The sequence below is a fragment of the Nocardioides sp. WJ219 genome, from assembly GCF_058559815.1.
The window spans coordinates 281,399-394,798 of sequence record NZ_JBZUJV010000001.1 but is presented as its reverse complement, the minus strand read 5'-3'; the positions used below and the strand labels follow the sequence as shown (position 1 = coordinate 394,798).

Genomic DNA, 113,400 nt, shown 5'->3' with positions numbered 1-113,400 from the left:
AGGGCGTCGAGCCACTCCTCGTCGGGGATGGTCGAGGTGCCGCCGAGGTGGGTGCGTGCGGCGCCCGCGTTGTTGACGACGATGTCGACGCCGCCGAGCTGGTCGAGTGCTGCCGCGGTGAGCTCCTGGACGCCGGCGAGCGTGCTGATGTCGCCCTGGAGGAAGGTGGCCGCCGTCGGCGTCTCGTCGGTGGCGGTCCGCGCGGTGGTGACGACGGTCGCGCCGCCGTCGAGCAGGCGCTGCACGACGGCTGCGCCGATCCCCCGGGAACCTCCCGTGACGAAGGCGCGCTTGCCGGCGAGCTCGGTGGGGTCTGCGGGACGAAGAGTTCTGAACATACGGTCCACTATAACCACGTTCTGGAACGATCGTCCAGAAGTTCTCGACCGATTGTTCAGAACTCGGTAGGATGGAGCCGTGGCCCGACCGAGGAAGTTCGACGAGCAGACCGTGGTGACGGCCGCGCGCCGGCAGTTCAACGAGACCGGCTACCACGGCACGTCCGTCGACGACCTCGCCCGCGCGACGGGGCTCAGCAAGGGCAGCCTCTACGGCGCGTTCGGCGACAAGGAGGCCCTGTTCCAGCGGGTCTTCGACGACTACTGCGCTGCCGCCACCGAGGGCGTGACAGCCCAGGTCCATGGCCCGGAGGACGAGGCGCTCGACCGGATCCGCGCGTGGCTCGCCTCGCCGGAGACCGCCACCGACCGGCTCGGCTGCCTGCTGGCCAAGGGCACCGCCGAGCTGGCCTGGGAGAACGACGCCATCGCCGCACGCTCGCTCGCCACGTTCGAGTCGCTCTTCGACAGCTGCCGGCAGCTCGTCGAGCAGGCCCAGGCCGCCGGGCACGTCGACCCGGACCTTGACCCCGCGGCGCTCGGCGCACTGGTCGTCGCCACGCACCGCGGGATCGAGGCGCTCGCCAAGGCGGGAGTCGACCCGGCGACCCTCAACCGCATCGCGACCGCGGCCGTGGACAACATCGCCCTCGACCGGGCATCGGCGTAGCCAGGCTCGATCAGGTGCCGGCCTCGGTCAGCGTCGCGGGCGGGAGCCAATCGGCCCCGAGGAGCTGCGCGAGGTCGGCGAGGCCGGTGGTGTCGCTTCCCACGGTGTCAGAGGCTGCCGCGACCCGCTCCACCATGACCCTGCCGACCTGCTCCTCGACCGTGCCCTCGGCGTACGCGACGTGCCACGGGGAGACCTGGTGGTCGCGGTGGGTGCGGCCGGTCACCTGGCGCGCGGCGATGCCCGAGAAGCGGGCCTGGTGGAAGACGCCCACCCGCGGCTCGGTGCTCGCCTCGCGGCCGTCGGCGAGGGTCTCGCCGGCGTGCAGGCTGATCGAGGCGACCGTGGTGAAGACGCAGACCTTCGCCCGTCCGGTCTGGAAGCGGAGCCGCTCGGCCTCGGCGTCGAACCGGTCCCGGCCGTAGATCGTGGCCACGTCGATGCCGGAGTCACGCAGCCGGTCGGCGATGGGGTCGGCGGCGGTCGCGACGAACTCGACCGAGCACGCCACCTGTCGCTCGGAGTCGACCTGTTGCGCGATCCAGGCGACCGTCGAGTCGACCCGGATCAGTCCGGCCTTCTGCCGGAAGCGCAGCAGCGCGGTCCGACCCTGTGCGACGTTGCGGCCGCGTCGGGCGAGGTCCATCTCCCGGCAGAACTCCCCCCACTCGGCCTCGTACGCCGTCCGCTCCGCCGGGGTGAGCGCCACCGGCATGCTGGAGATCGGCACGGGCCCCCACGGCGCGGCGCGGTGCAGCATCGCCGGTGGTCGCTCGTCGGCGAGCCAGCCGCGCACCAGCTTGAGGTCCGCGGCGCGGCGCGCCGGATCGGTGGTCCACGTCGCGCCGTACCGGCCGGGCTCCACCCCGACGCCGTGGCGCTCGAGCGCGGCGGTGAACGCCGCCTCGGGCTGGGCCGCCGAGGTCCACCTGCGCATCGGCTCGCCGAGCACCTGCGCGTAGGCGGGTGCGAGGTACGGCAGCTCGAGCGGCGTGTGCCCGGGTGTCGCGGTCGTCGCGATGACGAACGGCGCCTCGTCGTGCGGCCGCCCGTGCCCCGAGATCCTCGCCCAGAGCTTCCACCGCTTCGTCGTCGTACGTCGCAGCGCGTGGGCCTCGTCCGCGATGATCACGTCCCACGCGTGGTCCTTGACCTTCTCGAGCCGGTCCCACGTGATCACGACCCATTCCAGACCCCCGTCGCCCAGCGCCGTGATCGTGCGGCACCAGTGCCCGATGGTGATCGCGGCGGGCCGGTCGGCCACGACCAGCACCCGCCGCGCGCCGCGGAGGTCACCCACCGCCGTCGCGCCGAGGACCGCGGAGATCGTCTTGCCCACGCCCGGCTCGTCGGCCAGGAGGAACTGACGCCCGCCCGCCGCGGCGCGGGCCGCGATCGCATCGGCCGCCTCGTACTGGATCTCGCGGGGCTCGAGGTCGTCGGTCGGCTCGGGCACCGGCGTCGGATCGCCGGGGTTGAGCTCGTTCTCGACGAACCGCCCGAGCGTGTGCGGCCCCGGAGCGTAGGGCGCGAGGTGCGCGGGCAGGGCGCGCCCGACGTGCAGGTGGGCCTTGACCGCCGGGTGCCAGCTGGCGCCGTCGACCTGGGTGCCGTACGGGACGTCGAGCACCCACACCCGCTCCCCCGGCCCCGCCACCGGCAACGGCCGCTGCGACTGTCGCGACCCGCTGCGGCGCGGCGACGCGCTGCGCCGACGAGCACTGGGTCGGCGAGGACTGGGCATCCCTGGACGCTACCGGCGCCCATCGTCCGAGTCAGGCCTGGACCGTGGAGGTGCTGTCACCGAGCTCAAACCGCAACGTTCTGATCGGCGAGAGGAACTGCGCCACGGCGACAGCGGCGAAGATCGTCGCAGCGCATCCGAGCGCGAGGAGGTTGCTGGTCCGGACTGCCAGCAGCCCGCCGAGCGGTGCACCGACGACCAGGATGGCCCGGTTGAAGGAACGCATCGTCGTGATCGTCCGGGCCCGCAGCTCGTCCGGCGTCACCGCCTGCCGGTAGCTCTCCTCGTGAGAGTTCCCAAAGGCCAGACCGAAGCCCCAGCATGCCTGCCCCAGAGCGAGGACCCCACCAGCGACCCACGAAGTGGTGCCGACAGCGGCGAGGGCCATCACGGCCGCGCCGGCGGCGGTCATCGAGTGCGCTGCGACGATGGCACCGCCGGTGCCGAGCCGCCGCCCCCCGGAGCTCGATGCGAGCGCGCCCGCAATGCTCCCGATCCCGGCGAGGGCCGTTGCCAGTCCGAACGCGACTGGGCCGAGGTCCAGCGTGACAAGAGCATATGGCGCAAGTACGGCGCCGAGGATGGCGTTGCCGAAGAACCAGACGTGGGTCGTGAGCGCGAGCAGGAGGAGCCCAGAGCCTCGATAGACCCAGCGAACGCCCTCCTTGATCTCGCGGACGATATTGGGGGGCTGGGTCGGCGTGGCCTTCACCTCAGGCACGCGGATGGTGAGCACCAGTGCGGCTGAGAACAGGTAGGTGGCCGCGTCGACGAGGAGGGTCAGCGGCGCACCTACGAGCTTGACGAGCAGACCCGCCAACGCGGGCCCGGCGCTCTGCGCGACCGCATCGGTCGTGTCGATACGCGCATGTGCGTGTTGCAGGTGCGCCGTCGGGACGATCCTCGGCAGGAAGGACATGGAGGCCGCGTCACCGACGAGAGAGGCGACACCGAAACAGGCGACCACGACGAGGACCAGGGGCAGGGAGAGGAAGTCCGCAGCCCAAGCGACCGGAATGACCGTCAGCAAGAGGGCGCGGACCAGGTCCGTCGCCACCATCAGCGGCTGACGGCGGCACCTGTCGACGATGGCGCCCACGACGAGGCCGAACAACAGGTAGGGAAGCCATCGAGCGGAGTTGAGCCAGCCGACATCCTGCGCCGTCCCGTCCAGCGTCAGCACGACGAGGGTCGAGAGCGCCAGGAGTGTCACGTGGGACCCGAGCGTCGAGACCGACTCGGCACACCACATCCGCTTGAACTCCGGCGTGGGGAACGCACCCGTCGCGGCCGTGTCGTCCATCCAGGAACCCTAGGTTGCTGGCTCCGCCGGCACGGAGACCCTGACCCGGGCAGAGTCGGGCGATGTCCCGAGCCCGTAGGCGGCGATCAAGCGCCGGACGATCCGCTGAGTAGATCCAGCCGTTGTGAACCTCGCTTGTGATCGAACGTGTTGTCGATTAAACTCACCTCATGACCAACGCACCCAGCATCGACGAGTGGCGCACCGCCCTCGCCGAGGGCGCGCTGCCCATCGGCCGCTCCGCCGAGACCGACGCCGAGCGGGTCGACCTGCTGCGCGCGATGGAGGACCTCAAGGGCACGCTGTGCGCGCTGCAGGCGCAGCTCGCGGTCGACCTCGATGCGTAGCAGCGGGCGCAGCAGGCCGCGCAGGGGGTGGCAGCCGAGAGGCGAGGGCGGGGGGTCGCGGCGCAGGTGGGACTGGCGCGGCGGGAGTCGCCGCACCGCGGGCAGGTGCTGCTCGGGATGGCCAAGGACCTGCACGCCGAGCTCCCCCACACCCTCGCCGCGTTGCGTGAGGGGCGGCTGTCGGAGCACCGGGCGCAGGTCATCGTCACCGAGACCAGCGGGCTCGACCCGGAGCACCGTGCCCAGGTCGACGCCGAGCTGTGCGCCGACCCCGAGACCCTCGACGGCGTCGGCACCCAGCGACTCGCGGGCCTGGCCCGCAGCAGGGCCCAGCAGCTCGACCCCGCCGCCGCGTGCCGGCGCGCCCGGCGGGCGGAGGCCGAGCGGCGCGTGAGCCTGCGGCCCGCGCCCGACGCGATGGCCTACCTCGGGGCGCTCGTCCCGATGGCGCAGGGCGTCGCGGCGTACGCCGCGCTCAGCAAGGCAGCCTCCGCCGCCCTCGCCGCCGGCGACCCGGCCGGTCGCAGCCGCGGGCAGGTCATGGCCGACACGCTCGTCGAGCGCGTCACCGGTCAGGCCACCGCGTCCGACGTGTCCGTCACCGTCGACGTCGTCATCTCCGACACCTCGCTGCTCGGCGGCGGCACCGAGCCGGCCACGGTGCCCGGCTACGGCCCGGTCCCGGCCGAGGTGGCGCGCCACCTCCTCGCCCACGCGGTCGACCCCGACACCGAGGCCGGCGCCTGGGTACGCCGCCTGTACGCCGACCCTGCCGGCCAGCTCGTCGGCCTGAGCACCACGCAGCGACTCACCACCCGCGGGCTGCACACCTTCCCTCCGCCTGCGCGACCAGGGCCTGTGCCGCACCCCGTGGTGCGACGCCGTCGCCGCCCACGACGACCACGTCACGCCGGCCGACGTCGGCGGGGAGACCAGCGCCGCCAACACCCAGGGGCTCTGCGTCGCCTGCAACCTCGCCAAGCAGGCCCCCGGCTGGCGACAACGCACGGTGCCCAGCCCCGGCCGGCACCGCGTCGCGACCACCACGCCCACCGACCACCGCTACTACTCCTCGGCGCCCGCCCCACCGCGGCCGGCGCGGCCACGACGGCGGGCGGCGGCGTCCCTCGCCGAGCACCGTCTCGCCCGGCTCATCGACGCCCCGGCCGCCTGAGCCCGGGTCAGGGCGCGGCGACCCGGAAGACCGGCCACCCGATCTCGGTGTGCCACGCGGACGGGTCGGGGGTGTCCCGCGGCCCGACCAGGTAGACCTCCCGGATCGGGCCGGCCACGGCGAGCGCGTTGGCGACGACCCAGGCGCCGACCTCGCCGTAGGTCACGTCGATGTCGTCGTGCTCGCCGACGTGGGTGGCGACGGCCAGCTCGACCGCCGGGAGGGTCACCGGGTGCACCCGGCCCCGGCGCGGTGGCTGTGCGGTCGCGCGGTAGACCAGCGCGTGGCCCCGGTCGACCTCGAACAGCGCGTTGTCGTACACGCCTCCGGGGGCGCCGGTCGGGTCGTCGACCGCCGCGTCCAGCTCGGCCATCGCGCCGGCGTACCAGGCGAGGACGTCGTCGCGCTCCACGTCGCCCTCCACGGCCGCGACCGTGGTCGCCGGGACCGCGCGCAGCTCCACGTGCACCGGCGCGGGCTCGGGCCGCAGCAGCCGCCGCAGCGACGCCACGGCGGCCCGGGTCCGGTCGAGCTCCGACTCGAGGCGTCGCAGGTGGTCGGCGACGAGGCCGGCGCGGGTGTCGGGGTCGGCGGCGCGCAGGATGCGCCGCACGTCCGCGAGCGGGACGTCGAGCTCGCGCAGCCGGTGGATGACCTGCGCGGTCGGGATCTGGTCGGCGCCGTAGTAGCGGTAGCCGGACGCGTCGTCCACCGTCGCGGGCACCAGCAGGTCCGCGTCGTGGTAGCGGCGCAGCGTCCGCACGCTGAGGTGGGTCAGGCGGGAGAACTCCCCGATCGCCAGCATGCAGGCAGTCTGCACCCTCTCCCCGGGGGAGGGTCCCGTGCTTGACCCTCGCCCCGCCGGACGCCGCACCGTGGGTCACATGACCACCACACCGAGCTCCACACCGAGCTCCACACCCGCCACCGTCCCGACCACGCAGCTCCCCGCCACGATCAGGGCCTACCTCGCCGCCCACACCGCCGGCGAGGTCGACGTCGCCGTCCGCGCCTTCACCCCCGACGCCGTCGTCGTCGACGAGGGCCACACCTTCCGGGGCACCGCCGCGGTCCTCGACTTCCTGCGCCACTCCGGCGGCGAGTACACCTACACCACCGAGCTCGTCGGCGCCGAGCGCGTCGACGACGCCCACTGGGTCGCCCTGGTCCGGCTCGAGGGTGACTTCCCCGGCGGCGTCGCCGCCCTGCGCTACCGCTTCACGCTCGCCGACGACCTCGTCGCCGAGCTGGTCATCGCGCCCTAGAACTCGTCGCGACGCCGCAGCGCGCGCGGTCGGCCGTCGGGGTCGTGCAGCCACAGGTACGGCCCCGTGGCGAGGATCCGGCTCGCCTTGCTCAGCTCCGGCGGGTGCAAGCGGCGCAGCCGACCAGGCGGCCGCGGCCCGCGCTCACCCTCGTCGTGCCAGCGGTCGAGCGCGGCCGCGCTCTCGGCGTACGCCGCGAACATCGCGTGCGGGTCGGCCAGGTCGGCGAGGTCGGTCATCGGGTCGTCGACGTCGCGGTCGAGGTGCTCGGCGGCGAGCGTGAGCCGCAGCCGGCGCGCGTACTCCCCCGCGGTGTCGACGACCACCGCCGACAGCTCGGAGTCGTGGGTCCACGACCGGCGGTTGAAGTTGTCGGAGCCGATCGTGGCCCAGGTGTCGTCGACCATGCAGGTCTTGGCGTGCACGTAGACCGGGATCCCGCGCCGGTTCTCGATGCCGTAGACGGCCACCCGGTCGGGCGCGGCCTCGGTCATCTCCAGCATCGCGCGGCGGCGTCCGGCCAGCTGGGCGAGGCGGTTGATGCCGCCGACGTCGGGGTGCAGCGGCACGACCGCGATCACGTGCAGGTCCTGGTGGGTGCTCAGCGCCTCGGTGAACACGTCGCCCACGTGGGCGCCCCACAGGTACTGGTCCTCGATGTAGATCAGCCGCCGCGCCTGCTCGACCGCCTTGGTGTAGCCGCGCGCCACGCTCCGCTCGCCGCCGTTGGCGAACGCGTAGTCGCGACCGCCCCGCAGGTCGGGGTAGGTGCGCAGCAGCTGGACGACGTGCGTGCCGCCCTCGACCGGGGGTGGCGGCGGCGTCTGGGGCGGCAGCGGGTCGGGGCTGGTGTCGAGGCCGCGGAGCCGGTCGCGAATGAGGATGATCGGGCTGTGCCGCAGGGTGGTCGGGTCCTCCCACCGCTCACGGAACACCGTCTCGACGTCGTGGACGGCCGGGCCGGTGATCGCGGCCTGGATGTCGTGCCAGGCCGGCGTGGGGCCGTACTCGTCGGGCATGTTGTCCAGCGCCTGCGGGTCGCCCTCGTGGTCGCTGTCATCACGCCGGGAGTGCGCGAGGTCGATGCCGCCGACGAAGGCGATGTCGCGAGCCGGGTCGTCGCGGTGCCGGATCAGCACCAGCTTCTGGTGGTGCGAGCCGCCGGTGCGGACCCGCATGTCGAGGATCGCCTCGGCTCCGCGCTCCTGCAGCCGGCGCCCCAGGTCGGCATTGGCCTCGGACGTGAAGCCGGCGATGCTGCTGTGCGATCGCCAGACCAGGCCACGCACGTCGACGCCGCGCTCGTCGGCGCGACTGAAGACCTCGACGACCTCGCTGCCCGGCCGGTCGGTGAGCCGCTGGTCGGCGTCGCCCTGCCAGTCGGTGAACAGCACCAGGTCACCGGGGCGGGTCGCCTCGATCCGCTCGCACAGCTCGGCGAAGTACGTCGCCCCGTGCACGAGCGGGCGCACCAGGTTGCCCTCGGACCAGGCCGCGTCGCCGGGGTGGTGGTCGTCGAGCCGGGTCCAGGGGTTGCCGCGCTCGCGCTGGCTGAGCAGCCACGACGTGACGGCGGGGGCTCCGGACGGGTGAGGGGGCACGGCACCACCCTGCCACCCTCCGGGCGCTAGCGTCGCCCGCGTGACGTCGCTCCCCTCCCTGGACCAGGTCCGCAGCCTCCCGGCGTACTTCGAGATGACCGTCCCCGAGGACTACATCGACGAGAACGGCCACATGAACATCACCCGCTACTTCGACCTCGGTGCCTGGGCGCCGTGGAAGCGGGTCGGCGAGCTCGGGGTCGACGGCTCCTACATCACCGACCGCGGGATGTCGTTCTTCACCGTCGAGCACCACATCCGCTACCTCGGCGAGCTGCGGCTCGGCGAGCCGTTCTCGGTGCGCCCGGCGTTCGTGGGCCGCACCGGCAAGGCCCTGCACGGCATCTCCTTCGTCGTCGACGAGGGCCGCGACGCGATCGCCTGCACGATGGAGATCATGTACGTCCACGTCTCGATGAAGTCCCGCCGCGCGACGCCGATCCCCGACGAGGTCGCTGCCGCCCTCGACGGCGAGATCGCGGAGCGGGCCTGGGCGGCGGCCTCGGCCACGGGCCTCGGGCTGCGGCGGTAGGTAGGCGGTGAGCAGGTCATGAGCGCCCCGGCTCCGCCCCGCGACGACCTCGGCACCGAGGTGCCGCTGACGGCCCCCGTCGCCCGGGTGGTCAGCCTCGTCCCCTCGCTCACCGAGGCCCTGGTCTCGGTGGAGCCGGCGGGCGTGGTCGGCGCCACCGACTGGTGCACGCACCCGCCCGACCTCGACGCGCGCGGCGTGACCCGCGTCCGCGGCACCAAGAACCCCGACCTCGCCGCGATCCGCGACCTCGCCCCGGACGTGGTGGTGGTCAACAAGGAGGAGAACCGCGAGCTCGACGTGCGCCGGCTGCGCGAGTCGGGCGTGCCGGTGTGGGTCACCGACATCGAGACGGTCCCCGCGGCGGTCGCCTCGATGGAGCGGTTGGTCGACGCGCTCGGCTGGACGCGACCCGCCTGGCTCGCCGAGGCCCGTGACCTGTGGTGCGGCCCGCTGCCGCCGGTGACCCGCACGGTCGCCGTACCGATCTGGCGCGACCCGTGGATGGTCGTCGGCGCCCCCACCTTCACCACCGACCTGCTGCGCCGCCTCGGCTGGGCCAACGTGTACGCCGCCGCCCCGGCGTCGGCGCGGTCCGGCGGCGCGCGCTACCCGAGCGTCACCGTCGAGGAGGTCGACGCGGCCGGCGCCGACGTCGTGCTGCTGCCCGACGAGCCCTACGTCTTCACCGCCGACGACGGGCCCGAGGCGTTCACCCGCACCCCGACCGAGCTGGTCAGCGGACGGCTGATCACCTGGTACGGCCCGTCGCTGGTCGAGGCCGCCGGCCTCAGCAGTCGACGCTGACGTCGGTCGCGCGCACCAGCCGGGGCAGGTCGGGCTCCTTGCCGGGGCGGCCGGTGGCCCACCACATGCGCAGGCCGCGGCCGCGGACCTCGAGGGTGGCCAGGTTGTTGTCGAACCACGGCCCCTCGACGATCCTCCACTCGAACGGCGCGTCGGGGACCCGCCGCGACCGCTTGAACACCTGGCCGAGCGGCCCGGCGACGCCGTAGGCCAGCGCCGCGGTGGCGAAGCGCCACCGACGTGACAGCGGGTTGCGGATCGGCGAGCACACCGCCTGCATGATCCGGCTGTGCACGCCCGGCAGCGGCTTCACCGCGGCGAGGTAGCTGTGGTGCACGTCGCCGGAGAGGAACGTGATGGTGGCCGGCGGTCGGCCACGCTCGCCACGCCCCGTGGCGAGCACCATCTCGGCGACCGACATGAACCCGGCCTGGAAGGCCGCCCAGTGCTCGAGGTCGACGGTCTGGCGCACCCACTCACCGAACCCCTCGAGGCGCTTGCCGAACCCACCGCCGGCGAGCACCTCGCTGGCGGCCTCGACGTAGTGCAGCCCCTCGGCGAGCAGGTAGGGCAGCGAGGTCGCGATCAGCAGGTGGTCGACGTCGCCGCGCAGCTGGCTGTCGACCCACGCCTTCTCGTCGGCGTCGAGGATGTCGCGCGCCCCCGGGTCGACCACCCGCGCGGCGCGCGAGTCGATGACCACGAGGCGGGCCTGGGTGCCGAACTCCCGGGCGTAGCTCCACCGGTAGCACGACGGGTCCTGGTCGGCCCGCGCGGCGAACGCGTCGAGCATCGGCCCGGCGTCCCACCCGGGCTCGTCGGCGTGCGCGACGATCTCGGTCCACAGCGGGTCGACCGCCCGCTGGGCAGGGGTGAGGTTGCCCAGGTGCTGGTAGACCCAGTACGACGCCAGCCCGGCGACGATCCGATCGTGCCACCACGAGGTGGCCTCCATCTTGTCCTTCCACGCACGCGAGGTGTTCCAGTCGTCGCGGACGTCGTGGTCGTCGAAGATCATCAGGCTCGGAAGCGTCGACAGCAGCCACCGGTTGACCGGGTCGCGCCAGGCGAGCCAGTAGATGTGGGCGTACTCCTCGAAGTCCTTGAGCTCCTTGCCGGGCGGCTCGTCGAGGGAGCGCCGGGTCTCGATGAACTCGACCATCTCGCGGGTCGTCTCGTCGGCGTAGACCTGGTCGCCGAGGAAGGCCACGAGGTCGGGCCACCGCGGGGGGCCGGGGTCGGGGTCGTCGTCCTGGCGCGGGGTCATCCCTGCCATCCGCAGCGCGTAGGCCCGCAGCGCGTCGAAGCCGTGGACCTCGTTGTCGCCCTTGTGGTGCCCGACCGAGGTGCGGCACGAGCCGTAGGCCAGCCGCAGCGGCTTGGTGTGGTCGAGCGTCGGGATCACCGAGGGCGGCAGCTCCGAGCCCGGCTCGGGCCAGACCCGGGCGTCGTCGAGCTCCACCGTGTAGGGGTGGTGCCGGCCGGGCTCGAGCCCCTCGACGCACACCAGGGCGTAGTGGTGGTCGTGCACGAGGAACGTCGGCGCCTCGGCGTACCCGCCCTCGATCGAGACCCGCACCCGCGCGGGCCCGTCGGTCTCGACCCAGATCGTCGCCGAGCACTCGTCGACGTGCCGCAGCAGCGGCCCCAGCACCAGTCCCACCATGTCCGGGCGCCGCTCAGGTCGCCATGAAGAGGATCATCTCGCGCTCGTACTCGCGCCCGGGGTGCTGGGCGGCGAGGTGCGCCTGGGCCTTGTCGACCAGCTCGTCCTCGTCGACGCCGCGGATCTCCTCGCCGCACGGGCAGCGCAACAGTGTCTTCACAGGTGCTTGCCTACCACGGCGGCACCCAGCGGGTCAGCCGGTTGCCCGGCCCAGCACACCTAACGCCCGTCGCGGGCGGACCGCACCCGCCGCACGATCCTGACCAGGACGACCACCACGACGACCGCGCCGACGGCGGCCCCGGCGTACGTCGCGCCGGTCCTGGCCTGCTGCTTGCGCACCTCGAGCGCCTCGCCCAGCTCACCCACGGTGGCGGCGAGGTCGGCCCGGGTGCGCTCGATGTCGGCCCTGATCTCCTCGGGCGTCTGCGCGGCCCTCGGGTCGTCCGAGCCGTGGTCGGGCGCGGTCATGCGGGGTTCCCGGGATGTGCCATCCCACGAAACTAGGAGTCGCCCCGCACAGCTGGACCACCCCTTGTGGTGACGTCCCCCCTTGGGCACCTCACTACGTTGAAAACATGGCTACCAACGGCAAGCTCCGCTACACCACCCCTGGCATCGAGACCGCCGACGCCGAGCGCGTCGTGGCGATCCTGCAGGACCGCCTGAACGCCACGACCGATCTGCACCTCACGCTCAAGCACGTGCACTGGAACGTCGTCGGCCCGCACTTCATCTCCGTGCACGAGATGATCGACCCCCAGGTCGAGGCCGTCCGCGGCTTCGCCGACGACCTCGCCGAGCGCATCGCGACCCTCGGCGGCTCGCCGATCGGCACGCCCGGCGCGCTGGTCGAGCAGCGCCAGTGGGCGGAGTACTCGATCGGGCGGGCGACCACCCAGGAGCACCTCGGGGCGCTCGACATGGTCTACCACGGCGTGATCACCACCTACCGGGAGCAGATCAAGGAGCTCGACGAGCTCGACCCGGTGACCCAGGACATGCTGATCTCGCAGACCGACAACCTCGAGCTGTTCCACTGGTTCATCCGGGCGCACCTGGAGGACAAGAGCGGCGCGCTCTCCACCGCGGGCGCGACCACCGAGGCCGAGGCCGCGGCAGCCGCCGAGCACGGCTGACCCGCACGGCTGACCCGCACGACCGACCACCGAGACAGCCCGCCGACCTCGTCGGCGGGCTGTTCCGCGTCCGGGGCCCTCAGCGCCGGCGCAGCTCGACGGGCTGGCCGTCGCGGGGGAACGGCAGCGAGTGGTTGTTGAGCGGGGCGACGTACGACGGGTCGACCCGCCACTCGAAGCGGCGCAGCAGGTGGTGCATCACCGCGGTGACCTCCATGCCGGCGAAGACCATGCCGAGGCACTTGTGCACGCCCCCGCCGAACGGCTCCCACGCGAACCGGTGGCTCTTGTCCTCGCGGCGGTCGGGGGCGAACCGCTCGGGGTCGAACGCCGTGGGGTCCGACCACAGGGTCGGCATCAGGTGGGAGAACTGCGCGGCGACGGTGACGTAGCGCCCGGCGGGGATGCGCACGCCCTCGACGACGACGTCCGCGACGGTGCGGCGCACCACGACCGGCACCGGCGCGCGCAGCCGCAGGCACTCCTTCATCACCAGGTCGAGCGAGGTCAGGGTGTCGAGCTCGGCCAGCGACGGCCGGTCGGGCAGCGCCGCCGACTCGGCGCGGCAGCGCTCCTGCCAGTCGGGGTGCTGGCCGAGGTGCTGCAGCATCGTCGACAGCGTGCTGGTCGAGGTGTCGTGCGCGGCCATCATCAAGAACACCATGTGGTTGACGACGTCGTCGTCGGAGAACCGCTCGCCGTCGTCGGTCTCGATGTGGCACAGCTGGGAGAACAGGTCGTCGGTGAGCCGCGCGCGGCGCGACGGCAGGTAGTGCCGGAGCCACTGCTCGAGCACCTCGCGGCCGCGGTGGGCGCGCCCCCACCGGGTCAGGGGCAGGTCCTTGCGCACGAGCGCCGACGCCGCCTGCACGCAGGCGATGAACGCCTCGTTGACCCGCGCCATCTCCTCCGGCGTGGAGTCCTCGGCGCCGCCCATGAAGATGTCGGCGGCGACGTCGAGGGTCAGCTGCTTCAGCGCCGGGTAGGTCCTGAACGAGGTGTACGACGCGCCGCCCGGCCAGGTGGCGAGCCCGCGCTCGATCGCCGGGTGCATCCCGGCGGCGTACCCGCTCAGGCGGGGGCGGGTGAACGCCTCCTGCATGATCCGCCGGTGCAGGTGGTGCTCCTCGAGGTCGAGCAGCATCAGGCCGCGGTCGAAGAACGGCCCCACCAGCCGCGCCCACGCCGGTCCGTTGACGAACGCCTTGTGCGGGTTGGTCAGCGCCGCCTGGCACGCGTCGGGGCCGAGCAGCATCACCCACTCGTCGCCGAGGATCGGCAGCGGCGAGACCGGGCCGTAGTGGTCCCACTGCCGCTGGAAGAGCGCCATCGGGTCGCGGGCGTAGGACAGCGCGCGGCCCAGCACGGGCAGCCCGCGGTCGTCGCGGCGGACCGTGGGCAGCTCGCGGGCCGGCGTACCGGTCGACGTCACGTACACACCGTACGCAAGATCGCGGGCGTCGGCACCCGTCAGCGGAACCGGCGCAGCCTCAGCGAGTTGAGCACCACGAACACCGAGGAGAACGCCATCGCACCGCCGGCGATCATCGGGCTGAGCAGACCTGCGGCGGCCAGCGGGATCGCGGCGACGTTGTAGCCGAACGCCCAGAAGAGGTTGCCGCGGATCGTGGACAGGGTGCGCCGCGAGAGCCGGATGCCGTCGGCCGCGACCCGCAGGTCGCCGCGTACCAGCACGAGATCGCCGGCCTCCATGGCGACGTCGGACCCGGTGCCCATCGCCAGACCGAGGTCGGCCTGGGCCAGGGCGGCCGCGTCGTTGACCCCGTCGCCGACCATGGCGACGACGTGGCCGTCGTCCTGCCACCGGCGGACGACAGCGGCCTTGTCGGCCGGGAGCACCCCGGCCACCACGTGCTCGGCGTCGATGCCGACCTCGGCGGCGACGGCACGGGCCACGACCTCGTGGTCGCCGGTGAGCAGCACGGGCGTGAGCCCGAGGTCGCGCAGCCGGGTCACCGCCTCCGCCGACGTCGGCTTGACCGTGTCGGCAACGACGAGGACGCCGCGGGCGGCGCCGTCCCAGCCGACGGCGACGGCGGTGCCGCCGCCGGCGCGGGCCTCGTCGACCGCCCGGCGCAGGTCGTCGGGCAGGTGCAGGCCGCGGTCGGCGAGCAGGCTCGGCCGGCCCACCACGACGTCGATCCCGTCGACGACGCCGGTGACCCCGAGGCCCTCGAGGTTGGCGAAGCCGGTGACCGGCAGGTGGTCCTCGACGCCGCGGGCGATCGCGCGGGCGACCGGGTGCTCGGAGGCGTGCTCGAGCGAGGCGGCGAGCCGCAGGGTGCGCTCGTCGCCGACCACCTCGCGCAGGGTCATCTCGCCAGTGGTGACGGTGCCGGTCTTGTCGAGCAGGACGACGTCGACCCGGCGCGCCTGCTCCAGCGCCTCGGGGCCCTTCACCAGGATGCCGAGCTGGGCGCCGCGTCCGGTGCCGACGAGCAGCGCGGTGGGGGTGGCCAGGCCGAGGGCGCACGGGCAGGCGATGACGAGCACCGCGACGGCGGCGGTCACGGCGGCCGCCGTCCCGGCCCCGGTGCCGATCCAGAACCCGAGGGTGGCGGCCGCCAGCGCCAGCACGATCGGGACGAAGACGCCCGAGACGCGGTCGGCGAGCTGCTGGGCGGCGGCCTTGCCGCTCTGGGCGTCCTCGACCAGCCGCGCCATCTGGGCCAGCTGGGTCTCGGCGCCGACGCGGGTCGCGCGCACCACGATCCGCCCCCCGACGTTGACCGTCGCCCCGACGACCGCGTCGCCGGCGGCCACCTCGACCGGCACGGACTCACCGGTGAGCAGCGAGGCGTCGACCGCGGAGCTGCCCTCGACGACCTCGCCGTCGGTGGCCACCTTCTCCCCCGGCCGGACGACGAAGGTGTCGCCGACGACGAGGTCGGCGGCGGGGACGCGCACCTCGCGACCCCCGCGCAGCACCGCCACGTCGTGCGCGCCGAGGTCGAGCAGGGCCCGCAGCGCCGCCCCGGCCTGGCGCTTGGACCGCGCCTCGACCCAGCGCCCGAGGAGCACCAGCGTGGTCACGCCGGCCGCGGCCTCGAGGTAGATGGTGCCGGCGCCGTCGGTGCGCTCGATGACCAGGCGGAACGGGTGGGTCATCCCGATCGTCCCGGCGGTGCCCCACAGCAGCGCGTAGACCGACCAGCCGAACGCCGCCAGCACGCCGAGGGACACCAACGTGTCCATCGTCGCGGCGCCGTGGCGCAGGTTGGCCCACGCGGCGCGGTGGAACGGCCACGCCCCCCACACCACCACCGGCGCGGCGAGGGTGAGCGAGAGCCACTGCCAGCCGTCGACCTGGACGGCCGGCCACATGGCCATCACGACCACCGGGATGCTGAGCACGGCGCTGACCAGCACCCGGTCGCGCAGGCTGCGGCCGGGGTCGGCGGCCTCGTCGGTGCCGGGCTCGGGCTCGGCGCTCGGGAGCGCGGCCGTGTAGCCCGCGGCCTCGACGGCCGCGACCAGGTCGGCGGGGGTCACCGGGTCGGCGTAGGAGACGCTCGCCTTCTCGGTGGCGTAGTTGACCGTCGCGTCGACGCCGTCGAGCTTGTTGAGCTTGCGCTGGATGCGGTGGGCGCACGACGCGCAGGTCATGCCCGTGATCGCGAGCTCAGTGGTCGTCGTCGTGACCGTCATGGCCGGCCTCCAGGGTGAACGACGCCGTGCGCACGACGCCGGCGTGCTTGAAGTCGAGGTAGAGGTGGTAGCGACCGGCGCTCGGCACCTCGACCCCGAACTCGAGGGTGGGTCCGGCGGGGCCGTCCTCGGGGTGGACGTGGAGGTAGGCGAGGTCGCCCTCGCGCAGTGCGACCAGGTGCCCGTAGGCACCCAGGTAGGGGTCGAGGTCGGTGACCGGGACGCCGTCCCGGCTCACGTCGAGCGTGAGCGCCGCGTGCTCGCCGGCGACGAGCTCGCCCCCGACGTCGACCGTGTAGCCGTCGACGGTGTCGGTGGCGCTGAGCGGCGCCGCGGGGGCGAGGTCGGGCTCGCCGGGCACGGCGAGGTCGACGCCGAGCGTGAGCCCGTCGCCGCCGGTCGGCACGAAGTCGGCGAAGACCCGCCACGACCCCGGCGCCAGGTCGAGCGGCACCCGCCAGGTGCCGGAGGCGTCGAGCTCGGGGTGGACGTGCTGGAACCCGGTGAGGTCGCGGCGGACGGCGACGAGGTGCATCCGCTCGTCGTGCTCGACGTCGTAGGCGGTGACCGGCTCGCCCTCGGCGTCCTCGATCCGGAACCCGAGCTCGCGGGTGCCGGGGCGGTAGGTCGCCCGCTCGGGCACCAGCGTGTAGCCGTCCTGGCTGCTCGCGAGCCCGCCGGGCTCGGCCGGGCTCGCGGGCGTCTCGGTGGTCGTCTCGGTGCTCGTCTCGGTGCTCGTCTCGGTGGTCGCGTGGCCGTGGCCCTCCTCGTCGTCGGCGTGCAGCACCTGCCGGTCGTCATCCTCGGGACCGATCGGGCCGACGGGACCGGTGGCCCGGCCGACCCCGATCGCGGCGACGAGGACCGCGACCAACGCGACCGCGAAGGCCCCCAGCCTGGCGACGGTGGTCATGCCAGCCGGTAGCCGGCCTCCTCGACGGCCGCGCGCACGCTGCCGTCGAGGAGCGGCTGGTCGCTGGTGACGGTGAGCGCCCCGGAGTCGAGGTCGACCGAGACGCCGGTGACGCCGGCGACGTCGGTGACCTCCTCGGTGACCGAGGCGACACAGTGCTGGCAGGTCATCCCGGTGACGGTGTAGGTGGTCGTGGTCATGACTTCACCAGCCTCGCGATCGCAGCGGATGCTTCCTTGAGCTTGGCCTCGGCCTCCGGTCCGCCGGCGCGGGCGGCGTCGAGCACGCAGTGGCTCATGTGCTCGTCGACGAGCCCGAGCGCGACCGCCTGCAGCGCCTTCGTCACCGCCGAGACCTGGGTGAGCACGTCGATGCAGTAGGTGTCGTTGTCGATCATCCGCTCGATCCCGCGGACCTGCCCCTCGATGCGCTTCATGCGCTTGAGGTAGTCGTCCTTGCGGGTGGCGTAGCCGGGGTTGCCGTGGTCCATGCCGATTACCATACCCCCCTAGGGTACGACGGGCAAGAATCGGTCTCTCAGCCGACGGACGCCGCCCCGCCGGGTCGGGAGTGACCACCGCCACGCCGCCACCGTCTGTTTGACCGCCCGCGGAACGGGAAATGAACTCGGGGCGTCGAAGTCGATAACCTAGGCGGTTACGACCGGGTCGCAGCGTCGCGACGCGAGCCGGTCCGACGTCCGCAGCACCCCGTCATGTCCGCACCGGGCCCACCAGCCCCGCACCTGAGGCCACGCGTTGTCAGAGCAGCTCCTCGACGAGCCGGTCGACCCGACCAGCGAGGTCGACGACGCGCGCCCGCAGCGTACTCCGTGGCAGGCGATGCTCTGGGCCCAGCGGGTCTCGTGGTTCGGCGCGATGGCCTGCGCCCTGGTCCTGGAGCTGTCGGGCCTCATCGGCGCCGAGCGGCGCTGGTGGGAGTCGACGTTCGTCGACGGGCTGAGCTACGTCGTCGACAGCTTCGTCATCTGGCTGATCCTGGTGGTGCTGATCGGGCTGACCAACCGGGTGATCCTCTCGCTCGGCATCGTGGCGTCGTTCACGGTGGTGGTGGCGGTGGCCAACCGGCTCAAGCTCGGTCTGCGGTCCGAGCCGATCTACCCCAGCGACGTCGACTTCCTGAGCCAGCACGAGTTCCTCACCTCGTTCGTCTCCCCCACCATGCTGGTGGTGGCCGCCCTCGGGCTGGCCGCGGTCGTGTGGGCCGCGTGGTTCCTGGGGCGCCGGTTCGAGCCGCCGATGATGTCGGTCTGGCCGACCGACCTCTCCCCCCGCCGCCAGCTCGGCGCGGTCCTGCTGCGGGCCGCGGTGATGACGATGGCCATCGCGCTGCTCGTCGACGCCACCAAGTTCAACGACCCCGGCAACGGGTGGCGCGGCCTCTACGAGGTCGGCGACTCCCGTCGGTGGCGCTACTGGGACCAGAACGAGAACTACCTCGCCAACGGGTTCGTCGGGGGCTTCCTCTACAACATGCCGACCGTGGCGATGGAGACCCCCGAGGGCTACGGCGAGGAGACGATGGACGCCCTCGCCACCCGCTACGAGCGGGCTGCCGCCAAGGTCAACCGCAACCGCACCGGCTCCCTCGACGACGTCAACGTCGTGATGGTGCTGAGCGAGTCGTTCTCCGACCCCACGGCGCTGCAGGGCTTCGAGCTGGAGCAGGACCCGATCCCCCGGACCCGCGCCCTGATGCAGTCGGGCACGTCCGGCACGATGCTAGCCCAGCTCTACGGCGGGGGCACCGCCAACATGGAGTTCGAGCTGCTCACGGGTCAGTCGATCGGCCTGTTCGAGCCCCAGCTCAACTCGCCGTACCAGATGCTGGTGCCGGAGTACGACGACTACCCGTCGGCGGTCGGCTGGTTCGGCGCGCAGGGGCACACCCCCGTCGCCGTGCACCCCTACATCACCAGCTTCTACAAGCGTGACCAGGTCTACGACGTGTTCGGCTTCGACACCTTCATCCACGACACGACGCTGTCCGAGCAGGAGCGGATCGAGGACAACGAGTTCATCTCCGACGCCTCCGCCTTCGACGAGGTGCGCCAGCAGATCGACGACTCCGAGGCGCCGTTGATGGTCAACCTGGTCACGATGCAGAACCACATCCCGGTCGACGGCAACTACTCCGACCCGATCGGCGTGACCGGGGTCGAGGACGCCCAGGCCGAGCGCATCGGCAGCTACGCGCGCGGGCTGGCGCACACCGACGAGGCCCTCGCCGAGTTCCTCCAGGAGCTCAAGCGGTCCAAGGAGAAGACCGTGGTGGTCTTCTACGGCGACCACCTGCCCGGCATCTACGACTCCTCGATCTCCGAGCAGAACCCGGACGAGGACATGTACACCACGCCGTTCTTCCTGTGGAGCAGCGAGGGCACGCCGCGCCGTCAGCTGCCGCAGAGCAGCCCGACGCAGTTCCTGCCGATGCTGTACGAGATGGTCGACGCGCCGGTGCCGCCGTACTTCGTGCTGCTCGACCGCCTGCGGGCCAAGGTCCCGGCGCTGGAGCAGGGCCGGCTGCTCGACCCCAGCGGTCGCAAGATCACCGCCGACGACCTCGACCGCCAGGGCAAGCGGGTGCTCGACGACGCCCGGCTGGTGCAGTTCGACTTCTCCATCGGCGACCGCTACTCCGTCGACCGGATGTGGCCCGGGTCGCTGCGCTGAACGACGCCTCGCCGGCCCCGCTCGGGCTCCCGTCCTTCGCACCCGTCGCCCGGCTGCGGCCGGTGGCGGTCGTGCAGCCGGGGACGGCGCTGCCCGCGGCGCCGTACGTCGCGGGCGAGCGCGACGTCGACGGGCCGACGGAGGTCGCGCTGACCGTCGGCGACGCCCGCCTGCGGGCGACGTGGGACGGCCGCCAGGTCGCCCTGCACGTCGGCGGCCCCGGCGGCACGACGAGGCACGTGAGCCGGCGCCACGGCGCCGGCTCCGCGCCGACGGCGCTGGCGATCGCGCTCACCGGGCCGATCGTCACCGCGCTGGTCCTCGAGGCCACCGGGTGGGTGGCGCGCGCGGTGGTCGACCTCTCCCTGGTCGACCGGTTCCCCGACGTGCACGACCCCGACGTGCTGGCCGGACTGGCCGCCGAGGGCGACCGGACCGGTTGCTTCGGGCAGCTCGGGCTGCGCGACGTCCGCGTGGTCACGCACGCCGACGGCACGGCGTACGACGACGGGAGCGGGTCGGCGTTGCTGACCGCCACCAGCGCCGGGCCCGGGGGCTTCCGGACGGGCCACACCTCGGTCTGGGCGCTCGACCCGGACTCGCTCGTCCTGGCCCACCGCGCCGACCTCTTCTTCCGCCGGGGCGGCCGCGTCCTGGGCGACCACGCCACGCACCTGCTCCGCGACGGTGACCGGTGGCTGGTGGCGACCAGCACGTGGGGCGACTTCGACCGTCGGCTCCACCCCCGGGTCACCACCACCGTCGCGACCACGACGTCCGACGTGACGCGCGGGAGCCACGTGCTCGACGCAGCCCCGCTGGCGCTCCCGGTCGACGGCCTGCGCTCGGTCGGCACCTGGGACCCCCACCTGGTCCGCACGCCCGAGGGGTGGCTCGCGACCTACGTCAGCGCCACCCGGTTCTTCCGCTTCCACCCCGTCGTGGCCCGGGGCGCCGACCTCGACCGGCTGGAGCTGCACGCCTCGGCGACGGGGCGGACCGCGACCGAGGGCCCGACCCTGGTCCACCGCGACGGCACCTGGTGGGTGCTGGCCTCCGACGGCCGCGACGGGCCGCGCGGCTCGCGGGCGGCGTACCCGGTCCTCGACCTCGACCTGCGCCAGCACGGCACCCTCGACGCGGCGTACCCGACGAACATCCCGTGGCCCACCGTCGTCGACCTGCCGGGTCGGGGCGGGCCGCTCCTCGTCGGTTTCGACGGCTCCTCGGCCGGGGGCGCGCTGCTCGGCTACGGCACCCACGGGGCGCTGGTGGTGCAGGCGCCCCGGCTCGGGTGAGGATCCTGATGAACGCCTCGCCCCCGCGCTGCGCTACGGTCGGCAGCCGCGGCCAGAGGCGGCCGCCTCCCTACGAGAGGACAGAGATCTTCATGAACCGCACCGAGCTGCGCGAGGCCATCGCGACCGACACGGGCCTCAGCGGCGCGCAGGCCGACCAGGCCCTGACCGCCGTCCTCGACGCCATCACCGCCGCGCTCGCCAAGGGCGACAAGGTCACGCTGCCGGGCTTCGGCACCTTTGAGACCCGCGAGCGCTCCGCCCGCCAGGGCCGCAACCCCCAGACCGGCGAGACGATCGACATCGCCGCCAGCACCGCCCCGGCGTTCAAGGCCGGCGCCAAGCTCAAGCAGGCCGTCTCCGGCAGCTGATCGGCTGATCCGCTCAGCCCGAGCCGGCCACGCGTGCGCGTGGCCGGCTCAGCCTCCCTCACCCCCCTGATAGGCGACGCCCAGGCGATCGAGGCGTCATGATGGCGCGGGAGGTGATCGGATGTTCGGCAGCGACGACGCACTGATGCGTCGGCTCTTCGACGCCACCCCCGACGCGCTCTGGCTCATCGGTTTCGACGGCGAGACGCTGATGGCCAACCAACGGTTCGCCGACCTGGTCGGCCACCCGCTCGAGTCCATCACCGACCTCTCCGGCTTCGACCTCGCCGACGATGCCGGCCGGGCCGACTTCGAGCGGCACCTGCAGGGCATGCGCGACGGCCATCCCGGCGTCGTCAACGAGGACGTGCTCGTCGTGCGCAGCGACGGCACCCGGATCTGGGCGCTGTCCAGCTCGGCCCCCGTGCCCGACGCCTCCGGTACCGGGACCCTGGGCTACCTGCACCGGCTGACCGAGCACACCGAGCGCCGCCGGCTCCTCGACGAGCTGCAGGACCGCGAGATCCAGCTGGCCACGGCCCACCGCATCGCCCGCCTCGGCAGCTGGACCTACGACGTCGCGGCCGACCGCATCGTGTGGTCGCCCGAGCTCTACGAGGTCTACGGCGTCGAGCTCGGGGACTTCACGCCGACCTACGCCGGGTTCCTCGAGCGGGTGCACCCCGAGGACCGCGACGCGTTCCGCCAGGCGTTGTTCGAGGCCCTCAACGGCGCCGACCGCTACGTCTTCGAGGGCCGCTCCCTCACCTCCACCGGGGACGTGCGCTGGATCCGCGGCATCGGCGAGGTCGAGCGCGACGAGGACGGCGTCGCCGTCCGGCTCAGCGGCACGGGCCAGGACGTCACCGAGCGCCGCCAGGCCCTCGAGACCGCCACCAACGCCACCCGCCGCCTGGTCCTGCTGCAGCAGCTCGCCGAGGCCGCCAACCGGTCGAGCACCCTGGCCGACGCGCTGGTGCGCTCGGCCCACCTGCTCCGCGACTCCCCCGAGTGGACGCCGCTGTGCGTGGCGCTGCGCTCCGAGCGCGGCCAGCCGCTCAGCGTCCTCCGGCTTCCCGAGCCGGTTCCCCCGGGCTCCCCCGAGCCCGACCTCGAGGCCGCCGACGAGTGCTGGCGCACGCACGCGATGGTGCGCACGCCGCTGGCCGGCACAGACGCGGTCCTGATGAGCCTGCCGGTGCAGGCGGGCCGGGCCATGGCCTGCGTGGCGCAGATCGTGGCCCATGCCGCCGACGACCCGGACTACACCTGGTCGGCGATGACCCAGGTGTGCGACCAGCTGAGCAGTGTCGCCGAGCGCCAGCGGGCCGCCGCCCAGCTCGCCGAGGCCCGCGACGAGGCGATGGCCGCCTCGCGGCACAAGTCGGAGTTCCTGGCCACCATGAGCCACGAGATCCGCACCCCCATGAACGGCGTCATCGGCCTGACCGACCTGCTCCTGCACACCGACCTCGACCCCCAGCAGCGCCGCCTGGCCGACGGGCTGCGGGGCGCGGGGCTGACCCTGCTGGCCCTGATCAACGACATCCTCGACCTGTCCAAGATCGAGTCGGGCAAGCTCGAGCTCGAGACCATCGCGTTCGACGTCCGGACCGTCATCGAGGAGACGATGATGATCCTGGCCGGTCCGGCGCAGGACAAGGGCCTCGACCTCGTCGTCGGCGTCGCGCCCGAGGTGCCCCGGCTGGTCCGCGGCGACCCGGTGCGGCTGGGGCAGGTGCTCACCAACCTGGGCAGCAACGCGGTCAAGTTCACCGAGGCCGGCGAGGTCGTGGTCGACGTCCAGCTCGCGCCGACGTCGACCGACCCGGCCGCCGCCGAGCCCGACGGCGTGGTGCTGCAGGTCGAGGTCCGTGACACCGGCATCGGGATCGGCGACGACGAGGTCGAGGGTCTCTTCGACGCCTTCACCCAGGCCGACCGCTCCACCACCCGGCAGCACGGCGGCACGGGCCTGGGCCTGGCGATCTCGCGCCAGCTCGTGGAGGGCATGGAGGGCGAGGTCGGCGTGCGCAGCGCGCCGGGGGCCGGCAGCGTGTTCTGGTTCACCGCCCGGTTCGGCGCCGTCGCCGCCGAGACCGCTCGCGCCCACCTCGACCAGCCCCTGCGCCGCCGCCGGGTGCTCGTCGTCGACGACAACCCGACGTCGGCGGTGTTCCTGGCGCGCCAGCTGCGGGCCTGGCAGCTGCCGGTCGACCAGGTCGGGTCGCCCGACGACGCCGTCGCGGCGCTGACGGCCGCCGACGCCGAGGGCTCGCCGTACGACGTGGCGCTGGTCGGCCTCGGTGCGCACGGCAGCGAGGCCAGCGGGCTCGACCTCGGACGACGGCTGGCCGCCGCGGCTCCCACGCTCGACCTCGTGCTCGTCGCACCCGAGGGCGCGGTCGGCGACGACGAGCTCCGCGCGGCCGGGTTCGGTGGCTCGGTGACCACCCCGGTGCGGGCCTCGTCGCTCTACGCGGTCCTGCTCGACGCCCCTCACGACCATCCCCGACCCTCCGAGGTGCCCGTGCGCGACGACCACCCCCAGCTCGGCCTCCACGTGCTCGTCGTCGAGGACAACGCCGTCAACCAGCTCGTCGCCACCGGCATGCTCGAGAACCTCGGCTGCACCGTGGTCTCCGTCGACAACGGCGCGGAGGCCGTCGACGCGCTCGCCGAGGGCCACGGGTTCGACCTGGTGCTGATGGACTGCCGGATGCCGCGGATGGACGGCTTCGACGCCACCCGGGCGGTCCGGGCACGCGAGCGGGACCACCACGTGCCGATCGTCGCGATGACCGCCTCGGCCCTGCCCGGCGAGCGCGACCGCTGCCTCGCGGCCGGCATGGACGACTTCCTGACCAAGCCGGTCGACCCCGCCCAGCTCGCCGCCGCGGTCGCCCGGGCCGGCGCCGCCCTCGGGCCCGCCGGGGGTGCGCCCGCCGACGTCGCCCGGTCGGCGGTGCCGGCCGGCGCCCTCGACCCCGAGCGCGTCGCCCTGCTGAGCGAGATGGTCAAGGACGGCGTCTCGTTCTTCGAGCGCACCCGGATGTCGTTCCTGTCCCGGATCGACGGCGCGCTCGCGCAGATCAGCATCGCGGTCCAGGACGGCGACGCCGAGCGCACCGCGGCCGACGCCCACCAGCTGCGCGGCAGCGCCCTCAACCTCGGCCTGGTGCGGGTCGGCGCCGCCGCCGAGGCGATCGAGGAGCTCGCCCGGGGCGGCGACCTCACCGGCGTCGACGCGCTGCTCGACACGCTGCGCGCGGCGATCAGCGAGGGCGTCGAGGCCCTGACGGCGGTGGGACGGGGCTGACCCGCCTGACCCACCCTGCGTCGTCGACCTAGGCTGTGCGGCACCGGTTTCGCGCCACCCCTGCGGACCGGTCCGAGACCACCCACCCCGTGGTCGCCCACCCTCCGGAACGGACACCACCCATGTCGCTCACGTCCCCGCCCCCTGCCGCGCCCTCCGACGTCTTCGAGCTCGGTCCCGAGCACGAGCAGGTCGTCTTCGCCAACGACCCCGCCACCGGCCTGCGTGCCATCGTCGCGATCCACTCCACCGCCCTCGGCCCCGCGCTGGGCGGCACCCGCTTCCACCCCTACGCCTCGACGGGCGACGCCCTCGCCGACGTGCTCGACCTCTCGCGCGGGATGTCCTACAAGGCCGCGCTCGCCGGGCTCGACCTCGGCGGCGGCAAGGCCGTGATCATCGGCGACCCCGCGACCCTGAAGTCCGAGGCGCTGCTGCGCGCCTACGGCCGCTTCGTGCAGTCCCTCGCGGGGCGCTACCACACCGCCTGCGACGTCGGCACCTACTCCGAGGACATGGACCACGTCGCCCGCGAGTGCGACTACGTCACCGGGCGCACCGTCGCCCAGGGCGGGGCCGGCGACAGCTCGGTGCTCACGGCGTACGGCGTGTTCCGCGGCATGCTCGCCGCCGCCGAGGCCGCTTGGGGCACCACCCGCGACGTGCTCGACGGCCGCCGGGTCGGCGTCGCCGGCGTCGGCAAGGTCGGGCGGCACCTGGTCGGCCACCTGGTCGAGGCCGGCGCGCAGGTCGTGGTCACCGACGTGTGGGAGCCGGCCCTCGACCGGATCCGAGCCGAGCACCCGTCGGTGGAGGTGGTCGCGTCCACCGAGGCGCTGGTCGCCTCCCCCCTCGACGTCTACAGCCCCTGCGCGCTCGGCCACGCGCTGACCGACGAGGTCGTCGAGGTGCTCTCGGCGCGGGTCGTGTGCGGCGCCGCCAACAACCAGCTGGCCCACGCCGGCGTCGAGAAGACGCTCGCCGACCGCGGCGTGGTCTACGCCCCCGACTACTGCGTCAACGCCGGCGGGCTCATCCAGGTCGCCGACGAGCTGCGGGGGTTCTCGTTCGAGCGCGCCCAGCAGCGCGCCGCCCTGATCTACGACACCACCCGCACCGTGCTCGAGCTGGCCGCCGCCGACGGCGTACCCCCCGCCCTCGCCGCCGACCGCCTCGCCGAGCAGCGGATGCGCGAGGTCGGTCGGTTGCGCGGGATCTGGCTGGGCTGAGCGGTCGCTGCCGGCGGGCGCAGGGTTACCCGGTGCACCGGGTAATCCGCACACCGCCGCGCCCTCCCGACACTGTCACGGCGGCGGGAGGGTCAGCGCGAGGGGAGCGTCAGTCGCGAGGCGGGCCGGCGTAGTCCGACCACTCGTCGTCGGGCTCCTCGACGGGAGACGGCGGGTCGTCGGGCCCCCCGTGCAGCTCCTTCGCGAGCGCTCCGAAGTCCGTCTCGTGAGTACGGTACTTCAGGTCGCGGGCGACCTTCGTCTGCTTGGCTTTCGCACGGCCGCGGCCCATAGGGTCCAGCCCCCTCGCACACTTGGCCGGGCGCGGCGAACGCGTCCCGGGCTTCTTTGACAGAATCTCGTGGTCGTAACGCTACCTGTTCGGTGTCTGTTCCGGCACGCGGGATGCCCGTTTGGTGACGTGATTTCTTCGGCACCCCTGCGGCGCCGCTCACCAGTCGGGGTGCTGGCCCACCAGACGCACCGTCGCGGCCTGGTCGGGGTCGACGTCGACCTGCCCCGCGACCCACGCCCGGACCCCGATGCCCTCCAGCAGGTGCAGGGCGGGGTCGACCGAGTCGGGGGGGCACAGGACGACCATCCCGACGCCGCAGTTGAGGGTCGACTCGAGGTCGTCCTGGCTCAGGTCGCCGGCGCGGCGGACCACGTCGAAGACGGGCTGCGGGTTCCAGGTGCCGCGCTCGAGGGTGGCGCGCAGCTCGGCCGGCAGCACCCGCGCCAGGTTGGCCGCGAGACCGCCGCCGGTGACGTGGGACATCGCGTGCAGCTCGGTGTGCGCGGCCAGGGCCAGGCACGTCTTGGCGTAGATCCGGGTCGGCTCGAGGAGCTCCTCGCCGAGGGTGCGCCCGAGCTCGGCCACGTCGCGGTCGAGCGCCCAGCCCTGCCCGCCGTCACCGGGCGAGCCCAGCAGGACGTGGCGCACGAGGGAGTAGCCGTTGGAGTGCAGCCCGGACGACGCCAGGGCGATCACCGCGTCGCCCGGCCGGACCCGTCCGGGCCCGAGCAGCCGGTCGGCCTCGACGACACCGGTGGCGGCGCCGGCGACGTCGTACTCGTCGGGACCCAGCAGGCCGGGGTGCTCGGCGGTCTCGCCGCCGACCAGGGCGCAGCCGGCCTCGATGCACGCCTCGGCGATGCCCTTGACGATCGCGGCGATGCGCTCGGGCACCACCCGGCCGGTGGCGATGTAGTCGGTCATGAACAGCGGCTCGGCGCCGCAGACCACCAGGTCGTCGACGACCATCCCGACCAGGTCGAACCCGATCGTGTCGTGCTTGTCCATTGCCTGGGCGATGGCGACCTTGGTGCCGACACCGTCGGTGGAGGTCGCCAGCAGCGGCCGGGTGTACGACGTCAGCGCGGAGGCGTCGAAGAGCCCCGCGAAGCCGCCGAGGCCACCGATCACCTCGGGCCGGGACGCCTTGGCCACCCAGCCCTTCATCAGCTCGATCGCGGTGTCGGCCGCGTCGATGTCGACGCCCGCGCGGGCGTAGGCGTTCTGCTCGGTCACGGGCGGGTCCTCACGGGCTGGTCCTCACGGGTTGTTGAGCACGGGCAGCGCCTTGCCGTGCGTGGGCGCCTGGATCGAGGTCTCGAGCAGGTGCTTGCCGAGCAGGCTCTCGTCGGGCAGCGGCACCGGGTACTCGCCGGTGAAGCACGCCTGGCAGAGCGCGGTCGCGGGCTGGCCGGTCGCCTCGACCATGCCCTCGAGCGAGATGTAGCCGAGGCTGTCGGCGCCGACGCTGGCGGCGATCTCGTCGCCGTCGAGGCCGTTGGCGATCAGCTCGGCGCGGGTGGCGAAGTCGATGCCGTAGAAGCACGGCCACTTCACGGGCGGGCTGGAGATCCGCACGTGCACCTCGAGCGCGCCGGCCTCGCGGAGCATCCGCACCTGGGCGCGCTGGGTGTTGCCGCGCACGATCGAGTCGTCGACGACGACGATCTTCTTGCCGCGGATCATGTGCGGCAGGGCGTTGAGCTTGAGCCGGATGCCGAGCTGGCGCAGGGTCTGGCTCGGCTCGATGAAGGTGCGGCCGACGTAGGCGTTCTTGACGAAGCCCTGGCCGAACGGGATGCCGGACTCCTCGGCGTACCCGGCGGCGGCCGGGGTCCCGGACTCGGGCACCGGGATGACCAGGTCGGCGTCGATCGGGAACTGGCGGGCCAGCTCGCGGCCCATCTCGACCCGCGCCTCGTGCACGCTCCGGCCGCTGATGGTGGCGTCGGGACGCGCGAGGTAGACGTACTCGAAGACGCAGCCCTTGCGCTCGGGCTCGGCGAACTTGTAGGTGCGCAGCCCGTCGGCGTCGATGACGACCATCTCGCCCGGCTCGACCTCGCGCACGACGCTGGCGCCGATGGTGGCGAGCGCGGAGTCCTCGCTGGCCACCACCCAGCCGCGGTCGAGGCGGCCGAGCACGAGCGGCCGGATGCCCTGCGGGTCGCGGGCGGCGTAGAGGGTGTCCTCGTTCATCCACACGAAGCAGAACGCGCCGCGCAGCAGCGGCAGCACCTCGAGCGCCCGCTCCTCGAGCGTGGTGTCGGGGTGGTGGGCCAGCAGCGCGGTGACCAGGCTGGTGTCGTTGGTCGAGACGTCGAGGCCCTTGACGTGCAGGTCGAGCTCGCCGTCGTCGCCGGGCAGCTCGCGCACCAGCCCGGCCAGCTCGTGGGTGTTGATCAGGTTGCCGTTGTGGCCCAGCGCGATCGAGCCGTCGCCGGTCGGCCGGAACGTCGGCTGCGCGTTCTGCCAGGTGCTGGCGCCGGTCGTGGAGTAGCGGCTGTGGCCGATGGCGAGGTGGCCCTTGAGCGAGTTCAGGGTCGTCTCGTCAAAGACCTGGGAGACCAGCCCCATGTCCTTGTAGACCAGGATCTGGCGGCCGTTGCTCACCGCGATGCCGGCCGACTCCTGGCCGCGGTGCTGGAGGGCGTAGAGACCGAAGTAGGTCAGCTTGGCGACGTCCTCGCCCGGCGCCCAGACACCGAAGACGCCGCACGCGTCCTGGGGTCCCTGGTCGTGCGGGTCGAGTGCCGCGGTCAGCCGGCCGTCGCCGCCGGGCCGGGAGCGACTGCTCTGGTAGGGCACGAGCCCAGCGTAGTGGCCAGGACCGCCCTGGACCGAAGTGCGGACGCTGGGCGGTTCGGCCACCGACTCACCGGTGGCGCCGTAGTCTGGGGGTCTGCCCCTAGCGAGGTTCGCACCTTGGCCGAAGGATCCCCTCTCCCCCGCCCCCAGATCGACGTCACCACCTGGTCCGACGCCGGGTCCCGTGACGCCCTCGACCTGGTCGCCTCCTCGGTGGCGGAGATGGTCGGCTTCGAGATCGCGATCATCAGCGTGGTGCTCGGGGAGCAGATGTACTCCGTCTCGGTCGAGGGCAGCAACGACGCCACGCCGGCGATGATCGGGCTCGCCACCCCCGTGTCGCTGGTGCTCCCCGAGCTCGAGCGGGCCGACGACTGGGGCCGGTTCCGGTTCGTGCCGGAGGAGCGGCTCGAGGCCGGCGGCCGGCCGATCGGGTGGGTGCCCGCCCTCGAGCCGAACGACTCCCCCGACGCCTGGCACGCGCTCGACCTGCTGATCGCGCCGCTCTACGACGCCCACGACACCATGATCGGCCTGCTCTCGATCGACGTGCCGATCAGCGGACGCCGGCCCGGCCCCACCCAGCGCCACCTGCTCGAACGGTACGCCGCGCAGGCCGAGCGGGCGCTGCGCATGGCGGTGGAGCGGCACGACCTGGCCGAGCGCATCCGGCTGGCCGAGACCGCCCGGCGGGTGGTGCGCTTCGCCACCTCGCAGGGCGACCTGGAGAGCGTGCTCCACGACTGCCGGCAGCCGCTGCTCGAGGGGTTCCGCGCCGACTTCGTGACGATCAGCACCTACGCGACCGGGGCGCTCCCGGCCACCGGCACCCCGACGGCCGACCTGCCCCCCGCCCTGGCCGACACCATCCGGGCGATCTCGCGCCGGACGTGGCACGCCCAGCAGGTCGTCATCGGGGGCCGGCACGAGCCCCCCGACCCGTTCCTCGACGACGACGAGGTGCGGACCAGCCAGGAGGCGCTCTCGATGTTCGGCCTCGGCACCGCGATGCTGGTGCCGCTCGGCGCCGGCCGCGAGAGCCTGGGCCACATCGTGCTCGGCCGCGAGGACCCTCACCTGCACTGGAGCGCCGACGAGCGCGCCGGTGCCCTCGACATCGCCCGCGACATCGGGCAGGCGGTGATCAACTCCCGCAACCTCGTCCACGAGCAGCAGCTCGTCTCCGAGCTGCGCCGGTTGACGACGTACAAGTCGCAGCTGCTGAGCACGGTGTCCCACGAGCTGAAGAACCCGCTCGGCGCCGTCACCGGCTACGTCGAGCTGCTCGACGGCGACCCGTCGATCGTCGGCGACGCCCGCCGCTCGATCGTGGCGCTCGACCGCGCCGCCCGGCGGATGGCCCGCGTCGTCGACGACCTCCTGCTCCTGGCCCAGGTCGAGGACCCCGACAGCGCCAAGCCGACCGAGCCGATGGACGCCGTCCCGGTGCTGCTCGACGCGATCGAGCTGACCCGGGTGGCGGCCGAGCGGCGCGGGCTCACCCTCGAGCTCAGCGCCCCCGACGGCGAGGTCCTGGTGTGCTGCGAGGCCGGCGACCTCGACCGGGTGCTCACCAACCTGGTGAGCAACGCCATCAAGTACACCTCGCCGGGCGGCACCATCACGCTGACCCTGGTGGAGCGCCCCGGCGACGTCGAGCTGTCGGTGGCCGACCAGGGCATCGGCATCTCGGCCGACGACCAGGAGCGGCTCTTCACCGAGTTCTTCCGCTCCACCAACCCCCAGGCCGTCGCCCAGCCGGGCACCGGGCTGGGGCTGACCATCTGCCGCCGCATCATCGAGCGGCACGGCGGCCGGATCGAGGTCGAGTCCGAGCTCGGCGTCGGCAGCACGTTCCGGGTGTTCCTGCCGGCGCCGTAGCCCGGCGCCGTAGTGCCCGTCAGGCCGGGGCGACGACCTCGCCGAGGCCGGCCCCCAGGGCCGCGCGGGCGAGGATGCCGTCGGCCACCGCGGCAGCCTGGGCGCGGATCTCCGGGATCGCGGTCGACTCCCAGAGCGTGCCCCTGCGCGGCGGGCCGACGGCGTACAGGCCGGGGGCGGCGGCGCCGGTCTCGTCGACCAGCTCGCCGCCGTCGAGGGTCTCGACGCCGAGCAGCAGCGAGTCGGGGACGACGAGCCCGCGCTCGCGCAGGGCCAGCAGCAGCGGGTCGGCACTGCGGGTGATGTCGGTGGCGGGGCCGGTGCAGTTGACCACGGCCTGGGCCGCGATCGGGGTCGGGACCTCGCCGACGGTGACCAGGCAGTGGTCGCCGCGGTCGGCGATGGTGGCCACGCCACCGCCGAGGATGCTGAGCCGGCCGTCGTCCTCGTAGGCGCGGATCCGCGCGGCGACCTGGGGCGCCATCCGGTGGCGGCGCACCTCCCACTCGCGCGCGTGCACCTGGAGGAAGCGGCGTCGCTCGGCGAGCGGGAGCCGCTTCCACAGCGACGGCGTCGCGGCGCGCAGGCCGTCGACGACGGCGCGCCAGCCGACCCCCTGGGCCGCGGCGGCCCGGACCTGGTCGGTGACGTGCGCGGCGAGCAGGTCGGCGGTGAGCGGACCCTCGGGGACCGGCTGGACCCACGCGGTCGACTGCTGGGCGACGTGCGCGTGCGGCAGCCGGCCGTGGCGGCTGACCATCACCACGCGGCGCCGTGGGCCCTCCTCGAGCAGCGTGATCACGGTGTCGACGGCGGTCAGGCCGGTGCCGACGACGACGATCGTGGCGTCGTCGGGGAGCAGCCGCAGGGCGCCGAGGTCCCACGGGTCGGCGAGGTGCCAGGGCGCCGCCGGCAGCGTGTCGCCGTCGAGGAGCAGGGGCCGCGGCCGCTGGTTGCCGTAGGCGAGGACCACGCTGTCGACGGTGGTGGTCACGTCGTCGGTGCGGACCTCGTAGGTCCCGCGCCCGGCGACCGGGACGACGTCGTCGACCCGACCCGCGCAGATGGTGAGCCGGTGGTCGGCCACCGCCGCGAGCTTGTCCTGCAGGTACGCCGCGAAGTCGAGGCGGGGCAGGAAGGCCTGCGGGTCGTCGCTGCGGCCGGTGCGCCGGGCCCACTCGATGAGGTCGGACGGCACGTCGGGCAGGGCGCTCATGTGGCGCGAGCGGACGTTGAGCAGGTGCCGCGGGTCGTTGGTGCCGTAGGCGACGCCGCGGCCCACGATCCCGCTCGCCTCGTGGATCTCGACGCGCAGGCCGAGGTCGGCGCTGCGGGCCAGGAGGTTGATGGCGGTCAGCACGCCGCTGGCGCCGCCGCCGATCACGGCGACGCGGTGGTGCGGGCGGACGGCGTCGCCCGCGGACGTGTCGACGGGGGGCTGCTGCGTGACGACCATCCGGTAAGTCTACTGAGAAAGTCGAGTCAGGTCGAAACGTGCAGCTCGGGCGGGTCGCGCCTCACCTCATGGCGCGGGCGCCCTGCTCGATGGCCTCGCGGATGCGGACGTAGGTGCCGCACCGGCAGATGTTGCGGATCCGGTCGAGGTCGGAGTCGCGGATCTCACGACCCTCGCGGCGGACGCGCTTGACCAGGGCGACGGCCTCCATGATCTGGCCGGGCTGGCAGTAGCCGCACTGGGCGACGTCGCGGTCGATCCAGGCCTGCTGCATCGGGTGGAGGTCGCCGGGCGTGGTCCTGGCGAGCCCCTCGATGGTGGTCACCCGGTCGCGGGGCTTGAGGTCGCCCACCTTGACGGCACACGGGTTGAACGCCTTGCCGTTGATGTGCGACGTGCACGCCTTGCACACGTTGATGCCGCAGCCGTACTTGGGGCCGGTGACCCCGAGCAGGTCGCGCAGCACCCAGAGCACCCGGACGTCGTCGTTGACGTTCACGGTGACGGTCTTGCCGTTGAGGATGAAGGTCTGCTTGGGCATGGGTTCGTCTCCTCCCTCAGCGGGTGAGCTTGAGGCCGTTGGTCGGCGACGGCGGGACGGGTGGCACGAACGACTTCGGCTTGAACGAGATCTCGTCGTGGTTGATCGGGAAGAACTTCGGCAGCGTCCCGGTGGCCCGGGCGTAGGCACAGGCGACCGCGGCGGCCGTCGACCCCACTGCCGCCTCGCCGACACCGCCCGGCGTCTGCGAGTCGGACTTGATGATGTGGACCTCGACCTTCGGCGGCACGTTCCACTGGCGGGTGTAGAAGTAGTTGTCCCAGCTGGCCTCGAGGAAGCGGCCGTCCTTCAAGTGGCAGCTGCTGGTGAGGGTGAGGGCGATGCCGTCCATGGCCCCGCCCTGCATCTGGGCCTCGATGCCGCGCGGGTTGATCACCAGGCCGGCGTCGACCGCGATCACCAGCTTGGTGACGCGGGGACCGGTGAGGGTCTCCTTGCCGAGGTTGCGGTTGACCGTCTGCGGGCGGCAGTCGATCTCGGCGAGCACAGCCGTGCAGCCCTTGTACTCCTTGTGGATGGCGATGCCCTGGGCCGTGCCGGGCGCCATCCGGCGGCCCCAGCCGCCCTCCTCGGCGACCTTGCGCAGCGCGGTCCTGACCCGCTCGTTCTTGAGCATGTCGAGGCGGAACCGCAGGGGGTCCTTGCCGACCTTCCGGGCGAGCTGGTCGATGGTCAGCTCGGCCGCGACGCAGGTGTCGGGTGAGTAGATGTTGCGCATGCTGCCGGTGCTGAACCTGTCCTCGAACTCGAGCGGCTCGTTGAGCAGCTGGGTGACCACGCCGAAGTTGTAGGGCAGCTCCTGGGTCAGGGTGAAGATCGTCTGGGCGAACGACAGCCCGCCGAGCCCGATGGGGTCGAGCTCGTCGGCCTGGGAGGTGATCATCTCGCCGAGCCCGTGGCTGAAGTCGGTCGTGACGCTGGTGTGCCGCTGCTCGAAGCTGAGCACCTGGTCGCCGAGCACCGTGGCCCGGCACCGCGAGGTCGCCATCGGGTGCAGCCGGCCGTGGCGCGGCTCGTCGGCGCGGTGCCACATCAGCTTGACGGGGACCTTCATGGCCCTGGAGATGGTCGCGGCCTCGATCGCGTGGTCGCCGAACAGCTTGTGGCCGAACGAGCCGCCGCCGGTGATCACGTTGACCTTGACCGCGTTCTGCGGCAGTCCGAGGACCGCGGCGATGTTCTGCTGGGCCAGGATCGGCACCTTGAGGCCGGCCCAGACCGTGGCGCGGTCGGGGCGGACGTCGGCGATGGCGGCGTACGGCTCGAGGGCGGCGCTGCTGCGGAACGCGAAGACGAAGTCGGTCTCGACGGTCTTGGCCAGGATCGGCACCTCGGGCACGACCATCGGCAGCTCGCCCTTGCGCAGCTTGCGCAGCACCGTCGCGTCGGACTCGCCGGCGACCGGACCGGGCTTCCACTCGACGTCCATCTTGCGGATCGCGTCGATGCACTGGCCGAACGTGCGCGCCCGCACGGCGATGCCGGTGGGCACCTGCGCCACGTGGGTCACGCCGGGCATCCGCAGGACCGCGGCCTTGTTGCGCAGCCGCCTCGGCGTGCCCTGGTGCGTGGGTGCGCGGCAGACCATCGTGGGCAGCGCCCCGGGCACCTGCAGGTCGGTGGTGAAGTCCTTCTGGCCGGTGACCGCCGCGCGGGCGTCGGTGCGGTTGCGCGGGCGGCCGAGGACCTTGAACTTCTCCTTCGGCCGCAGCACCACCTCGACCGCCTCGACGACCTGGCTGGCGGCGTCGGAGGCCAGCTCGCCGTACGTCGCGCTCCGGCCGAGCTGGTCGCTGATCACGCCGCCGGTGGTGAAGAGCCGGTCGGCGGTCGTGCCGAAGAGGATCGCGGCGGCCTCGAGCAGTCGCTGGCGCGCGACTGCGGCCGCCACCCGGATCGGCGTGTAGGTCGAGAACGTGGTGTTGGAGCCGCCGGTGAGCTGGTTGAGCAGCAGCTCGGGGCGGGCCGGGGCGAGGGTGACGTCGACCTTGTCGACGGGCAGGTCGAGCTCCTCGGCGAGGATCATCGCCGTCGAGGTGATGATCCCCTGGCCGACCTCCATCCGCGGGAGCGCGAACTTCGCGCGGCCCTCCTTGGTGATCGTCACCGTGATCAGCTGCGAGGTCGCCAGGGCGGCGTCGGTCTGGAGGTCCTCGAGGTCGTAGAGCTCGGGGATCTGCGGGCCGGACGGGATGGCCGCGCGGGCCGGCCGGCCCGAGACCAGGTCGGCCGCGACCACGAGCGTGCTGCCCGCCATCACGTAGCCGATGAACTTGCGGCGGTTGAGCCCGGCGAACGGGTCGTCGTGGTCCGCGGGCGTGCCGGAACCGTGGTCGAGAGCAGTCATCTGTGGATCCCCATGGTTGCGAACGACCCGGACTCCGAGCAGGTCACCGGGTGAGCAGCGTTCGTCCTCCCACTGTGACAGCCGTCACCGCCCCGCACCATGGCGTCGGCGCCCAGCCTCGCCGCCGGACGGTTGTGCACCGTGCACAGGATTTCATCCAGGAGGGTGGGAAAGTCCCAGGGCGTGGGCCCGCAGGGCGAGGTCGAGCTCGACGGGCGGGGCCTCGTCCTGGAACGACAGGCCGGTCAGGCTCGAGACCCGGCGGAGCCGGTTGACCACCGTGTTGCGGTGGCAGTGCACCGCGGCGGCGGTCGCGGTCGCCGAGCCGCCGACGGCGACCCAGGCCGTCAGGGTGTCGAGCAGCGCCCGCCGCTCGGGGGCCGGCAGCACCTGCAGGGGGCCGACCCAGCGGGCGACCAGCCGGTGGGCCATGTCGGGTGAGCTGAGGAGCAGGACCTCGGGCAGCCTGTCGTCGAAGGCGGCCAGTCCCGGGGTGCCGCCCTGGGCGCGCAGGGCGAGGGTGGCCTCCCGGAACCCCGGCTCCACCGCCGCGAGGCCGGGCACCACGCTCGAGACCCCGACCGGCACGCGCAGGCGCTCGGCGACGACCCCGAGGGCCGCCAGGGCGTCGGCCGGGCTGTCGTCGCGCAGCGCCACGAGGCCGACGACGCCGCCCGTGCGGCGTACCCAGGCGGTGGCGTGGGGCGCGAGCCGGTCGTCGGCGAGCCGCCGGTCGAGGTCGGCTGCGGTGACCACGAGCAGGTCGGCCTCGGGGGCGAGGTCGAGCAGCCGCCCGGCGTCGTGGGCGAAGCCCCGCTCGCGGCCGCGGCCGCCGAGCAGCCCCTCCCACAGCTCGGCGCGCTGCTGCTCGTCGGCGCGCACCAGGGCGCGCTCGTGGGCGTGGTAGGCGAGGGCGACCTGGGCGGAGGTGACGTCGACGACCTCCCACAGGTGGGTGCCGATGTCGCGCAGCTCGGCGGCGTCGAGCACGTCCTCGCCGCGCGCGATGAGGTCCTCCCACACCGCCCGGCCGCCCAGCCGGAACGACCGGAGGACGTCGTCGAGCGGCACCCCCTGCTCGGCCCGGCGGCCGCCGGTGGCCCGCGCCGCGTCGTACGCCGGGTCCTGGTCGGAGCGTCGTGGTGCCGCCCCGGCGCGCACGGCGTCGCTGAGCAGCTCGAGGATCCGCTCGACGTTGGTCGCGCAGGAGTGGCGCAGGTCGGCACTGGCGACGTGGTGCACCCGGTAGGCCGGGTTCTCGCGCTCGATCGTCACGACCAGGCGGTCGGTGATCGGGCCGACCCGCTCGCGGCGGTGCCGGCTCAGGAAGTCGAGCGTCGCGGCACGCACTGCTCCACCCCTACAGCGCTCCGAGGTTGCGCAGCAGGAACGCCTCGGCGAGCACGACCCGCTCGAACTCGGCGAGGTGGAGGCCCTCGTTGGCGCCGTGGGCGCGGGTGTCGGGGTCCTCGACGCCGGTGACCAGCACGCTCGCCTCGGGGAAGGCCTCGAGGAACTCGGCGATGAACGGGATCGACCCGCCCACCCCCATGTCGACGGGCTCGGTGCCGTCCCAGGCCTCGGTGAACGCCGCGCGGGCGGCGTCGTAGGCGGGGCCGGTGGCGTCGATCCTGGTGGCCTCGCCGGTGTCGACGGTGGTGACGGTGAGCTGGGCGCCCCACGGCACGTGCTTCTCCAGGTGGGCCGTCAGGCAGGCCAGCGCGTTGGCGGTGGTGTCGCCGGGGGCGACGCGGAGGCTGAGCTTGGCCCGCGCGGCCGGGGTGAGGGTGTTGCTGGCGCCGTCGACCTTGGGCGCGTCGAGCCCGGTGATGGTGAGCGCCGGCTGGGTCCACAGCCGCTCGACGACCGGGCCACGGCCGACCCAGTCGACGCCGGGGGCGGCGCCCGACTCGGCGCGCAGCCGCTCCTCGGGGTACTCGACGTCGGCGGCCGGCGTGCTGAGCAGCCCCTCGATCGTGAGCGCGCCGTCGTCGTCGTACAGGGACGCCAGGAGCCGCGTCAGGGTCATGATCGCGTCGGGCACCAGGCCGCCCCACATGCCGGAGTGGACGGCGTGGGTGAGCGTGCGGACCTCGACGTCGACGCGCACCAGCCCGCGCAGGCTGGTGGTCAGCGCCGGCTCGCCGATGTCCCAGTTGCCGGAGTCGGCGATCACGATCACGTCGGCGCGCAGCGCCTCCTGGTGCGCCGCCAGCAGGGCCGGGAGGGTGTCGGAGCCGACCTCCTCCTCGCCCTCGATGAACATCGTGACGCCGACCGGGAGCGGGTCGTCGTACCTGGCGCCGAAGACGCGGAGGGCGCCGAGGTGGGCTGCGATGCCGGCCTTGTCGTCGGCGGCGCCGCGGGCGTAGAGCCGGTCGCCGCGCTCGGTCGGCTCGAACGGCGGGCTGTCCCAGTCGGCGTGGTCGTTCTCGGGCTGCACGTCGTGGTGGGCGTAGAGCAGCACCGTGGGCGCGCCGTCGGGGCCCGGCTTGTGCGCGATCACGGCGGGGGCGCCGCCGTCGGCGGAGACGATGTCGACGCTGGCGAAGCCCTCGGCGCGGAACAGCTCGGCCACGGCCTCGGCGCTGCGCTGCACCTCGCTCGCCCGGGCCGGGTCGGCGCTCACCGACTCGATGCGGACCAGGTCCTCGAGGTCCTGACGGATCCCTGGCATCAGCTCGGTCACTCGGGCGCGGATCTGGTCGCTCATCCGGTCAACCTATCCACGCCCCGGTCGGCTACCCCAGCGGCAGGTAGGGCGTGAGGTCGGTGCGCTCGCCGGAGGCCGTGATCCGGGCGTCGGTGAGCGCGTCGACCCAGGCCAGCGACCCCGTGGCGACGGCGATCCAGGTCTCGGCGTCGGTCTCGACGACGGCGGGCGGGGTGCCACGCGTGTGCCGGACGCCGGGCACCACCTGGACGGCGGCGTACGGCGGGACCCGCACCTCGACCGAGTGGCCGGGCGCCTTGGCCTCGAGCAGCGCGAGGTAGTGCTTGACGAGCAGCTTGAGGTCGGCCGGCTCGGCGCCGCCCGCGGTCAGCCGCTCGCGGGCCGCGGCGACGTCGGCGGGGGCTGCGGGACGGAGTCGGGCGGGCACCGCTCCAAACTAGCGAGGCGGGCGGGCTCGTGACCGTACGGGTGACCGTGGACGCCGCGGCCGCTCGGCAGACTGGGGCCGTGCCGGAGGGAGACAGCGTCTACAAGCTCGCGCGCCGGCTCGACCGGTCGCTGCTGGGCCGGACCGTCACGCGTTCCGACCTGCGCGTGCCCCGGCTGGCCACCCGCGACCTGGGCGGACGCCGGGTCGTGGAGCACGCGACGTGGGGCAAGCACCTGCTCACCCGCTTCTCCGGCGCCGACGACGGCGTCCCGGTCACGCTGCACAGCCACCTGCGGATGGACGGCGAGTGGTCGGTCACGGGCGCCGGCAAGGTCTTGCCGCGGCGGCTGATGGCCGACGTACGGCTGGTGCTCGGGCTGGACTCCGGGTCGACGGCGTGGGGCCTGCGGCTGCACGACCTCGACCTGGCGCCGACCTCGGAGGAGGCCCGCTGGGTCGGCCGCCTCGGCCCGGACCCCCTCCGCGACGACTGGGACCCCGACGAGGCCGTCCGCCGCCTCCGCGCGGTGGCCGGGACGCCGGTGGTCTCGGCGCTGCTCGACCAGACCCGGATCTGCGGGCTGGGCAACCTGTGGGTCAACGAGCTGGCGTTCCTGCTCGGCGTGAGCCCGTGGACGCCGGTCGACGAGGTCGACCTCGAACGGCTGGTCGCGCGGGCTGCCACGGCGTTGAAGCACTCAGCGACCGTGCCCGGCGCCTACCAGGTCACCACCGGCCTGTCGCGCCGCGGCGAGGACCACTGGGTCACCGGCCGTGCCGGTCGTCCCTGCCTGCGCTGCGGGACCCGGGTCGAGGTGGTCGCCGAGCTGCCGAACGACCCCGCCCACCGGCGTACGTGGTGGTGCCCCCACTGCCAGCCCGGACCCGGCCCCGAGGTCCGCGTCCCGACCGGCCGGCCGGGGTAGTCGGCACCCCGGGGGGCGGGCCGCTGGGATGGTCCCGGACAACATGGCCCCTGAGAGGCGTCGTGTGGGGCCGAAGGTCCGGGACTACCCCGCCGCTGCCCCCGCGGTCCGGAAGAGGTCGGCGACGCGGGCGCAGTGGGCGGTGAGCTCGGGGGGTGACTCGACCTCGAACGGCGCGCCGACCTGGGCCAGGACCATCACCGGCCACTGCAGGTCGTCGACGTGCATCTCGAGCAGGCACGTCGAGTCGGAGACCGCGGTGACGTCGCCCCAGCGGCCGACGGACCTGCCGACGACGTCGGCGGGGGCGGCGACGCGCACGCGGACGTCGTGGAGCTGGGGGATGCGGCGGAAGCCGGCCTCGACGAACGCGATGGCGTCGCCGCCGGGCAGCTCGCGGGGGCGGAAGCGGGCGCCGCTGGTGGTGGGCGAGGACAGGCGGTCGACGCGGAAGGAGCGCCAGTCGAGGCGGTCGCGGTCGTAGGCGACGAGGTACCAGCGGCGGCCGAGCGAGACGAGGCGGTGGGGCTCGACGCGGCGGTGGGTGAGGTCGCTGCCGCGGGCCTGGTAGTCGAACTCGAGCGGCTCGTCGTCGCGGCAGGCCTGGGCGAGGGCGGTGAGGATGGTGGCGTCGACCGTGGGGCCCGACGACCAGGGCCCGGGGGTGTCGGTCTGCGTCGCCAGCGCGTCCATCCGCCGCCGCAGCCGCGGCGGCATCAGGGCGACCACCTTGGTCAGCGCCTGCACCGAGGTCTCCTCCAGCCCGCCCACCGACCCGGCGGCCGCCGACCGCAGGCCCACGGCGATCGCCACGGCCTCCTCGTCCTCGAGCAGCAGCGGTGGCAGCTGGCCGCCGGCGCGCAGCTGGTAGCCGCCGGCCACGCCGCGCGAGGCGTCGACGACGTACCCGAGGTCGCGCAGCCGCTCGATGTCGCGCCGCAGGGTGCGGCCGCTCACCTCCAGGCGGCTGGCCAGCTCGTCGCCCGGCCAGTAGCGGTGGGTCTGCAGCAGGGAGAGCAGGGAGAGCATCCGGGCGCTGGTGGACATGTCCTCAGACTCGTTCCGATTGAGGTCAACAAGTGGCCTAAAGGCTACCTAGCGTGAGCGGCATGACCCACTCACACCACACAGGTCCGGTGATCCGGACGCAGGGACTGACCAAGACGTTCACGCGTCACAAGCAGGAGGTGCTCGCCGTCCGCGGCCTCGACCTCGAGGTCGCCGAGGGCGAGCTGGTCGCCTTCCTCGGCCCCAACGGCGCCGGCAAGTCGACGACCCTGAAGATGCTCACCACCCTCGTCGCCCCGACGTCGGGCTCCGCCGAGGTCGTGGGGTACGACGTGGTCCGCGACCCGCGGGCGGTGCGCCGTTCGATCGGGTACGTCGGGCAGGGCAACGCCGCGGGGCACCAGCAACGCGGTCGCGACGAGGTCGTCGGCCAGGCCCGCGCCCACGGCCTGGGCCGGCGCGAGGCCGCGGCCCGCGCCGACGAGCTCCTCGCGGCGTTCGACCTCGCCGAGCACGCGGGCCGCCCGGTCTCGACCCTCTCCGGCGGCCAGCGGCGCCGGCTCGACGTCGCGATCGGGCTCGTCCACCAGCCGCGGCTGATGTTCCTCGACGAGCCGTCGACCGGCCTCGACCCGCAGAACCGGGTCAACCTCCAGGAGCAGGTGCAGCGCCTCAACCGCGAGCTCGGCACCACGATCGTGCTCACCACGCACTACCTCGAGGAGGCCGACGCGATCGCCGACCGGGTGATCGTCATCGACCACGGCCTGGTGATCGCCGACGACACCGCCACCCGCCTCAAGTCGGGCCTGGGCGACCTCGTCGCGCTCGGCTTCGCCGGACCCGACGACGCCGCCCGGGCGGCCGAGCGGGCGCGCCGGATCGCCGAGGCGACCGTCGAGGTCGCGGGCAGCAGCGTCTCGGTGCGGGTCGCGCACGGCCGCGAGCTCGCCCCCGCCCTGGTCACCGACCTCGCCGCGGCGGGCACGCCGGCCACGCGGATCGAGGTCGCCAGCGCCACCCTCGACGACGTCTTCCTCCACCTGACCGGGCGCAGCCTGCGCGAGAGCAACGAGGCCGACCCCAGCACCGACGCCAGCACCGACGCCAGCACCGACAAGAGCACCGCCCCGACGACTGAAGGAGCAGCAGCATGAGCACCACGACCGCCCCCGCCCCGACCGCGACCACCGCGTCGTGGGACGACGTCCGCGAGCCCGGCTTCCTCGCCGACACGTGGAACGTGATGATGCGCGAGCTCCGTCCGATGCTGCGCGAGCCGGCGTCGGTGCTGTTCGCGATGGTGCAGCCGCTGGTGTTCCTCGCGCTGTTCGCGCCGCTGCTGCCCGACACCTCCGGGATCGCCGGCGTCGGGTCGGCGCTGCAGTGGTTCGTGCCCGGGATCATCGTGATGACCGCCCTGATGGGGGCGTCGATGACCGGCTCCAACCTCACCCTGGAGATCAACACCGGCTCGCACGAACGGCTGCTGGTCTCGCCGCTGCGGCGCTCGGCGCTGATGGTCGGCCGGGCGCTGAAGGAGGTCGTGCCGATGCTGGCGCAGGCCGTGCTGATCGTCGTCGTCGTGACGCCCTTCAGCTTCGACCTGCACCTGCCCGGCGTGGTGGTGGGCCTGGCGATCCTGGCGCTGTTCAGCATCGGGATCGGCGCGCTGTCGTTCGCGCTGGCGATCGTCTCGGCCGGTCAGGACTGGCTGTTCTGGACCGTGCAGCAGACGCTGATCTTCCCGCTGCTGCTGCTCGCCGGCGTGCTGCTGCCGCTCGACGGCGCCCCGGGCTGGCTGCGCTTCCTGGCCGACCTCAACCCGCTGGGCTACATCATCGAGGCCGAGCGGGCGCTGTTCGCCGGGTCCTGGCCGGCCGACACGATCGCGTACGGCGCCCTCGCCGCGGCCGGCGTCGCCGCCGTCGGGCTGGTCGTCGGGCTGCGCACCATGCGCCGGGCCGCCTGAGCCGCTAGGACCGCGGGCGGATGCCGTCGAGGACCGCCAGCTGCCGGGCCCACGCGTCGCTGTCGACGTCGATGACGACGAAGTGGTCGCCGTCGACCTCGACCAGCTCGGCGGTGGCGCCCGCGGCGGTCGCCCGCTCGACGTACGACGCCGACTGCGCGAGCGGCACGATCGCGTCGTCGCTGCCGTGCACGCACCAGGCCGGTACGTCGAGCGGGAGCTGCTGCGCGGGGTCGTAGCGCTCGTCGGCGGCCGTCGGCCGGTGGCCCAGCAGCAGGCCGGCGGCGCCGCCGCCGAGGCCGGCGTCCTCGGCGGCCTGCAGGTCTAGCACCCCGGCCTGGCTGACCACGTGGGTCACCGCGACCCGCGCCGGCCAGTCGTAGCGGTCGCGCCCGGCCGCCCAGGCGGCGAGGTGCCCGCCCGCGCTGTGGCCGAGGGTGACCACGGTGGAGGTGTCGAGGTCGAGGTCGGCCAGCGCGTCGATGCCGGCCGCGACGTCGTCGAACGTCTCGGGGGCACCGCCACCGCCGCCGTTCCCGACGCCGACCCGGCGGTACTCGAGGTTCCAGGCGGCCCAGCCCTCCGCGGCCAGGGCCTCCGCGAGCGGGGTGCCGAGCTCGGCGTCGTACTCGGTGCGCCAGAACCCGCCGTGGATGACGACGACCACGCCGCGCGGCTCGTCGGCCGGCCGGAAGAGGACGCCGTACTGGCTCGGGTCGTCGCCGTACGTGTGGCGCTCGGGCGCCGGCAGGTCGGGGTCGCTCACGTCGGGGTCCTCTCCGCAGCCGGCCAGGGTGGGGCCGAGCGCCGTCGCGGCGGCGAGCGTCAGGAACCCTCGTCGGCGCACCACCCGATCCTGCCGCACGGGGCCTGGGGCCGCCCGGGCCCTACTCCAGTGCGTACAGCTCGAGCCGCGAGCACTGGACACAGCGGTAGGCGATCACCGACGTCTTGCGCAGCCCGAGCTTGCGCGCGTTGCCCATCGGCCCGCGCTCGAGGCGACCCGCGATCCAGCGGATCCGGCCCTGCCGGTCGTCGTCGACGAACCCCGGCTCGAACTCCGTCCCGCTGCAGCCCGGGCACCGGAACGCGCCGGGCTGACCGGGCTGGCTCACGCCATCGCCGCCGGCAGCGTCGCCATCCAGGCCGAGCGCAGCTCGAGCAGGTTGACGTCGGGCAGCCCGTCGATCGCGAGGACGTCGCCGCCGGTCGTGCCGAGCTCGGTGAGGGGGACGCCGTGGCGGCCGGCGAGCTCGCCGAGCCGCACCGCGTCGTCGGGTGCGACCGTGACCAGCACCCGGCCCGCCGACTCGGAGAACAGCGCCACGAACGGGTCGGCGTGCACGCCCTCGAGGGCCACCGTGACCCCGCACAGGTGGCGCAGGGACGCCTCGACCAGGACCTGGGCCAGGCCGCCGTCGGCGAGGTCGTGCGCCGAGGTGAGCAGGCCGACGCCGTCGTGCAGCAGCTCGGCCAGCCGCTTCTCGGCAGCCAGGTCGACCACGGGCGGGAGCCCGCCGAGGTGGCCGTGGACGACGTGCGCCCACTCCGAGCCGCTCAGCTCCTCGCGGGTCTGCCCGAGCAGGAACACCCGGTCACCGACCTCGTCGCCCTCGACCGAGGCCCACGCCGACGGCGTCCGCCGGGTCACGTCGTCGACGACGCCGAGCACGGCCACCACCGGCGTCGGCAGGATCGCGGTCTCGCCGGTCTGGTTGTAGAGCGACACGTTGCCACCGGTGACGGGGATGCCGAGCTCGAGGCACCCGTCCTTGAGCCCGCGGCACGCCTCGGCGAACTGCCACATCACGGCGGGGTCCTCCGGCGAGCCGAAGTTGAGGCAGTCGGAGATCGCCAGCGGCACGGCGCCACCGGTCGCGACGTTGCGGTAGGACTCGGCCAGCGCCAGCCGCGCGCCGGCGTACGGGTCGAGCCGGGCGAAGCGGCCGTTGCAGTCGGTGGAGACCGCGACCCCGAGGTTGGTCTCGTCGTCGACGCGGATCATGCCGCTGTCGCTCGGCTGGGCGAGCACGGTGTTGCCGCGCACGTAGCGGTCGTACTGGTCGGTGATCCACGACTTGTCGCACAGGTTGGGGCTGGCGGCCAGCCGCAGCAGGGTGGCGCGCAGCTCCTCGCCCGAGGCCGGGCGGGGCAGCGCCTCGGCGGCGTCGGCCTGCAGGACGTCCTGGCTGTCGGGGCGGGCGTAGGGGCGCGAGTACTCCGGCCCGTCGTGCGCGACCGACCGCGGCGGTACGTCGACCACGCGCTCGCCGTGCCAGTCGATCTCGAGCCGGCCGGTGTCGGTGACCTCGCCGACGACGACGGCCTCGACGTCCCACTTCGCGCAGATCTCGAGGAACGCCGCGACGTCGTCGGGCTCGACGACCGCCATCATCCGCTCCTGGCTCTCGCTCATCAGGATCTCCTCCGGCGCGAGCGTGGAGTCGCGGAGCGGCACCCGGTCGAGCTCGACGTGCATGCCGCCGTCGCCCGCGCTGGCCAGCTCGGACGTGGCGCACGACAGGCCGGCGCCGCCGAGGTCCTGGATGCCCGCGACCACGCCGGCCGCGAACAGCTCGAGGGTGCACTCGATGAGCAGCTTCTCCATGAACGGGTCGCCCACCTGCACGGCGGGCCGCTTGGCCGGGCCGCCCTTCCCGTCAGCCGCAGCCTCGAAGGTCTCGGAGGCGAGGACTGAGACGCCGCCGATGCCGTCGCCGCCGGTGCGGGCGCCGTACAGGATCACCTGGTTGCCGGCGCCCGAGGCCTTGGCGAGGTGGAGGTCCTCGTGGCGCAGGACGCCGACGCAGAGCGCGTTGACCAGCGGGTTGCCGAGGTAGGTCTCGTCGAAGACGGCCTCGCCGCCGATGTTGGGCAGGCCGAGGCAGTTGCCGTAGCCACCGACGCCCGCGACGATCCCGGGCAGCACCCGGTGGGTGTCGGGGGCGTCGAGGGGCCCGAAGCGCAGCGGGTCCATCACCGCCACGGGCCGCGCGCCCATCGCCAGGATGTCGCGCACGATGCCGCCGACGCCGGTGGCCGCGCCCTGGTAGGGCTCGACGAACGACGGGTGGTTGTGGCTCTCGACCTTGAAGGTGACGGCGTAGCCCTGACCGATGTCGATGACGCCGGCGTTCTCACCGATGCCGGCCAGCATCGCGCCGACCGGCGTCTCCTGGGGGATCTCGGAGAACTGCTTGAGGTGCACCTTGGTCGACTTGTAGGAGCAGTGCTCGCTCCACATCACCGAGTACATCGCCAGCTCCGACGACGTCGGGCGGCGGCCGAGGATCTCGCGGATCCGCTGGTACTCGTCGGTCTTCAGGCCCAGGTCGGCCCACGGCTGCTCGCGGCCGGGGTCCTCGGCGGCGACGGCGACGGTGTCCAGGGACGGGGGAGCGACGGGCTCGGGCACGGGTGCGAATCTACCGAGTCGCGGCCGACCTCAGACCAGCAGGCCGTCGGCCACGACCTCGAGCAGCGGGCGGACGTCGTCGGGGCGCAGCTCGGACTGGTCGGCGACCGCGGCGACGCCGCCGACGAGCCGGCAGACCTGCACGCTGTCGATGCCGGGACGCAGGGCGTCGGAGGCCTGGAGCCGGTCGAGCACCCGGCCGGCGGCGTGGGAGAGCACCTGGCACTTGGTGTGGATCGGCGAGTCGGGGTCGCCCATGGCGGTGGTGATCTTGGCGGGTCCGCCCTTGTGGAGGCTGATCAGCGCGACGTACGTCTCGAACCAGCGCACCAGCAGGTCGCGGTCGGACCCGCCGGAGGCGAGCACCTCGTCGGTGGCGTCGGTGACCTTGTCGACCCAGCTCTGCATGATCGCGTCGAGCAGTGCGTCGCGGGTCGGGAAGTGCCGGTAGAGCGTGCCCGCACCCACCCCGGCGCGCTTGGCGACGAGGTCGAGGGAGGCGTCGTAGCCCTGCTCGCGGAAGACCACGCGGGCGACCTCGACGATCCGGTCGCGGTTGCGCTGGGCGTCGGCACGCACGGACGTCCCCCTCGGGTTGCTAAACGGAGACAGTCTCCGTATGGTTTCTCCCTGAACCGGAGAACGTCTCCACTCTACGTCCACGTCGGCGGTCGCGCCAGAACAGGACTGCACCTCTCATGTCACACCAGACGATGTCCCCCGCCTCCGAGGCGCCCGTCGACCTGCCGCCCGGCGCCACCAAGGCCGCGGCCGGCATCGCGCTCGTCCTCGTCGCACAGCTCATGCTCATCCTCGACGCGACGGTCGTGAACGTCGCCCTCCCCCACATCGACGACGACCTGTCCTTCGGGCCGGCCGGCCTCTCGTGGGTGCTCAACGCCTACACGCTCGCCTTCGGCGGGCTCCTGCTGCTCGGCGGCCGCCTCGGTGACGTCTTCGGACGCCGCCGGATGTTCGAGGTCGGCCTCGCCCTGTTCACCGTCGCCTCCCTCGTCGGGGGCCTGGCCCAGTCGCCCGGCCTGCTCGTCGCGGCCCGCGCGGCCCAGGGCGTCGGCGCCGCGCTGGCCGCCCCCGGCGTGCTCGCGCTGCTCACCACCAGCGCACCCGACGAGGCCGCCCGCAACCGGGCCCTGGCCCTGTTCGGCGCCGTGTCCTCCGGCGGCATGTCCATCGGCCTCCTGCTCGGCGGCGCGCTGACCGACCTCGGGTCGTGGCGCTGGACCATGTTCATCAACGTCCCGATCGGTCTCGCCGTCCTCGCCCTGACCCGCCGCTACCTCGACGAGACCACCCGGCGTCCCGGCCGGTTCGACGTCGTCGGCGCGGTCGCCGCGACCGGTGGCGCCGTCGCCGTCGTCTGGGCCCTGATCCAGGCCCCCGAGCACGGCTGGACCTCGGTCCGCACGCTCGGCGGGCTGGCGGTCGGCGCGCTGCTGATCGCCCTCCTCGCCCGCACCGAGCGCCGGGTCGCGCACCCGATGCTGCGTCCGGAGCTGCTGCGCGACCCGCGCCGGGTCGGCGGGCTCGCGGTGATGGCGTTCGTGGTCGGCGGCCAGCTGTCGATGTTCTTCCTGGCCGTGCAGTTCATCGAGGGCGAGCTCGGCTTCGGCCCGATGGCCTCCGGCCTGGCGTTCCTCCCGCTGACCCTCGGCATCTTTGCGATGTCGCGGGTGACCCCACGCCTGCTGGCCCGGTTCGGCGCCACCCCCATGATCATGACCGGGGCGGTCGGGCTGGCGGCGAGCTTCGCGTGGCTGAGCACCCTGTCGGCCTCCGACGGCTACCTCAGCGGGCTGTTCGGGCCGATGCTGCTCAACGGGCTGGCGGCCGGCCTCGCCTTCATGCCGGTCACCTCGATCGTGCTGACGGGGGTCGACCCCGAGCACGCCGGGTCGGCGTCCGGGCTGCTCCAGACCTTCCAGCAGCTCGGCGGCGCGATCGGCCTGGCCGTGATCGTCTCGGTGTACGCCGTCGGCGCCGTCCCCGGCGAGTTCCTCCCGGGCGCCCGCGCCGCGTTCCTCACCTCGGCGTCGTTCGCGACGCTGGCGTTCGTGGTGGGCCTGGCGCTCCACCTCCGCGGCCGCCGGACTTCGGTGGCCGTGGCCGAGGCCGCCTGACCCGGGGCCGGCCGAGGGAGTGGTCTCGAGACGGCCGTGGCCGTCTCGAGACCACCCTCCGGCAGGCTCCCGGTACCGCAGCGCCCGGCTCTCGGCTGGCGACCCGCGCACACCCCCACCACCGCCGGCCACCGGCCGCGCCGGGTGGGCGCGGGAGAGCCGGTCCGGCGAGCCCGGAACGGTATAGGTTTCCGCGCATGGCCAACTTCTGCGGACACTGCGGGGCGAGCAACGAGGGCGGTGCCTTCTGCGGTTCGTGCGGTCGCGCGCTCGACAGCGGCGCGTCCGCCGCCCACCCTCCGGCGTCCACGGGCGCCACCACCGCGAGCACCTCCGAGCCCACCCCCACCACCGCGTTCGCCGAGGAGACCGTGGTGCGTCCGGGTGGGCCGCAAGCCCACCAGCCGCAACCGCCGCCGTCCCAGCCGCCCATGCCACCCATGCCACCCCCGATGTCCCAGCCGGTGCCGCAGGCGCCGATGCCCCCGCCGCAGCAGCCCGGCTACCCCACCGCGCCGCCGACGGCGTACCAGCCGCCGCAGCAGGGCTACCAGGCCCCGGCCGGCTACCCGCCGCAGCAGGGCTACCCCCCGCAGGGCTACGCGCAGCAGGGCCCGCCGCCCGGCTACGGCCAGCCCGTCGCGCCCAAGGTCAACCCGTTCGTCGGGTGGCCGGTCTCCGACTACGTGCGTGACGGCGCGGCCCTGTTCTTCCTCTTCGCCGCGCTCGGGATGCCGTGGACGCTCAGCGACGACGAGTTCCCCTGGGCCAAGGGCGGCAACCTGTGGTGGGTGATCATCAGCGTGCTGCTCGCGGTGGTCGCCCTCGCGGTGCCGTACGTCGCCAAGGCCCGCCTGGTGCCGGCGTGGACGACGCAGCACTACCGGCTGCTCAAGCTCGCGCTCACCGTGCCGCTGCTGGTCAGCGTGCTGGCCGCGGTGATCCTCGAGCTGGTCAACGTCAACGACGACACCGCGGGCGCGCTGGGCAGCGGCATCGCGATGGCGCTGGCCGGCGTCGCGATGACCGTGCAGCCGCGCCAGGCCGAGGAGGAGCCGGGTCACACCGACGACCGGCTCTGGAACACCGTGGCCAAGGTGACCATCCTCGCGGCGGTCGCCCTGACCGTGCTGCTGTTCGCGACCTGGCTGGTGCACGGCCTGGTCAGCGACGACACCGACCTGTTCGACCCGTTCAGTGCCTTCCTCCTCGTCGTCGTCGCGATGCTCGTGATGCCCCTCGTCGTCGTCGGGTGGCCGGCGTACCAGGCCACCCTCGGCGGCCCGTCCGCCGCCTGGCGACGGGTCTTCGCGACGAGCGCCTTCACGGTCCTGGTGGTGGCGCTGTTCGCCCTGGCCAGCGACGGCGACGGCCTGTTCAGCTGGCCGCCGCTGGAGAAGTGGAACGGTGGGGTGTTCGGCCCGGTCGGCTCCTCCGGGATCCCCGGCGGCGGGCTGCTGCTGCTCGGCGCGGCCGCAGCGTTCGCCGTCTCCCGCGCCCAAGCACGCAGCACCGCCCAGACCCACGACCCGGTCTCCGCCTGGGAGCGGACCGTGTCGGCCGCGCTGATGGTCTCGGCCGCCGGCGCCGCGGTCTACGCCGTCGTCCTGGTGCTCGCGATGGTCGCCCAGGAGGAGTTCGAGGCCGCCCCCGTCGTGGTGGCCGTGCTCGCCCTGGTCGCCGCCGGCGCCGCGGCCTTCGGCACCAGCCTCGCCTCCGACATCCGCAAGAACCGGGTCGTGCTGCTCGGCATCGTCGCCGGCCTGGTGGTGCTCGGCCTCATCGCCATGGGCATCGCCAACGCCGAGGACTTCGGCTTCCTGGCCAACACCGGCTGGGCGGTCGCGGCGTTCGTCACGCTGCCGCTGCTGGCGGCGTACGCGATGACCGTGCCGTCGGAGGCCCGCACGGCCTACGGCCCGTTGGTCAGCGGCTCCCCGGCCGGCCAGCAGGGCTATCCCCAGCAGGGCTACCCCCAGCAGCAGCCGTACCCGCAACAGGGCTACCCCCAGCAGCCCGGCCACCCCCAGCAGCAGCCGTACCCGCAGCAGGGCTACCCGCCGCAGCAGCCCGGGTACCCGCCCCAGCAGCCGGGCTACCCCCCGCAGGCACCCCCGCAGGCACCCTCGCAGGCACCCCCGCAGGCACCCTCGCAGGCACCCCCGCAGGCGCCCCCGCAGGCACCGCCGCCGGGCCAGGGCTGGGGCGGTCCGCCGGCCGGCTGAGCCGCGTCGCCCGAAACTACAGCCCTGTAGTTCGCGCAACGTCTGTGACTGGTGTGAATCCTGAGGTTATGGTCGGCGGGACGACGGACACCCCGCCTCTTCCCCAGGAGCTCCGCCATGCGCTCGACCCTGCCCCCCACGCCGCCCCGCTCCACCGGACGACGGCTCCTCCGGTCGGTGGTCTCGGGCCTGGCCTGCCTGACCGTCGTCGCCGCGACCGGCCAGGCCCTGGGCGGCGGTACGCCGTCGCCGGCCGGGGCGTCCACCGTGGCCGCCGAGCAGGCGCCGGCCGCCCAGGCCCGCCGGGCAGGGGTGCCGGCGACCCCCGGTGACTTCACCGGCTACGGCTTCGACCAGTGCCTGGCCCCGACCCAGGCCGCGATGGACCGCTGGCTGGCCACCTCGCCGTTCCTGGCCGCGGGCATCTACATCTCCGGTGACTCCCGCGCCTGCCGCAGCCAGCCCAACCTGACCCCGGCGTGGATCCGCACCCAGCTCCGCAACGGGTGGAAGCTGCTGCCGATCACCCTCGGCCCGCAGGCGTCGTGCCAGCCGCGCTTCCCGCGCTACCGCGACGACTTCACCATCGACCCGTTCCGCGGCAAGGGCCGCTACCCGCGTGCCCGCGAGATGGGCCGGGCCTCGGCCACCGAGACGGTGCAGGACGCGCGACGGCTCGGCATCCCGGCCGGCAGCACCCTCTGGTACGACCTCGAGGGCTTCGACCACACCAACACCCACTGCCGCGAGTCGGCGCTGGCGTTCATCAGCGACTGGGTGACGACGGTCAAGAAGCTCGGCTTCACCACCGGCGTCTACTCCAGCGTCAGCTCCGGCATCAAGATGATGGACGACGTCCGTCGCACCCGGCCGGCGGCGTACACGCTGCCCGACCGGATCTGGCTGGCCCGCTGGGACGGCGTGGCCAACACGTCGTCGTCGTACATCGCCAACGACGGCTGGCGCCCGGGCGGCCGGGTCAAGCAGTACCGCGGCGGCCACGACGAGGTCTGGGGCGGCGTGCGGATCAACATCGACTCCAACTACCTCGACCTCGGCCGCGGCCAGGTCGCGGCGCCCGAGTCGCACTGCGGCGGCAAGGCCGCCCTCGACTACGTCGAGTACGGCACCCTCGAGCCGCCGCGCGCGGGCTACCGGGCGTCCACCGTCCGCGTCGCTGCGCTGAAGTGCCTGCTCAAGGAGCAGCAGTACTACGGCGGCCCGGTCGACGGCTCCTACGGCCCCGGCCTGGTGGCGAGCGTGCGGCGCTGGAAGGCCGCGCACGACCAGCCCGACGACGACCGCTGGTTCCGCAAGGACTGGACGGCGCTGCTGTCCACCGGCTCCCGCCCGATCCTCAAGCACGGCTCGTCCGGCGCCTACGCCCCGTGGGTGCGCCGGGTCCAGCGGGCGATCAACGCCGCCGACGTCGGCGTGAAGACCAACGTCGACGGCACCTTCGCCGCCGACACCACCGCGGCCGTCAAGCGCTACCAGCGCCGCGTCGGCCTCACCCAGTCCGGCGTCGTGGACGGCCCCACCTGGACCAGGCTGCAGTCCGGTACGAGGTAGCGGCTGGCGTCCTAGGCTGGCTCCCGTGGCGAACGAGCAGATGCGGCAGGGCTGGTCCGAGGGCGCGGCGGGCTGGGTGGAGAACGAGGCGCTCTTCGACGCGGTGTTCGCGCCGTTGACGCAGGAGCTGCTGACGACCGCCGACCTCGCCGGCGGACAGCGCGTGCTCGACGTCGGGTGCGGGACGGGCACGTTGCTCCTCGCCGCGGTGGCGGCGGGCGCCGAGGCGGTCGGGGTGGACGTCTCCCCCGGCATGGTCGAGGCGGCGCGGCGTCGGGTCCCACCGGCCACGGTGCTGCTCGCCGACGCCCAGACCGACGACCTGGCGGCCGCGGCACCCGGCCGGCCGTACGACCGGGTGGTCTCGCGCTTCGGCGTGATGTTCTTCGACGACCCGGTGGCGGCGTTCGCCAACCTCCGGTCGGTGACCGCACCGGGCGGGCGGGTCGCGTTCGCCTGCTGGCGCACCGTGGAGGAGAACCCGATGCTGACCCTCGGCCAGGACGTCCTCCTGGCGCGGCTCGACGAGCAGCAGGAGCCGGAGCCGCCGTTCGCGCCCGGGCCGACGGCGTTCGCCGACCCCGGCCACACGCGCACCCTGCTCGACGAGGCCGGCTGGCGCGACGTCGCCCTGGCACCGTTCGACTTCACCGTCGACTACGGCTTCGACGGCACCGACGGGATCGACCACCGGATGACCACGCTGCTCGCCACCTCGACCGGACGGCGGGTCCGCGACCTGCTCGAGCCGAGCCTCGGCCCCGACGGCTGGGCGGCGGTGCGCGACGACGTCCGCGCCCACCTGCTCGACCACCTGGTCGACGGCGCGGTGCGGTTCCCGGGCGCCGTCTGGCTGGTCACGGCGACGGCCTAGCCACAACCGGTCAGCCGGCCGGCGGGCCCACCACGAGGGCGACGCCGGTGAGCACCGCGACGGCGGCCAGGCCCGCGACCAGGCCGCGGACCGGGTTGCGCAGCAGCCACGCCACGGGCCGGTCGAGCCCGGACGCCGGGGCGTCGCCGGTGAGCCGCCACGGCCCGAACGCGCCCTGGCGCTCGGAGACCAGGTCGAAGACGACGGTGACGAAGGGCGGCACCGAGGCCACCAGCCCCGCCGCCGTACGACGCAGCGACCAGCGCTGGTCGACCGCGACGACCACGGTGGTCAGGCAGTAGGCGACGAAGACGACGCCGTGCAGCATGCCGCCGACGCGGACGCCGACATCGGTCGTCTCGGTGACGTACTTGAGGAACATCCCCGAGAGCAGGAGCGCCCAGGTGACCGCCTCGGCGACGGCGACGCGTCGGAAGAGGGACTGCGGGCTCACTGCGTGCTCACCGGGTTGCTCACGCGAACGCGGCAGCGGCGAGCGAGGTGAAGAAGCCCAGGCCGTCGGTGCCGGCGCCGGTGAGCTCCTCGACCGCGTGCTCGGGGTGGGGCATCAGGCCGACGACGTTGCCGCGCTCGTTGGTGATGCCGGCGATGTCGCGCAGCGACCCGTTGGGGTTGTCGCCGAGGTAGCGCGCGACCACCTGGCCCTCCCCCTCGATCCGGTCGAGGGTCTCGGCGTCGGCGACGAACCCGCCCTCGCCGTTCTTGAGCACGATGGTCACCTCCTGGCCCTCGTCGTAGGACGACGTCCAGGCGGTCGAGGCGTTGTCGATGCGCAGCCGCTGGTCGCGGCAGACGAACCGGCGGGTGTCGTTGCGGATCAGCGCACCGGGCAGCAGGTGCGACTCGCAGAGGATCTGGAAGCCGTTGCAGATGCCGAGCACCGGCATCCCCTTGCCGGCGGCCTCGATGACCTCGGTCATCACCGGGGCGAACCGCGAGATCGCCCCGCAGCGCAGGTAGTCGCCGTAGGAGAAGCCACCGGGCAGCACGACCGCGTCGACGCCGCGGAGGTCGTGGTCGCCGTGCCAGAGGGCGACGGCCTCGTGCCCGCCGAGGCGGACGGCGCGCTGGGCGTCGACGTCGTCGAGCGAGCCCGGGAAGGTGACGACGCCGACCTTCACGCGCTCACCTCGGGCTGGACCGCGACGGCCTCGCCGACGTGGACGGTGAAGTTCTCGATCACCGGGTTGGACAGCAGCGTCCGCGCCATCTCGTGGACGCGGGCGAGCACCTCGTCGGTCACCTCGCCGGTGACCTCGAGCTCGAACCGCTTGCCCTGGCGGACGTCGGTGACGCCGTCGAACCCCAGCCGGGGCAGCGCGCCGAGCACCGCCTTCCCCTGGGGGTCGAGGATCTCGGGCTTGGGCATCACGTCCACGACGACCTTGGGCACGCGCCCATGCTATCGACCGTGCGGCACACTCCTGACATGAGCATGTCCACCCCCTCCGGACGACCGACGCGCGCGGGTCTCAACCCGATGCGCCTGGAGTTCCCGCAGTCGCTCGCCGTGTACGACGACTACGCCCAGGCCCAGAAGACCGTCGACTTCCTCTCCGACGAGCACTTCCCCGTCGAGAACTGCATGATCGTCGGCACCGACCTCAAGCGCATCGAGCGGATCACCGGCCGCCTCACCACCGGCCGGGTCGCCGCCGGCGCGGCGGCGTCGGGCGCCTGGTTCGGCCTGTTCATCGGCGTGATCTTCTCCCTCTTCACCGACGAGAACGCGCTCGTCACGATCGTCTCGACGATGCTCTTCGGCGTGCTGTTCTTCGTGATCTGGGCGCTGCTGGGCTACGCGATGACCCACGGCCAGCGCGACTTCCAGTCGGTCACCCAGGTCGTGGCCACCCGCTACGAGGTGCTCGTCGAGCACAAGGTCGCCGCCGAGGCCCGCGAGATCCTCACCCGCCTGCCGGGGGCGCTGCCGAACCCGTTCGCGTAGTCGGCACCCGGACCGTCGCGCACCCGAGCGCGGCGCCGCCCAGCACGCAGCCCAGCACGACCAGCACTGCCCCGGGGCCGAACGTGTACGCCGACAGCCGGCCCAGGAACACCACGAGCAGCACCCCGGCCGCCGTGCCGGTCAGCCACAGCAGCACCCGCACCGCCATCACGCCGCCGCCGCGCAGGGGCGCGATCCCCAGCAGGAGCAGGGCGATCGCGGGCAGCACGAGGACGGCGTACCCGGTCGCGGGCGGGACGTCGAGCACCCCCGAGCGCAGCAGCTCGGCCGCCTCGAGCGGGGTGGTCGCGGCCGTCACGCCGGCGCGGAACCACGGCAGCAGCATCGCCACCACCCACGCCACCGCGGCGGCGGCCCAGAGCGCGACCCCGACCAGCTCGCGGGTACGCCGGTCGGTCACCGCTCGCCGTCCAGCAGGGCATCGGCGCTCGCCTCGAGGCTGACGTACCAGCGTCCGTCGCGCTCGACCGCGACCAGGTACGGCTCGACCGGCACCCGGCGGTCGCGGCGCCAGCCCTCCGACAGCGGCATCGAGTACGACGCCCGCCCGAGGTCGGAGGCCGAGGGCAGCCGTGCTGGGTCGAGCGTGACGTCGAGGACGCCGTCGACCAGGTAGACCCGCGAGACGCCGCCCGCTCCCGGCTCGGTGCGCAGCTCGAGCCCGTCGAGGTCGAGGTCGAGCGCCGCGAGGGTGGCCACCGAGGTCAGGTCGGCGTCGCCGTCGACCTGGCTCTCGGCGGCGGCGAGCACCGCGGTCACCTCGGCCGGGGGCGGCTCACCCTGGCGCAGCAGCCGGCCGTCCAGCCGGTCGTACGCCGCCTGCGCCCGGTCGGCGTCGGCGCTCTCGTCCGGGTCGACCGCCGCGACGACGGCGACCGGGTCGACGTCGGCGATGCCCTGCAACAGCTGCGCGACCGCGGCCTCGGGTGAGTCGGCGCCGTGGCGGTCGGGCACCAGCAGCGGCACCAGCAGCGGCAGGGCCAGCAGGACCGCCGCCGCCCAGCAGCCACCGACCAGCAGCGTCCGCGGCCGGCCGCCCCACAGGGCCCCGTTGGGATTGGCGGGCCGCGCGCCCCGGGAGCGCGAGGACGGGACGGGCGCCGGGACGGCGTAGTCGACGTCGTCCTTGGTCATGCCGCCAGGCTACGAGCCGCCTACGAACCGCCGCCGCGCGAGCGCTGCACGACCACGATGCCCAGCGCCAGCCCGAGGCCGGCGACGATCGGCCCGATCGTCGCCCACGTGCTGCTGCCGGTCATGAAGCTGCCCTCGACGTAGCCGAGGCCCTGGAAGGTCCAGAGCGCGCCGACGGCGACGAGGAGCACCGCGAGCGTGAGGCCCGCTGTCCGTGCGACCACCGCGGCCGCCTAGGAGAGCTCGCGCTTGAGGATCTTGCCGGTCGCGGTCATCGGCAGCGCCTCGGCGAACTCCACGATGCGGGGGTACTTGTAGGCGGCCATCTCGTCCTTGCACCACGCGATCAGCTCGTCCTCGGTGAGCTCGGAGCCCTTCTCGCGGATCACCACGGCCTTGATCTCCTCGCCGTGGCTGTCGTGCGGGACGCCGATCACGGCGGCCAGCGAGACGTCGGGGTGGGTGAGCAGGTGCTCCTCGATCTCGCGCGGGTAGACGTTGAAACCGCCGCGGATGATCATGTCCTTGGACCGGTCGACGATGTAGTACCAGCCGTCGGAGTCGCGCCGCCCGAGGTCACCGGTGCGGAACCAGCCGTCCTTGATCGCCTCGGCGGTCGCGTCGGGCCGGCCGTGGTAGCCCTTCATCACGTTGTGGCCCTTGATCGCGATCTCGCCGATGGCCTGCTCCGGGTCGTCGCCCGGCCCGATCTCGTCCCAGCTGTCGGGCTGCAGCAGCGTCATCTCCACACCGGGGACCGGCGTACCGATCGAGCCGACGCGGACGCCGTCGCCGAGCCGGGAGAACGACGCCACCGGCGAGGTCTCGGACAGGCCGTAGCCCTCGAGGATCTGGACGCCGAAGCGCTGCTCGAAGTCCTTGTGCACCTCGACCGGCAGCGCGGAGCCGCCGGCCACCGCGACCCGGACCTCGGCGGCGACGGCCGCGACGTCGATGCCGGCGTCGTCGAGCGCGCCCAGCAGCCCCCAGTACATGGTCGGCACGCCGGCGAAGAAGGTGACGCCCTCGGCGGCCATGGCCTTGAGCGCGGCGTCGGCCTCGAAGCGCGGCAGCATCACCACGGTGCCGCCGTAGGCGAAGCCGCCGTTCTGGATCACGGTCTGGCCGAAGGAGTGGAACAGCGGCAGCACGCACAGCAGCGTGTCGGGACGCTCGATGTCGGCACCGAACAGGTCGCCGCCGAGCAGGGCGTTGTCGCGCATGTTGCGGTGCCGCAGCTCGGCGCCCTTGGGCTGCCCGGTGGTGCCCGAGGTGTAGAGGATGACGGCCGTGTCGTCCTCGTCGGTGGCGACCGTGTCGAACGTCGGCGCCTGGCCGGCCATCCCCTGGCCCAGCGTCTCGGTGCCCTCGATCGGGCTGGCGCCGGCCGGGTCGGCGGTGATGACGAAGAAGTGCTCGCACCCGTCGGTCTGCTCGAAGCCCGTGTGGCCCTCGGCACCGATCGGGAGCTCGGCGGTGCCCTGGAAGCAGAAGTAGGCCTTCGCCTCGGAGTCGGCGAGGTGGTAAGCGATCTCGCGGCCCTTGAGGAGGACGTTGAGCGGGACCACGGTCGCGCCGGCCTTGAGGATGCCGTAGTAGACCAGGCTGAAGTAGGGCAGGTTGGGACAGCTGAGCGCGACCTTGTCGCCCCGCTCGATGCCGCGCGAGGCCAGCAGCCCGGCGACCATGGACGCCGCCGCGTCCACCTCGGCATAGCTCAGCCGCCGGTCGCCGAAGACGATCGCGGTGCGGTCGGGGTGGGCGGCGGCGGTGTCCTCGAGCAGGCTGGCGAGGTTGTAGTCGGTCACGCGGTCAACCTACTCATCCGTAGGTGACGACGGCCACGCCCCGTTCGGGCGGGACAGGCGCCCCGGCCACCAGAACCGGCGACCGAGCAGGGTCACCAGCGCGGGCACGAGCACGCTGCGCACCACCAGGGTGTCGAGCAGCACGCCGAACCCCACGATGACGCCGATCTGCGCCAGCACGATCAGTGGGAGCACGCCGAGCACGGTGAAGACCGCGGCGAGCAGGATGCCCGCGCTGGTGATCACGCCGCCGGTCACGGCCAGGGCGACCGAGATGGCCTCGGGCGTCGTGGTGCCGGGCTGCTCGGCCTCCTCCTTGGCCCGGGTGGTGAGGAAGATGTTGTAGTCGACGCCCAGCGCCACCAGGAACAGGAACGACAGCAGCGGCACGCTGAGGTCGAGCGCCGGGAAGTCCAGGAACCGCGAGAACGCGAACCAGCTCGCGCCCAGGGCGGCGACGTACGTCGCGACCACGGTGAGCACCAGGACCACCGCCGCGACCACCGAGCGCAGCAGCACCAGCAGCACGAGCAGCACCACCACCAGGATCAGCGGGATGATCAGGCGCTGGTCGCGGTCGGCGGCGTCGGCGGCGTCGAGGGCCTCGGCGTCGGGTCCGCCGACGAGCACGTCGTCGCCCCCGGCGTCCGCGGCGGCCGACCGCACGGACTCGACCACCTCGAAGGCGTCCTCCGAGGCCGGCTCGGCCCGGACGACGACGTCGAGCACCGCCCGGCCGTCGCCCTCGCCGGCCGGCTCGACCGACTGGACGCCGTCGAGGTCGGACAGCGCGGTGCGCACCTGGTCGGCGCTCTCGGCCGGGAGCACGACGGTCGTGGGCTGCGAGGCGCCGGCCGGGAAGTGCTCCGCGAGCACCTGCTGCCCGGTGACCGACTCGGGCTCCTCCAAGAACTGCTCGGTCTCCGACAGGCCGACGCTCGCCCCGAGCACGGGGATCGCCAGGGCCGCGAGCACGATCGTGGTGGCCACGGTGACGACCACGGGTCGCGCGGTGACCCGGCGGGCCACCCCGGCCCAGAGGCCGGTGCGGGTCGGGTCGTCCTGCCCGACCCGCGGCACGAACGGCCAGAACAGCCCGCGGCCGCAGCAGGTCATCGCGGCGGGCAGGACCAGCAGCGCGTAGGCCACGGCGGTCGCGATGCCGATCGCCCCGCCGAAGCCGATGTTGCGGCTCGTCGGGTTGTCGGCCAGGCCCAGGCAGAGCAGCGCGAGCACGACGGTGCCCGAGCTCGCGAGGATCGCGGGAGCCGCGCGGTCGACGGCGTGCCGCATGGCGTCGTACCGGTCGTCGGTGCGGCGCAGCTCCTCGCGGTAGCGGGCGATGAGCAGCAGGGCGTAATTGGTGCCGGCGCCGAAGACGAGCACCGAGGTGATGCCCACCGAGGCGCCGTCGGTGCTGAACGGCAGGAGGCGCGAGGCGATCGCGACGAGCGCGGCGGCGACCTGGTCGCCGACGCCGACGACGGCGAGCGGGACCAGCCAGAGCCACGGGCTGCGGTAGGTGATCAGCAGCAGCAGGGCCACCACCGCCGCGGTGACGGCGAGGAGCCGGGTGTCGGCGCCGTCGAAGACCTTGCCCAGGTCGAACCCGAACGCCGGCCCGCCGGTCACCTGCGCGCGCAGCCCGTCGGGCAGGTCGGCGTCGGTGACCGCGGCCCGCAGGTCCTCGACCACGGCGTCGCGGTCGTCCTCGGACAGGTCGGCCCGGACCGGGACGCCGACGAAGGCGGCCTCGCCGTCCTCGGCGAACGCCGGGAAGGGCTGCTGGCCCTCGGGCGCCTGGTCGGCGAGGCGGCGTACCTGCTCCTCGACGGCGGCGCGGTCCTCCCCGGTCAGCCGCTCGCCGTCACGGTCGAGGACGACGAGCGCCAGGGAGAACTCCGCCGCGCCGATCTCGTCGACCGCGGCGGCGGCCAGCGCCGACTCCGCGTCGGTCGGCAGGTTGGCCGAGGAGTTGTCGATCTCGTCGGGCTCGATGCCCGAGCCGAGCAGCACCCCGGAGAACAGCACGGCCACCACCACGACCACCCAGCTGAGGCGTCGGCCGACGAGGTGCGGGAGAAACTTCCGTCCAGTGAATATTTCCACGATCGAAACAGTAGGCTGAACCCGTGCCGTCGAGCAAGCGCCCGCCCGAGAGACCCCTCGCCCAGACCCGGACCATCCGGGCGCTGCGCCGCGTCACCACCGAGAGCGACCTCTACGTCGGCGCCGCCGGCCGGGGCAACGAGATGCACCGCACCGACCTCAACGGCCTCGCGCTCGTCATGGACTGGGGCTTCGAGGGCTCCCCCGCGACGCCGGGCCGGCTCAGCACCGCGCTCGGCCTGAGCGCCCCGGCCACCTCGGCCCTGCTCGACCGCCTCGAGCGCGCCGGTCACGTCACCCGCGCGCCCCACCCCGACGACCGGCGCTCGGTCGTGGTCTCGGTGACCGAGCACGCGATGGAGGTGGGCGGCCAGATGTTCGGCACCCTCGGTGCCCACCTCGCCCCCGTCGTCGCCGCCCGCTCCGACGCCGAGCTCGCGGTGATCACGGCCTTCCTCGAGGACGTCGGCGAGGCCACCGCGGCCGCCCGGCGGGCGCTCCCCTCCGGTCCGTCGGGGGCGTGAGCGGGGGCGGCCCCCACCTCACCGGCCGGCGAGCACCTTGGCGGCACGCCGCAGGTCGGACCGGACGGCGCCGGGGGCGGTGCGGGCGAGCAGCGCCGCGACGGGTCGGGCCGGGCCGGTGCCGCCGACGTCCATCATCACGGCGACGTCGCAGCCGGTGCCGACGGGCGTGAAGGCGAGGGTCAGCGTGGCGTGGAAGCCACGCCAGGCGCCGCGCTCGGACCAGCGGTGCGGCCGGTCGGCGTCGGTGAGCTCCATCCGGGGCCGGACGCCGACGACGGTCACGTCGGTCCACGACTGGCCGACGACGCCGTCGACGCCGGTGACGGCGGCGACCGCCCTCAGGCTCGACTGCCACTCCGGCCGGTTGGCCGGGGCGACCAGGTAGTCGTAGGCCTCCTCGCAGGAGACCTCGAAGCGCACGGGTGCGGCCACGGCTACCACCGCTCCCCGGTCAGCAGCTCGTAGGCCTCGACGTACCGCGCGCGGGTGCGCTCGACGACCTCCGGCGGCAGCGGGGGCGGGGCGTCGCCGGAGGCGCGGTCCCAGCCGGACTCGGGCGAGAGCGCCCAGTTGCGCACGATCTGCTTGTCGTACGACGCCTGCGCGCGGCCCGGCGTCCAGTCGTCGGCGGGCCAGAAGCGCGACGAGTCGGGGGTGAGCACCTCGTCGCCGAGCACCACGGTCGCGTCGCCGGGACGGCGTCCCATCTCGAGCTTGGTGTCGGCCAGGATGATGCCGCGCTCGCGGGCGATGCCCTCGGCGCGGGCGTAGACGGCGAGGGTGAGCTCGCGCAGGGTGGCGGCCACGTCGGCGCCGACCTCGGCCTCCACGGCCGCGTAGGACACGTTCTCGTCGTGGTCGCCGAGCTCGGCCTTGGTGGCGGGGGTGAACACCGGCTCGGGCAGCCGGCTGCCGTCGACCAGCCCCGGGGGCAGCGCGATCCCGCACACCTCGCCGGTGGCGGCGTAGTCGAGCAGGCCCGAACCGGTGAGGTAGCCGCGGGCCACGCACTCGACCGGGAACATGTCCAGACGTTCGCAGACCACCGCGCGCCCGGCCACACCCTCCGGCACGTCGGTCGAGACCACGTGGCTCGGCACCAGGTCGGCCAGCTGGTCGAACCACCACAGCGACATCCGGGTGAGGATCTCGCCCTTGTCGGGGATCGTCGAGGCCAGCACGAAGTCGAAGATCGAGATCCGGTCGCTGGCCACCATGAGGAGGTGCCCGTCGGGCAGCTCGTAGAGGTCGCGGACCTTGCCCGAGTGGAGGTGCCGCGCACCCTCGATGACCGGCGCGTCCGGGATGTTGAGCACGAGGCGATCCTAGGGGTGAAATGTCCGGACTCGGATTGATTGGTAACTAACGTGATCTAGTCTTGTTTCATGCGTCGTCATCCGAGGCCCGACTTCCTCATCGTCGGAGCACCCAAGGCCGGCACCACCGCGCTGCACTCGGCGCTGACGCAGCACCCCGACGCGTTCCTGACCCAGCCCAAGGAGCCGAAGTTCTGGCTCTGCGACGACGCCCCGCCGCCGCACTGGCGCGGCCCCGGCGACCGGCACTCCCAGCAGGAGTGGGTCTGGCGCGCGGACGACTACGCCGCCCTGTTCGCCGGCGCCCGACCCGACCAGGTGCGCGGCGAGAGCACACCGTTCTACCTCTGGAGCCGCGGCGCCCACCGCCGGATCGGCGAGGCCCTGCCCGACGTCCGGCTGATCGCGGTGGTCCGCGACCCGGTCGACCGCGCCTACAGCAACTGGATGCACCTGTGGTCCGACGGCCTCGAGCCGGTCGGCGACTTCCGCCGCGCCTTCGACCTGCAGGACGAGCGCGTCGCCCGCGGCTACGCCCCGTTCTGGCGCTACCGCGATCTCGGCCTGTACGGCGAGCAGCTCGAGCACCTCTTCCAGCACGTCCCGCGCGAGCAGGTGCTGGTGCTGCGCTACCGCGACCTCGTCGACGAGCCGGCTGCGGCCGTCGACCGCGCCTGCCGCTTCCTCGGCATCCGCGAGGGCCTGGTCGGCTCGATCCCCCGCGACAACGCGCGGTCCTACGCCGAGCCCGGCTGGCGCACCCGCACCCTCGGCCCGGTCGTGCGCACCGGCGCCGCGCTGGCGCAGTTCGTGCCACCCCGGCTCTGGCGCCGGGCGAGCGTCCCGCTGCTGGCGCGCCTCGCCGGCGCCGACACCCACCGGCCGCTCCTCGACCCGACCGAGCGCGCCGAGCTGATCCAGGAGTTCGCCGCCGACATCCACCTGCTCTCCCGCCTGACCGGCGAGGACTTCCGCGACTGGCTCTCCCCCGTCAGCCGCGGCTCCTTCGACCAGCGCGTCTCCCGCTGACCCGTCGTACATGTGCGACGGGTCACCGCGGATTTCTCGGTGACCCGTCGCCACGATGCGACGGGTCACCGCAGATTTCCCGCTGACCCGTCGCCACGATGCGACGGGTCACCTTCGGTCAGCGGACGACGGTGACCAGGTCGTGGGCGCCGTCGGGGCGGGCGGCCTCGACGTAGAAGCGGGTGCGGCCGTCGGGCAGCGGGACGGCGGCGGCGTAGCGCCAGGCGCCGTCGGAGTCGGGTGAGGAGATCGGGCCGACGGTGTCGTCGGCGACGAGGCGCTCGCCGTCCCAGACCGCGAGGCCGGTGGTCTCGTACCAGTTGGACTCGGCGTCGGCGCGGCCGTCGTAGAGCACCCGCAGCGGCGCGCCCTCCGGGCCGGGCAGGACGGCGGAGACGCGCGCGCCCCGCTGGTCCCAGGCGCCGGGACGGCCGGCCAGCACCTCGCCACGGTCGGTCCACACCAGGCCGTCGGGGCTGGTGAGGTGGCGGGTGGTCATCCGGTCCTCGTGGCCCGGCTCGGTGAGCGGGTGGCAGCACAGCCACATGTCCCAGCCCTCGAGGCGTGTGGGGTCGTGGGTGATGACGGGGTCCTTGACCGCGACGCCCGACGGCCCGGGGTCACCGGGCAGCACCACCTGGCGCACGCCGTCGGAGAGGTCGGCGGGTGTGGCCGCGGTGAGGCTGTCGACCCACCAGTGCTTGGAGGCGTACGTCGCGCACGAGAGGTAGAGCCGCCAGCCCACGCCCGGCACGGGCAGCAGGACCGGGCGCTCGAACGACTCGCACCCGAACGCGTCGCGGTGCACCTCGGCGACCTGCTCGAAGCGCAGGCCGTCGTCGGAGCGCGCGACCACGACCGTGACGCCGCGGCCCTCCGACAGCGGCCGGCGGGTGCGCCAGGTCAGCCAGAACGTCCCGTCGACCAGCACCGCGCTCGCGGCACCCGACCAGTTGCCCGGCCCGGGCCCCGGTGCCGGGACGACGACCTCGGCGTCGTCGGGGGTCGGCAGGGCCAGCGAGTCGGTCGTGAGCACACGCCGATCTTAGTCGACAAAACCGATCGAGAAACCAATCGCCGCTCCGGCACCCCGGTCGCGCACCAGGCCGTCCCCGGGTGGCAGGCTGTCGACATGCCGGAGTCAGCGGAAGAGGTCCACGCCCGCGCCGTCGAGAGCGCCGGGGAGGCCGGGCACCTGCCGGCCCCCGAGATCGCCACCTGGGACGTCTTCCCGTGGCAGGTCCACGACGGCGCCGTCGTGCCCAAGCCCCTGCGCCCGCCCGCCGACGAGCCACCGCGGTGGGGCGAGTCCGCGGACAAGCCGTGCGCGGCCTGCACCGAGGGCTTCGCCCCCGACCGCGTCGTGTGGGAGGACGAGACCTGGGTCCTCACCCACACCGGCGCCCCGTCGGGCCTGCCGCTGGTGCTCCTCCTGCACACCCGCGAGCACCTCGACATGGGCGAGCTCGACGACGACCGGGCCTCCGAGCTCGGCCGGATCACCAACCGGCTGGTGCGGATCATCGAGCACCTCCCCCACATCGGCCGCGTCCACGTCGACCGGTGGGGCGACGGCAGCAGCCACTTCCACCTGTGGTTCTTCGCGCGCACCGCCCGGCTGCCGCAGGTCCTGGGCTCCTACGCCGTGGAGTGGGACGCCGTCCTGCCCGCGGGCCCGGAGGACGTCTGGCGCGCCGACCTGCACACGGTGGCGACCAAGCTGGCCAACTGGGGCGGCGACGCCCGCGTCTGACCGCGCACCAGCGCCCGAACAGGGTGTCCAGAAAGTTCTGGAAAATCCTCGACGTCTTGTCCAATCCGGACCCGACCGCACCGCGAATCCCCTCCGAGTCGGACGCAACCGGCGTCCGTGACGAGAGGACACCCCCATGCACAAGCGCACCACCGCTCGCCTCGCCGCCACCCTCGCCTCGGCGGTCGCCGTCGCCGGCCTCGGCGTCGCGGGTCCCGCGCCGTCGGCCCAGGCCGCGCAGGGCACCAAGCCGCTCGTGAAGGTGCTCGGCGCCGACGGGACGGCGTTCGATGGCAACAAGCACGACTTCGACATCGTCGAGGCCGCCGTGCTCGCCGTCCTCGCCGAGAAGCCCGGCAGCCCGCTCGGCCTGATCACGAAGGGCAAGCAGCGGCTGACGGTGTTCCTGCCGACCGACGGCGCGTTCCGCCGGCTCGTCACGGACCTCACCGGCCGGAGCCCCCAGCGCGAGAAGGCCGTGTTCAAGCGGGTCGCGGCGCTCACGGGCGACATCGACACCCTCGAGACCGTGCTGCTCTACCACGTGGTCGCCGGCAAGACGCTGACCTCGCCCAAGGTCGTCGCCGCGGCCGAGGCGCGCGCCTCGGTCGCGACCGCCGCCGGCGCCTCGTTCGGCGTCCGGCCCGATCGCGACACCGTCCGCCTGGCCGACCTCGACCGCGACGACCTCGACCCGCGGGCGATCGTGCCGCTGCTCGACATCAACCGCGGCAACAAGCAGGTCGCGCACGGCATCAACCGGGTGCTGCGCCCGATCGACCTGTGAGCTGACCCCACGCAGGCTCACCGGAGCGTGCGCCGCGGACCACCGGCCGGTGGTCCGCGGCGTACGTCGTGAGGCCGGTCGTCAGCGCCGCCAGGGCGGCGGCTCGCCCTGCAGCCACCACTGCAGCCGACGGGTGACCCAGGGCAGGGCGACGTAGGTCATCACCGGCGTCATCACCAGCACGATCGCCAGCACCCGCAGCGGGAGGACCACCTCGGCGAGGTACTCCCGGGCCAGCCAGTTGACCGCCAGGCTGAGCGGGAAGAACACCAGGAAGATCACCGAGGCCTGCTTCCACCGCGGCGGCGCCGCGGGCCGCGGCGCCTCGGACTCCAGCACCCTCGACTGCGGCACGTCGAACCAGCCCTCGATGCCGGTACGCCGCTCGACGCGCGCCTCGACCACGCCGAGCCCGGACGCCGCCGAGCGCCACCACTGGCGCTGCGGGGAGTGCTCCCACTGCTCCAGCGACTGCTGGTCGGCGAACCGGTAGAGCATGTGCCACTCCTCCGAGTCGGCCTCGGTGCGCACCCAGCCCGCACCGAGGAACCCCGGGAACTTCTCGGCCAGGGAGATGCCGGCGTTGAGCCAGCTCATCATCTCGGGCTCGTGACCCACGGGCAGGACCCGCGTGATCGCGACGGTGACGGGAGCGGTCATGGCTCCATGGTGGCGGCTGGCCGCGCCGCGCCCGGCGTCCGCGACGGTGTTAGTCGGGTCTCACGGCGTGCCGCCGGGCGGCTACAGGATCGCGCCGGGCGTGTACGCCGCCGCGTCGGGGTGGCGCGCGGCGACCTCGGCCACCCGGCGCACGACGGCCTGGGTCTGGGTGACCGCGGCTCCGGTGAAGGTGATCGGCTCGGCGACGAGGGTGGCGAGCTGGTCGGCGGTCAGGCCGAGCCGCTCGTCTGCGGCGAGCTTGGCGAACACGTCGTTGGTGGCCTGGCCCTGGCGCATCGCGAGCGCCGTGCCGACCGCCGCCTCCTTGATCGCCTCGTGGGCGGTCTCGCGGCCGACGCCGTTGCGCACCGCGGCCATCAGCACCTTGGTGGTGGCCAGGAACGGCAGGTAGCGGTCGAGCTCGCGCTGGACGACGGCCGGGAAGGCGCCGAACTCGTCGAGCACGGTGAGGAACGTCTGGAACAGCCCGTCGGCGGCGAAGAACGCGTCGGGCAGGGCGACCCGGCGGACGACGGAGTCGGAGACGTCCCCCTCGTTCCACTGGTCGCCGGCGAGCTCGCCGACCATCGCCAGGTGGCCGCGGAGCACGACGGACAGGCCGTTGACCCGCTCGGCGGAGCGGCTGTTCATCTTGTGCGGCATCGCCGACGAGCCGACCTGGCCCTCCTTGAAGCCCTCGGTGACCAGCTCGTTGCCGGCCATCAGCCGGATCGTGGTGGCCAGGTTGGAGGGACCGGCGACGAGCTGGACCAGCGCCGAGACCACGTCGAGGTCGAGCGAGCGCGGGTAGACCTGGCCGACGCTGGTGAGCACGCGCTCGAAGCCGAGGTGGGCGGCCACCCGCTGCTCGAGGTCGGCCAGCCGGGCGGCGTCGCCGTCGAAGAGGTCGAGCATGTCCTGGGCGGTGCCCATCGGGCCCTTGATGCCGCGCAGGGGGTAGCGGGCCAGCAGGTCCTCGACCCGCTCGACGCCGATCAGCATCTCGTCGGCGACCGTCGCGAACCGCTTGCCGAGCGTGGTGGCCTGGGCGGCGACGTTGTGGGAGCGGCCGGCCATCACGGTCGTCTCGTGCTCGGTGGCCAGGCGCGCGAGCCGCGCCAGGGCGGCCACGGCCCGGTCGCGGAGCAGCGCCAGCGACTGGCGCACCTGCAGCTGCTCGACGTTCTCGGTCAGGTCGCGCGAGGTCATGCCCTTGTGGACGTGCTCGTGGCCGGCGAGCGCGTTGAACTCCTCGATCCGGGCCTTGACGTCGTGGCGGGTGACCCGCTCGCGCGCCGCGATGCTGCCGAGGTCGACGTGCGCGACGGCGTCCTCGTAGGCCTCGACGACCCCGTCGGGCACCTCGACGCCCAGGTCGCGCTGGGCGCGCAGCACCGCGATCCACAGCCGCCGCTCGAGCACGATCTTGTGCTCGGGCGACCAGATCTCGGCGAGGTCGGCGCCGGCGTACCGGGTGGCGAGGACGTTGGGCACGGTCACGGCGCCCATCCTCTCAGGGCTCAGACGCCGGCTGCGATGTCGGTGCGGTGCTGGGCGCCGGGGAAGGAGACGCGGGCGACGCCGTCGTACGCCGTGGCACGGGCGGCCGCCACCGAGTCGCCGACGGCCACGACGGCGAGCACCCGGCCGCCGGCGGTCACCAGCGCACCCTCGGGCGAGCGCGCGGTGCCGGCCTGGACCACGTGCACCCCCGGGACGGCCTCGGCCGCGGCGATCCCGGTGATCGGGTCGCCGGCCGACGACGTGGCCGGGTAGCCGGCCGAGGCCATCACCACGCCCACGGCCGCGCCCGGCCGCCAGGTGGGGGGCGGTACGTCGGCGAGGGTGCCGGTGGCCGCGCCGAGCAGCAACGGCAGCAGGGGCGCGTCGAGCAGGGCCAGCAGCGGCTGGGTCTCGGGGTCGCCGAACCGGGCGTTGAACTCCACGACCCGCACGCCCTGGGAGGTGAGCGCGAGGCCGGCGTAGAGCAGGCCGGTGAAGGGGGTGCCGCGGCGGGCCATCTCCTCGACAGTCGGCTGCAGCACGTCGCGCAGCACCTCCTCGACGAGCCCGTCCGGCGCCCACGGCAGCGGCGTGTAGGCGCCCATGCCGCCGGTGTTGGGGCCGGCGTCGCCGTCGCCGATCCGCTTGAAGTCCTGCGCGGGCAGCAGCGGGTAGACCGTGCAGCCGTCGGCCTCGCGGTAGCCGCAGAGCGCGAACAGCGAGACCTCGGGCCCGTCGAGGAACTCCTCGACCACCACCCGCTCGCAGCCCGCCGCGTGCGCGAGCGCCTCCTCGCGCGACCCGGTGACCACGACGCCCTTGCCGGCGGCCAGGCCGTCGTCCTTGACGACGTACGGCGACCCGAGCTCGTCGAGCGCGGCGGCCACCTCGGCCTCCGTCAGGCACACCCGGGCGGCGGCGGTCGGCACGCCGGCGGCGGCCATCACCTCCTTGGCGAAGGCCTTGGACCCCTCGAGCCGGGCCGCGGCACCGCTCGGGCCGAAGACCGGGATGCCCCGCACGGTGAGGGCGTCGGCGACGCCGGCGACCAGCGGCGCCTCGGGTCCGACGACCACCAGGTCGGCGTCGAGGTGCTCGGCCAGCGCCGCGACCGCCTCGCCGTCGAGCGGGTCGACGTCGTGCAGGGTGGCCACCTCGGCGATGCCGGGGTTGCCCGGCGCCGCGTGCACCTCGGTGACGCCCGGGTCGAGGGAGAGCGCGCGGGCCAGGGCGTGCTCGCGGCCGCCGGTGCCGATGACGAGGGTCTTCACGGGCCGGAAGCCTAGTCAGAACCGCCGCCGGCCCCGCATCATGACGGGCGCCGCGCGGCACCGACGACGCCCCGACGACGCGCCGACGACGCGCCGGAGGTGGCCGCCCGCTCGGTCACCGGGCCCGACCGGGCAAGGTAGTGCCCGATCCGCACCGCCTGCTCTCACCCCTCGCCCGCGATTCGACGGCGACCCACCCGGGAAGGACGCTCCCATGCCGACCCAGCCCCGCGTCGGCGACCACTTCGGTCGCTACCGCATCGACGACGAGATCGGTCGCGGAGGCATGGGCGTGGTCCTCGGGGCCACCGACACCGCGCTCAGCCGCCGGGTGGCGCTCAAGGTCGTCTCCTCCTCGCTCGGCGACGACGACGAGTTCCGGATCCGCTTCGAGCGCGAGGCCGCGGTGCTGGCCCGGCTCGACTCCCCGCACGTGATCGCGATCTTCGACTACGGCACCCACGACGGGTGCCCCTACATCGCCACCCAGTACGTCGGCGGCGGCGACCTCGGGACCTACCTCCACCGGCACGGGCCGATGACCGTGGCCGGCGCGCTGCGGGTCTGCGCCCAGACCGCCGACGCGCTGCACGACGCCCACCGGGCCGGGGTCGTGCACCGCGACGTCAAGCCGACCAACGTGCTGCTGCGCGACGACACCGGCTCCGACGAGGTGCCGCACGTCTACCTGTGCGACTTCGGCATCGCCCGCGTCGCCTCCGACGGGCTGACCACGCCGGGTGCGGTCGCCGGCACCTGGAGCTACCTGGCCCCCGAGTGCGGCCGGGGCGCGCCCGCGACCCCCTCCTCCGACGTGTACGCCGTCGGCTGCCTGCTGTGGGCCGCGCTCACCGGCCTGCCGCCCTACCGCGGCACCGACGTCCAGATCGCCGTCGCCCACCAGAACGCCGTGGTGCGCCAGCTGCCCGGCGACTCCCCCGCCGTCCGGGCGGTCAACGAGGTCCTGCGTCGCGCGATGGCCAAGGAGCCCCGCGACCGCTACGCCGACGCCGACGCCGACCAGCTGCGCACGGCGCTGCTGGCGGCCGCGACGCTGCCCGGCGCCGACGCCGTGCTGCCGCCGGTGCCGGCCGGTGAGCCCGGCACGGTGCCGCTGCTGGGGAGCTCCCCGACCCCCACCGGGCCGCCGCCCCCGAGCCCGCCGCCGCCCCCGTCGTACCGCCCCCCGACGCCGACGCCCACCCCGACACCGGCCGCGCCACCGCCGCGCCGCCGACGTGGTCGCGCGGCGCTGGTGGCCGTCGCCGCGGTGCTCGCCCTGGCCGTCGCGGTGGTCGTGGGCGTGGTGGTGCTGGGCGACGGCGGCGCGGAGCCCGACGACCCGACGACCAGCGCGGCGACCAGCGGCGACCCCAGCGGCGACCCCAGCGGGACCGCCCCCGTGACGCCCGAGGGGGGCTTCACCGGCGACCTCGACGGTGACGGGAGGGGCGACGTCAGCGTCGACTACGACGCCGCCGACCCCGAGGCCACCGTCTCGACGACGTGGTCCTCCGACGGCACCGGCGCGTTCGTCGACCCGCGCACCGACGACCTCGCGGCGTTCGGCTCGGGCAACGGCACGTGGCGGCTGCGCGGCGACCTCGACGACGACGACACCGCCGACGTGCTGACCTTCAGCCAGCCCGGCCGCAAGGGCCCGGTCACCGTCACCGGCACCCTCTCCGAGGGTGGCGCCGTCGACACCGACCTGCCGGGCGGGTCGCGGCCCCGCGACACCTACGACGCCCTGGGCGACGTCACCGGCGACGGCGTCGACGACCTGCTGAGCATCGAGGTGGTCGACGAGGGCGACGGGAGCGCCGTGCTGTCGAGCTGGGCGTTCGACGGTTCCGCGTTCGCAGCCCCCGAGGAGCGGCTCGAGCTCCCGGTCGCCTCCACCTACTTCCGCCCCGGCGACGTCGACGGTGACGAGGTCGTCGACCTGGTCACGCTCGTCTTCGCACCGGAGGCCGACGCCGACTTCCGCTACCCCGCGACGCTCGACGTGCGCCTGGGCGACGGCAGCGGCGGCTTCGCCGAGCCGGTGAGCACCTCCGCGACCTTCGAGTCCGGCGACGTCATCCTGCGCACGGCCGACGTCGACGGTGACGGCGGCGAGGAGGTGGTCGTGGCCGACCAGGACACCGGCTTCCTCGCGCTGAGCACCTTCAGCCTCGACGACGGCGGCACGATCACCCCGTCGCCCAACGTCGGCAACATCCGCTACGACAACCTCGACCCGCTCGGCCCCGACCTCGCCGTCAGCGACGTCGACGGCGACGGCCTCGACGACCTGGTCTCGATCGGGATCATCCGCCCCCAGCGCACGGGCCGGATCCAGGTCGCACGGTCCAACGGCACTACCTTCACCACCAGCCGCTGGCTCGCGTGGGACCAACAGTTCGCCGAGCAGGACGGCGACGGACGCTTCGAGATCCTGGAGGACGCACGATGGTGAACCCCGGCAGCCCCCCACCCGGGCCCGGCTCGACGTTCGGTCCCTACCGCATCGACTCCGTGATCGGGGTCGGCGGGATGGGCGTGGTCTACATGGCCACCGACCAGCGCCTAGCCCGCCCCGTGGCCCTCAAGGTGGTGATCGGCCACCTCGCGCAGTCGCCCGAGTTCGTCGAGCGGTTCCAGCGCGAGGCCGCGGCCCTGGCCCGCCTCCAGTCGCCGCACGTCGTCCAGATCTTCGACCACGGGGTCGAGGGCGGCATCCCCTTCATCGCCACGCAGTACGCCGCCGGCGGCGACCTCGGCAGGCTGCTCGCCCAGCGCGGGCCGATGCCGCCGGCCCTGGCCGCCGAGCTGTGCGCCCAGGTGGCCGATGCGCTGCGCGACGCCCACCGCGTGGGCGTCGTCCACCGCGACGTCAAGCCCGCCAACGTGCTGCTGCGCGACGACCGGCTCGACCGCGTGCACGTCCTGCTGTGCGACTTCGGCGTCGCCCAGACCGATGCCAGCCCGCTGACCCAGCCCGGGTCGGTGCCCGGCACCTGGAGCTACCTGGCCCCGGAGCGGATCGCCGGCGAGCCGGGCTCGGCCCTCAGCGACGTCTACGCCGTCGGGTGCCTGCTGTGGGAGGCCATCACCGGCCGCCCGCCCTACGAGGGGTCCGACGTCGAGGTGGCGGTGGCGCACCAGCAGGCGCCGCTGCCGCAGCTGGCCGGCACCGACGACTTCACCCAGCACGCCAACCGGATCCTGGCCGGCACCCTCGCCAAGGAGCCGGCCCAGCGCTACCAGTCGGCCTCGGTGCTGCGCGACGACCTGCGCTCGCTCGCCGGCATCCCCTCGCACCCGCCGCGCCCGGCCGCCGGGCCCGTGCCGCCGGCGGTGCCGGTGCCGGCCAGCGGGATGACCCCGACGCAGCCCGACCCCGTGCACGCCGACGTCACCCGCGCCGGTGGACCTCCCCCGCCGCCCCCGCCGTCGTACGCCGCGCCGTCGCCCGCGGGTCCGACGGGCGGTGACGACCGCCGCCGTCGCAACCGGCTCGTGATCGCCGCGGTCGCCGCGGTCGCCGTGCTGGCCATGATCATCGGCGGGGTCGCCGCCGTCGTCAGCGGCGACGACGACCCCGAGATCGTCGACCCGGGCCCGACCGACCCGACCTCGCAGTCCTCCGACCCCACCGAGTCGGACCCGACCGAGTCGGACCCCACCGAGTCGGGACCGCCCGAGCCCGACACCTCCGGCGCGGTCACCGGCGACGTCGACGGGGACGGCTACGGCGACGTCGCGATGCTGACCCTGCAGGGCATGAGCGTGCTGCGCTCCGACGGCTCGTCGCTGGCGGCTCCCGAGCTCCGCAAGCAGCCCCAGACGCTCGTCGGTGTCAGCGGCGACGTCGACAACGACGGCACGCTCGACGTCGTCCGGATCCAGAACGACCCGCCCCGGATGGCGGCCTCGATGTCGGTGCCCGGCGCGCCGTCGTCGCCGATCCGGACCCCGGAGAGCCCGCTGGTCAGCGGCTCGCTCGACGTGTCGGTCTCGCTCGGCGACGTCGACGGCGGCGGCGACCTCGACCTCGTGCTGATGACGCGGACCAGCGAGACCGAGGTCCAGGTCGACGTCGCCCTCGGCGACGGCACCGGCGCCTTCGCCGCCACCACCACCTGGTTCGCCGGGCCGCTGCCCGAGGGCGGCCTCGTGGTCGCCGACGCCGACGGCGACGGCCTCGACGACGCCGTCCACGTCAGCCGCACCTCCGACGAGCCGGGCCCCCAGGCGACGCTGCTGCAGTCCGACGGCAGCGCCTTCGCCGTGACCGGCGACCCGACGACCGTCGACGACGGCGGGTTCGCCGTCAAGAACGTGCTGGCGGCCGACGTCGACGGCGACGGTGCCCAGGAGCTCGTCGGGATCACCGGGTACGGACCCAAGATCAACGTCTGGTCGTGGAACGGCACGACGTTCGACCAGGACCCGTGGTTCGACGAGTCCGACACGCTCGACTCGCCGACGATCTCGGGCATCTCGGTCAGCGACCTCAACGGCGACGGGTACGACGACCTCTACATCGTCGCCGTCGTCGACGTCCCCGACGGCCTCGGGGAGAAGATCGGCGGGGCCTACCTCAGCGACGGCACCGCCTTCAGCTCCGACCCGACGTGGACCGGCGAGCTCGGGGTCGAGAAGCTGAAGTACTCGTCGTACTCGCTGCTCTCGCGCACGAGGTCCAGCACCTTCCTCTGAGCGACGGCTCAGAGCAGCTCGTGCCGCACGATCGTCGCGGCGCGGGAGGGGCCGACGCCGACCACCGAGATCCGGGCTCCCGACATCGCCTCGACGGCCTCGACGTAGGCCCGCGCGTTGGCCGGCAGCTCCTCGAAGGTGCGGCACTCGGAGATGTCCTCCCACCAGCCGGGGAGGTACTCGTAGATCGGCACCGCGTGGTGGAAGTCGCTCTGGTTGACCGGCATCTCGTCGTGGCGCACGCCGCCGACGTCGTAGGCCACGCAGACCGGCACCTGCTCGAGCCCGGTCAGCACGTCGAGCTTGGTGAGCACGAAGTCGGTGACGCCGTTGACCCGGGCGGCGTAGCGGGCGATGACGGCGTCGTACCAGCCGCAGCGGCGCGGGCGGCCGGTGGTCGTGCCGTACTCGGCACCGATCTTGCGCAGGTGCTCGCCGGCGTCGTCGAACAGCTCGGTCGGGAACGGGCCCTCACCGACACGGGTCGTGTAGGCCTTGACGATCGCGATCACCTGGTCGAGGCGCATCGGCGGGATGCCGGAGCCGGTGCAGGCGCCGGCGGCGGTGCACGACGACGAGGTGACGAACGGGTAGGTGCCGTGGTCGACGTCGAGCAGGGTCGCCTGGCCGGCCTCGAGCAGCACCGTGTCGCCGGCGTCGAGCGCCTGGTTGAGGAACAGGCCGGTGTCGCAGACCATCGGGGCCAGCCGCTCGGCGTAGGCCAGCAGCTCCTCGACGATCTCGTCGATCTCGGGCGCGCGGCGGTTGTAGATCTTGGTGAGCACCTGGCCCTTGAGGTCGAGGGCGCCCTCGACCTTCTTGCGCAGGATGCTCTCGTCGAAGAGGTCCTGGACGCGGATGCCGATGCGGTTCATCTTGTCGGCGTACGTCGGGCCGATGCCGCGCCCGGTCGTGCCGAGGCGGCGCGAGCCGAGGAACCGCTCGGTCACCTTGTCGACGGCCTTGTTGTAGCTCGGGATGACGTGGGCGTTGGCGCTGACCTTGAGCTTGCTGACGTCGACGCCGCGGGCGGTGAGGGCGTCGAGCTCCTCGAACAGCACCTCGACGTCGACGACGACGCCGTTGCCGATGACCGGCGTGCAGTTGGGGCTGAGGATGCCGGAGGGCAGCAGGTGCAGGGCGTACTTCTCGTCCCCGATCACCACCGTGTGGCCGGCGTTGTTGCCGCCGTTGAACTTGACCACGTGGTCGACGCGGCTGCCGAGCAGGTCGGTGGCCTTGCCCTTGCCCTCGTCGCCCCACTGGGCGCCAATGATCGCGATGGCCGGCATCAAGCACTCCGCTTCGGTTCGGGGTCGGACGACGCAAAAGCCCCGGGGCACAAGTGCACCCGGGGCCTCTTGCGGCGCCACGCTACCAAGGAACGGCGCTCACGGCGGCGTCAGCCTCGCTTGACGAACTTCTTGCTCCGGTCCTCGGCGGGGCGCGTGAAGCTGTTGCCGGCGTAGACCGCGCGGAACTCGTGCTGGCCGCGGTCGAGACGGCCGAGGCGCAGCGAGGCGGTGCCGTTGCGCTTGACCTCGGCGAGGCCGATCCGCTTCGCGCCGTCGAAGAACCGCACGACGCCGCCCACCCGGCCGGTCGACTCGACCGAGACGCTGGCCCTGGCGCCGCGCGTGGAGGTGTTCAGCTTCTGGGGGGTCACGGTGAGGTCGACGACCGAGACGGCCCTGACCACGCGGATGGCGACCAGGCCCTCGGTGGTGTCGGTGCCGTCGGAGACGGTGTAGTCGAACGTGAGGACGCCCGTGACGTCGTCCGGGGTCGGGAAGGTCAGCACGTTGCCGTCGACGGAGCCCCGCTCGGCGTCGTAGGTGAGCTCGTCGCCGTCGGCGTCGGTGCCGGCCAGCTCGATCGAGACCGGGACACCGGCCGGGGTGACCGCGGTGGCGTCGGGCGCCTGCGGGGCGCGGTTGGCGCCGGAGAAGGTGAGCTCTTCCAGGCCGACGGTGATCTTGCCGATCACGCCGTTGCCGAGGACACCGGAGCCGAGCGACCAGCCCGCGCGGACGATGGTGGCCTGCGGGAAGGCGGTGCGCCACTGGGCCAGGACGCCGTGGTTGTCGGTGCCCGATCCGCCGGTGTGGGAGGGGGCGGCGTCCTTGACGAACTGCTGCGAGCCGTTGGTCAGCCACCAGTCGTTGCCGTAGATGGGCTCGCCGACGAGGATGCCGTCCTCGGTGCCGTCGCCGTTGAAGTCGACACCGAGCTGGGTGCCGGGCCGGGCGGCCGACCCGGTCCACTCCAGCCGGGGCTCGCCGGACTCGGCCAGCGGCACGTCGGTGGCGAAGTAGCCGGCGGCCTTGTCGGTCGACGTGGTGCCCTCGGTGTAGACGTGCACACCGCCCTCCTCGCGGAAGTCGTTGTGCCCGGTCGCGCGGGTCTCGGAGGTGTCGACGTCGTTGGCGTAGAGGACCGTGGGGGTCGGCTGGGGGGACTTCTCGAAGGTGTAGGCGGTCTCGCCGACGGTGATCTGCGAGATGACGCCGTCGCCCTTGACACCCGACCCGAGCGACCAGCCGCCGTAGACGGCCCGGGCGCTCGTGAAGGCGGCCGACCACTGGTCGAGGGTGCCGTGCCACGTCGAGCCGTAGCCGCCGCCGGTGGCCGGCGCGGCGTCCTTGACGAACTGCGCCGAGCTGTTGGACAGCCACCACCGGTCGCCGTACAGGTTGCTGCCGTCGGCGTAGGTCGGCTCGCCGACCAGGATGCCGTCCACGACGCCGTCGTCGTTGAAGTCGGTGACGAGCTGCATGCCGGGGCGCACGGTGTTGGTCGTGCCCGGGGTCGCCGTCCACGTCATCGTCGGCTCGACGGCGGCGGCCTCGGTGAGCGCCTGGTCGGCGTCGAAGTAGCCGGCGGCCTTGTCGGTGCCGGTGGCGCCCTCGGTCCAGACGCGGACGCCGTCGTCGACGAAGTCGTTGTGACCGGTGGCGCGCGTGTCGCCGAAGGTCATGGTGTGCGAGAGCACGGTCTCGTCGGACGCCGCGGCGCCGGCGGACGGCGAGTTGACGAGCGCGAGCCCGGAGGCGGCGACCAGACCGGCGCCGAGACCGGCGACGGTGCGGCTGCCGCGGAGCAAGGGGTGATGACGCATGTGTTTTCCTCCCAGAACGGCCCCCCACGAGGCCGTGACGTGTGGCCGACGTTCCGGCCTGCTGCTCGACCCTTGAGCAACGCTGTGACGCTAGGCACAACCGGCATTCCTGACCGGACGGCCAGGGTTATGCCCCTTGATTTGGGGAGGCGGCATGGCCCGTTCGGGCCATGCCGGCACTGGGGTGGGTGCGACCGACCGACGGGTGGCGTCAGGAGTTCCACGGCGACGCGCGAGGGCGGTCACCTCCCGGCGGCCGCGTACCACCACAATGGCGGCCATGACGGAGCCCCTCCTGGTGATCACCAACAGCGGAGCCGGCACGTCCGACGAGGCCAACCTCGAGCGCGCGCTGGCCGTCCTGCGTCCCCACGTCTCGGTGGAGGTCGAGGCGACGTCCGAGCCGGGCGAGCTCGACGGCGTGCTGCACCGGGCCGGGTCGCGGACCATCGTCGTGGCCGGCGGCGACGGCTCCCTGCACGCCGTGGTGGCGGCCCTGCACCGCCGCAACGACCTCGGCAAGAACGTCCTCGGCCTGCTGCCGCTCGGCACCGGCAACGACTTCGCCCGCGGCATCGGCCTCCCGCTCGACGTCGAGGACGCCGCCCACGTGCTGCTCTCCGGGACCGTCCGGCCGCTCGACCTCATCGTCGACGAGGTCGGGGAGATCGTGGTCAACAGCGTCCACGTCGGGGCCGGGGCGGCCGCGAGCCGCCGGGGGCACCGGTGGAAGCACCGGCTCGCGGCGTTCGGTGTCGGCGGCCTCAACCTCGGCCGGATCGGCTACCCGATCGGCGCCCTGATCACCGCCTGGCGGCCACCGGTGCTGCGGCTGCGGGTCGAGGTCGACGGCGAGGTGGTCACCGACTTCGACACCGAGGTGCTGATGGTGGCGCTGGGCAACGGGTCCTCGGTCGGCGGTGGCACCGAGCTCACGCCCGACGCCGACCCCGAGGACGGCCGCATCGACGTGCTGATCTCCCGCGCCACCAGTCCGCTGGCGCGACTGGCGTACGGCGCCCGCCTCGGGCTCGGCAGCCACCACGAACGCGACGACGTCGACACCCGGCGCGGCACCCGGGTCTCGGTCAGCGGCGAGGCGTTCTGGATCAGCGCCGACGGCGAGATCGACGGGCCCGAGCGCCACCGCTCGTGGACGCTGCTGCCGGCGGCGTACTCGATGGTGCTCCCGTGACCGCGCTCGATAGCGTTGGGGGATGAGCAGCGCCGAGCCCGCCGACCCCTCCGAGGACGACCTCTCCCAGGAGGCCGTGCGCCGGGAGAAGCGGGAGCGCCTGCTCGCCGAGGGCCACGAGCCCTACCCCGTCGGCGTCCCCCGCACCCACACGCTGGCCGAGGTGCGTGCCGGCTGGGCGCACCTCGAGACCGGTGAGGAGACCCAGGACGTCGTCGGCGTCGCCGGTCGCGTGATGTTCGTGCGCAACACCGGCAAGCTCTGCTTCGCCACGCTGCAGGAAGGCGTCGGCACCCGGCTCCAGGTGATGCTGTCGCTGGCCGAGGTCGGCGAGGAGGCGCTCGAGTCGTGGAAGCGCTCGGTCGACCTGGGCGACCACGTGTTCGTCTCCGGGCGCGTCATCTCCTCGCGCCGCGGCGAGCTGTCGGTGATGGCGTCGTCCTGGCAGATGGCGTCCAAGGCGCTGCGGCCGCTGCCGGTGCTGCACAAGGAGCTCTCGGAGGAGTCGCGGGTCCGGCAGCGGTACGCCGACCTGATCGTGCGCCAGGAGGCGCGCGACATGGTGCGCACCCGGGCCGCCGTGCTCCGCTCGGTGCGCACGACCCTCGACGACGCCGGGTTCCTCGAGGTCGAGACCCCGATGCTCCAGACCGTGCACGGCGGGGCCGCGGCCCGGCCGTTCCGCACCCACATGAACGCCTTCGACCAGGAGGTCACGCTGCGCATCGCGCTCGAGCTGTACCTCAAGCGTGCCGTCGTGGGCGGGGTCGACCGGGTCTACGAGATCGGCCGGATCTTCCGCAACGAGGGCTCCGACTCCACGCACTCCCCCGAGTTCACGATGCTGGAGTTCTACGAGGCCTACGGCGACCAGCACACCGCCGCCGAGCGCACGCGCGCCGTCGTCCTCAACGCCGCCGAGGCGGCCGGGGTCGGCACGGTGGTGACCGACTTCAAGGGTCGCGAGATCGACCTGTCCGGCGAGTGGCGCTGGCTGCCGATCGCCGAGGGCATCGGTCACGCGATCGGCGAGGAGATCTCCACCGACGAGACCGACGACAACGCCGCCCGGCTCCGCGCGATCTGCGACGCCCGCGGCATCGACCTCAAGCCCGGCTGGGGTGCCGGCGAGATCATCCTGGAGATGTTCGAGCAGCTGGTCGAGGAGACCCTGCTGCAGCCCACCTTCGTCTGCGACTACCCCGTCTCGGTCCGCCCCCTCGCCCGCGAGCACCGCAGCAAGCCCGGCCTGGTCGAGGCGTGGGACCTGATCATCGGCGGCGTCGAGCTCGCGCCGTCGTACACCGAGCTCGTCGACCCCGTCATCCAGCGCGAGCGGCTGGTCGAGCAGTCTCTCCTCGCCGCCGGCGGCGACCCCGAGGCCATGCAGCTCGACGAGGACTTCCTGCGGGCACTCGAGTACGGCGCCCCACCCATGGGCGGCACCGGCCTCGGCATCGACCGGCTCGTCATGCTCCTGACCGGCGTCGGCATCCGCGAGACCATCCTGTTCCCCCACCTGCGGGCCGAGTCGCGGTAGTGGCGGCGGGGGTCGGTCGGGTGGGTCGGGTCGGTCGCAAGTAACTCACCGTCCGGTGCACTTACCCGCCCGCATTCGGGCGGGTAAGTCGGTCGGACGGTGAGGTAGTGCCCCACCCGGCACCCCCCACCCGGCGCGGTACGGCGACCAGCGACCGCCACCTCAGACGGCGTCGCGACGCCCGAACCGCTCCCGCAGCTCGCGAGCGTTGCGCGCGAGGTGCGGGTGGAGCTCGGCGCCGTGGCGGCGTACGGACGCGTCCCAGTCGGCCCGGGCACGCGTGGCCGCACGGTCGCGGGCCTGGCCGAAGAAGTCCTCGTAGTAGAGAGGTTGGTCAGCCCGACGCCCTCCGCCGTCACCAGCCGCTCGCGCTTGCGCTCGTCGAACAGCACGCTCCGCGCGCTGCGGTCGGCGACGCCACCCTGCTCGGGTGTCAGCACCTTGACCCGGCCGTGGACCTCGAAGACGTGGTTGCCGACCCGGAGGTCGCACCAGGCGAGCCCGCCGTCCGCGAGCCGGATCGGGAACTGGGGGTCCACGTCGCCGATCCCGAGGCCGATCACGAAGTCGCGGGCCAGGGACTCGGCCGCAGACTCGGCCCGCGCGTCGGCCAGGTCGATGACCCGGCGGACCGTGGTGACGTGGGGCCAGTGCCGCATCACGTCGACCGCCTCCCACAGGTCGCCGCGACCGACCCCCCTGCGCAGCGCCGAGTCGGCCGTGACCAACCCGGCCCGCTGGCCGTGCTCGCGCGCGACGTCGCACACGGTCCGAGCCATGTCGAGCGTCGGGTGGCCGTCGACGACGGCCACCTGCGCGGCGCGGTAGCGCGCGAGGTGGTGCTTGACGTCGCCCTTGGTCCAGGCGTTGGTGAACCCGGGGCGGGTGATGTGGGCGTAGGCCCGCTCGGGCCGCAGCACCTCAAGCCCGAGGGCGTGTGCCGCGGAGTCGTGACTGAGCACCCAGCTGCGCTTCATCGCCAGCACGGCGGCGCGGGCGCGCATCAGCGGCCGGCCGCGGTAGGCGTCGAGCGACCTCCAGACCTCGCCGTCGGCGTACACGCCGCGGTGCACCACGACCCACTCGTCGCGACGGAGGTAGCCGGTGATGTACGTCGGGCTGACCCCCAGGTCGAGCGCCTCGGCGCGGGTGATCAGGCCGCCGCTGGTGGCGAGCTTGGCCACGACGCGAGGATCCATGGGCGGGATCGTGCCCGTTGCGGCGCCGACGCGCAGCCGCTGGCGCCGGGCCTGTGGAGGAGCTCGTGGACCGGGCGGCGCTGTCGAGCCGCCGGGCGCCGACTACCTCACCGTCGGGCTCACTTACCCGCCCGCATTCGGGCGGGCAAGTACGTCGAACGGTGAGTTACTGCCCGCTCGCCGCGCCGCCCGACCGCGTCAGCCCAGCAGCTCGTCGTACGCCGTGGGGCTGGAGTCGCGGAGGAACTCGGCGCAGCGGACCCACTCCTCGTCCTCACCGATGGTGCGGGCGGCCTTGGCGAGGAGGGAGAGGCAGACCAGGAAGCCGCGGTTGGGTTCGTGCTCCCACGGGACGGGGCCGTGGCCCTTCCAGCCGTTGCGGCGCAGCAGGTCGAGGGAGCGGTGGTAGCCGACGCGGGCGTAGGCGTAGACGGTGACGGGGTCGAGGCCGGTGGCCACCGCCTCGGAGGCGAGGGCGGCCCACGCCACCGGGGAGGCGGGGAAGGCGCGCACGGTGTCGACCGGCGAGGAGCCGGTGGACAGGGCGTCGGTCGCCGGGTCGGGGGGCAGGTGGGTGGGCGGAGGGCCGGCCATCAGGTCGCCGAAGGAGCTCATGGCCCCATCATCGCGGCCCGCTCCCCGATGCGTGAAACGCCTCAGCGGAACAGGGGCTGCGGCTGCCGGCAGACCGTCCCGTCGGCGGGCAGCGCGCGGTGCACCAGGTAGCGCGTCATCGCCCGGGTGACGCACTTCCCGCCGCCGAGCGCGCCGTGGCCCCACGCGTCGTTGGTCAGCAGCACCGAGTCGGTGAACAGCGCGTGCGCGCGCCGGGCGCCGCTGACCGGCGTGGCCGGGTCGTGGGTGTTGCCCACCACGAGCAGCGGGTACGACGTCCGCGTGCGCCACGGCCCGCGGAACGCGTCGGCGCTGGAGCCGATGCCCCGCTCGGCGCACGGCGACGAGCTCCAGGTCCACAGCCGGCCGAACCACGGCGTGAGCCGGTCGGCCCGCCTGGCCGCCTTCTCCCAGCGGTACGACGGGCGCGGGTTGCGTCCGTCGCTGCACAGCACCGCCGGGAACAGCACGTTGCTCACCGGGGCCGCCGCGCGGGACGCCGTCGGCTGCGGGGCGGCGTAAGGGCCGCGGCGCCGCAGCTCCTCGGCCGCCGCGACCACGTGGCGGTAGGCCGGCGAGGCGGCCACGTCGACGCGATCGTCGCCGCCGCGGCGGGTGGCGAGCGTGTCGAGACCGGCGTCGAGCTCGGCGAGGAACCGGGTCAGCGGCTGGATCGAGCGCCGGTCGTAGAGCGCGCCGAGCGCGAGCCCGACGACGGTCTGGTAGGTCAGCGGCTCGCCCTCGACCTCGAGGCGGCCCTCCCGCGCGGCCTCGAGGATGCGCTTCCAGGTGGTCAGCGCACCGGGCGCGATCGGGCAGCGCCGCGACCCCACCCGGTCGCACTCGGTGAGCGCCGCGGTCAGGGCCTCGTAGGCGCCGTACCCGCTGCGCAGCCGCGTGGTCTGCGGCTGGTGCACGGGGCCCCGCGTGCTGCCGGACCACGCGACGGGGTCGAGGACGCCGTCGATGACGAGCGCGCGGACGCGCCGGGGGTACATCGCGGCGTAGGTCGCGCCGAGGTAGCTGCCGTAGGAGATGCCGTAGTAGGTCAGCCGGCGGTCGCCGAGGGCGCGCCGCACCAGCTCCATGTCGCGGGCGACGTCGGCGGTGGTGGCGTGGTCGACCAGCCGGCTCCGGTCGCGCGCGCAGGCGCGGCGCAGGTCGTCGTCGGCGGCGAGCCACTGCCGCACCTGCCGGCGCCCCACCGGGAACTCCGCGGGCGGGTAGGACACCCGTCCGCGGCAGACGGTGCGTCCGCTGCCGCCGACGCCGCGCGGGTCGATCCCGACGATGTCGAAGCGCTGCTGCGCCTGCGGTCCGAGCTCGAGCGCTGCGGACACGACGAAGTCGGCCGACGACCCACCCGGGCCGCCGGGGTTGACGAACAGGGTGCCGATGCGGCGGCCCGGGCCCGACGCCTTGAGCCGGGAGACGAGCAGCGGGGTGGTCGCGCCGTGGGGCCGGTCGTGGTCGAGCGGCACCTTGACGGTGGCGCACTCCAGGCGCCGGTCGATGTCCGGGCCGTAGAAGTACGCGCACTCGTGCCACGCGACCCGGGGGACGACGGCGCGGGCGGTCACCGCCGCCTCGGGCGCGCGGTCGCGCACGCCGGCGGCGGAGGTCGGGGCCACCGGCGAGGTGGCCACGAGCAGGCCGGCCACGAGCGAGGCGACGGCCAGGACGACGAGACGAGCACGACCCCGAGAGCGCATGGTCCGACCGCCCGTCAGAGCGTCTTGCCGGCCGAGCGGAGGTGCTCGCAGGCCTCGACGACGCGGGCGGCCATGCCGGCCTCGGCGGCCTTGCCCCAGGCACGCGGGTCGTAGGCCTTCTTGTTGCCGACCTCGCCGTCGACCTTGAGCACGCCGTCGTAGCTGCCGAACATGTGGGCGGCGACCGGCCGGGTGAAGGCGTACTGGGTGTCGGTGTCGACGTTCATCTTGACCACGCCGTAGTCGAGGGCCTCGGCGATCTCCTCGGGCGAGGAACCCGAGCCGCCGTGGAAGACCAGGTGGAAGGGCTTGGCGCCCTCCTCGAGCCCGAACTCCCCCACGACCGCGGCCTGCGCGTCGCGCAGCACGGAGGGACGCAGCTTGACGTTGCCCGGCTTGTAGACGCCGTGCACGTTGCCGAAGGTCAGCGCGGTCATGTAGTAGCCGCGCTCGCCGTAGCCCAGCGCCTTGGCGGTGGCGATCGCGTCGTCGGGGGTGGAGTAGAGCTTGTCGTTGATGGCGTTCTCGACGCCGTCCTCCTCACCACCGACCACGCCGACCTCGATCTCGAGGATGATCTTGGCGGCGATGCACTTCTCCAGCAGCTCGGAGGCGATCGTGAGGTTCTCCTCCAGCGGCACCGCCGACCCGTCCCACATGTGCGACTGGAACAGCGGCGCCTGGCCACCCTTGACCCGCTCGATCGACAGGTCGAGCAGCGGCCGGACGAACCCGTCGAGCTTGTCCTGGGGGCAGTGGTCGGTGTGCAGCGCGATGTTGACGGGGTAGTTCTTCGCGACCTCGGCGGCGTACGCCGCAAAGGCCACCGACCCGGTGACCATGTCCTTGACCGACGGACCGGACAGGTACTCCGCGCCACCGGTGGAGACCTGGACGATGCCGTCGCTGCCGGCGTCGGCGAAGCCCTTGAGGGCGGCGTTGAGCGTCTGCGACGACGACACGTTGATGGCGGGGAACGCGTAGGCGCCGGACTTGGCGGCGTCGAGCATCTCGGCGTACTTCTCGGGGGTGGCGATAGGCATGGTGTCAACGTAGTGCCCCGTAGCCTCGCTGGCATGCGACGACGCCGGACCCTCCACACCTCGAGCCGCTCCGCCGTCGTGACCCTCGAGCCCGACGACGCCTGGGCCGTCGTGGCCTCCGGCGAGACCGGACCGCAGTGGTACGTCGACGCCGCGCCGCTGGTCGTGCGGCGCTGGATCGACCGCCTCGCCCTGGGCCCGGCGCTGCGCCGCCGACCACCGGGGCGTCCCCTGCTGCGCAGCGGCGACCTGGTCGGGTTCTGGCAGGTCGTGACCGCCGACCGCACCGAGCACCGGCTGGTGCTGGTCGCCCAGGTGCGCTCCCCGGGTCGCGTGACGCTCGAGGTGCGTGTCGAGCCCCACGACGACGGCTCCGAGGTGCAGCTCGACGTCACCCTCAGCCCGCGCGGCGTCGTCGGCCGGGTCTACGAGCTGGTCGACCTGCCGGCGCGCGAGACCGTCTCGGAGCTGCTGGTGCTGCACCTGCTGACGATCCTTCGTCGCCATGACAACCGGTCGGGGTCGGACTCCGTAGACCAGGTGTGACCGCACCCCTGGACGACGACCTCCGCGACCTGCTCGACGGCTCCTTCGGCGACGGCCCACCGGCTCCGTCGGCGACCGAGAGGCTGGTGCCGGCGCGCCGGGCGCTCCGGCGACGGCGTCTGGCCTCCGGCTCCGGCCTGGTCGGGGCGGTCGCCGCCGCCTCCGTGGTGGCGGCCCTCCTCGGCGGGCCGGGCGGCGCGTCCACCGCCGTCGAGCCGGCCGTCGGACCGTCCGCGACGCCGTCCGCGACACCGGACGTCGACGCCACCCCGTCGCCCGAGTACCGGCTCGAGTCCGAGGCCCTCCCCTCCTGCGACGACGCGCCGCGCTCCGGCATCTGCGTGGACGCCGTCGACTGCACGGCCACCATGCGCGCGTTCGCCGACGTCGACCCCGATGAGCACCGGGTCGAGTTCTCCGAGGTCGACGTCGAGCTGCGGTACGACCCCGCCTCGGACCGGCTCCTGCTCCCCCACGAGTCCGTCACGGGCACCGCCCCGGACGGTGAGCGGTCGGCCCCGATCTGCGGGATTGACGGCAGCACGGTCGTCGGCCTCCCCGAGGCGACGCCGCGCGCGGACGCCGAGGGGCAGCGGTGAGGGACGCCCGCCGCGACCAGGAGTTCACCGACTTCGTCAGCGCCCGGCAGGCCCACCTGCGCCGCATCGCCTACGCCGTCTGCGGCGACTGGCACCGCGCCGACGACCTGCTGCAGACCGCGCTGACCAAGCTCTACGTCGCCTGGCCGCGGGTCCGACGCGACGGGCGCGAGGAGGCCTACGTCCGCCAGATAATCGTGCGGGCCGACATCGACGAGCACCGGCGTCCGTGGCGCCGCGAGCACCCGGGTCTCGACGGCCACGACACGGAGGCCCGCGCAGGTCTGGCGGTCGAGGAGCACAGTGCGCTGTTCGAGGCGCTGCAGGCACTGCCGGCGATGCAGCGCAAGACCGTCGTCCTGCGGCACTGGCTCGGCCTCTCCGTCGAGGAGACCGCCGCCGAGCTCGGCATCTCCGAGGGCACGGTCAAGAGCCACACCTCGCGCGGGGTGACGGCGCTGCGCGCGGCCCTCGCGCCGGCCGACCCGGTGGGCGGGGGGACCGCCGGCGCGTGACCTCCGGGGCGGTGACGCGTTGTCCGACAAAGCCCACCGTCCCAGGAGTGCCCCGTGACCCGCCGTGTCCCTCGCGCCGTCCCGTTCGTCGCCGCCGCCGTGCTCGCGGCCGGCCTGCTCGCCTCGCCGCCGACCGAGGCCGGGCCGCCGCAGCGGTCGACCGTCGCCAAGGTGGCCACGGAGTTCCACCCGTCGCTGATCACCGTCGACACCCCGACCCCCGCCGACAAGGAGCGCCTGGTCGCCCTCGGGCTCGACCTCACCGAGCACGCCGGCCGCGACTACGTGGAGGTCGTCGTGCACGCCCCGGCCGAGCTGGCGGCGCTCGAGCGCTCGGGCCTGTCCTACGACGTGCGCATCTCCGACCTCGTCGAGCGCGGGCTGCAGGTCCGCGAGCTCGACGCGGCGTACGCCGCCCGGGTCGGCCGCTCGCCGCTGCCCTCGGGCCGCACCGGCTACCGCACGCTGGTCGACTACAAGCGCGACATGGACCGGTTGGAGAAGCGCTACCCGCGGATCGTCAAGCACATCAAGCTGAAGCGGCGCAGCCTCAACGGCCGTGACGTCTACGGCGTCGAGATCGGCCGCAACGTGCACAAGCCGAGCTCGGGGCAGCCGACGTTCCTGCTGATGGGGGTGCACCACGCCCGCGAGTGGCCCTCGGGCGAGCTGGCGATGGAGTTCGCCATCGACCTGGCCCAGGGCTACGGCCGGAACGACCGGATCACCCGGCTGCTCGACCGCGCCCGCGTCATCGTGGTCCCGGTCGTCAACGTCGACGGCTTCCACATCTCGCGTCGCGACGGCGAGTACATCGACCTGCGCGACGTCGACGGCGGCGGCACCGGCGCCATCCTGGGCACGCCCGGGCGTGCCTACATGCGCAAGAACTGCCGCATCGTCGACGGCCGGACGTTCCCCAAGGGCACCTGCTACGCGCTGCTCGCGACGCCCGGCGGCTACGGCGCCGGGGTCGACCTCAACCGCAACTACGGCGGCTTCTGGGGCGGCCCGGGGGCCAGCACGCTGCCCGTCGACCCGACGTACCGCGGGGCGGCGGCGTTCTCCGAGCCGGAGACGCAGAACGTCCGCGACCTGGTCCGCACCCGCAACATCACGATGATGATCAGCAACCACACGTTCGGCGACCTGGTGCTGCGCCCCAACGGCGTCAACCCCGCCACCACCGGCGCCGACGGGCTGCCGGTCGGCGACGCGCCCGACGAGCAGTCGCTCAAGCGGCTCGGCGCCCGGATGACCGCCCAGAACGGCTACGCCAACATCCACGGCTGGCAGCTCTACGACACCACCGGCACCACCGAGGACTACAGCTACAACGCCACCGGCGGCTTCGGCTACACGTTCGAGATCGGGCCAGACGAGTTCCACCCGCCGTACCCCGCCGTCGTCGACCAGTACGTCGGCTCCGGGCGGTACGCCGGCAAGGGCAACCGCGGGGCCTACCTGGTGGCCCTCGAGCACGCCGTCGACCGCCGCCACAGCGGCGTGCTCACCGGGCGCACCAAGCCGGGCACGGTGCTCCGCCTGCGCAAGACGTTCCGCTCGCCGACGTGGGAGGGCTCGTTCGCCGACTTCGTCGACACCCGGATGACCGTCGGCCGCAGCGGCGAGGTCGACTGGCTGGTCAACCCCTCGACCCGTCCGGTCGTGCGCCCGCGCACCTACCAGGTGATCGCCCGCACGCCGTTCGCCACCGAGACCTTCACCGGCGGGGCGACCGCCCCGAGCAGCACGACCAGCTACGAGTACGTCGTGCGCCGGAAGGCCGCGGTGCTCCGCGTCGACCTCGACTGGCCGACGCCGGACGACCTCGACCTGAAGGTCCTCAAGATGGTGCGCGGCCGGCTGGTCGAGGTGGCGTCGTCGGGCAACGCCCCCGGTGAGAAGGAGCAGGCGGTGGTCACCGACGCGACGCCGGGCACCTACGTGCTGCGGGTCGTCAACTACGCCTCGGTCACGCCGTCGCACACCGTGAAGGCCTCGCTGTTCGCCAGCACCACCCGCACCACCCCCGGCAAGCGCGAGCGCTACACGCTGACGTGCCTGCGACGGGGCAAGGTCCTCGACACCCAGCAGGTCCACGTCGACCGCGGGCAGGTCAAGCGGCTCGACCTGCGGGGCTGCCGGCGCTGACGCGCGTCGTACGCCTCGGCGATCGCCCGGTTCTCCTGCGAGACCGGGCGATCGTCGTCTACGGTCCTCGCGCTCGGCCTCATCTCTCGGACGAAGGAGTCCACCGTGACCCGATCCCCGCTGCGCGCCCTGCTCGGCACCCTCCTGGCCGTCGGCGTCGCCGGCGCCGTGCTCACCGCCCCCGGGACGGCGCGCGCCGCCGCCGCGGAGGGCATCTTCCCCGTCCCGCCGGAGGTCGGCAGCTGCCACGCGTTGAGCTACGCCGAGTACCTGCGCGCCGCCGACCCCGACCCCGCCGTCGCGTGCAACGGGAACCACACCTCGCGCACGTTCGTGGTCCGCAACGCGCCCGCGGGTGTCGACCTCTCCAGCTTCGCCGAGGTCGGCCGCTTCGCCACCGAGGTCTGCAGCCCGGTCTTCCGCCGCACGGTGAGCCCCGACACCAAGCGGCGCGTCATGTCGGCCTACTCCTACGGGATCTTCGTCCCGACGGTGTCCGAGCAGCAGCGCGGCGCCCGCTGGGTGCGCTGTGACCTCGTGCTGCTGGGCGGCAGCAACGCGCTCGCCCCGCTGCCGCGGGTCGCGCGGGTCCCGGCCGTGCGAAGCGCCACCCCGCCGGACGCCGAGGCGCGGTGCTACACCCGCCGCGGGTTCGACGTCACGGTCTGCACCCGCGCGCACGGCTACCGCGCCACGCTGGCGTTCGCGATGAGGGGCAAGGCCTACCCGGCCAAGCGCGCCTTCGACCGGGCCGCCGTCCGGCGCTGCTCGCGCGCCAGCGACGCCAGGCGCTGGGTCTACGTCAAGCCGACGCGGTCGGAGTGGCGCGGCGGCTACAAGATCGTCAGCTGCGTCGACGTCACCCAGCGCTAGTCCGGGTCGGGCCGGGCGTGACCCTGCGGTGGTCTCGAGACAGGCGCTAGCGCGCCTTCCTCAACCACCGTCCGCCTCGCTCGACCACCGTCGGTGACCGACGCTGGTCGAGGAGGCCGGCCACGGCCGTCTCGAGACCACCGGGGCTGACTCGACCCTGCGGTGGTTTCGAGACAGGCGCTAGCGCGCCTTCCTCAACCACCGTCGGGGTCAGGCGAGCCAGGCGACGTCACCATCGGGGTCAGCCGCGCCAGGCGACGTCGCCGGTGAGGTCGGCGTGCGCGCGGATCCAGGCGTGCATGGTGATCGCGGCGGCGGCGGAGGCGTTGATCGAGCGGGTCGAGCCGAACTGGGCGATCGAGAAGGTGCCGGCGCAGGCTGCGCGCGCCGACTCCGAGAGCCCCGGCCCCTCCTGGCCGAACAGGAAGCAGATCTGACGAGGCACGGCCATGGTCTCGAGGTGCGCCGAGCCCGGCAGGTTGTCGATGCCCCACAGCGGCACACCGAGACCCCCGAGGTAGGACGCCAGGTCGGCGACCGTCTCGTGGTGCCGCACGTGCTGGTAACGGTCGGTGACCATCGCGCCGCGCCGGTTCCAGCGCCGGTTGCCGACGATGTGCACCTCCGCGGCGAGGAAGGCGTTGGCCGAGCGGACGATGGTGCCGATGTTGAAGTCGTGCTGCCAGTTCTCGATCGCGACGTGGAAGTCGTGGCGGCGGGTGTCGAGGTCGGCGCGGATCGCCTCGAGGCTCCAGTAGCGGTAGCGGTCGACCACGTTGCGGCGGTCACCCTCGGCCAGCAGCGCGGCGTCGTACACCTCGCTGCCGGGGCCGGTGGGCCACGGGCCCTCCCAGGGCCCGACGCCGACCTCGGCAGGACCGTGCGGCATCGGGTCGTACGGCGCGCGGGGGGTCGGACCCAGGGGAAGATCAGGGTCGTCCGCTGGCACGCGGGCGACCCTACGACAGGTACGGTTCAGGCGTGATTGCGGCCGTTACCGACACCCTGACCCCGATGCTCTTCGGTATCGACTTCCTCGAACCGGCCCACCTCATCGGCGACTACGGCGACACGTTCCTGTGGATCAGCCTGCTCATCGTGTTCGTCGAGTGCGGGCTGTTCTTCCCGTTCCTGCCGGGTGACACCCTGCTCTTCGCCCTGGGCCTGTTCATCGCCGGCTCCGAGGGTGAGCAGATCGAGGTGCTCGGCACCGGCGAGCCGTTGGTGGAGCTGGCGGCGGCATGCGTGCTGCTCGTCATCGCGGCGTTCCTGGGCAACGTCGTGGGCTACGAGATCGGGCGCAAGATCGGGCCGCCCCTCTACCAGCGCGACGGACGCATCCTCAAGCGCAAGTACCTCGACAACACCTCCGCCTTCTTCGAGCGGCACGGCAACCGTGCGCTCGTCATCGGCCGGTTCGTCCCGTTCGTGCGCACCTACATCACCGTCGTCGCCGGCGTGACCCTGATGGAGCGGCGGCGCTTCTTCGTCTGGAGCTTCGTCGGCGCCGTGGCGTGGGTCGTCAGCATCGTCCTCCTCGGCTACTTCCTGGGCCAGGTCGAGTTCATCGGCAACAACATCGACTACGCCGCGATCGCGATCGCGGTGTTCACGGTGATGCCGATCGTCTACGAGTACTGGAAGCACCGCGGCGAGCTGCACCTCCACGGCGAGGCGTCGCCGCTCGCCGAGGCGTCTGAGACCGACACCGGCGACGTCGCCGGCCGACCTCAGGCCTGAGCGGCCGCGTCGAGGTCGGCGCGGGTGAGCACCGAGCGGACCTCGAGGCCGACGTCGGCGAGCGGGTCCGAACCGGCGGGGCTGCGGTCGATCGCGCAGACGACCACCTCGACGATCGCGCCGGCCTCGCGCAGCGCCCGCGCGGCGTCGCGCACGGCGCCGCCGGTGGTGATGACGTCCTCGACCAGCGTGACCCGCTTGCCGTCGTACGGCGGACCCTCGGCGAGCTTGGCGGTGCCGTAGGTCTTGGCCTCCTTGCGCACGAACAGCGCCGGGGTGCCGGTGATGCCGCTGACCGAGGTGACCAGCGGGATGCCCCCGAGCTCGAGACCACCGAGCAGGTCGGTGTCGTGCGGGAGGAGCTGGACCATCTCGCGGGCCACGCGCGCCAGCAGGAGCGGGTCGGCCTCGAACAGGTACTTGTCGAAGTAGGTGTCGGAGACCTGGCCGGAGCGGAGGGTGAACTCGCCGTGCAGGCGGCACGTGGCGTCGATGTCGGCGGCGAGCGAGTCGTCGGTCGTGGTCATGGCTGAGAGGCTAGCGAGCATGGTCGCCTCCCGCCTGCACGGCATCCCGCCCACGATCTTCGCCCAGATGTCGGCGCTCGCGGTGCGCACCGGCTCCCTCAACCTCGGCCAGGGCTTCCCCGACGAGGACGGCCCGGCCGAGGTGCTGGCGGCCGCCGTGCACGCGCTCGGGCACGGCGCCAACCAGTACGCGCCCGGCACCGGCATCCCGGCGCTGCGGCAGGCGGTGGCCGGGCACCAACGACGCCACTACGACCTCGACCTCGACCCCGACACCCAGGTGGCGGTGACCACCGGCTGCACCGAGGCGGTCGCCGCGGCGCTCCTCGGCCTCGTCGAGCCCGGCGACGAGGTGGTCGCGCTCGAGCCCTACTACGACTCCTACGTGGCGATGCTGCAGGTCGCCGGCGCCGTACGCCGCCCCGTCACGCTCCGCTCCCCCGACTTCCGCCTCGACCTCGACGAGCTGCGCGCCGCCGTCACCCCGAGGACCCGCTTCGTGCTGCTCAACACCCCGCACAACCCGACCGGGTCGGTGCTGACCCGCACCGAGCTCGACGCGGTCGCGGCGCTCGCGATCGAGCACGACCTCGTCGTGATCACCGACGAGGTCTACGAGCACCTGGTCTTCGACGGCGGCGAGCACGTGCCGATCGCGACGCTGCCGGGCATGTTCGAGCGCACGCTGACCCTCTCGAGCATCGGCAAGTCCTACTCGCTGACCGGCTGGAAGGTCGGCTGGGCCACCGGCCCGGCACCGCTGGTCGACGCACTGGTGGCGGCCAAGACCTGGCTGACCTACACCTCGGGCGCGCCGCTGCAGCCCGCGGCGGCCGTCGCCCTCACCGAGCACGCCGACTGGCCCCTGGCCCTGGCCCGCGACCTGCAGGAGCGGCGCGACCTCCTCGTCGCCGGCCTGACCGCGGCCGGGTTGTCGACCACGACACCGCAGGGCACCTACTTCGCGACCTCCGACGTGCGCGAGCTCGGCTGGGACGACGGGCTGGCGTTCTGCCTGGCCCTGCCCGAGCGCGCCGGCGTGGTCGCCGTGCCGACCCAGGGCTTCCACGACGACCCGCACGGGCCGGGGCGGCACCTGGTGCGCTGGGCGTTCTGCAAGCGCCGGGAGGTCATCGCCGAGGCGACGGCCCGGCTGCGGGCCGCCGACCTCGGCGCGACGTGACGGTGGTCGCTCAGGGGCGGCGGCGCTGCTCCGCGAACCACGTGCTCGCCTCGGAGCGCAGCAGCAGCACGGCGACCGCGACGCACACCGCGCCCACGAGCAGCGGCACGACCAGGGCGATGCCGAGCAGGGAGGCCGGCGCCGCGCTGATGGCCGAGACGACCAGCGCGACCCGGGCGTTGTCGTTGCCGCGCAGGGTCAGCACGGCCAGCACGACCGCGACCACCGCCCACACGACGAAGACCCCCATCGCGACGAGCAGGCCGTCGACGACGAGCGAGACGTCGACGTCGTCGTAGAGCTCCTGGCCCGACATCTGGTCGGTGATCTCGTCCTCGAGCCGCGACCGGTCGTTGAGCGCCTCGCGCAGGGTGACCAGCATCGAGACCGCGACGACGGCCGAGGTGACGATCGTCAGCCGGACGGCGGTCTGCACCGAGGACGGCGCCCGACGCAGGCCGGTGCGGGCGGCTTGGGTCGCGGGAGGCGCCTGGGTCAGCGTCGTGCCCGGGCCTCCGACGCCGCTGCCCGACGGTGCGTCGCGCCCGGGGGTGGCCGCCGCGACCTGCGCGGGTCGCGCCGGGGTCACCCCGGCGAACCAGTCGCGGGCGGGCTGCTGCCACAGGGTGAGGACGCCGATCGCCACCACCGCCGCTCCCCCGACGACGGGCCACCCGGCGGGCGCCCAGGCCAGGAGCAGCACCGGGGCGAGGACGCTCAGGGCCACCCGCGCCCCCCGGCTCCGCTGCAGCGCCTGCCAGCCGAGAGCGGCGGTGATGACCGCCGTACCGCCACCGACCAGGCACAGCACCCGCCACAGGTCCTGCACCTGCTGGGCGCTCATTCCGAGGGAGTCACCGGGCGCGGTGGACACGAAGTCGGCGGCCGCCTCCTGGGTCTCGATCGACCCGAGCCCGGCCATCCGGTCGAAGGCCAGCAGCACCATGAAGACCGAGCCCCCCACGATCGCCGCGCCGTACAGGGTCACCTGGGGCGGGCGCGGGATCGGCTTGTCACTCACGCGGCCCAGTCTCCCAGAGGGCCTCAACCACCGTCCCCACGGTGGTCGAGCACCGTGCCCGTCAGGTGGTGAGCAGCAGGCCGTCCCGCTGGGGGGCGACGTCGACCCCGACCCGGCCGCCGTCGGTGACCTGCCCGCCGATCAGCATCCGGGCGAGCGGGTCGCCGATGGCGGACTGGATCAGGCGGCGCAGCGGCCGGGCGCCGTAGGCCGGGTCGTAGCCGGTCTCGGCCAGCCAGGTCCTGGCGTCCGGCGTCACGTCGACGGCGATCCGGCGCGCCGCCAGGCGGCGCTCGAGGAGGGCGAGCTGCAGGTCGACGATGTGGGTCAGGGCGTCGAGGCCGAGCGCCTCGAACTGGACGATCTCGTCGAGCCGGTTGAGGAACTCCGGCTTGAAGCTCTGCCGGACGACGGCCAGCACGGACTCCTTCTTCTTCTCCGGGTCGAGCGTGGGGTCGACCAGGTAGCCGGACCCGAGGTTGGAGGTCAGGATCAGGATCGTGTTGCGGAAGTCGACCGTGCGGCCCTGGCCGTCGGTGAGCCGGCCGTCGTCGAGCACCTGGAGCAGGATGTCGAAGACCTCGGGGTGGGCCTTCTCCACCTCGTCGAGCAGCACCACGCTGTAGGGGCGCCGTCGCACGGCCTCGGTGAGCTGGCCGCCCTCGTCGTAGCCGACGTAGCCGGGAGGGGCGCCGACGAGCCGCGAGACCGAGTGCTTCTCGGAGTACTCGCTCATGTCGATGCGCACGATGGCGCGCTCGTCGTCGAAGAGGAAGTCGGCCAGCGCCTTGGCCAGCTCGGTCTTGCCGGTGCCGGTGGGGCCGAGGAACAGGAACGAGCCGGTGGGCCGGTCGGGGTCGGCGATGCCGGCGCGCGAGCGGCGTACGGCGTCGCTCACCGCGACCACGGCCTCGCGCTGGCCGACGAGCCGCTCGCCGATCACGTCCTCCATGCGCAGCAGCTTGGCGGTCTCGCCCTCGAGCATCCGGCCGGTGGGGATGCCGGTCCAGGCCTCGACCACCTCGGCGATCTGCTCGGCGCCGACGGAGTCGCCGACCAGCGGGTCGGTCTCGGCGGACTCGGCCTCCTCCGCCGCGGCGATCTGCTTCTCGAGCGCCGGGATGCGGCCGTAGAGGATCTCCGCGGCCGCGCCGAGGTCGCCCTCGCGCTGCAGCCGCTCGGCCTCGATGCGCAGCTGGTCGAGCTGGACGCGCAGCTCGCCCTCACCCTCGCGGGACGCCTTCTCGCGCTCCCAGCGGGCCTCGAGGGCGCGCAGCTCCTCCTCCTTGTCGGCGAGGTCGGCGCGCAGCACCGCGAGCCGCTCGACCGAGGCCGCGTCGTCCTCCTTGTCGAGGGCGAACTCCTCCATCTTGAGGCGGTCGACCTGGCGACGCAGCTGGTCGATCTCCTCGGGGCTGCTCTCGATCTCCATCTTCAGCCGCGACGACGCCTCGTCGACGAGGTCGATCGCCTTGTCGGGCAGCTGTCGACCGGTGATGTAGCGGTCGGACAGGGTGGCGGCGGCGACCAGCGCGGCGTCGGTGATGCGCACCTTGTGGTGCGCCTCGTACTTCTCGCGGATCCCGCGGAGGATCTGGATGGTGTCCTCGACGCTGGGCTCGCCGACGAAGACCTGCTGGAAGCGGCGCTCGAGGGCCGGGTCCTTCTCGACCCGCTCGCGGTACTCGTCGAGGGTCGTCGCGCCGATCATGTGCAGCTCGCCGCGGGCCAGCATCGGCTTGAGCATGTTGCCGGCGTCCATCGCGGAGTCGCCGCCGGCGCCCGCGCCGACGACGGTGTGCAGCTCGTCGATGAACGTGATCACCTGGCCGCCGGCGTCCTTGATCTCCTCGAGCACGGCCTTGAGCCGCTCCTCGAACTCGCCGCGGTACTTCGCGCCCGCGACCATCGCGGCGAGGTCGAGCGAGAGCACGCGGCGGCCCTTGAGCGAGTCGGGCACGTCGCCGGCGACGACGCGCTGGGCCAGCCCCTCGACGACGGCGGTCTTGCCGACGCCGGGCTCGCCGATGAGGACCGGGTTGTTCTTGGTGCGTCGGCTCAGCACCTGCACGACGCGGCGGATCTCGCTGTCGCGGCCGATGACCGGGTCGAGCCGGCCGTCCTCCGCGGCGGCGGTGAGGTCGACGGAGTACTTCTCGAGCGCCTCGTACGTCGACTCGGCGTCCTCGCTGGTGACCCGGCGGTTGCCGCGGTAGGCGGTCAGTCCCTCGCGCAGGCCCTTCTCGGTGAGCCCGGCCTCGGCGAGCAGCCGCTGGGCCGGCGACTCGGTGCCGGCCAGGGCGATCAGCAGGTGCTCGGTGGCGACGTAGTCGTCCTTGAGGCCGGCGGCCAGGTCGAGGGCGCCGGCGAGCACCCGGGTCATGGCGGGCGAGGCGGCCGGTGTCTTGACGGTGGCGCCGCTCGCGCGGGGCAGGGCGGCAAGCGCCGCGTCGGCCGCCGCGGCCAGCGGGGCGGCGTCGACGCCGGACTTGGTCACCAGGGTGCGGGCGGCGCCGTCGGGGTCGCGCAGCAGCGCGACCAGGAGGTGGAGCGGCTCGACGACGCTGTGGCCGGACGTCGTCGCGGAGAGCTGCGCGGCCTCGATGGCCTCGCGGCTGCGGGTCGTGAACTTCTCGGCGCCGAACTGGGACATGCGTACTCCTGGGGGTCGGTGCTGGACGCTACGTGCGGATCAACGCACGTAAAGTTGAGTCTGTTCCACTCAACTTCACCAGATCCTGCACCACCCCGGTCGTGGCCCTCCCCCGGAATCGCTCGTGCTGCACCCCGGTTCGGGGCACACTCGTCTCCGACTCCCCCACGAACCTGAGGCAGGGCCCCATGACCTGGCAGACCGGGATGGCGTGCAACGCCGTCATCGCCGTCGCGTACCTGGCGATCTGCCTCGCGATCGTGCTGCCGCTCGCCCGGAGCCACCAGCTGCGCACCAACCCGCTCGGAGCCGCCACCGCGGCGATCTTCCTGACCGGCGCCGTCCACCACGGCGTGCTCGCCGTGCACCTGCTGGCGCCCACGTTCACCGACGCCGGCGAGAGCGACCTGACGATGCGGGCGGCCTGGGACTGGCCGTTGACGGTCTGGGACGCCGTCGCCGCGGCCGCGGCCGTCTACTACTGGACGCTGCGCCGCAGCTACGGCTCGCTCGTGCAGGGCGGCCAGCTCTTCGACGACCCCCGCCGGCGCGAGCAGCAGGCCTTCGAGCTCAACGACTCGGTGCTGCAAGGCCTCGTCGTGGCCAAGATGGCGCTCGACCTCGACGACGTCGCGCGGGCCGACGCGGCCCTGACGTCGTCGATCGAGTCGGCCAGCCGGATCATCACCGACCTGCTCGGCGACGAGCAGACCCCGAGGCTGCTCCGCACCGGCCCCGCCGCGGTCGACCGCGACGACCTGCCCGCGACTGCCGGTCCGGCGGGCGGGCCCGCGACGACCGAGGAGCGGACGTCGTGAAGCCGCTGCCCAGCACCCGGCCGCTGCGGGTGGTGGTCATCGACGACACCCCCGACCTGCGCGACCTGCTCCGGATCGCCCTCATCCGCGGCGGCTTCGACGTCGTGGGCGAGGCCGGCGACGGGGCCTCGGGGATCGACGTCGTCCGGATGCACCGCCCCGACGTCGTCCTGCTCGACCTGGCGATGCCGGTGATGGACGGCATCGAGGCGCTGCCGTCGATCCGGCGGCTCTGCCCGGTCGCCACCATCGTCGTGCTGTCGGGCTTCGCCGCCGACCAGCTCTCGGACCGGGCCGTCGCGGCCGGCGCCGACGGCTACGTGCAGAAGGGCGCCCCGCTCACCACGATCCTCGACCGGGTGCGGGAGCTGTCGACCGGCGGCCTCCCGCCCGCGCGCGGGCTGTCGGTGGTCCCGGTCGCCAATCCCCCGGCACCGGCCCCGGCACCGGCCCCGGCCCCGGCACCGGCGCCGGCACCGGCTCCGGCGGTGGAGGTACCGGCCCGGGTCGTCCCGCCTCCCGAGGCCGCGGCCCCGGCGACGCCCGCTCGCCGTCCCGGGCCGGCCCCGGTCCCCGGCAAGGTGTCGGCCTGGGAGGCACTGCGGCTGGCGCCGTACGGCGTCGTCGAGGTGGCCGACGAGCCGCTCTTCCGGATCGTGCACACCAACCCGGTGGGCGCGCGCCTGCTCGGCACCGACACGTCCGGCACGCCGCTGGCCACGGTGGCGCCCGAGCTCGCCGCGCTCGTCTCCTACCACCGGCTCGACCCCGACGCGACGTTCGAGACCGCGGTCGGCGGCGGTCGGGTGGGGGTGACGCTGCGGCGTACCGGCTGGTCGGTGCTGGTCTTCCTCGACCCCACCGCCGAGGACGTCGGCCTGCTCCGCCGCGCGATCGCCACCACCGCCCACGAGGTGCGCGGCCCGGTGGCGGTGCTGGCCGGTGTCGCCGAGACCCTCGCCGACGACGGCGAGACGATGGCCGCCGACCAGACCCGCCGGCTGATGGACTCGGTGGCCCGGCAGTCGCGCATCCTCGACCGGATCACCGCCGACCTGCTCACCGCCGCCCAGATCCAGCGCGGCACCCTGCGGATCGACCACCAGGTCGTCGAGCTGCGACCGCTCATCCTCGGCACGGTCGACGGGCGGTGGGACGTCGAGGTGGTCGTCGACGACGAACGCCCCGTCCGCGCCGACCCCCTGCGGCTGGAGCAGATGCTCACCAACCTGCTCAGCAACGCCCAGAAGTACGGCGCCGCCCCCTTCGTGGTCCGGGTCCGCCCCGCGGGCGAGTGCGTCGCCATCGACGTCGTCGACCACGGCGCCGGCGTACCGCCGGAGTTCGCGGCCCACCTGTTCTCGGAGTTCGCCCGCGCCCACGGCGCCGTCGCCACCGGCACCGGCCTCGGCCTGTACGTCGTCCGCACCCTCGCCGAGGCGCAGAACGGAGACGTCTCCTACGCCCCGCTGCCCGAGGGCGGGTCGGTGTTCACGATCACGCTGCTGGCGGGGTGAGGTCGGGGCCGGCCCGAGATCTCACTCCCACCCCCGCCCCCCGAGTGCGACCAGGATCATGGCGCCGCCGATCACGGCGCGGGAGCCCGGGATCGCTATCGTCGGGGCATGACCGTCGACTGGGCGAAGTACCAGGCTGCGCTGTTCGACCTCGACGGCGTGATCACGCCGACCGCTGAGGTGCACATGCGCGCGTGGGACCAGATGTTCAACGGGTTCCTCGCCCAGCGCGGTGACCAGGCGCCGTACACCGACGCCGACTACTTCGAGCACGTCGACGGCAAGCCGCGCTACGACGGCGTCCGCGACTTCCTCGCCTCGCGCGGGATCGACCTGCCGCACGGCACGCCGGAGGACCCGGCGGACCAGGCGGCGGGCGCGGAGACCGTGTGCGGGTTGGGCAACCGCAAGAACGACGCGTTCGGCCAGGTGCTGCGCGACGAGGGGGTCGTGGCCTACCCGGGCTCGGTCCGGCTGCTCGACCAGCTGCGCGCGGCCGGGATGCCGATGGCGATCGTGTCGTCGTCGAAGAACGCGCCCGACGTGCTCGATGCGGCCGGCGTCACCCACTACTTCGCCGTCGTCGTCCACGGTGGCGTCGCGACCGAGCGGGGCCTGAAGGGCAAGCCGGCGCCCGACATGTTCGAGGAGGCGGCCCGCGAGCTCGGCGTGCCCGACCAGGGCGCCGTCGTCCTCGAGGACGCCATCAACGGTGTGGCGGCCGGGGCCGCCGGCGACTTCGCGCTGGTGATCGGGGTCGACCGCGGCGCGGGGCCCGAGGCGCTGACCCGCGCCGGTGCCGAGGTCGTCGTCAGCGACCTCGACGAGCTGACCACGTGAGCACCGTCGACCCCAGGCTGGAGGGCCGCCACGGCGCCAGCCACGTCGCGCCCCCCGCCGTCGACCCGCTCGACCGCAGCCGGTTCCCGATCGACACGTGGGCGCTGGTCGAGAGCCGCTTCGACGCCAGCGACCTCGGCACCACCGAGTCGGTCTTCAGCGTCGGCAACGGCTACCTCGGCCTGCGCGGCAACTACGAGGAGAGCCGCGACTTCGAGGCCAACGGCACCTTCCTCAACGGCTTCCACGAGACCTGGCCGATCCAGCACGCCGAGGAGGCGTTCGGGTTCGCCAAGGTCGGCCAGACGATCGTCAACGCCCCCGACGCCAAGGTCATCCGCCTGTACGTCGACGACGAGCCGCTCGAGCTCTCGACCGCCGACGTCGTCGAGTACGAGCGCCGCCTCGACCTCCGCACCGGGATCTTGTCGCGGCACGTCGTGTGGCGCACGCCGTCGGGCAAGCAGGTGCAGATCGACAGCACCCGGATGGTGTCCTTCGCCCAGCGGCACGTGGCGGTGCTGACGTTCGAGGTGACGATGCTCGACGCGCCGGCGGCCCTGACGATCAGCTCCCAGGTGATCAACCGCCAGGACGCCGACCGCGGGGCCTCGGTCGAGCTCGCCAAGGCCGGCGGTCACCTCGACCCCCGCAAGGCCAGCATGTTCGGGCACCGCGTGCTCCAGCCCCAGAACGACCACGGCGTCCTCCCCGACGACCGGATGGCCGTGCGCTACAAGTGCGCCAACTCCGGCATGACGATCGCCGTGGCGGTCGACCACGACTTCGAGACCGAGGACCCCTCGAGCCAGGACCTGCAGCGCGGCGACGACCTGCTGCGCGCGGTCTACCTGGTCGAGGCCCAACCGGGCCACACCATCCGGCTGACCAAGACCGTCAGCTACCACACGGCGCGGGTGGTGCCGACCGGCGAGCTGCTCGACCGCTGCGGGCGCACCCTCGACCGGGTCCGGGCCGAGGGGATCGAGGCGCTGCAGCGCGAGCAGCGTGACTGGCTCGACGCGTTCTGGGAGCGGTCCGACGTCGAGATCGTCGGGCAACCGGCCCTCCAGCAGGCCACCCGCTGGAACCTCTTCCAGCTGGCGCAGGCCTCGGCGCGCGCCGACGGCGCCGGCATCCCGGCCAAGGGGGTGACCGGTTCGGGCTACGGCGGTCACTACTTCTGGGACACCGAGATCTACGTGATGCCGTTCCTGACCTACACCAACCCGGGGACGGCCCGCAACGCGCTGCGCTTCCGGTACAGCCTGCTCGACTCGGCCCGGCACCGCGCCGCCCAGCTCGCCCAGAAGGGCGCGCTCTACGCCTGGCGGACCATCAACGGCGAGGAGGCGTCGGCCTACTACGCGGCCGGGACCGCGCAGTACCACATCGACGCCGACATCGCCTACGCGCTCAGCCAGTACGTCGGCGCCACCGGCGACTACGAGTTCCTCGACCGGGCGGCCGTCGACGTCCTCGTCGAGACCGCACGCCTGTGGGCCGACCTCGGCTTCTGGCGCGACGAGGACGGCGGCACGTTCCACATCCACGGCGTCACCGGCCCCGACGAGTACACGACGGTGGTCAACGACAACCTGTACACGAACGTGATGGCGCGCTACAACCTGCGCCGGGCCGCGGAGGCCGTCCGCTTCATCGAGGCCAACCGGCCCGACAACTACCTCGCGATGGTGGGCCGCGTCGGCCTGCGCGACGGCGAGGTCGCGGAGTGGGAGCGCTGCGCGGAGTCGATGATGATCCCGTTCGACGAGCACCTCGGCATCCACCCGCAGGACGCCCACTTCCTCGAGCGCGAGATGTGGGACCTCGGCAACACCCCGGTCGCCAACCGCCCGCTGCTGCTCCACTACCACCCCCTGGTGATCTACCGGTTCCAGGTGCTCAAGCAGGCCGACGTCGTCCTCGCGCTGTTCCTGCGTGGCGACGACTTCACGCTGGAGCAGAAGAAGTCCGACTTCGACTACTACGACCCGATCACCACGGGCGACTCGACGCTCTCGGCGGTCGTGCAGTCGATCATCGCCGCCGAGGTCGGCTACCACGAGCTCGCGCTGCGCTACTTCCACGGCTCGCTGTTCGTCGACCTCGCCGACCGGCACGCCAACACCTCCGACGGCGTCCACGTCGCCTCGACCGGCGGCGTGTGGAGCGCGCTGGTGTCGGGGTTCGGCGGCTTCCGCGACTTCGACCGCGGCCAGTGGCACCTCGACCCGCGGCTCCCCGACGGCTGGGAGGCGCTGGTGTTCCGCCTCACCCTGCGCGGCACCCGCGTGCGGGTCAGCGTCCGGGAGGACCAGCTCGAGCTCGAGATCGAGGACGGCACCGCGACGCTCGCCTTCGAGGTGCGGGGCGAGCCCGTCAGCGTCCGCCCCGGTGAGCCCGTCAAGGTCGCCCTCGACGGCCACGGCCCCCGCCTGCGCGGCGAGCCCGCCAACCCGGCCGGCACCCGCCGCGGCGACGGCACGGCGATCACCGCGACGGTCCCGTCCGGCGACTGAGCCGTCGTACGACGACGCTGGTCGAGCCGGGCGAGCGCCAGCGAGCCCGAGTCGAGACCCGGCGAGGGAAGGCACCCTGCGGGGGTCAGGCCTGCGGCGCGCCGGGCTCGCCGTCGCCGGGGGTGGCGTGCTCGGGGTACGGCGCGGTCGCGGCGTCCTCCTCGACCAGGCAGGTACGGCAGAAGTCCTCGCCGAACGGCGTGAGGTGGATGGAGCGGCGCACCACCTTGGCGAACTTGACCGAGTGCATCGCCGCCAGCACGTCGGGCTGGGCCTCGACGACCTGGTACTCCATCGGGTCGCGCAGCTGCTCGCGGCTGAACCAGATCAGCCCGAGGCGGAACAGGTTGTTGAGGTAGGACGGCACCTGCGCGACGTAGCGGCAGCCGGCGCGTGGCCCGATCATGGTCAGGCCGGGCGCGATCAGCTGCGAGGAGACCATCCCGACCGGGCCGCCGGTGCGGACGTCGACGCTGGGCTGCGGACCCTTGTTGAGCAGCAGCATCAGGATCCGGGCCTCGTCGGGCGCCAGCTCGCCGAGGATGCGCTCGAACGCCGGGTGGCCCTGGTCGGTGCTCCACACGTCGCGCGACTTGGTGAGCAGCTCCTGGCCCCGCTCGCGCAGGGTCGGCTCGGGCTCCTTCGGCGGTACGCCGCGCGACCCCGGGGCCCGGCCGTCGACGCCCTCGCCCTCCGGGTCGGGCACGCCGAGCGTCGCACCGGCCGAGAGCAGCGCCTTGCCGACCGGCGTACCGGACGACGCCGCGCGGGCGATCTCGCCGACGACCTGCAGCGCCGCGCCGGCCTCGCGGGCCAGGGCCGCGGCCTCGTCGCGGTTGGTCGCGGCGCGGCCGACCCGCAGCCACGCGCGGGCCGAGGTCCGCACGCCCCACTCGGTGGTGTGCCACGCCGCGGACGCCGCCACGCGGGCGAGGCTCGGATCGGGTTCGGGCTCGGGACGGGGCACCCGCCGCGGGACGGGACGGCGGGCCGGGTCGCGCGGTGACTTGGACAGGTCGGGCGGCGTCATCAGCCCCCCTGCGCGCCGAAGATTGCCAGGTGGAGGAAGCCGCCGGCCGCTCCCATGATCGCGCCGTGTGCGTAGAGCATCCACTCATCCTCCTTGATCGCGGAACGCATCATCTCGACGAAGTCGCGGGGCGGGAGCTCCTTGGTGCGCCTGGCCACCAGTACCCGGATCTTCTCGGCCTGGCGGGCGCTGAACTCGGGGTCCTTGAACGGCGTCAGCGTGCGGCCGACGGCCTCCTGCGCGACGGACTCGCGGATGGAGTCGAACCGGCTGCTGCCGATCGCGACCCGCAGCGCACCCCGCGCCGGGCCGGCCGCCTGGTCGATCGCGGGGCGCATCGCCGTGGCCAGCATCTGCCGGGTGCGGTCGCCGCGCGGCCCGTCGAGGAGGAAGTCGCCGATGCGCTCGAGCGTGATCACGTTCTCGGCGATGATCTGGGCGTAGACCTCGGCCGCCTCGGACTGCCGCTTGAGGAACAGCCCGTGCCAGGTGAACCCGAGGATCCGCTTGGGCTCCGGCGGCTCGAAGATCAGCCACATCCCGAGGGCGTTGGTGATCCAGCCGACGACGACGCCGAGCACCGGCAGCAGCCAGGCCTGGTGGGCGATGCTGTCGACGATCGCGACCGGGATGCCGAGCAGGAACCCGAAGATGAAGCCGAACCGGACCATCATGTCGAGCTCGCGCTGGCCGAAGTCCCGGAAGATCCGGACCACCAGGCCGGGGTTGTCCTGGAAGTGGTCGATGACCATGATCTTGGGGTCGAGCAGCTGGTCGATGTGGATGCCGATCTCGGTGGTGACCCGGCCCACGATGCTCGGCAGCTGTGCCTGCACCCGGTGGTAGACGGCCTCCTTCAGCGCCGGCGGCAGGTCGTGCCAGAGCCGGGGGTGCTCGGCCCGCATGACCCGGTCGACCAGCTCGGGGATCTCCGGACGGAACACGGTGACGATGTGCTCGGCGATCTGGTCGGGCTCGAGCTGCTGGTAGAACTCCGCCGGCGTGCCGAGCTTGGCGATCGCCTTGTCGACCGCGATGCTCCCCATCTTGGCCGCCCGGGCCGGCACGATGCCCTGCCAGCCGATGCCGCCCTGCAGGATGCCGGGGATCTCCTGCACCTTGCGCGGCAGGACGGAGGAGAGCTCCTTCATCCCGGGCACCCGGATGCCGCGGAAGCGCAGCGGCGCGAAGAGCATCACCAGGCCCGACCAGTTGATCAGCCACCCGATGACGCCGGTGAAGACCGGGATCGTGAGGAAGGCGAACCAGTCGAGCCCGTCGACGTAGTCGGTGAACCACTCCACGTCGCACCCCCTCGCCGCGGCGGCCCCATCGCCGCACCTCGCGCAGACTAGTGCCCCCGAAGATATCGCGACACGGTGTCGCACCTGTCGGGATCGACCGCCGGCCCGCCCTCAGAGCGCCAGCAGCGCGACGGCCACCACGACGGCCAGCACGACGAGGCCGAGCGCGAGCTGGGCGGCGTACAGCGTCCGCGCGACGGCGCCGCCGACCGGCGGCGTGCCGGCCAGCCGCTCGCGGCGCGAGACCCACAGCAGCGCGGCGCCGAGGCCGATCAGCGGCGCCATCGTGGTCCAGTAGCGCGGCCCCGAGATGTGCACGAACGGCTGGACGAGCAGGGCGACGACACCGATCTTGATCAGCAGCAGCTCGATCAGGTGGTCGAGCGAGCGGCGGGCCACGGCGCCGAGGAGCACCGCCATCAGCGCCACCGCGGGGTAGAACAGACCCGCCGTCACGGCCCGGACGACCGGCACCACGTCGTACGGCGCGCCCTCCCAGGCCAGCAGGCTGGCGAAGCGCCCGGGGTTGGCGAAGTAGCGGCCGGTGTTGATCGCGACGTCACGGGTGTACGTCGTGGCGGTGACGTCGCGCAGGGCCTGCGCCGACATCTCGTCGGCGATCACGGTCTCGCTGACGCCGGCCGCGCGGCCCTGCTCGCGGGAGTAGCGCAGCGGGGAGAACCAGATGCTGGTGCCGGCGTCGCACTCCCCGAAGCAGACGACGTCGCGGTCGCCGAAGGTGTTGGCACGCACGGTCGGCACCGAGACGGTGGTGAGGACCCGGGAGTCGAGCGCGGCCGAGGCGCCGATGCTCCACGGCGCCAGGACGGCGAGGAAGGTGAGCCCCGCGACGACGTAGGAGACCAGCACGGTGCGGCGGCCCGACCGGGCCGCGAGCACCATCGAGGTCACGAACGTGACGCCCAGCATGCCGAGCACCACCAGGACGACGCTGGAGCGGAAGTAGACCGCGGCGATCGCCAGCAGCCCGAGGACGACGCCCGAGCGCCACGACGCCGAGCCGCGCTCCCGCACCTCGCGCACCATCTCGACCGCCTGGCAGAGCAGCAGCACGACCATCAGCCCCGCGGCGCTGTCGCCCCAGGCCGCGGCGCCGAACGCGGCGTACATCGGCACCAGGCCGGGGAAGACCAGCACCGCCGCGGCCGCCAGGTCGCCGAAGGTGCGGCGCACGCGGAGCACGGTGAGGAGGAGCAGCGCGGTGGTGACGACCAGGAGGTAGCCGCGGACCAGGGCGATCGGCGCGTCGGGCACGAGCAGGTAGAGCGGCGTCACCACGACCGACATGCCGGGCATGAACCACGCACTGCCCACCGCGATCCGGTCGAGCTCGGCGGTGTCCGGGCCGCGCAGCCACACCAGGTCGCGCACCGCGTTGGACAGGGCGCGACCGGCGTCGAGGTAGTAGGACTCGTCGCCGACGAGCCCGGCCACGGCGCTCCCGGCCGGGCCACCGCCGGCCACCCCGACGTAGACGAGTACCCGGAGCGTGACGACCGCGGCCATCAGCGAGACCAGGACCCGCTCGGCACGGCCGGCCCGTTCCCACCGCTCGCGCAACCGCTGGCGCACGCCGCTCGGTGCGCGCTGCTCGGTGGCGGTGGTGGTCGGGGTCACGAGCGGTCCGCGAGGTCGGGGGTGAAGCGCTTGGTCGAGTTGGCGTCGGCGCAGACGGGGTCGTCGGACTGCCGGGCCACCACCGGCAGGTCGAGCACCATCTCGCCGCGCACCACGCCCTCGGCGTCGTCGAAGTCGCGCGCCCGGACCCGTACGTCGGCGGCGACCCCGGCCGCGGCGAGCTGGGTGCGCACCGTCTCGACGGCCTCCACCGCGCTGACGCGGTCGAAGTGCAGCACCGTACGCCGCCGCAGCCCGTCGGCGGTGAGCATGTCGGCGTCGCGGCGCAGCACGTAGGCGAAGTCGGGGACGACGCCGCCCGGCAGCGGGTAGCAGCCGGTGGCCAACCCGTCGGGCGGCAACGCCGGGCGGTACTGCCCCGAGACGTCGGCCCGGCCGAACAGCGGGCTCAGCAGCACCAGCCCCACACCCACCACCGCCCCTGCGGCACCCACCCGCCCGCGCGGACGGGTCGGGACGAGGCTGGCCATGGCCCGACCATCCTAGGAAGGAGCGGCGGACGGGTGCGCACCGCTCCCGGGCGAGGTGGTCTCGAGACGGCCGTGGCCGGCCCCCTCCACCACCGTCGGCGACCCACGCTGGTCGAGGAGGTTGCGCTAGCAACCGTCTCGAGACCACTCAAGGGCGACGTGGGCGCCGTGGTCTCGAGACGGCCGTGGCCGGCCTCCTCCACCACCGTCGGTCACCGTCGTCGTTACACTCCGGCGCATGCTCGGTGGCGTGTCGAGGTGGGTGCCACCGGTCGTGACCTGGGTCGTCGTCGCGCTGCTGGTGCTGGCCACGACCGCCGGGCTGGTCGCGCGCCACCTCACGCCCGCCGGGGCGCCGTACCCGTTGCTGACCCGCGAGGTCGGCGACCACCCGGTGCTCACGCTGCTGCTCCTGGTGCTGACGGCGGGGGTGTACGTCGGCCTGTTCAGCCTCGCCCGGCGGCTCGCCGGCGCGTGGCGCGGCGGGGTCGCCGACCGGCCGTGGGGGGACGGCCGCGCCGGCCGGTGGCTGGGACGTCTCGACTGGGTGTTCGCCCGGTGGTGGCGGATCTCGCTGGTCCTCGGCGTGGTGTGGCTGCCGTGGTTCCTCAGCTCGTTCCCGGGTCAGCCGAGCCCCGACCCGACCAACATGATCACCGAGTTCCTCTCGACGCGGTCCGACTTCGCCGGCGCTCCCCCGCTGGCCGAGGCCGACGACACCGCGCCGTACCTCGACTACCCGACGTCGTCCTACCTGCTCACCGACGGCGACCGGCTGTGGTCCAACCACCACCCGTTCTTCCTGATGCTGGGCTACGGCGCCCTGTGCTCGGCGAGCATCGCGCTGTTCGACAGCCTGGTGCCGGCCCTCGTGGTCGCCTCGGCCGCCTCGGTCTTGCTCACCCTGGTCGCGTTCGGGCGGGCGCTGTCGATCCTGGCCGCGCTGGTGCTGAGCCGACGGGTCCGCGCCACCGCGCTCGGCATCCTGGCGGCCAGCCCGATGATCGCGCTGTGGAGCATGGTCCAGCACAAGAACCAGCTGTTCTGCGCAGCGTTCGTGTGGTGGCTGGCGCTGCTCGCCCGGCTCGTGCACGCCGAGCAGCCCGTCGGCCGCCGGTGGTACGCCGAGACCGCGGCCGTCTCGCTGGTGATGGCGGTGACCGTGCAGTTCGGCTGGATCGTGCTGGTGGTGCAGGCGGTGGTCATGGCGCTCGTCACGCGACAGCGGGTCGCGGTGCTGCTCGCCGTCGGTCTGCCGGCCATCACCGTGTACGCCGGGATCGCCGTGGCCACGGCGACCGACACCGTCATCCCGTCCGACCCGGTCGAGACCAAGGGCGTGCAGCTGCAGGTGCTCGGCCTGGTGCTCAACGAGCACCCCGACGCCCTGAGCGCCGAGCAGCGCGCCGACCTGTCGCGGATCTTCGACCTCGACGCCTTCGTGGCGAGCTTCGACCCCTCGAGCAGCGACCCGCTGAAGTCGACGGGACCGTTGGCTCGCAAGACGGCGAGCTTCCGCTACGAGACCGTCCAGCCCGAGGACTGGGAGCCGTTCAACGCGATCGTCGCCGACGTCGCCGCCCGCTACCCGGCGACCGCCACCGACGCACTGTTCCTGAAGTCCTACCGCTACCTCGACCCGCTCGACCGGGGCACCGACTGGTACCCGCCCTGGTCGCACGAGTACGACCGCACCGTCGAGGGGCACCGGGTGGCGCCGCTCGGCAGCGTGCTGGGGCTGCGCGACGAGACGCGGCGCACGGCGTACGACTGCTACGGCGTCACGGCGTGCCGGCCCGTCATCTCCCACGGCGTCCGCACGGTGGCCGTGGTGCTGCTGCTGGCCGGCGCGATCGCCGCCCGGCGCCGCCACGCGTGGCTGTGGGCGCTGCCGTTCGCCCTGCAGCTGGCCATCGCGGGGGTCTCGCCGCTGAGCGCGGGCGGGCGCTACGTGCTGGCGTTCACCTACGGGCTGGCGGTGGTGGTCATGCTGCTGGCTGTCGAGGACGGTCGGGCGCGCCCGCCTGCCCGAACACCCAGCGGTAGCCGAGGAAGTTCGACACCATCCCCACTCCCATCGCCACGACCTTCGCCGCAGGTGTGACGACCTCCTCGCCGAGGTCCGGCGCCAGGCCGGAGGCGGCCGCGATGACGCCGAGGATGACCAGCGACTGCAGCACCAGGCCGGAGAACAGGGTGACGGCCACGAAGCCGGCGTAGGCACGCAGCCCGCCGCCCTCGGACCGGAAGACCCACGACCGGTTGAGGAAGAAGCTGATCGTCATCACCACGACCGTCGAGACCACGTTGGCGGCGACGGCCGCCACCCCCACCCCGACCGCGAGCAGGGTGAAGAGCGCGAGGTCGAGCGCGGTGTTGAGGAGGCCGACGACCAGGTAGCGGCGGGCGCTGCTCAGAGCCGGACCTCGACGGGGTCGACGGCGCGATGGGTCCGGGGCGTGTGGACCACCGCGCCGGTCGGGAACGCCGGGAGCTGGAGGTAGAACAGCCGCCGCTGCTCGCGGGTGCCGCGCAGCACGCCGTTCATCACCATCCCGATGCCGGTGAGCAGCACGCCGAGCACGACCAGCGACGAGGCCAGGATCGCCGTCGGGAACCGCTCCACCAGGCCCGTGTCGACGTAGTCGGCGACGACCGGGATGCCGAGCACCAGGCCGACCAGGGTGCTGAGCAGGCCGAGGCCGCTGAGCACGAGCAGCGGCCGCTCGTGGAGCAGCAGGTGGCCCAGCAGGCCGAGGATCTTGAAGCCGTCGCGGAAGGTGCGCAGCTTGGACTCCGACCCCTCGGGTCGGTCCTTGAACCCGATCGGGACCTCGATCTGCGGCACCCGCAGGTTGGCGGCGTGGATGGTCAGCTCGGTCTCGATCTCGAACTCCTGCGAGTTCGCCGGGAACGACTTGATGAAGCGTCGCGAGAACGCGCGGTAGCCCGAGAGCATGTCGCTGACCGGCTCGCCGAAGAGCACCGTGGTGAGCCGGTTGAAGACCTTGTTGCCCATGGCGTGGCCGGGGCGGTAGCTGCCGTCGTCGGTGTCGGTGTCGACGCGGACGCCGAGCACGTGGTCGAGCGGGCCGGAGACGAGCGCCTCGATCAGCCGCGGCGCGGCCGCGGCGTCGTAGGTGTCGTCGCCGTCGATCATCAGGTAGACGTCGGCCTCGATGTCGGCGAACGCGCGGCGCACGACGTTGCCCTTGCCCTTGCGGCTCTCGGTGCGCACGATCGCGCCGGCCTCGGCCGCCACCCGGCTGGTCTCGTCGGTCGAGTTGTTGTCGTAGACGTAGACCTCGGCGTGCGGGACGGCGGCCTTGAGGTCGCGCACCACCGTGCCGACGGTCAGCTCCTCGTTGTGGCACGGGACGATGACCGCGACGCGGTACTCCTCGAGTGTCATGACGTCCTGTCCTGCTGGGTGTCGGGGTTCCGGGCGAGGGCCCGTGGTCGGCCCGAGGTGACCCGCCACTGTAACCAGCGGGCGGCCGTCGGCCCGAGTCCACGCGCTACCGACGCGACGCCCTCATGCTGCCCACGAGGTCGCGGGCGTCGGGGGAGACCAGGGTGCAGGTGATCTCGCGGTCGCCCAGGCGCCAGGTGGTCCGGGTCGGGTAGTAGAAGACCACCTCGAACCGGGACCTGCGGTAGCTCGTCCCGACGTAGGTCACGAACCTCGGCATGCAGTCCTCGACGCGGTCCTCGATGACGTGGTCACCGGGGTAGTCGCCGTGGTCGAGGGTGAACTCGTGGAAGACCTCGGCCTGGTGCGGCTCGCCGCACGGGACGACGTCGACGTAGGCGGCGCCCTCCCCCTCGCTGCCGTCCGTCGGGAGGTCGGCCAGCCCGGGCTCGCTGAAGCAGTCGCCGACCCGGATCCGGTCGAAGCTCACCGAGCCTCCGTCGACGACGCGGCCGTCGGCGTCCCGCTCGGTCTCGTCGAAGCCGGTGAAGAACAGCACGACCACGTAACCGACGTTGACGAGCAGGATCACGCCCGAGATGACCAGCGCCGCGATGGCCAGCCCCTTGCCGTGGTCGCGGCCGTCGCGCCCCTTGACCAGGACGGCGATCGCGAGACCGGCGCCGACGACGAACGCGAACGGGATGCACAGCGCGAGGGACAGCCCGAGTGCCCACCCCGCCATCCCCCGCGACGCCGGGGGGCGGTAGTGGCCGTCGTGGGCCGGGAAGCGGCCGTAGACACCCGTGACCGGGACCTCCCAGGGCCGGTCCCGCCGGTCCTCGGCCGCGCCGGCCGCAGGCGGGGGCGGGTCCGCGATCGGGGGACCCGGGGGGACGAGGTCGCCGGGCGGGTCGGGGTCGGGCGTCACGGCGGTCCTCGTCGACGAGCGGTGGGCCGGTCGCGACCCGCGGGCCCGCGGAGTCTAGGCCGGATCCGGCCCCCGGTCCGTCGAACAGCCGAGTCCCGGCGCGCGCAGCCAGGCCTGGTACCCGCCCGCCAGGTCGGTGGCCCGGCGGAGCCCGAGCTGGCGGAGGGTGTGCGCGGCCAGGCTGGAGCTGTAGCCCTCGTTGCACACCACGACGACCCGCAGCTCGCGCGACGTCGCCTCGGGGATGCGGTGGGGGCTGGTCGGGTCGAGCCGCCACTCCAGGACGTTGCGGTCGACCACGACGGCACCGGGCAGGGCGCCGTCGCGCTCGCGCTGCTCGACCGGCCTGGTGTCGACCACCAGTGCGCCGGCGGCGACCTCGGCCTCCAGGTCGGCGGGGTCGACGCGGTCCAGGGGCTCGCGGCACGCCGCCAGCAGGTCGGAGATGGCACTCACCCGGACAGGTACCCGCCCGGCCCCGTCACGTGCACGCCTTCCTCCCGGTGACGGCGTACTGCAGCCGGACGTCGTGGCCCGGCGCGACGCCGTGCGTGCGGTCGAGCTCGTGCACCTCGTGCAGCGGGATGACGGCGACGTCGAGCAGGCCACCTCGGCGCAGGACGTCGGCCGTCTCCTCGATGCTGCGCGCCTCCGCCAGGGGCAGGGCGACGTCGGGGCGGTCGCCGTACAGCTCGTCCATGCCGTCGGCGAACCAGGTGCTGTCGACCATCGCGACGACGCCACCCGGCCGGAGCAGCCGCACCCAGCTGCCGACAGCGGCGGCGGGGTCGCGCAGGGTCCACATCACGTAGCGCCCGACGACCGCGTCGAAGGAGCCGTCGGCGAAGGCGGGCGCGACCGCGTCGCCGACCAGGATCCGGGGCGGGTGCTCCGCTCGGGCGGCACGGTCGCGGGCGATGCGGATCATCCCCTCGGACAGGTCGATCCCGGTGACCCGATGCCCGAGGCCGGCTAGCAGGTGGGCGACGTGCCCGCTGCCGGTGCCCACGTCGAGCACGTCGAGCACGTCGGCCGGCGCGCCGGGGAGCGCGGCGGCCCAGACCCGCGCCCAGGCCTGCTCGTCGAGCCCGCGCCGCTCCGGCCGCTGCTGGTAGGCGTCGTACGACGGGGCCCGGTCGGTCCAGTAGGTGTTGATGTCGTCCTGCAGTCGCTCGGTCATCGGGCGGTCTCCCTCGTGTCGTGGTGCAGCGGGTGGAACAGGAGGTGGAGCCGCCCGCCGGCCTCGACCCGCTCGACGCCGATCCCGTAGACCGGTTCGAGGACGTCGGGCACCAGGACGTCGTCGGTCGGTCCGGTGGCCCGGATCCCGCCGTCGCCGAGCAGGACGAGGTCGTCGCAGTAGCGCGCGGCGAGGTTCAGGTCGTGCAGCACGACGACGACCGTCCGGTGGAGGTCGTGGGCGAGGTCGGCGACCAGGCCCAGCACCTCGTGCTGGTAGCGGATGTCGAGGTGGTTGGTCGGCTCGTCGAGCAGGAGGTGGGTGGCCTGCTGGGTCAACGCCCGGGCGATGAGCACCCGCTGGCGCTCGCCGCCGGAGAGGCTGACGAACGGGCGGGAGGCGAGGTGGATCGCCCCCACGCGGGTCAGCGCCTCGACCGCGACGGCGTGGTCGTGCGCGCCGGCGCGCTGGAAGGTGGCCAGGTGGGGCGCGCGGCCCAGCAGCACCGCCTCGGCAACGGTCAGCGCGCTCTCCCCGCCGGCCTCCTGCACCACGACCGCGAGCCGGCGCGCGGCCTCCCGGGCCGGCAACGCACCCAGGTGCGCACCGTCGACGGTCACCGCCCCCGTCGGGCTGCGCAGGGCGCCGTGCAGCAGCCGCAGGAGCGTCGTCTTGCCGCTCCCGTTGGGCCCGATCAGGCCGAGCACCCGCCCGTGCGGTGCGGCGAGCGACACCGCGCGGAGCACCTGCGCGCTGCCGTAGGACCAGGAGAGCTCCTCGGCGGCGATCACGCGCCGGGTCCGAAGCGCGCCACGATGCGTTCCAGCCCCGCGACCGAGAGCGGCGAGGGTGGCTCGGTGAAGTTGAACAGCTGCACCAGGACGTCGTCGTTGCGCACGGCGGTCAGGTCCTCGGCGCCGGGCAGCGTGGTGAGCGCGTCCTCGACCGCGTCGGGGTCGCCCTCGCTGTGCAGGAGCACGAGGACGTCGGGGTCGCGACCCAGCAGCTCCTCGAGCGTCACCTCGAAGACCCGCTCGTCGACGTCGGCGAAGACGTTCTCCAGGCCGGCGGCCTCCAGCTGGGGGTGGGCCATGCTCCCGGTCCCGTAGGCGTACGTCGTCCCGCCGCCCACCGTCGGGTAGAGCACGGCCGCGGTCCTCCCGGACGGCGGTCCCACCGTCTCCGCCACCTCCGCGAGGTCGTCCCGCAGCGCGGCGGCCGCGCGCTCGGCCTCGGCCTCCCGGCCGAAGACCCGCCCGTAGAGCTCCAGCTGGTCGACGACGTCGTCGAAGCCGGGCCGGCCGGTCCCCTGCTCGCAGAGCGCCGGTTCCTCGAGCAGGGGGATCGAGACGGCGTCGAGCGCCGACCGCGACAGGTTGTCGACCTCCCCCAGCACGAGGTCGGGCTCCTCGCCGATGACGACCTCCTTCGAGATCTGCAGGTGCCCGCTGCTGTCGAGCTCGTCGGTCAGCAGCGGGACCTCGTCGAGCGCGGCCAGGGTCCCGGCGTCGTAGTACGCGGCGGGGTACTGCCCGGCGCGGGCCGTCACCCGGTCGAGCACGCCGAGCGCCTGCAGGAAGGGCACGGCGGAGCTCTTGAGCAGGACGACCCGTTCCGGCGCCTCCTCGAAGGTGACCTCGGCGCCGCAGTTCTCGACGGTGACCGGGTAGCTGCCGGTGCTGCGCGACGTCGGTCGGCGCTCGTCGTCGGCGGACCCGCAGGCGGCCAGGACCGCGGTCACGCCCGCGGCCAGGAAGAGGGTCGCGACGCGCGAGCGGGGCGAGGAGGTGGTGGGCACCGGGAGGTCCTGTCGGGTCGAGGGGCAGGGGTCAGTCGCTCGCGCTGTGGAGACGGCGGATCAGCACGAGCAGGAACGGGGCGCCGACGAGCGAGGTGATGATCCCGATCGGGATCTCCTGCGGCGCGAACAACGTGCGGGCGAGGACGTCGGCCCAGACGAGCAGGATCGCCCCCACCAGCGCGGCGACCACGACGACGCGGACGTGGGTCCCCCCGACGGCGCGCCGCGCCAGGTGCGGCACCACGAGGCCGACGAAACCGATGCTGCCCGACGCCGAGACGACGACGCCGACGCACAGCGCGACGACCACGAGCAGCTGCAGCCGGAACCGCTCGGGACGCACCCCCAGGGTCTGCGCGGTCTCGTCGCCGGCGGCCAGGGCGTCGAGCCGGCGTCCCCACACCGTCAGCAGGGCGATCGAGCCGAGC

At 73.6% G+C, this 113,400-nt stretch carries 103 protein-coding genes and 1 pseudogene (2 of these 104 only partly in view); 41 read left to right on the top strand and 63 right to left on the bottom strand.

The annotated features are described in order from the left end of the window. Positions 1-338: the start of an oxidoreductase gene (locus AC4MBH_RS01890; RefSeq protein ID WP_491792636.1), read on the bottom strand. It extends 442 nt beyond the left edge of the window; only the first 338 of its 780 coding nucleotides appear in the window; the start codon lies at positions 336-338; the stop codon falls past the left edge of the window. A 79-nt stretch (positions 339-417) separates the two neighbouring features. Between AC4MBH_RS01890 and AC4MBH_RS01885 the strand changes: the two genes are divergently transcribed. Continuing rightward, the gene (locus AC4MBH_RS01885; protein WP_491792635.1) at positions 418-1,008 is read left to right on the top strand and encodes a TetR/AcrR family transcriptional regulator; all 591 of its coding nucleotides are present in this window, start codon (positions 418-420) and stop codon (positions 1,006-1,008) included. Between the two features lie 10 nt (positions 1,009-1,018). On the opposite strand, the gene AC4MBH_RS01880 is transcribed toward AC4MBH_RS01885, so the two are convergent. Together AC4MBH_RS01880 and AC4MBH_RS01875 are read right to left on the bottom strand one after the other, a co-directional pair. Continuing rightward, a complete protein-coding gene (locus tag AC4MBH_RS01880) occupies positions 1,019-2,752 on the bottom strand; it encodes a DEAD/DEAH box helicase (protein WP_491792634.1) in 1,734 nt (577 codons plus the stop codon). A 31-nt stretch (positions 2,753-2,783) separates the two neighbouring features. Next, the gene (locus AC4MBH_RS01875; protein ID WP_491792633.1) at positions 2,784-4,055 is read right to left on the bottom strand and encodes an MFS transporter; all 1,272 of its coding nucleotides are present in this window, start codon (positions 4,053-4,055) and stop codon (positions 2,784-2,786) included. Between the two features lie 170 nt (positions 4,056-4,225). Between AC4MBH_RS01875 and AC4MBH_RS01870 the strand changes: the two genes are divergently transcribed. Both AC4MBH_RS01870 and AC4MBH_RS01865 read left to right on the top strand, forming a co-directional pair. Continuing rightward, positions 4,226-4,402, top strand: a complete 177-nt coding sequence (locus tag AC4MBH_RS01870) for a hypothetical protein (RefSeq protein ID WP_491792632.1) — start codon at positions 4,226-4,228, stop codon at positions 4,400-4,402. A gap of 27 nt (positions 4,403-4,429) precedes the next feature. Then, entirely contained in the window at positions 4,430-5,671 is a 1,242-nt protein-coding gene (locus AC4MBH_RS01865) for a DUF222 domain-containing protein (protein WP_491792631.1), read from the top strand. Here the strand turns inward: AC4MBH_RS01865 and AC4MBH_RS01860 are convergent. Further along, entirely contained in the window at positions 5,584-6,381 is a 798-nt protein-coding gene (locus tag AC4MBH_RS01860) for a MerR family transcriptional regulator (protein WP_491792630.1), read from the bottom strand. The genes AC4MBH_RS01865 and AC4MBH_RS01860 overlap by 88 nt on opposite strands. A 79-nt stretch (positions 6,382-6,460) precedes the next feature. On the opposite strand from AC4MBH_RS01860, the gene AC4MBH_RS01855 reads away from it, so the two are divergent. Then, positions 6,461-6,841 (top strand): nuclear transport factor 2 family protein, encoded by a 381-nt coding sequence (locus tag AC4MBH_RS01855; RefSeq protein ID WP_491792629.1) that lies wholly within the window; start codon positions 6,461-6,463, stop codon positions 6,839-6,841. On the opposite strand, the gene AC4MBH_RS01850 is transcribed toward AC4MBH_RS01855, so the two are convergent. After that, on the bottom strand, positions 6,838-8,442 hold the full coding sequence (locus AC4MBH_RS01850) for a phospholipase D family protein (protein ID WP_491792628.1): 1,605 nt from the start codon (positions 8,440-8,442) through the stop codon (positions 6,838-6,840). The two genes, AC4MBH_RS01855 and AC4MBH_RS01850, sit on opposite strands and share 4 nt — an antisense overlap. Positions 8,443-8,482: 40 nt before the next feature. Here AC4MBH_RS01850 and AC4MBH_RS01845 point away from each other — a divergent pair, with 40 nt between their 5' ends. Together AC4MBH_RS01845 and AC4MBH_RS01840 are read left to right on the top strand one after the other, a co-directional pair. Then, entirely contained in the window at positions 8,483-8,974 is a 492-nt protein-coding gene (locus AC4MBH_RS01845; protein ID WP_491792627.1) for a thioesterase family protein, read from the top strand. 18 nt (positions 8,975-8,992) lie between these two features. After that, positions 8,993-9,781 (top strand): helical backbone metal receptor, encoded by a 789-nt coding sequence (locus AC4MBH_RS01840; protein ID WP_491792626.1) that lies wholly within the window; start codon positions 8,993-8,995, stop codon positions 9,779-9,781. Here the strand turns inward: AC4MBH_RS01840 and AC4MBH_RS01835 are convergent. The 3 genes from AC4MBH_RS01835 to AC4MBH_RS01825 are packed head-to-tail and all read right to left on the bottom strand — an operon-like array spanning position 9,765 to position 11,918. After that, complete coding sequence (locus AC4MBH_RS01835; protein ID WP_491792625.1) at positions 9,765-11,435, bottom strand: DUF7800 domain-containing protein; 1,671 nt, start codon at positions 11,433-11,435, stop codon at positions 9,765-9,767. The two genes, AC4MBH_RS01840 and AC4MBH_RS01835, sit on opposite strands and share 17 nt — an antisense overlap. A gap of 25 nt (positions 11,436-11,460) precedes the next feature. Further along, complete coding sequence (locus AC4MBH_RS01830; RefSeq protein WP_491792624.1) at positions 11,461-11,607, bottom strand: DUF1059 domain-containing protein; 147 nt, start codon at positions 11,605-11,607, stop codon at positions 11,461-11,463. A 59-nt stretch (positions 11,608-11,666) separates the two neighbouring features. Beyond that, complete coding sequence (locus AC4MBH_RS01825; protein WP_491792623.1) at positions 11,667-11,918, bottom strand: DUF3618 domain-containing protein; 252 nt, start codon at positions 11,916-11,918, stop codon at positions 11,667-11,669. A gap of 107 nt (positions 11,919-12,025) precedes the next feature. Here AC4MBH_RS01825 and AC4MBH_RS01820 point away from each other — a divergent pair, with 107 nt between their 5' ends. Further along, positions 12,026-12,586: a Dps family protein gene (locus AC4MBH_RS01820; RefSeq protein WP_491792622.1), complete on the top strand. Its 561-nt coding sequence runs from the start codon at positions 12,026-12,028 to the stop codon at positions 12,584-12,586. Positions 12,587-12,665: 79 nt separating this feature from the next. Here AC4MBH_RS01820 and AC4MBH_RS01815 read toward each other — a convergent pair whose 3' ends face one another. Genes AC4MBH_RS01815 through AC4MBH_RS01795 form a run of 5 tightly spaced genes read right to left on the bottom strand, consistent with a single transcriptional unit; the run spans position 12,666 to position 17,658 of the window. Then, the gene (locus AC4MBH_RS01815; RefSeq protein ID WP_491792621.1) at positions 12,666-14,018 is read right to left on the bottom strand and encodes a cytochrome P450; all 1,353 of its coding nucleotides are present in this window, start codon (positions 14,016-14,018) and stop codon (positions 12,666-12,668) included. 38 nt (positions 14,019-14,056) lie between these two features. Then, complete coding sequence (locus AC4MBH_RS01810; RefSeq protein ID WP_491792620.1) at positions 14,057-16,255, bottom strand: heavy metal translocating P-type ATPase; 2,199 nt, start codon at positions 16,253-16,255, stop codon at positions 14,057-14,059. Further along, positions 16,230-17,168 carry a DUF8832 domain-containing protein gene (locus AC4MBH_RS01805; protein WP_491792619.1) on the bottom strand — a complete coding sequence of 313 codons (939 nt, stop codon included), beginning with the start codon at positions 17,166-17,168 and terminating at the stop codon, positions 16,230-16,232. The genes AC4MBH_RS01810 and AC4MBH_RS01805 overlap by 26 nt, the downstream gene beginning before the upstream one ends. Further along, positions 17,165-17,368, bottom strand: coding sequence for a heavy-metal-associated domain-containing protein (locus AC4MBH_RS01800; RefSeq protein ID WP_491792618.1), 204 nt, complete (start codon positions 17,366-17,368; stop codon positions 17,165-17,167). Before AC4MBH_RS01800 ends, AC4MBH_RS01805 begins: the two co-directional genes overlap by 4 nt. Beyond that, entirely contained in the window at positions 17,365-17,658 is a 294-nt protein-coding gene (locus tag AC4MBH_RS01795; protein ID WP_491792617.1) for a metal-sensitive transcriptional regulator, read from the bottom strand. The genes AC4MBH_RS01800 and AC4MBH_RS01795 overlap by 4 nt, the downstream gene beginning before the upstream one ends. 268 nt (positions 17,659-17,926) lie before the next feature. On the opposite strand from AC4MBH_RS01795, the gene AC4MBH_RS01790 reads away from it, so the two are divergent. From AC4MBH_RS01790 to AC4MBH_RS01770, 5 genes are all read left to right on the top strand, one after another. Next, the gene (locus tag AC4MBH_RS01790) at positions 17,927-19,861 is read left to right on the top strand and encodes an LTA synthase family protein (RefSeq protein WP_491792616.1); all 1,935 of its coding nucleotides are present in this window, start codon (positions 17,927-17,929) and stop codon (positions 19,859-19,861) included. Then, positions 19,840-21,159: a hypothetical protein gene (locus AC4MBH_RS01785; protein WP_491792615.1), complete on the top strand. Its 1,320-nt coding sequence runs from the start codon at positions 19,840-19,842 to the stop codon at positions 21,157-21,159. Before AC4MBH_RS01790 ends, AC4MBH_RS01785 begins: the two co-directional genes overlap by 22 nt. A 92-nt stretch (positions 21,160-21,251) precedes the next feature. Continuing rightward, entirely contained in the window at positions 21,252-21,530 is a 279-nt protein-coding gene (locus AC4MBH_RS01780; RefSeq protein WP_491792614.1) for an HU family DNA-binding protein, read from the top strand. A gap of 121 nt (positions 21,531-21,651) precedes the next feature. Further along, a complete protein-coding gene (locus tag AC4MBH_RS01775) occupies positions 21,652-24,849 on the top strand; it encodes a response regulator (protein WP_491792613.1) in 3,198 nt (1,065 codons plus the stop codon). A gap of 122 nt (positions 24,850-24,971) precedes the next feature. Next, on the top strand, positions 24,972-26,078 hold the full coding sequence (locus AC4MBH_RS01770; RefSeq protein ID WP_491792612.1) for a Glu/Leu/Phe/Val family dehydrogenase: 1,107 nt from the start codon (positions 24,972-24,974) through the stop codon (positions 26,076-26,078). A 109-nt stretch (positions 26,079-26,187) separates the two neighbouring features. On the opposite strand, the gene AC4MBH_RS01765 is transcribed toward AC4MBH_RS01770, so the two are convergent. The 3 genes from AC4MBH_RS01765 to purF all read right to left on the bottom strand — a co-directional run bounded on the left by AC4MBH_RS01765 (position 26,188) and on the right by purF (position 29,181). After that, the gene (locus AC4MBH_RS01765; protein WP_491792611.1) at positions 26,188-26,370 is read right to left on the bottom strand and encodes a DUF3073 domain-containing protein; all 183 of its coding nucleotides are present in this window, start codon (positions 26,368-26,370) and stop codon (positions 26,188-26,190) included. Positions 26,371-26,529: 159 nt separating this feature from the next. Then, the gene (gene purM, locus AC4MBH_RS01760; RefSeq protein ID WP_491792610.1) at positions 26,530-27,609 is read right to left on the bottom strand and encodes a phosphoribosylformylglycinamidine cyclo-ligase; all 1,080 of its coding nucleotides are present in this window, start codon (positions 27,607-27,609) and stop codon (positions 26,530-26,532) included. 24 nt (positions 27,610-27,633) lie between these two features. Then, positions 27,634-29,181, bottom strand: coding sequence for an amidophosphoribosyltransferase (purF, locus tag AC4MBH_RS01755; protein ID WP_491792609.1), 1,548 nt, complete (start codon positions 29,179-29,181; stop codon positions 27,634-27,636). Positions 29,182-29,298: 117 nt separating this feature from the next. On the opposite strand from purF, the gene AC4MBH_RS01750 reads away from it, so the two are divergent. After that, the gene (locus tag AC4MBH_RS01750; RefSeq protein WP_491792608.1) at positions 29,299-31,062 is read left to right on the top strand and encodes a sensor histidine kinase; all 1,764 of its coding nucleotides are present in this window, start codon (positions 29,299-29,301) and stop codon (positions 31,060-31,062) included. Positions 31,063-31,081: 19 nt separating this feature from the next. Here AC4MBH_RS01750 and AC4MBH_RS01745 read toward each other — a convergent pair whose 3' ends face one another. The 6 genes from AC4MBH_RS01745 to AC4MBH_RS01720 form a co-directional block, all read right to left on the bottom strand. Next, complete coding sequence (locus AC4MBH_RS01745; protein ID WP_491792607.1) at positions 31,082-32,518, bottom strand: FAD/NAD(P)-binding protein; 1,437 nt, start codon at positions 32,516-32,518, stop codon at positions 31,082-31,084. A 61-nt stretch (positions 32,519-32,579) separates the two neighbouring features. After that, positions 32,580-33,059: a (2Fe-2S)-binding protein gene (locus AC4MBH_RS01740; protein WP_491792606.1), complete on the bottom strand. Its 480-nt coding sequence runs from the start codon at positions 33,057-33,059 to the stop codon at positions 32,580-32,582. Positions 33,060-33,075: 16 nt separating this feature from the next. Then, the gene (locus AC4MBH_RS01735; RefSeq protein WP_491792605.1) at positions 33,076-35,427 is read right to left on the bottom strand and encodes a molybdopterin cofactor-binding domain-containing protein; all 2,352 of its coding nucleotides are present in this window, start codon (positions 35,425-35,427) and stop codon (positions 33,076-33,078) included. Positions 35,428-35,580: 153 nt separating this feature from the next. After that, on the bottom strand, positions 35,581-36,777 hold the full coding sequence (locus AC4MBH_RS01730) for a PucR family transcriptional regulator (protein WP_491792604.1): 1,197 nt from the start codon (positions 36,775-36,777) through the stop codon (positions 35,581-35,583). 10 nt (positions 36,778-36,787) lie between these two features. Beyond that, positions 36,788-38,140, bottom strand: a complete 1,353-nt coding sequence (locus AC4MBH_RS01725) for a dipeptidase (protein WP_491792603.1) — start codon at positions 38,138-38,140, stop codon at positions 36,788-36,790. Between the two features lie 28 nt (positions 38,141-38,168). Next, positions 38,169-38,528 (bottom strand): sterol carrier family protein, encoded by a 360-nt coding sequence (locus AC4MBH_RS01720; RefSeq protein ID WP_491792602.1) that lies wholly within the window; start codon positions 38,526-38,528, stop codon positions 38,169-38,171. Between the two features lie 80 nt (positions 38,529-38,608). Between AC4MBH_RS01720 and AC4MBH_RS01715 the strand changes: the two genes are divergently transcribed. Beyond that, positions 38,609-39,457, top strand: a complete 849-nt coding sequence (locus tag AC4MBH_RS01715) for a DNA-formamidopyrimidine glycosylase family protein (RefSeq protein WP_491792601.1) — start codon at positions 38,609-38,611, stop codon at positions 39,455-39,457. A gap of 84 nt (positions 39,458-39,541) precedes the next feature. On the opposite strand, the gene AC4MBH_RS01710 is transcribed toward AC4MBH_RS01715, so the two are convergent. Next, the gene (locus AC4MBH_RS01710; RefSeq protein ID WP_491792600.1) at positions 39,542-40,504 is read right to left on the bottom strand and encodes a helix-turn-helix transcriptional regulator; all 963 of its coding nucleotides are present in this window, start codon (positions 40,502-40,504) and stop codon (positions 39,542-39,544) included. A 62-nt stretch (positions 40,505-40,566) separates the two neighbouring features. Between AC4MBH_RS01710 and AC4MBH_RS01705 the strand changes: the two genes are divergently transcribed. Both AC4MBH_RS01705 and AC4MBH_RS01700 read left to right on the top strand, forming a co-directional pair. Then, complete coding sequence (locus tag AC4MBH_RS01705; RefSeq protein ID WP_491792599.1) at positions 40,567-41,622, top strand: ABC transporter ATP-binding protein; 1,056 nt, start codon at positions 40,567-40,569, stop codon at positions 41,620-41,622. After that, positions 41,619-42,437: an ABC transporter permease gene (locus AC4MBH_RS01700; protein ID WP_491792598.1), complete on the top strand. Its 819-nt coding sequence runs from the start codon at positions 41,619-41,621 to the stop codon at positions 42,435-42,437. Before AC4MBH_RS01705 ends, AC4MBH_RS01700 begins: the two co-directional genes overlap by 4 nt. Before the next feature lie 4 nt (positions 42,438-42,441). Here the strand turns inward: AC4MBH_RS01700 and AC4MBH_RS01695 are convergent, their stop codons facing one another. Genes AC4MBH_RS01695 through AC4MBH_RS01680 form a run of 4 tightly spaced genes read right to left on the bottom strand, consistent with a single transcriptional unit; the run spans position 42,442 to position 46,431 of the window. Beyond that, a complete protein-coding gene (locus AC4MBH_RS01695; protein ID WP_491792597.1) occupies positions 42,442-43,284 on the bottom strand; it encodes an alpha/beta hydrolase family protein in 843 nt (280 codons plus the stop codon). Positions 43,285-43,324: 40 nt separating this feature from the next. Continuing rightward, positions 43,325-43,552: a hypothetical protein gene (locus AC4MBH_RS01690; protein ID WP_491792595.1), complete on the bottom strand. Its 228-nt coding sequence runs from the start codon at positions 43,550-43,552 to the stop codon at positions 43,325-43,327. Continuing rightward, positions 43,549-45,852: a phosphoribosylformylglycinamidine synthase subunit PurL gene (purL, locus tag AC4MBH_RS01685; protein WP_491792594.1), complete on the bottom strand. Its 2,304-nt coding sequence runs from the start codon at positions 45,850-45,852 to the stop codon at positions 43,549-43,551. Before purL ends, AC4MBH_RS01690 begins: the two co-directional genes overlap by 4 nt. 30 nt (positions 45,853-45,882) lie before the next feature. Beyond that, positions 45,883-46,431 carry a TetR/AcrR family transcriptional regulator gene (locus tag AC4MBH_RS01680; protein WP_491792593.1) on the bottom strand — a complete coding sequence of 183 codons (549 nt, stop codon included), beginning with the start codon at positions 46,429-46,431 and terminating at the stop codon, positions 45,883-45,885. A gap of 119 nt (positions 46,432-46,550) precedes the next feature. Between AC4MBH_RS01680 and AC4MBH_RS01675 the strand changes: the two genes are divergently transcribed. From AC4MBH_RS01675 to AC4MBH_RS01660, 4 genes are all read left to right on the top strand, one after another. Further along, on the top strand, positions 46,551-47,990 hold the full coding sequence (locus AC4MBH_RS01675; RefSeq protein ID WP_491792592.1) for an MFS transporter: 1,440 nt from the start codon (positions 46,551-46,553) through the stop codon (positions 47,988-47,990). 197 nt (positions 47,991-48,187) lie between these two features. After that, the gene (locus AC4MBH_RS01670) at positions 48,188-50,215 is read left to right on the top strand and encodes a DUF7937 domain-containing protein (protein WP_491792591.1); all 2,028 of its coding nucleotides are present in this window, start codon (positions 48,188-48,190) and stop codon (positions 50,213-50,215) included. A gap of 117 nt (positions 50,216-50,332) precedes the next feature. After that, positions 50,333-51,787 (top strand): glycoside hydrolase domain-containing protein, encoded by a 1,455-nt coding sequence (locus AC4MBH_RS01665; RefSeq protein WP_491792590.1) that lies wholly within the window; start codon positions 50,333-50,335, stop codon positions 51,785-51,787. A 25-nt stretch (positions 51,788-51,812) separates the two neighbouring features. Continuing rightward, positions 51,813-52,661, top strand: coding sequence for a class I SAM-dependent methyltransferase (locus AC4MBH_RS01660; RefSeq protein WP_491792589.1), 849 nt, complete (start codon positions 51,813-51,815; stop codon positions 52,659-52,661). Between the two features lie 10 nt (positions 52,662-52,671). Here AC4MBH_RS01660 and AC4MBH_RS01655 read toward each other — a convergent pair whose 3' ends face one another. Genes AC4MBH_RS01655 through purS form a run of 3 tightly spaced genes read right to left on the bottom strand, consistent with a single transcriptional unit; the run spans position 52,672 to position 54,075 of the window. Then, positions 52,672-53,115 (bottom strand): DUF3817 domain-containing protein, encoded by a 444-nt coding sequence (locus AC4MBH_RS01655; protein WP_491792588.1) that lies wholly within the window; start codon positions 53,113-53,115, stop codon positions 52,672-52,674. A gap of 19 nt (positions 53,116-53,134) precedes the next feature. Next, positions 53,135-53,803 (bottom strand): phosphoribosylformylglycinamidine synthase subunit PurQ, encoded by a 669-nt coding sequence (gene purQ / locus AC4MBH_RS01650; RefSeq protein ID WP_491792587.1) that lies wholly within the window; start codon positions 53,801-53,803, stop codon positions 53,135-53,137. Further along, positions 53,800-54,075: a phosphoribosylformylglycinamidine synthase subunit PurS gene (purS, locus tag AC4MBH_RS01645; protein ID WP_491792586.1), complete on the bottom strand. Its 276-nt coding sequence runs from the start codon at positions 54,073-54,075 to the stop codon at positions 53,800-53,802. The genes purQ and purS overlap by 4 nt, the downstream gene beginning before the upstream one ends. Positions 54,076-54,111: 36 nt before the next feature. Between purS and AC4MBH_RS01640 the strand changes: the two genes are divergently transcribed. Then, positions 54,112-54,630 carry a YflT domain-containing protein gene (locus AC4MBH_RS01640; protein WP_491792585.1) on the top strand — a complete coding sequence of 173 codons (519 nt, stop codon included), beginning with the start codon at positions 54,112-54,114 and terminating at the stop codon, positions 54,628-54,630. Here AC4MBH_RS01640 and AC4MBH_RS01635 read toward each other — a convergent pair. From AC4MBH_RS01635 to AC4MBH_RS01615, 5 genes are read right to left on the bottom strand one after another with little or no spacing between them, the layout of a single operon-like run. Continuing rightward, a complete protein-coding gene (locus AC4MBH_RS01635; RefSeq protein ID WP_491792584.1) occupies positions 54,590-55,051 on the bottom strand; it encodes a hypothetical protein in 462 nt (153 codons plus the stop codon). The two genes, AC4MBH_RS01640 and AC4MBH_RS01635, sit on opposite strands and share 41 nt — an antisense overlap. Then, positions 55,048-55,785 carry a hypothetical protein gene (locus AC4MBH_RS01630; protein WP_491792583.1) on the bottom strand — a complete coding sequence of 246 codons (738 nt, stop codon included), beginning with the start codon at positions 55,783-55,785 and terminating at the stop codon, positions 55,048-55,050. The genes AC4MBH_RS01635 and AC4MBH_RS01630 overlap by 4 nt, the downstream gene beginning before the upstream one ends. Positions 55,786-55,805: 20 nt before the next feature. Further along, positions 55,806-56,009, bottom strand: coding sequence for a hypothetical protein (locus AC4MBH_RS01625; protein WP_491792582.1), 204 nt, complete (start codon positions 56,007-56,009; stop codon positions 55,806-55,808). Positions 56,010-56,018: 9 nt separating this feature from the next. Next, entirely contained in the window at positions 56,019-57,593 is a 1,575-nt protein-coding gene (locus AC4MBH_RS01620; protein WP_491792581.1) for a long-chain-fatty-acid--CoA ligase, read from the bottom strand. Between the two features lie 9 nt (positions 57,594-57,602). Further along, the gene (locus AC4MBH_RS01615; protein WP_491792580.1) at positions 57,603-59,702 is read right to left on the bottom strand and encodes an MMPL family transporter; all 2,100 of its coding nucleotides are present in this window, start codon (positions 59,700-59,702) and stop codon (positions 57,603-57,605) included. Positions 59,703-59,725: 23 nt separating this feature from the next. Between AC4MBH_RS01615 and AC4MBH_RS01610 the strand changes: the two genes are divergently transcribed. After that, positions 59,726-60,226 (top strand): MarR family winged helix-turn-helix transcriptional regulator, encoded by a 501-nt coding sequence (locus AC4MBH_RS01610; RefSeq protein WP_491792579.1) that lies wholly within the window; start codon positions 59,726-59,728, stop codon positions 60,224-60,226. 18 nt (positions 60,227-60,244) lie between these two features. Here the strand turns inward: AC4MBH_RS01610 and AC4MBH_RS01605 are convergent, their stop codons facing one another. Together AC4MBH_RS01605 and AC4MBH_RS01600 are read right to left on the bottom strand one after the other, a co-directional pair. Continuing rightward, positions 60,245-60,661 carry an SRPBCC family protein gene (locus tag AC4MBH_RS01605; protein WP_491792578.1) on the bottom strand — a complete coding sequence of 139 codons (417 nt, stop codon included), beginning with the start codon at positions 60,659-60,661 and terminating at the stop codon, positions 60,245-60,247. A 2-nt stretch (positions 60,662-60,663) separates the two neighbouring features. Further along, positions 60,664-61,536 carry a phosphoribosylaminoimidazolesuccinocarboxamide synthase gene (locus AC4MBH_RS01600; RefSeq protein WP_491793055.1) on the bottom strand — a complete coding sequence of 291 codons (873 nt, stop codon included), beginning with the start codon at positions 61,534-61,536 and terminating at the stop codon, positions 60,664-60,666. Positions 61,537-61,614: 78 nt separating this feature from the next. Here AC4MBH_RS01600 and AC4MBH_RS01595 point away from each other — a divergent pair, with 78 nt between their 5' ends. Continuing rightward, positions 61,615-62,574 carry a sulfotransferase family protein gene (locus tag AC4MBH_RS01595; protein ID WP_491792577.1) on the top strand — a complete coding sequence of 320 codons (960 nt, stop codon included), beginning with the start codon at positions 61,615-61,617 and terminating at the stop codon, positions 62,572-62,574. Positions 62,575-62,692: 118 nt separating this feature from the next. On the opposite strand, the gene AC4MBH_RS01590 is transcribed toward AC4MBH_RS01595, so the two are convergent. Next, positions 62,693-63,610, bottom strand: a complete 918-nt coding sequence (locus tag AC4MBH_RS01590; protein ID WP_491792576.1) for a hypothetical protein — start codon at positions 63,608-63,610, stop codon at positions 62,693-62,695. Positions 63,611-63,706: 96 nt separating this feature from the next. Here AC4MBH_RS01590 and AC4MBH_RS01585 point away from each other — a divergent pair, with 96 nt between their 5' ends. Both AC4MBH_RS01585 and AC4MBH_RS01580 read left to right on the top strand, forming a co-directional pair. Further along, positions 63,707-64,327 carry a hypothetical protein gene (locus tag AC4MBH_RS01585; RefSeq protein WP_491792575.1) on the top strand — a complete coding sequence of 207 codons (621 nt, stop codon included), beginning with the start codon at positions 63,707-63,709 and terminating at the stop codon, positions 64,325-64,327. A gap of 136 nt (positions 64,328-64,463) precedes the next feature. Continuing rightward, the gene (locus tag AC4MBH_RS01580; RefSeq protein WP_491792574.1) at positions 64,464-65,114 is read left to right on the top strand and encodes a fasciclin domain-containing protein; all 651 of its coding nucleotides are present in this window, start codon (positions 64,464-64,466) and stop codon (positions 65,112-65,114) included. Between the two features lie 81 nt (positions 65,115-65,195). On the opposite strand, the gene AC4MBH_RS01575 is transcribed toward AC4MBH_RS01580, so the two are convergent. From AC4MBH_RS01575 to purD, 3 genes are all read right to left on the bottom strand, one after another. Next, positions 65,196-65,774 carry an antibiotic biosynthesis monooxygenase gene (locus tag AC4MBH_RS01575; protein ID WP_491792573.1) on the bottom strand — a complete coding sequence of 193 codons (579 nt, stop codon included), beginning with the start codon at positions 65,772-65,774 and terminating at the stop codon, positions 65,196-65,198. Positions 65,775-65,855: 81 nt separating this feature from the next. Beyond that, the gene (purB, locus tag AC4MBH_RS01570; RefSeq protein ID WP_491792572.1) at positions 65,856-67,283 is read right to left on the bottom strand and encodes an adenylosuccinate lyase; all 1,428 of its coding nucleotides are present in this window, start codon (positions 67,281-67,283) and stop codon (positions 65,856-65,858) included. Between the two features lie 11 nt (positions 67,284-67,294). Beyond that, the gene (gene purD, locus AC4MBH_RS01565) at positions 67,295-68,548 is read right to left on the bottom strand and encodes a phosphoribosylamine--glycine ligase (RefSeq protein ID WP_491792571.1); all 1,254 of its coding nucleotides are present in this window, start codon (positions 68,546-68,548) and stop codon (positions 67,295-67,297) included. A gap of 214 nt (positions 68,549-68,762) precedes the next feature. Between purD and AC4MBH_RS01560 the strand changes: the two genes are divergently transcribed. Both AC4MBH_RS01560 and AC4MBH_RS01555 read left to right on the top strand, forming a co-directional pair. Further along, positions 68,763-71,009, top strand: a complete 2,247-nt coding sequence (locus AC4MBH_RS01560) for a serine/threonine-protein kinase (protein WP_491792570.1) — start codon at positions 68,763-68,765, stop codon at positions 71,007-71,009. Then, positions 71,006-73,255 carry a protein kinase domain-containing protein gene (locus AC4MBH_RS01555; protein ID WP_491792569.1) on the top strand — a complete coding sequence of 750 codons (2,250 nt, stop codon included), beginning with the start codon at positions 71,006-71,008 and terminating at the stop codon, positions 73,253-73,255. The genes AC4MBH_RS01560 and AC4MBH_RS01555 overlap by 4 nt, the downstream gene beginning before the upstream one ends. Before the next feature lie 8 nt (positions 73,256-73,263). On the opposite strand, the gene AC4MBH_RS01550 is transcribed toward AC4MBH_RS01555, so the two are convergent. Then, positions 73,264-74,547 (bottom strand): adenylosuccinate synthase, encoded by a 1,284-nt coding sequence (locus AC4MBH_RS01550; RefSeq protein ID WP_491792568.1) that lies wholly within the window; start codon positions 74,545-74,547, stop codon positions 73,264-73,266. A gap of 110 nt (positions 74,548-74,657) precedes the next feature. Then, positions 74,658-76,373: an Ig-like domain repeat protein gene (locus AC4MBH_RS01545; protein ID WP_491792567.1), complete on the bottom strand. Its 1,716-nt coding sequence runs from the start codon at positions 76,371-76,373 to the stop codon at positions 74,658-74,660. A 280-nt stretch (positions 76,374-76,653) separates the two neighbouring features. On the opposite strand from AC4MBH_RS01545, the gene AC4MBH_RS01540 reads away from it, so the two are divergent. Both AC4MBH_RS01540 and lysS read left to right on the top strand, forming a co-directional pair. After that, complete coding sequence (locus tag AC4MBH_RS01540) at positions 76,654-77,568, top strand: diacylglycerol/lipid kinase family protein (protein ID WP_491792566.1); 915 nt, start codon at positions 76,654-76,656, stop codon at positions 77,566-77,568. A gap of 22 nt (positions 77,569-77,590) precedes the next feature. Next, complete coding sequence (gene lysS / locus AC4MBH_RS01535) at positions 77,591-79,108, top strand: lysine--tRNA ligase (protein ID WP_491792565.1); 1,518 nt, start codon at positions 77,591-77,593, stop codon at positions 79,106-79,108. 1,064 nt (positions 79,109-80,172) lie between these two features. Here the strand turns inward: lysS and AC4MBH_RS01530 are convergent. From AC4MBH_RS01530 to fbaA, 4 genes and pseudogenes are all read right to left on the bottom strand, one after another. After that, positions 80,173-80,307: pseudogene (locus AC4MBH_RS01530) on the bottom strand (type IV toxin-antitoxin system AbiEi family antitoxin domain-containing protein); the annotation flags it as partial. A 198-nt stretch (positions 80,308-80,505) separates the two neighbouring features. After that, positions 80,506-80,922 carry a DUF3151 domain-containing protein gene (locus tag AC4MBH_RS01525; protein ID WP_491792564.1) on the bottom strand — a complete coding sequence of 139 codons (417 nt, stop codon included), beginning with the start codon at positions 80,920-80,922 and terminating at the stop codon, positions 80,506-80,508. Positions 80,923-80,963: 41 nt separating this feature from the next. Beyond that, positions 80,964-82,634: an alpha/beta hydrolase gene (locus tag AC4MBH_RS01520; RefSeq protein ID WP_491792563.1), complete on the bottom strand. Its 1,671-nt coding sequence runs from the start codon at positions 82,632-82,634 to the stop codon at positions 80,964-80,966. A 14-nt stretch (positions 82,635-82,648) separates the two neighbouring features. Further along, positions 82,649-83,677, bottom strand: coding sequence for a class II fructose-bisphosphate aldolase (fbaA, locus tag AC4MBH_RS01515; RefSeq protein WP_491792562.1), 1,029 nt, complete (start codon positions 83,675-83,677; stop codon positions 82,649-82,651). A gap of 33 nt (positions 83,678-83,710) precedes the next feature. Between fbaA and AC4MBH_RS01510 the strand changes: the two genes are divergently transcribed. The 5 genes from AC4MBH_RS01510 to AC4MBH_RS01490 all read left to right on the top strand — a co-directional run bounded on the left by AC4MBH_RS01510 (position 83,711) and on the right by AC4MBH_RS01490 (position 88,364). Further along, on the top strand, positions 83,711-84,223 hold the full coding sequence (locus tag AC4MBH_RS01510; RefSeq protein ID WP_491792561.1) for a DUF2867 domain-containing protein: 513 nt from the start codon (positions 83,711-83,713) through the stop codon (positions 84,221-84,223). Then, positions 84,220-84,822, top strand: coding sequence for a hypothetical protein (locus AC4MBH_RS01505; protein ID WP_491792560.1), 603 nt, complete (start codon positions 84,220-84,222; stop codon positions 84,820-84,822). The genes AC4MBH_RS01510 and AC4MBH_RS01505 overlap by 4 nt, the downstream gene beginning before the upstream one ends. Next, entirely contained in the window at positions 84,819-85,337 is a 519-nt protein-coding gene (locus tag AC4MBH_RS01500; RefSeq protein ID WP_491792559.1) for a SigE family RNA polymerase sigma factor, read from the top strand. Before AC4MBH_RS01505 ends, AC4MBH_RS01500 begins: the two co-directional genes overlap by 4 nt. A 54-nt stretch (positions 85,338-85,391) precedes the next feature. Then, positions 85,392-87,491: a M14 family zinc carboxypeptidase gene (locus tag AC4MBH_RS01495; RefSeq protein ID WP_491792558.1), complete on the top strand. Its 2,100-nt coding sequence runs from the start codon at positions 85,392-85,394 to the stop codon at positions 87,489-87,491. 105 nt (positions 87,492-87,596) lie between these two features. Continuing rightward, positions 87,597-88,364, top strand: a complete 768-nt coding sequence (locus AC4MBH_RS01490) for a septum formation family protein (RefSeq protein WP_491792557.1) — start codon at positions 87,597-87,599, stop codon at positions 88,362-88,364. A gap of 241 nt (positions 88,365-88,605) precedes the next feature. Here AC4MBH_RS01490 and AC4MBH_RS01485 read toward each other — a convergent pair whose 3' ends face one another. Further along, positions 88,606-89,253: a TrmH family RNA methyltransferase gene (locus AC4MBH_RS01485; RefSeq protein WP_491793054.1), complete on the bottom strand. Its 648-nt coding sequence runs from the start codon at positions 89,251-89,253 to the stop codon at positions 88,606-88,608. A 92-nt stretch (positions 89,254-89,345) separates the two neighbouring features. Between AC4MBH_RS01485 and AC4MBH_RS01480 the strand changes: the two genes are divergently transcribed. Beyond that, positions 89,346-90,104, top strand: coding sequence for a DedA family protein (locus tag AC4MBH_RS01480; protein WP_491792556.1), 759 nt, complete (start codon positions 89,346-89,348; stop codon positions 90,102-90,104). Here AC4MBH_RS01480 and pyrE read toward each other — a convergent pair. After that, positions 90,095-90,631, bottom strand: coding sequence for an orotate phosphoribosyltransferase (gene pyrE, locus AC4MBH_RS01475; protein WP_491792555.1), 537 nt, complete (start codon positions 90,629-90,631; stop codon positions 90,095-90,097). The genes AC4MBH_RS01480 and pyrE overlap by 10 nt on opposite strands. A gap of 19 nt (positions 90,632-90,650) precedes the next feature. Between pyrE and AC4MBH_RS01470 the strand changes: the two genes are divergently transcribed. Further along, positions 90,651-91,814 carry a pyridoxal phosphate-dependent aminotransferase gene (locus AC4MBH_RS01470; RefSeq protein WP_491792554.1) on the top strand — a complete coding sequence of 388 codons (1,164 nt, stop codon included), beginning with the start codon at positions 90,651-90,653 and terminating at the stop codon, positions 91,812-91,814. Between the two features lie 10 nt (positions 91,815-91,824). Here the strand turns inward: AC4MBH_RS01470 and AC4MBH_RS01465 are convergent, their stop codons facing one another. Both AC4MBH_RS01465 and clpB read right to left on the bottom strand, forming a co-directional pair. Further along, complete coding sequence (locus AC4MBH_RS01465) at positions 91,825-92,835, bottom strand: hypothetical protein (protein ID WP_491792553.1); 1,011 nt, start codon at positions 92,833-92,835, stop codon at positions 91,825-91,827. Positions 92,836-92,896: 61 nt separating this feature from the next. Beyond that, positions 92,897-95,488, bottom strand: coding sequence for an ATP-dependent chaperone ClpB (gene clpB, locus AC4MBH_RS01460; protein WP_491792552.1), 2,592 nt, complete (start codon positions 95,486-95,488; stop codon positions 92,897-92,899). 188 nt (positions 95,489-95,676) lie between these two features. Between clpB and AC4MBH_RS01455 the strand changes: the two genes are divergently transcribed. The 4 genes from AC4MBH_RS01455 to AC4MBH_RS01440 all read left to right on the top strand — a co-directional run bounded on the left by AC4MBH_RS01455 (position 95,677) and on the right by AC4MBH_RS01440 (position 101,185). Beyond that, positions 95,677-96,306, top strand: coding sequence for a hypothetical protein (locus tag AC4MBH_RS01455; RefSeq protein ID WP_491792551.1), 630 nt, complete (start codon positions 95,677-95,679; stop codon positions 96,304-96,306). Beyond that, positions 96,303-97,823, top strand: coding sequence for an ATP-binding response regulator (locus tag AC4MBH_RS01450; protein WP_491792550.1), 1,521 nt, complete (start codon positions 96,303-96,305; stop codon positions 97,821-97,823). Before AC4MBH_RS01455 ends, AC4MBH_RS01450 begins: the two co-directional genes overlap by 4 nt. A 108-nt stretch (positions 97,824-97,931) precedes the next feature. Beyond that, positions 97,932-98,663, top strand: a complete 732-nt coding sequence (locus AC4MBH_RS01445) for an HAD family hydrolase (protein ID WP_491792549.1) — start codon at positions 97,932-97,934, stop codon at positions 98,661-98,663. After that, positions 98,660-101,185, top strand: coding sequence for a glycoside hydrolase family 65 protein (locus AC4MBH_RS01440; protein ID WP_491792548.1), 2,526 nt, complete (start codon positions 98,660-98,662; stop codon positions 101,183-101,185). The genes AC4MBH_RS01445 and AC4MBH_RS01440 overlap by 4 nt, the downstream gene beginning before the upstream one ends. An 85-nt stretch (positions 101,186-101,270) precedes the next feature. On the opposite strand, the gene AC4MBH_RS01435 is transcribed toward AC4MBH_RS01440, so the two are convergent. From AC4MBH_RS01435 to AC4MBH_RS01420, 4 genes are all read right to left on the bottom strand, one after another. Beyond that, positions 101,271-102,215 (bottom strand): Abi-alpha family protein, encoded by a 945-nt coding sequence (locus tag AC4MBH_RS01435; RefSeq protein WP_491792547.1) that lies wholly within the window; start codon positions 102,213-102,215, stop codon positions 101,271-101,273. Next, positions 102,215-103,519 carry a hypothetical protein gene (locus tag AC4MBH_RS01430; protein ID WP_491792546.1) on the bottom strand — a complete coding sequence of 435 codons (1,305 nt, stop codon included), beginning with the start codon at positions 103,517-103,519 and terminating at the stop codon, positions 102,215-102,217. Before AC4MBH_RS01430 ends, AC4MBH_RS01435 begins: the two co-directional genes overlap by 1 nt. A 111-nt stretch (positions 103,520-103,630) precedes the next feature. Continuing rightward, positions 103,631-105,157, bottom strand: a complete 1,527-nt coding sequence (locus AC4MBH_RS01425; protein WP_491792545.1) for a hypothetical protein — start codon at positions 105,155-105,157, stop codon at positions 103,631-103,633. Beyond that, a complete protein-coding gene (locus tag AC4MBH_RS01420) occupies positions 105,154-105,648 on the bottom strand; it encodes a hypothetical protein (RefSeq protein ID WP_491792544.1) in 495 nt (164 codons plus the stop codon). Before AC4MBH_RS01420 ends, AC4MBH_RS01425 begins: the two co-directional genes overlap by 4 nt. 238 nt (positions 105,649-105,886) lie before the next feature. On the opposite strand from AC4MBH_RS01420, the gene AC4MBH_RS01415 reads away from it, so the two are divergent. Then, positions 105,887-107,752: a DUF6020 family protein gene (locus AC4MBH_RS01415; RefSeq protein ID WP_491792543.1), complete on the top strand. Its 1,866-nt coding sequence runs from the start codon at positions 105,887-105,889 to the stop codon at positions 107,750-107,752. Here the strand turns inward: AC4MBH_RS01415 and AC4MBH_RS01410 are convergent. The 8 genes from AC4MBH_RS01410 to AC4MBH_RS01375 all read right to left on the bottom strand — a co-directional run. Next, positions 107,634-107,996 carry a GtrA family protein gene (locus AC4MBH_RS01410; RefSeq protein ID WP_491793053.1) on the bottom strand — a complete coding sequence of 121 codons (363 nt, stop codon included), beginning with the start codon at positions 107,994-107,996 and terminating at the stop codon, positions 107,634-107,636. The genes AC4MBH_RS01415 and AC4MBH_RS01410 overlap by 119 nt on opposite strands. Before the next feature lie 65 nt (positions 107,997-108,061). Beyond that, the gene (locus tag AC4MBH_RS01405; RefSeq protein WP_491792542.1) at positions 108,062-109,060 is read right to left on the bottom strand and encodes a glycosyltransferase; all 999 of its coding nucleotides are present in this window, start codon (positions 109,058-109,060) and stop codon (positions 108,062-108,064) included. 106 nt (positions 109,061-109,166) lie between these two features. Next, positions 109,167-109,991: a DUF4190 domain-containing protein gene (locus AC4MBH_RS01400; protein ID WP_491792541.1), complete on the bottom strand. Its 825-nt coding sequence runs from the start codon at positions 109,989-109,991 to the stop codon at positions 109,167-109,169. A 54-nt stretch (positions 109,992-110,045) separates the two neighbouring features. Then, complete coding sequence (locus AC4MBH_RS01395; protein WP_491792540.1) at positions 110,046-110,447, bottom strand: rhodanese-like domain-containing protein; 402 nt, start codon at positions 110,445-110,447, stop codon at positions 110,046-110,048. Between the two features lie 25 nt (positions 110,448-110,472). Then, positions 110,473-111,171 (bottom strand): class I SAM-dependent methyltransferase, encoded by a 699-nt coding sequence (locus tag AC4MBH_RS01390; RefSeq protein ID WP_491792539.1) that lies wholly within the window; start codon positions 111,169-111,171, stop codon positions 110,473-110,475. Continuing rightward, a complete protein-coding gene (locus tag AC4MBH_RS01385) occupies positions 111,168-111,962 on the bottom strand; it encodes an ABC transporter ATP-binding protein (RefSeq protein ID WP_491792538.1) in 795 nt (264 codons plus the stop codon). The genes AC4MBH_RS01390 and AC4MBH_RS01385 overlap by 4 nt, the downstream gene beginning before the upstream one ends. Continuing rightward, a complete protein-coding gene (locus AC4MBH_RS01380; protein ID WP_491792537.1) occupies positions 111,959-112,969 on the bottom strand; it encodes an ABC transporter substrate-binding protein in 1,011 nt (336 codons plus the stop codon). The genes AC4MBH_RS01385 and AC4MBH_RS01380 overlap by 4 nt, the downstream gene beginning before the upstream one ends. A 31-nt stretch (positions 112,970-113,000) precedes the next feature. Continuing rightward, positions 113,001-113,400, bottom strand: partial view of a FecCD family ABC transporter permease gene (locus tag AC4MBH_RS01375; RefSeq protein WP_491792536.1) — the 3' portion only. 698 nt of this gene lie beyond the right edge of the window; only the last 400 of its 1,098 coding nucleotides appear in the window; its start codon lies beyond the right edge, outside the window — the gene reads right to left on this strand; its stop codon occupies positions 113,001-113,003.

What these genes read in the sequence shown, in the direction of transcription:
- AC4MBH_RS01880 (WP_491792634.1), bottom strand. Translation starts at nt 2,752, where the DNA reads ATGCCCAGTCCTCGCCGACCCAGTGCTCGTCGGCGCAGCGCGTCGCCG.
- AC4MBH_RS01875 (WP_491792633.1), bottom strand. Translation starts at nt 4,055, where the DNA reads ATGGACGACACGGCCGCGACGGGTGCGTTCCCCACGCCGGAGTTCAAG.
- AC4MBH_RS01870 (WP_491792632.1), top strand. Translation starts at nt 4,226, where the DNA reads ATGACCAACGCACCCAGCATCGACGAGTGGCGCACCGCCCTCGCCGAG.
- AC4MBH_RS01860 (WP_491792630.1), bottom strand. Translation starts at nt 6,381, where the DNA reads ATGCTGGCGATCGGGGAGTTCTCCCGCCTGACCCACCTCAGCGTGCGG.
- AC4MBH_RS01855 (WP_491792629.1), top strand. Translation starts at nt 6,461, where the DNA reads ATGACCACCACACCGAGCTCCACACCGAGCTCCACACCCGCCACCGTC.
- AC4MBH_RS01840 (WP_491792626.1), top strand. Translation starts at nt 8,993, where the DNA reads ATGAGCGCCCCGGCTCCGCCCCGCGACGACCTCGGCACCGAGGTGCCG.
- AC4MBH_RS01825 (WP_491792623.1), bottom strand. Translation starts at nt 11,918, where the DNA reads ATGACCGCGCCCGACCACGGCTCGGACGACCCGAGGGCCGCGCAGACG.
- AC4MBH_RS01820 (WP_491792622.1), top strand. Translation starts at nt 12,026, where the DNA reads ATGGCTACCAACGGCAAGCTCCGCTACACCACCCCTGGCATCGAGACC.
- AC4MBH_RS01810 (WP_491792620.1), bottom strand. Translation starts at nt 16,255, where the DNA reads ATGACGGTCACGACGACGACCACTGAGCTCGCGATCACGGGCATGACC.
- AC4MBH_RS01805 (WP_491792619.1), bottom strand. Translation starts at nt 17,168, where the DNA reads ATGACCACCGTCGCCAGGCTGGGGGCCTTCGCGGTCGCGTTGGTCGCG.
- AC4MBH_RS01800 (WP_491792618.1), bottom strand. Translation starts at nt 17,368, where the DNA reads ATGACCACGACCACCTACACCGTCACCGGGATGACCTGCCAGCACTGT.
- AC4MBH_RS01795 (WP_491792617.1), bottom strand. Translation starts at nt 17,658, where the DNA reads ATGGACCACGGCAACCCCGGCTACGCCACCCGCAAGGACGACTACCTC.
- AC4MBH_RS01780 (WP_491792614.1), top strand. Translation starts at nt 21,252, where the DNA reads ATGAACCGCACCGAGCTGCGCGAGGCCATCGCGACCGACACGGGCCTC.
- AC4MBH_RS01775 (WP_491792613.1), top strand. Translation starts at nt 21,652, where the DNA reads ATGTTCGGCAGCGACGACGCACTGATGCGTCGGCTCTTCGACGCCACC.
- AC4MBH_RS01770 (WP_491792612.1), top strand. Translation starts at nt 24,972, where the DNA reads ATGTCGCTCACGTCCCCGCCCCCTGCCGCGCCCTCCGACGTCTTCGAG.
- AC4MBH_RS01765 (WP_491792611.1), bottom strand. Translation starts at nt 26,370, where the DNA reads ATGGGCCGCGGCCGTGCGAAAGCCAAGCAGACGAAGGTCGCCCGCGAC.
- AC4MBH_RS01745 (WP_491792607.1), bottom strand. Translation starts at nt 32,518, where the DNA reads ATGGTCGTCACGCAGCAGCCCCCCGTCGACACGTCCGCGGGCGACGCC.
- AC4MBH_RS01740 (WP_491792606.1), bottom strand. Translation starts at nt 33,059, where the DNA reads ATGCCCAAGCAGACCTTCATCCTCAACGGCAAGACCGTCACCGTGAAC.
- AC4MBH_RS01735 (WP_491792605.1), bottom strand. Translation starts at nt 35,427, where the DNA reads ATGACTGCTCTCGACCACGGTTCCGGCACGCCCGCGGACCACGACGAC.
- AC4MBH_RS01725 (WP_491792603.1), bottom strand. Translation starts at nt 38,140, where the DNA reads ATGAGCGACCAGATCCGCGCCCGAGTGACCGAGCTGATGCCAGGGATC.
- AC4MBH_RS01710 (WP_491792600.1), bottom strand. Translation starts at nt 40,504, where the DNA reads ATGTCCACCAGCGCCCGGATGCTCTCCCTGCTCTCCCTGCTGCAGACC.
- AC4MBH_RS01705 (WP_491792599.1), top strand. Translation starts at nt 40,567, where the DNA reads ATGACCCACTCACACCACACAGGTCCGGTGATCCGGACGCAGGGACTG.
- AC4MBH_RS01700 (WP_491792598.1), top strand. Translation starts at nt 41,619, where the DNA reads ATGAGCACCACGACCGCCCCCGCCCCGACCGCGACCACCGCGTCGTGG.
- AC4MBH_RS01675 (WP_491792592.1), top strand. Translation starts at nt 46,551, where the DNA reads ATGTCACACCAGACGATGTCCCCCGCCTCCGAGGCGCCCGTCGACCTG.
- AC4MBH_RS01670 (WP_491792591.1), top strand. Translation starts at nt 48,188, where the DNA reads ATGGCCAACTTCTGCGGACACTGCGGGGCGAGCAACGAGGGCGGTGCC.
- AC4MBH_RS01665 (WP_491792590.1), top strand. Translation starts at nt 50,333, where the DNA reads ATGCGCTCGACCCTGCCCCCCACGCCGCCCCGCTCCACCGGACGACGG.
- AC4MBH_RS01640 (WP_491792585.1), top strand. Translation starts at nt 54,112, where the DNA reads ATGAGCATGTCCACCCCCTCCGGACGACCGACGCGCGCGGGTCTCAAC.
- AC4MBH_RS01630 (WP_491792583.1), bottom strand. Translation starts at nt 55,785, where the DNA reads ATGACCAAGGACGACGTCGACTACGCCGTCCCGGCGCCCGTCCCGTCC.
- AC4MBH_RS01595 (WP_491792577.1), top strand. Translation starts at nt 61,615, where the DNA reads ATGCGTCGTCATCCGAGGCCCGACTTCCTCATCGTCGGAGCACCCAAG.
- AC4MBH_RS01585 (WP_491792575.1), top strand. Translation starts at nt 63,707, where the DNA reads ATGCCGGAGTCAGCGGAAGAGGTCCACGCCCGCGCCGTCGAGAGCGCC.
- AC4MBH_RS01580 (WP_491792574.1), top strand. Translation starts at nt 64,464, where the DNA reads ATGCACAAGCGCACCACCGCTCGCCTCGCCGCCACCCTCGCCTCGGCG.
- AC4MBH_RS01575 (WP_491792573.1), bottom strand. Translation starts at nt 65,774, where the DNA reads ATGACCGCTCCCGTCACCGTCGCGATCACGCGGGTCCTGCCCGTGGGT.
- purB (WP_491792572.1), bottom strand. Translation starts at nt 67,283, where the DNA reads ATGGGCGCCGTGACCGTGCCCAACGTCCTCGCCACCCGGTACGCCGGC.
- AC4MBH_RS01560 (WP_491792570.1), top strand. Translation starts at nt 68,763, where the DNA reads ATGCCGACCCAGCCCCGCGTCGGCGACCACTTCGGTCGCTACCGCATC.
- AC4MBH_RS01550 (WP_491792568.1), bottom strand. Translation starts at nt 74,547, where the DNA reads ATGCCGGCCATCGCGATCATTGGCGCCCAGTGGGGCGACGAGGGCAAG.
- AC4MBH_RS01545 (WP_491792567.1), bottom strand. Translation starts at nt 76,373, where the DNA reads ATGCGTCATCACCCCTTGCTCCGCGGCAGCCGCACCGTCGCCGGTCTC.
- AC4MBH_RS01540 (WP_491792566.1), top strand. Translation starts at nt 76,654, where the DNA reads ATGACGGAGCCCCTCCTGGTGATCACCAACAGCGGAGCCGGCACGTCC.
- lysS (WP_491792565.1), top strand. Translation starts at nt 77,591, where the DNA reads ATGAGCAGCGCCGAGCCCGCCGACCCCTCCGAGGACGACCTCTCCCAG.
- AC4MBH_RS01525 (WP_491792564.1), bottom strand. Translation starts at nt 80,922, where the DNA reads ATGAGCTCCTTCGGCGACCTGATGGCCGGCCCTCCGCCCACCCACCTG.
- AC4MBH_RS01520 (WP_491792563.1), bottom strand. Translation starts at nt 82,634, where the DNA reads ATGCGCTCTCGGGGTCGTGCTCGTCTCGTCGTCCTGGCCGTCGCCTCG.
- fbaA (WP_491792562.1), bottom strand. Translation starts at nt 83,677, where the DNA reads ATGCCTATCGCCACCCCCGAGAAGTACGCCGAGATGCTCGACGCCGCC.
- AC4MBH_RS01510 (WP_491792561.1), top strand. Translation starts at nt 83,711, where the DNA reads ATGCGACGACGCCGGACCCTCCACACCTCGAGCCGCTCCGCCGTCGTG.
- AC4MBH_RS01485 (WP_491793054.1), bottom strand. Translation starts at nt 89,253, where the DNA reads ATGCCGCACGGTCCTGCCGAGGTCGGCGTCGGGCCCTGGGAGGGCCCG.
- pyrE (WP_491792555.1), bottom strand. Translation starts at nt 90,631, where the DNA reads ATGACCACGACCGACGACTCGCTCGCCGCCGACATCGACGCCACGTGC.
- AC4MBH_RS01470 (WP_491792554.1), top strand. Translation starts at nt 90,651, where the DNA reads ATGGTCGCCTCCCGCCTGCACGGCATCCCGCCCACGATCTTCGCCCAG.
- clpB (WP_491792552.1), bottom strand. Translation starts at nt 95,488, where the DNA reads ATGTCCCAGTTCGGCGCCGAGAAGTTCACGACCCGCAGCCGCGAGGCC.
- AC4MBH_RS01455 (WP_491792551.1), top strand. Translation starts at nt 95,677, where the DNA reads ATGACCTGGCAGACCGGGATGGCGTGCAACGCCGTCATCGCCGTCGCG.
- AC4MBH_RS01445 (WP_491792549.1), top strand. Translation starts at nt 97,932, where the DNA reads ATGACCGTCGACTGGGCGAAGTACCAGGCTGCGCTGTTCGACCTCGAC.
- AC4MBH_RS01435 (WP_491792547.1), bottom strand. Translation starts at nt 102,215, where the DNA reads ATGACGCCGCCCGACCTGTCCAAGTCACCGCGCGACCCGGCCCGCCGT.
- AC4MBH_RS01420 (WP_491792544.1), bottom strand. Translation starts at nt 105,648, where the DNA reads ATGGCCAGCCTCGTCCCGACCCGTCCGCGCGGGCGGGTGGGTGCCGCA.
- AC4MBH_RS01415 (WP_491792543.1), top strand. Translation starts at nt 105,887, where the DNA reads ATGCTCGGTGGCGTGTCGAGGTGGGTGCCACCGGTCGTGACCTGGGTC.
- AC4MBH_RS01405 (WP_491792542.1), bottom strand. Translation starts at nt 109,060, where the DNA reads ATGACACTCGAGGAGTACCGCGTCGCGGTCATCGTCCCGTGCCACAAC.
- AC4MBH_RS01390 (WP_491792539.1), bottom strand. Translation starts at nt 111,171, where the DNA reads ATGACCGAGCGACTGCAGGACGACATCAACACCTACTGGACCGACCGG.